This is a genomic window from Glutamicibacter sp. FBE19 (genome assembly GCF_015524875.1).
Lineage (GTDB): Bacteria > Actinomycetota > Actinomycetes > Actinomycetales > Micrococcaceae > Glutamicibacter > Glutamicibacter halophytocola.
Genome location: NZ_JACKQN010000002.1, coordinates 344,980 through 460,322 on the forward strand (window position 1 = coordinate 344,980; position 115,343 = coordinate 460,322).

A 115,343-nucleotide genomic window follows, 5' to 3' on the forward strand; every position below is an offset into this window, starting at 1 on the left:
TCTCGGCATCGCAGTCCCCCGCGATCGGGATGCAGAGTTCAGCGCAAAAATGGACAAGCCCGGAGCCCTGGCGTTGGCTTCCGAAACCAGAACAGCATTCGCCGCAGATACTTCGCGCACCAAAATGCAGCAAGCTCCCGCCGTTTTGCCACCGGGCCGAGAGGCCGAATATTGGATGTCCACCTGCGAAGGCGTCCTCCTGCATGTGTACGAAGAGCTCTGCCAGCATTTGGGCCATCTGGACATTACTCGCGATTTCTTGTGCCGCCCTGCTCAATGAAATCGTGAACGGCGACGTCAGATTTTCAAGTCATCCCAGTCGAAGCTGGTCGTTTCGCCACTCTCCCAATCCTGGCGGAGAATGGCATAGGCGACCGATGCCAATCTTGTGCCATCATCGGCGGGCCAGCTCATCCGATAGTGCGCTTCCTTGAGGAAGCCAGCCTTCAGGAACACCTTGCGCATCGAAATATTATCTTCTCTGGTTTGGCCCTCGAATCTCACGGCTTCCGGCTTGCTGTTGAAGACCATGGCACTTAATTCCTTCAGTATCACGACACCCAGTCCTTGTCCCCGAAAGGTTTCGGCTAAGCGCAGGTCAAACATTGGCGTGTCGTCTTCCAGATCTTCTAGAACTGCCATTCCCAGGCATTGACCATCGCCAATGATCCAGAATCCTTGGCTCTCGCTGTTCCAATATCTTCCGCCATCGACCAATTCTCTGAGCTCCGGCTTTGTCCAGTCCCGGCGAACATGAAACGGGAACTTGTTGCTCGATAAGAACGCGACGATGGCTTCGCTGTCTTCCGGCCTCATCGACGTGAACGAGATATTCATGGCTCAAGCCTATACAAGCCATGTCAATGGCGGTCTGCCAGGACATGAGTTTGGTTGCAATCGCAAGCTGCCAGATACCTGCTGTCATTTCAGGCTTCTTTTAATGACTCCAAAACCTCTCGCGTCGAAACGACCCGCGCAAAGCCATCTCCGTGAAGATTTGTCGCTGTCACCTGCATCAAGGCGGCAGCTGGAATGACGGTGCCATCGGGCCCTGCCAGATCGAAAGTGCGTGTGGCATCCAGAGGAACAATGACATCATACCCGAGGTTTCCGCCCATGCGGGCGGTCGTCTCCACACATAAATTGGTTTGGATTCCGCAGACTACAATCTGCTTGATCTGCTGCGATACAAGCCAACTTTTCAGATCTGGCGAACCATAAAATGACGAGTTCACTGTTTTAGTCACCAGCAAATCAGCTCTGACCGCTTGCACCGATTCGTGAAGATCATTGCCGGCTCCGTCTACGAACAAGGACGAATTCGGATCCCGGCTATCGTGCCTGACGACCACTATCGGCATGTGCCTTGAAGACCATTCCGCAAGAAGCCGATCAACGTTGTTCTCGCATTCTGGGTAGTTGGTCGTCGGCCCCCATAAGGCGTCGTAAAAACCCTGCTGCATGTCGACCACGATTAAAGCCGTCTTGTTGTTTGCAATCATGCTTCTACTTCATCATCGAAAGAAGGAGGCAACCAGTGGCATGAATGACATGGTTCGATAAGATTACGCCATGACCATCGTGGGAATTCTTGTGGGCCCGGGACGCCGCGCCTTTGATATCGAAGTTGCGCGCGAAGTTTACGATGACCGCTCGGATCGGGGGCTGCCCCAGCCGGAGGTCCGCATCCTCGCGGCCAGAGCCATCACCGATCTTGATCCGCTCCATTCGATGCGGCGCACCCACGCACTCGCCTCGGCAGACCAGCTCGACATCCTCGTAGTCCCGGGCTGCATCGACCCGCTCGCAGCCCCTAGAGCCGAGGAAGTCTCCGCCGTAGCACGAGCAGCGGCTGCCGGAGCGCTTGTTGCCTCGTTGTGCACCGGAGCATTCACGCTGGCCGCCGCTGGCCTGCTTGATGGACGGGCAGCGACGACCCACTGGCGCTTCGCCGAAGAGCTTGCCCTGCGGCATCCGAAAGTCGAGGTCCGGTCCCGGGATTTGTACTGTGGCGGAGACAAGGTATGGACATCTGCCGGTGTCACGGCAGGAGTTGATCTCCTGTTGCATTTGCTCCGGCTGGATTGGGGATCCAGCGCCGCGGAAACGGTCGCGAAGGCAATGGTCACCCCTGTATGCAGGCCGGGAACGCAAGCCCAATATGCGGATACCAGCCTCCCCATCAAGGCCTTGCCCTCCGTCGAGCAACTGCATTTGACGGTCAGCAAGGATCTCCGGCGGCCTTGGAACATCAAGGAACTCGCAGCTGCCTGCACCATGTCCCCGCGCACCTTTCACCGCTGGTTCGCCGCCAATCTCGGAACAACGCCTCTTGCTTGGCTCAACGACCTTCGCGTCCGCGAGGCCCAGCGTCTCCTGGAACAAACGGACCTGCCCGTGAGCGCCATTGCCCGCGAGGTCGGCTTCGCTTCTGATGATCTGCTGCGCAAGCATTTCACCGCCCGGCTGGGGGTCGCACCTACGCACCACGCAGCAGCGTTCCGCCGACAACGTCCCTGATCATCGGGGTTGTCCCCTGCCAAGCCATTTTCGCCAGTGCAGGCGGTCTCGGCTCGCGGTACGGCGCTTGGACGGCACTGCCCCTAGGCAAATTGCTCCCCCTGGTTCGAAGCGCCCGTTCATGATCTGGACCGCCTCTCGCAGACAATGGACTCCGGCTATGGTGCAGGTCAGATCGTGGGCCACCACCCTTGGGCACTTCAATCCGCGTTTGGGTGGCCGGGAAGAATATGCCGTATCAGACAGGGAGCAGCAAGCAGCCAATGATTGGATCGGCACGAGGTGAAAGGATGGATTATTCGATCCCCACCACGAAAGCATGGATTCAATGGCACCCGTTCCCATCACCCGCTACGCGCAGCTGGCAGCTCAACCTTGGAAGAACGGACAAGGAATCACGCGCACGCTCTGCAGCGACAGCACTGGAATCGATGACAGCTGGACTTGGAAGATCAGCATTGCCGAAATCACCGGCACCCAGCCATACAGCCGGTATCCGGGAGTGCGGCGCGGGCAAGTGGCGCTCGGCCCTGACTCCGTTGACCTGGTGGTCAATGGCCGCAATGTCCTGCTGCCGGTCGAAGGCACCATCGTCTTCGAAGGCGAAGACGATTTATCTGCTGCTCCCGCCAGCGAAGGCTTCCTGGACCTGAACGTCATGGGGCAGCGCAGCAAGTGGGAGCCATCGGTGGAAATCGTGGACTCGCCGGCCGCCAGCTTCCGCGAATCGAGCATCCAGGTGCTGGTGGCACTGGAGGATTCCTGCTCAATCGGCGGACAGCCGTTGGCCCGGCTGGATTCAGTCTTCGTCTCAAGCCCGGAAGAGCAGCAATTTTCTGGACGGTTTGTGCTGGCCACCCTGGCGAGGCACTAGGAGGCCAGGCGGGCAGGCATGTGCGGCACCGGGCCGTGCACGGATGAAACGCAGATGGCCCGCACTCGGCAAGAGTGCGGGCCATCTGCGTGGTATTCAGCGAAGGGCTAGAGGCCCAGCTTCTCCATGACGATCTCGCGAACGCGGCCGGCGTCGGCCTGTCCGCGGGTAGCCTTCATGACAGGACCCATCAGCGCGCCGATGGCCTGCATCTTGCCGCCCTTGATCTTCTCGACCACATCAGGCATGGCGGCCATGGCATCATCCACGGCCTTGCCCAGTGCGTCGTCGTCGTTCACAACAGCCAGGCTGCGCTTCTCAACGATTTCGCTCGGGGTGCCTTCGCCGTCAATGACGAACTCCAGGACCTGGCGGGCGATCTTGTCGTTGATCTTCTTGCCCTCGATCAGCGAGTTCAGCTCGACGATGGTCGCAGCGCTCACGCCCAGATCGGCGATGTCCTTCTCCGCGGCCTTGGCCAGGCGGGCGATCTCGCCCATCCACCACTTGCGGGCTACCGCAGCGGTGGCACCGGCGGCAATGGTTGCCTCGATCTCGTCGAGCACGCCGGCGTTGACCACGTCGCGGAATTCCTTGTCCGCGTAGCCCCATTCGGCCTTCAGGCGCTTGCGGCGCTCTGCTGGCGGTTCTGGCAGGCGGCCGCGCAGCTCTTCGATCCACTCGGCGGTGGTGACGATCGGCACCAGGTCGGGCTCCGGGAAGTAGCGGTAGTCATCGGCATCCGACTTCGGGCGGCCCGAAGTGGTGGAACGGGTGTCCTCATGCCAGTGGCGGGTTTCCTGGACGATCTTCGCCCCGGAATCCAGCACCGCTGCGTGGCGCTCGATTTCGAAGCGCACCGCGTGCTCCACGGCGCGCAGGGAGTTCACGTTCTTGGTTTCGGTACGGGTGCCGAACTTCTCGGCGTCCTTTGGCATCAGCGAAACGTTGGCATCGCAGCGCACGTTGCCGCGTTCCATCTTGGCATCCGAAACACCCAGGTTCTTCACGATTTCGCGCACCGCGGCCACGTAGGCCTTAGCCAGCTCGGGGGCGCGCTTGCCGGCGCCAACGATTGGCTTGGTGACGATCTCCACCAGCGGCACGCCGGCGCGGTTGTAGTCCACCAGCGAGTAGTCGGCGCCCTGGATGCGGCCCGCGGCGCCACCCATGTGGGTCAGCTTGCCGGCGTCTTCTTCCATGTGGGCGCGCTCGATCTCGACGCGGAAGACTTCGCCGTCCTCCAGCTCGATGTCCAGGTAGCCGTCATAGGCAATCGGGTCATCGTACTGGGAGGTCTGGAAGTTCTTCGGGGTGTCCGGGTAGAAGTAGTTCTTCCGGGCGAAGCCGCACTTTTCAGCGATCTGGCAGTTCAGGGCCAGGCCGATCAGGATGGAGTACTCCACGGCTGTCTTGTTGACCACCGGCAGCACGCCGGGCAGGCCCAGGTCCACCTCGGTGACGTTGGTGTTCGGGGCATCGCCGAAGGCGTTGGGCGCATCGGAGAACATCTTGGTCTTGGTGTTCAGCTCAACGTGGACCTCGAAGCCCAGGACCGGGTCATAGCGATCCAGTGCTTCGTCGAAGTCGACCAGTTCATCGGTGTAGTTGCTCATGGTGCCTAGGCCTCCTGCGCGATCGAAGCGATGTCAATGGCTGGTGCCTGCGAGATCAGCGACTGGCCCCACTGCTTTTCCAGCAGGGTTTCCAGTGCCGCGCCGGCGCGGTACAGCCGGGCGTCCTCGAAGGCCGGAGCCAGGAACTGGATTCCCACCGGCAGGTTCTCGGACAGGCCGCCGGGCACGGTGATGCCCGGGACGCCGGCGAGGTTGGCCGGGATGGTGGCCACGTCGTTGAGGTACATGGCCAGCGGGTCGTTGTCATTCGCGCCCAGCTCGAAGGCCACGGTCGGCGCGGTTGGGGATACCAGCACGTCAGCCTGCTCGAACGCGGCATCGAAGTCGCGCTGGATCAGGGTGCGGACCTTCTGGGCCGAACCGTAGTAGGCGTCGTAGTAGCCAGCAGACAGCGCGTAGGTGCCCAGGATGATGCGGCGCTTGACCTCGTCGCCGAAGCCGGCGGCACGGGTTGCGGCCATGACGCGCTCGATGGTCATCGGGCCTTCTTCTGGCAGCACGCGGTGGCCGTAGCGGACACCGTCGAACTTGGCCAGGTTGGAGGAAACTTCCGAAGGCATGATCAGGTAGTAGGCGCCCAGCGCGTACTTGAAGTTCGGGCAGGACACCTCGACGATTTCAGCGCCGGCGGCCTTGAGCAGTTCCAGCGACTCGTTGAAGCGCGCCTGGACGCCCTCCTCGTAGCCCTCGCCGGTCAGTTCCTTGATAACGCCAACGCGCAGGCCCGACAGGTCCCCTGCGGCGCCGGCCTCGGCGGCAGCCACCAGGCCTTCGAGGGAATTCGGCAGCGAGGTGGAATCCTTCGGGTCGTGCCCGCCGATCAGTTCCTGCAGGTAGGCCGAGTCCAGCACGGTGCGGGAGACCGGGCCGATCTGGTCCAGCGAGGAGGCCATGGCGATCGCGCCGTAGCGCGAGACCGCGCCGTAGGTCGGCTTCACGCCCACGGTGCCGGTGACCGCACCTGGCTGGCGGATGGATCCACCGGTGTCGGTGCCCAGCGCCAGCGGGGCTTCGAAGGAAGCCACGGCAGCGGCCGAGCCGCCGCCGGAACCGCCGGGAATGCGGTTCAGGTTCCACGGGTTGCGGGTCACGCCGTAGGCGGAGTGCTCGGTGGAGGAACCCATGGCAAATTCATCCAGGTTGGTCTTGCCCAGCATTGGCAGCTTGGCAGCGCGGATCTTCTCGATCACGGTGGCGTCGTAAGGGCTCATCCAGCCTTCGAGCATCTTCGATGCCGCGGTGGTTGGCTGTCCCTTGGTGACGATCAGGTCCTTGATGGCGATGGGCACGCCGGCCAGCGGGTGCAGCGCTTCGGCTTCGGCGCCGCCGGCGGCACGGATGGCGTCAACTTCTGCGGCTACCGCGAGCGCTTCGTCGGCGTTCACATGCAGGAAGGCGTTCAGTGCCCCGTCCACCTCGGCGATGCGGTCCAGGTGGGCCTGGACGGCTTCAACGGAGGTGGCTTCGCCGGCGCGCAGCTTGGCGGCCAGCTCGGTGCCGGAAAGCTTGATCAATTCGTTCATGGAATTATTCACCGTCCAGAATTGCAGGGACCTTGAAACGGTCCGAATCCGAATCCGGGGCGTTGAGCAGAACTTCGTCAATGCTCAGCGTCTGCCCCACCGTGTCTTCGCGCAACACATTGGTCAGCGGGATCGGGTGGCTGGTGGCTGGGACGTCGGAGGAGGCGACTTCGCTGACCGACGCGATGGCACCGACGATAGCGTCGAGCTCACCGGTCATCTTGTCCAGCTCCGCGCCGCTCATCTCGATGTGGGCAAGGTGTGCCAGATGCACAACGTCCTCACGGCTGATGGCAGACATGTATCTCCCTTTGAATGGCGGTTGGGTTTCATAGACAAGTCTATCCCGTGCATGCCCGCCATCAGACCTTTATGTGGTGCAGCAGTTATGCTGTTCGCAATACCAGGCCGGCCAGGTCCTGGCCCAGCGCGTTTTCCCAGCAGCCGATGACCCCGTCAACGCCCGATGCGCCGGAAACCGGCTTGCGGATGATCACCGCGTCCTTGCCGGCAGGGTTGCCATTGACCTTGATCCGCGGATCGTCGGTGAAGGACTCGGAATGGTGCTGCGCTGTGGCGTTGCCGGCCAAAAGCTGGCGGGCCTGGGCGGTGAACACCGGGTCGCCCGCGGCGTCATAGATGTAGCGCTTGCCCAGAATGGCATGCTCGCTGGTGCCGATCAGGTACTTTTCGCCACCGGGCAAAGGGGCATCCCGGTAGGTCAGCGGCAGGTGGTACACCACATCCGAGGTATCCGAATGATCGGCATAGATGCGCAGCTCCACCCCCACCTGGCCCTCGGGGTCCTCCAAGCGGAAGCCGCCGATGTGCTGGAGCTTCGGGGTGCCTTTACCGGTATAGAACTCCTGCTTGGGCAGCCAAGCGGAGACCAGCTCGTTTTTGCTTGGCGACATACTGGTGTTGTAGACAATTCCCATGGGCTTAGTCTGTCAACTGTGCCATTGGCGCACAAGTCCTCCGGGAAGTTCCGTGCCGCTGCCCCCGCGCCACGCAATGAGCGCATGGTGAATTCGGGGGCAGCGGGACGACGCTATCGAAGACCGCGGAGCTGACCATGCTGATTTGGCGGGATGCCAAGGGCCAAGTTTTGGCACCGGGCAAGCAGGTTGTTGAGCGGCTACTTCGCAGCAGCCTGGAGCATTGCCTTGACCAGCGGTCCTGCACTTTGCGCTCCGCCATCTCCATCCTCGACAAATGCCGCCACGGCGAGGTCGCCCTGGGCGACGATGGCCCAAGCGTGGGCGTTTCGCTCGCTGTCGTATTCCGCGGTGCCGCTCTTGCCGATGATCTTGGCGCCGGGCAGCGAGTTCAGGTCCTTGAGCGTTCCATGGTCAATGACTTCACCCATCATCGAGGCCAATTGCTCGGCCTCGTTTTCGGTGAGTTCAGACTTCGGCTTGGCTGGAGCTTGGGGCTCCGGGGAGAGCACGAGCTTGGGCTGAACGGTCGACTTGGCCTGGACCGAGGCGGCCACGGTGGCCATGCCCAGCGGGGAGGCCTGCACTACGCCCTGGCCGATCATGTTCGCGGCCTGGGTGGTTCCCTCAGAATCGTCGGGCACCGAGCCAAGCACCGCACCGATCCCAGTGCCGTCTTCGCCGGTCAGGCCGAGCGCGGCAGCGGCTTCAGACAGCTTCTTGCCGCCAATTTCAGCTCCCTGATTCACGAACACCGTGTTGCAGGACTGGGCAATGGCTTCGGACAGCGGAATCGTGCCCAGCTGGGCGGCCGGGTATCCGTCGTAGTTCTTGAAGGTCTTTCCATCAACCACGGTGGTGGCCGGGCATTTGACCTCCGAATCCGGGGTGGATCCTTCACGCAGCATCGACAGCGCGCTGATCACCTTGAACGAGGACCCCGGGGCGTAGGCGCCCTGCAAGGCGGCGTTCAGGCCAGTGTCCACGGGGCCCGAGGAGGCCGCCAGCACACTGCCGTCCGAGGGGCGGATGGCGACGATCGCCGAATTGGAATCGGCGTCTTCCAGCAGCTGGTCGGCACTTTGCTGCAGGTCCATGTCCAAAGTTGTTTCCACGTCCTTGCCGGCTACCGGCTCAGCGGTGAAAAGTTCAGCTTCAGCCTTGTTCTCGCTGTTGTACCGAGAGACTACAACGCCGTCGGTACCCGAAAGCGTGTCGTTGTAGGCCGACTGCAATCCAGACATGCCGACCTGGTCGCCGCTCTTGATCCTGCCCTCGGACTTCTTGATGATTTCGGCGGTGGCTTCGCCGACGGATCCCAGCAGCGGGCGGGCGAAGGAGCGGGTGGGCGCGAGGGGAATTTCGTCTTCCTGGAAGGTGGCTCCAGGGATCTTGTTGATTTCCGCGTCGGTGACTTCCCGGGTGGCGTCGTCGCGCAGCACGATGGCCTGGACCCATGCCTTGTCGCCGGCAGCGAGCACGGTTTTTGCGTACTGCTCTTCATCGATGTCCACCAGCTCGGCCAATTGCGCCGCCGATTTTTCCCAATTGGCTTTTTCGGTGCGGGTCTTGTCGATGCCGACGCGAATCACCGGGCGGTTGGTGACAATTTTTTTGCCGCCGGCGTCCGTGATGCTGCCCCGGTCGGCGGCTTGGTAGCTGGCCTGGAGGTAGCCGCCGGTTTCCAGATCCGGTGCGAGCACGGATGGATCAAAGCGCAGCTTCCATTGCTCGGCGTCCTTGTCATATTCCCAGACGGCCTTGGTGGTGTAGCTCAGGTCCTTATCCGTTTCGTCGACATCCCAGACCGTGGTGATGTCGGCCGTGGCGGTTTTGACGCCGTCGGTTTCTTCCTCGTCCTCGGCCACCGAGCTCACGGTGCTGTTGTGCTTGATATCGCCCATGGGGCCGAAGGCCGTTTCCTGGGCCTTGGCCACCGACTGGGCATCGGAGGTGGCGAACTGCACCTTGGAGAAGTCGCCGGAGTTGATGGCCGAAACCAGCTCGTCGGCCACCGGAGCGGGATCGGGTGCTCCAGCGCTGCAGGCGCTCAGCGATCCCAGGGCCAGGGCAGCAACGGATAGGGCAACGGCAGAACGGCGAAGGGCACTCATAGCGCCATTCTATTCACGCGGGGAGGACAGTTGGCAAAAAACACCTGGACGACACCTCATTATTTCCTGCGTTTGGGCTTTGACGCCCATTTCAGAGTTCCAGCGTGTACACCACTAGCTTGATGCCGGTCCCGGGAACGGTCCAGTCGCGCTGTGGCGCATGGGCGAAGTCCATGGACTCATAGAGGGACCGGGCCGAATGCCAGGTGGCCCCGGTGGTCAAGCTGACCGAATGGATTCCGGGCAGCCGGCGAGCGCGTTCGATGCTGGCGTTGACCAGGGCGCGGCCGACACCAGCGCGCTGCGCGGCCGGATCGACGCTGAGCATCCGGATCTCCAGTTCGCCCGGCAGGGCAATATCCGCATAGTCGCTGCCGACCTGGATCAGGGTCATTGACCCGATGATCTCCCCTTGGCGCCGCGCAACATAGATCTCGGATTGCTCGGCACGTTCCTGGACTTTGCGCACAAACTGCAGGTAGTCGTGCTCGGGGGTCTCGAAGTGCCCTGCGGCGAAGTATGACTGCGCGGTCAGCTCCCCTACCCGCTCATAGTCCCCGGGCGGGGCCTGCTCGATGAGCAGATCTGCGGTGCGGAAGGTGAAATTTTCTGCCTCATTCATGATGATCTGATTCTGCCATGGTTGGCCTGCTGCCATCGCCGGCCGTGGCCACCCCGAGCTTGCCTGAATACCAAATTATCCATATATGCAGGAATCAGGGGGTGATCCTTGAATTGAAGGTAATATTTGGTATTCCATTTATGGAATTGTGGTGCGTTCACGCGTAGGATGGGTCACAATCCGCTCCATGAAAGGCGTATCAACCATGTGCGAACACGACCACAGCACCGGCCCGGTGCCCACCGCAAAACTCGAACGCCGGCACGTTCTGGCCGGAGCCGCCGCCCTGGCTGGCCTGGGCCTGGCCGGCATGGTCCCCGGGATCGCCCAGGGGGCCGAACCCCCGGGCCGGAGCGCTGCGGCGCACCGTCCTTCCACGGTGAAGAGCGCTCCGGTCATCGTCGAGGGCGGCTCGCTCATCGACCCGGCCACCGGCCAATTGAGCGAAGACGCAGTGGTGGTGCTCGCCGGCGGCATCGTGCAGTCGGTGGGCACCCGGGACGAGACCCGCAAGGCGGTAGCCAAGTACGCTGCCAGTGCCACCCGCATCAACGCCCATGGAAAGTTCATCCTTCCCGGATTCGTCGATGCCCATGTCCACGCCCAGGCCTTCGAGGATGCGGCGCTGATCCTGAGCCACGGCGCCACCACGGTGCGCAGCGGCTCGTCGAGCTTCTACCAGGACATCGCGCTGGCCAGGGTGCCGGACTTCGCGCCGGGCCTGGCCCCGCGGATGCACGCCGCGGGATTGTTCGTCTCCCCTGACCAGTCCGACTCCATCCTGGCTGATCCGGATCTGGCCCCGCTGGCTGCGCTGCGCCACCAGATCACCGACCCCAAGGACCTGGCGTACCTGACCGGCGTGAACATCGCCCGCGGCGCCACCGTGATCAAGACCCGCGCCAATCCGCGCGCCGGGCTGGCCGAGCAGGATCCGCTGGAGCTGGTGTACGGGCGCGAGCAGCTGGCCGCGATCGTGAAGGCGGCCAAGGGCGCGGGCGTGCTCTGCCACAGCTACAGTGCCGAGGGCATCGCCGGGGCCGTGGCCGCCGGAGTCAAAAGCATCGAGCATGGGGTGTTCATGGACGAGAAGACGATGGTGCGCATGGCCAAGCAGGGCACCTACTTCACCCCGACCCTGTACGGCATTGCCGGCATGGCCGATTCCAGCGATCCGGTGCTCGCCCAACGCGGGCGCGAATACGGCCCGGTACTGGCCGAGGCCGCCAGGGCCGCCAACGAGCTGGGCGTGACGGTGATCGGCGGCACCGACTCCTTCGGCACCGACGTCACCCCGATCGGGGCCGAGGCCAAGGCCCTGTCCGATGCGGGCCTGGGCAAGCTCAAGGCGCTGCAGTCCATCACCACCGCCCCGGCCAAGCTGCTGGGCGTGGATCACCGCGGCGTGGGCCGGCTGGTCCGCCACGGCGTGGCAGACCTGGTGCTGCTGGGCTCCAACCCGCTGGAAAGCGCCGCTGCGCTGTCCGACGTGCACACGGTGGTGGCCCAGGGCGCGATCGTGCGCGGCGAAGCGGCCTAAAGCAGGAGTGGGCCGCGGGCCACGGGGCCTGCTCCGTCGCCCGCGGCTGGCCTCGGAAAGCAGGCCGGGCTGCTGCGCTCGCAATCCATCGGGCCATTGGCCCACTTGCCGGTCCTGGAATTCCAGCCTTCTCAGCTGGCTGACCAGCCCTGGACAGCGCATCACAGGACGTGTTGAATGCAACCATGGCTACTTACAACATCGGCTACATCGTGGGATCCCTGGCCAAGAATTCAATCAACCGGACCCTTGCCCACGCCCTGATCGGGCTGGCTCCGGCCAACTTGAGCTTCACTGAAATTCCGATCAAGGACCTGCCGCTCTACAGCTACGACTACGACGAAAACTACCCGCCGGAGGGCACCGCGCTGAAGCGGGCCATCGAAGGCTCGGATGGGCTGCTGATCGTCTCCCCCGAATACAACCGCTCCATTCCTGGCGGGCTGAAGAACGCCATCGACTGGGCCTCGCGCCCCTGGGGCACAAATTCCTTTGCCCGCAAGCCCACCGGCATCATCGGCGCCTCCCCTGGTGCCATCGGCACCGCGGTAATGCAGTCCTCCATGCGCAGCGTGCTCAGCTTCCTGAATGTGCCGCAGCTCAACGCCCCGGAGGCCTACGTGCACTATGACGCCGGCGCCTTCGACGCCCAGGGCAACGTCACCGACGCGCGCACACGCGAGTTCCTGCAGCACTACATCGACGAATACGCGGCCTTTGTAGAGCGCGTGCTGGATACCGGCGCGGCCGGGCACATCGGCGACACGGCATAGCGTGCGAGGCAAGGCCGGGACTATGGCACACTGATGCCATGGCCGTCTACTTCGAATGCTTCACCAGGACCACGATGCCTCGACAGGAACTCTTCGAGAAATCCCTGAGCATCGACGCGCATGCCTCTTCGATGGCGGATTCCGCGGAACAGGCCATCGGCGGGGTGACCAGCGGGCAGATTTCCCTCGGCGAACAGGTCACCTGGCGGGCCAGGCATTTTGGCATCCCCGTGCGCATGACCTCGGAAATCAGTGAACTGGACGCTCCTGCGGCCTTCACTGATCAGCAGGTCAAAGGCCCCTTCAAGAAATTCCACCATGTCCACGAGTTCTACGACGGCGGCGAAGGCACGCTCATGGTGGACAAGATCCATTTCGAAGCCCCGCTTGGCCCGCTGGGCTGGCTGGCCGAGCGCCTGGTGCTCGGCTGGTACATGCCGAGGCTGATCCGGGTGCGCAATGCCTACCTGGTGGGCGCCTCGGCGCGCTAGCGCGGATCCCTAGCGCACCGGGAAGCCCGGCGGGAACAGCTCGCTGGCGGGGCGTCGCTTGTAGTCGCTGTTGCTGAAGGACGCCATGCACTTCTCCAGGAATGACTGGGCACGCTGCTGGTCATCGCCGGTGTCCACGGTCTGGGTCTGCGCCTCCTCGATGATGGCTCGCCCCGCGAGCACCACACGGGTGATGCCACGGCCAGCGCAATTCATGATGAGCGTGCGGATCGGGTCGGCATGCGGGCCAATGCGAGTGCCTTGGTTGGCAGAAGTGTCAGCATCGCGCTTATTTGGCACACCTAGTAGCCGATGCCTGAAAGCACGCGCCGGCCCTGGGTCCGGGCTGCTGCTGGTGATCGCCTAGGCTAGGTGCATGTCGACTTCCCTGTACTACACCGCAACCCGCGCCACCGCCCTGAGCGAGGACGAGCACCAGCAGTTGATGGCCCTGGCCCGCAGCCATAACGATGCCTTCGAATTCGACGGCGAGACGTTGTATTTCTATCCGGCCCAGCGCGACAACGAGGTGCTCAACGGCTCCACCAAGATCTGTCCGGACCCCGTGGAAATGGCCCCCAGCCTGCTGCACTGGCTGGCGGCGCTGACCGCGCTGCGCCAGGCCCTGCCCGAGGCCCAATGGGACGTCTCACTCGACGAGATCGATGTCCCCTGGGATGAGCACCTCGGCTACCACCTGCCGGGCCTGGAAGACCTGGCGGCGATGCACGAAGGCTACTAGGAGGCCGGCTTCCCGCGGGACACCGCTAGAGGGCCAGGTTCACCAGCGGGGTGGCAATCAGGATGCTCAACGCCACGCGCTGGAACCAGATCACCACCATCTGCCACAGCTTCACCGGGATGCTGGTGGCCAGGATGCACGGCACCAGGGCGGAGAAGAAGATGATCGCCGAGACACAGATAATGGCGATGACCATGCGAAGTTCCAAGGACTCGTGGCCCGCGGCCAGGGTGGCGGGAAGGAACATTTCGGCGATGCCGGTGGCCGAGGCCTTGCCGGCCAGCAACGGGTCATCCAGTCCTACCACCCAGGCAAACGGCGCGAAGAGGTAGCCCAGCCAGGTGAAGACCGGGGTGAACCGGGCCAGCACCAGTCCCAGCAGGCCGATGGAGAGGATCGAGGGAAGGATCGCCATCGCCATCTTCAACCCGTCCAGGATGTTCTCTCCGATATTGCGCCACAGTCCCGGCGCCCTGCGCAAAGCCAGCATGGCTTCGCCGAAGGCCTTGGCAAAGCGGTTGCCGGTGACCTTTTCTTCCGGGATGTGCTCGATGTTCTGGTAGGTGTCATCCGGGATGCGCGAGAGCGGCGGGATCCGCACCGAGATCGCGGTGACCGCAAAGGTAACCACCAGGGCGAGCCAGAAGTAGGTGCTCCAGTGCTCCATCAGATCCAGCGCCTTGGCCACGATCACCATGAAGCTGGCGGACACCGTGGAGAACCCGGTGGCGATAATGGCCGCTTCGCGCCCGGTATAGCGCCCAGAGCGGTACATGCGGTCGGTCAGCAGCAGGCCCAGCGAGTAGGAGCCGACGAAGGAGGCCACCGCGTCAACCGCGGAACGGCCGGGCGTGCGCCACAGCGGTTTCATGATCGGCTGGCAGAAGACCCCGATGAATTCCATCAGCCCGTAGCTGACCAGCATGGCCAGGAAGATTGCGCCGATCGGCACAATCAGCCCCACCGGAACCACCAGGGAATTAAGCAGGAACGGGCCCATGTCCTTTTCCATGAGCCAGGCCGGACCGAACCCGAAGACCAGCCCCGCGCCGACGGCCAGGCCCACCACATTGGCGAAGGCAAAGACGCCGCGCAGGGGCGAGGTGCGCCAGCCGCCGGTGGCGAAGGGCATGATGGTGCCGGCGGCCAGCAGCGCCAGGATGTAATAGGGCACGCCGGCGCCAATGGCTTCGCGGACCCAGGAAACAATGTGATCCAGAGCGATAGTGCTCTTGCCGTTGAGGGTGACCGGCACGAAGAATACGGCAATGCCGACCCCGCTATAGAGGACAAACCTCAGCACATCCCACGGCTTGGTCGGTTCCCTGGTTTCTACGGTGCTCGGCATGGTGCAACCCCTTTGTGCATAGTGACTTTGAACCATCTAAGCCGATGCTCCGGGGTTAATGTGGGCCACAACGCACCTATTGTCCGGGATGACGGATTGATGCACTTCTATCCCAGGATTTTCCCTCCGCGAGTCGGCGATTTGCCCGTATCCTGGGATCTGTTTGCCCGAGGCCCGGCCACTGGCAGCGCAGGTCCGCCAGCAAAAATGCCGCAGCGCCTAGTTCGATACCGCCCCAAGGCCCTGGCAGGTTCGGCAGGCCGGCCCTGCTTGGCCCGATGGGCCTTCCGCGGTCATCGAGTTCCGCAGTTGACGCAGATGGAAGGCGCACTGTTCCTCCGGGATTGTTGTTCAGCCTGCACCCTTGCTCTAGGGCCGGGCATCCAACCGGTTTCTCAGCGCATCATTTTCAGCTTCCAGGTCCAGAATGATGCCAATACCTGCCAAATTCACTCCGCGATCGGTCAGCACAGAAATCTGTTTCAGCCTTGCCAAATCTTCCTCGCGGTACCTTCGGGTACCGCCAGCGGTACGCCCCGGGGAGATCAAGCCACGCAGCTCATAGAGCCTGACTGTCTGCACGCTTACCCCCACGCTCCTAGCTGCCATGGCGATTGAATACGAAGGAATAACACTGCCGACAGCCGCAGAATTTTTTGCCACTTTTTCCCCTCAAGTTGCTTGCCTGCCCCTGAACTCCATGCTATAAAATCTACATCGCTAGACATAGATCTAGCGGAAAGTGAATTGCACCATCACAAACCGCCAAGCGAGAAAGGAATGAGTTCAGATGATGCAGACCGAGGTACTTCGCGATTTCGACCGCCTGGTACAGCGTGCTTTCAACACCCAGCTCAGCACCGAGCCAGTCCATCCGATGCCCATGGAGGCGTGGAGGGACAACGAAGGCTTCCATGCTGAATTCGACCTCCCGGGGGTCGACGCTGACCAGATAGACATGGCAGTGGAAAAGAACATCCTGACGATCCGCGCTGAACGTGCCAAGCCCGAAGGCCGGCAACATCTCACCGGCTCGGAACGCTTGTGGGGCCACTTCACCCGAGAGCTTGTGCTCGGCGACCACTTGGATGCCGAAAGCATTCAGGCCACCTACGTTGATGGGGTGCTGCGCCTGGACATCGCCCTCGCCGAGAGCGCCAAGCCCCGCCGCATCCAAGTCGCCGCAGCCAAGCGCACCGAGGATCCGAAAGAAATCACCAGCTAGCCCTGTGGGCTCCCTGTGAACATGTATGGAGATGATGCGCCATGCCTGATCTCACACACCCGGCGTTCCACCCGTTGGCCGTTGATGACGAACTGCTTTTGGCCATGTACGAGCTCGAGCTATCCACCGCAGTCCGTCAAGGCCAACCGCCCCGGACGCGCCAATGCAGTGCGATCGACGGTGTTCCGCGACCCAGTCAGCGGTGTCCGGAAGAAACGAGCGATTCCAGGGCCAGTGAACAGACATTGGGCAGATCCAAGCCGCTCAGGGTCTACTCCCGCTCACCTCCAGCACACCGTCCCTGATGAGCGAACCTCACCAGTGGTCATCCAGGGGTGTGCCCGAACAGCGCCGGGCGCACCCCTGATGGCACAACCAGAAAGGAGCCATGCTGTGCTTCAAAGATGGCTGCACGTCCAGCTTGATGACGATCAGCTCGATGACCTGTTTACGTCCCTCTGCACGTACCGGGATCACTTCGTTGAGCTCATCGAATCGAACGCCAGCGCGGATACCCCGCAGATTCACGAGGGTACTAAATACTGGCAAGACAAAGCCCATCGGGTTCAAGGACTCATCGACCAGATCAGCGACGAGCTCTACGGAACAAGTCAAAGAAAAGGCGCCTAGAACCCGCACGCTCAGAGCGCCCCGATCGCTGAACATCGGGAACGAAGTGCTGCGGCGCGGCAAGGCTCCGCACTCCATCGGAAGCACGAAGGCCGCAATTAATGGGGACATGCCACTACAGGCGAGCCACGTGTGGCCAGGTGCTGTCCTTCGAAATCCGAAGCGCACGGAATCAGCGGACCTGCCGCCAGCAGCCCAAGGAAAGGTCTGGCTCCAAGAATGGCGCTTAGCCCAAAAGCAGGCACCTGTGGCGGCAGGATCGGCTTCAGGTCTTGTGTGCGGTGGCATGTTCGCCAGGTCCGGTTGCAGCACTTCACGCCTGCAACCGGAAGGCTGTGCACGGGCCACCGTTGCCAGCGGTTGCGAGGACCAAAATGACGGCGTTGCGAGCGAGCGGCAAACGGCTCTCCCCCCACTCATGAGGGCATCCAGCTCAGGCAATTTTCCCTGGTGCTTCTGAATCAAAAAGCCGGGAACCTGGCACACGCACTAGCGCAAAATCTACACCACGGGACCGATGCCGAAGTCCAGCTCCGGCAGCGGCCAGATAGTATCGGCGGTATCGAAATCGACCATAGGCAACGGCCGGACGGACTCGTATTCCCACCCGGCCATTGGCATTGATCCGCCTTTCCTAGTAGCTGTCCGCCACCGAGAGCACTTTCAGCCCGTCGGCGACAACGCGCCCTTCATGGATGACGGTGCGGTCGGTGCCGCGGTCCATCACGGTGGAGGCGATGCTCTCGCCGTCCACCAGCACCAGCTCGGCGCGGTCGCCCACCTCCACGCCCGGGCGGTCGGCCACCGATGCCAGGCGCGGCACCTCGTGGCTCATGATCGAGGCGCCGCCGATGGTGGCCACGGCCAGGGCGTGCTCGATCAGCTCATCCTTTCGGAAGCCGTTGACGAAGGCCAGCTGCCAGGTCCGATCCAGCAGGTCGCAGTTGCCGTAGGGGCTCCAGTAGTCGCGCTGGCCGTCTTCGCCCAGGCCGAAGCGCACCCCGGCCTCAGTGAGCTGCACCAGCGGCAGGTGGTTCGAGGTGCTCGGGGCCACCGAGGTCAACGAGATGTCCAGCTCGGCGAAGGTGTCGACCAGCCGCCGGCTGGTGGCCTCGTTGACGCTGCCCAGCTCATAGGCGTGCGACAGGTTGACCTTGCCCTGCATGCCCAGCGCGCGGGTGCGCTCGGCGATCAGCTCCGCCGAGAAAACCCCCTGGGTGCCGTGCTCGTGCAGGTGGATATCCACCTCCACCTGGTACTTCTCGGCCAGGCCGAAGACCACGTCGAGGTGCCGGACCGGGTCGCGGTCCAGCTCGCAGGGGTCGATGCCGCCCATCACGTCGGCGCCGGCCTTCAGCGCTTCTTCCAGGTACCTTTCGGTGCCCGGCTCGCGCAGGATGCCAGCCTGCGGGAAGACCATGATCTGCACCTCGGCCTCGTTCGCGAACTTCTCTTTCGCAGCGACGACGGCCTCGTACTTTTCCAGCTTGGTATCCACATCCACCTGGGCGAAGGAACGCACGCGGGTGGTGCCGCGAGCGATCATCCTTTCCAGGGTGCCGGCCACGCGCTCGTTGATCCCGATTTCGGCCTCGCGCCAATTCTCCCGGTCATTGCTCATCATCCCCCAGACGCCCGGCCGGCCGGTGTGCTCGCGGAAGGGCAGGCCAATGCGGGTGGAGTCCAGGTGGACGTGCACGTCCGAGAAGGCGGGGATCAGGATCCGGCCGCGGCCGTCCACATCGCCGGCGCCCAGCTGGCGCGATGGGTCGTGGGCGGTGATCGAGGCGATCTTCCCCTCCTCGACCAGGATATCGCTGGGGTCGCCGGCCCAGGGGCGGGCGTTGCTGATGAGCATGGTATGGGTTCCTCTCGCTGCTGTGGTGGTGTTCTGGTTCTATTTGCGCCTAGCTTGACAGGTCCACGTCCTGGCCCAGGCGCTGCTCCACGGCCCGGTCATAGGCCAGGCGCCCGATCGCCAGATCCAGCGCGCCGATGCCCACCGAATTGAACAGGGTGATCTCCTGCCGGTCGCGCCGGCCGGCCAGCTCGCCGGCGACTACTTGCCCCAGCTCCCCCGCGATGGCATCGGCGGCGATCGCGCCTTCGGCGAGCGCCATCAGATAGTCGCCCGACTTGGCTTGGGCGGTGCCCATATGGTCGACAAAGACCCTGGATCGGGCCATGCCGATGCCATCGATCTCGCGTTCGCCCGGGCGCGGCCGGGCGCCGACGGCATTGATGTGCTGGCCGGGCTGGAACCATTGGCCCTGCACGATCGGCTCCACCGATGGGGTGAGCGTGCACAGCACATCGCAGGAGGCCACCACGGCTTCGGGGTTCGGCGCCGCCACCACCTCCAGGCCATGGCCGGCCACGGCCTGGCTGAATTCGGCAATGCGCTGCCCGGTCCGCGACCACACCACGACCTTGGTGAAGGGCAGCACGCACAGCATGGCTTCGACGTGGGCCACCGCGAGGGCGCCGGCGCCGATCAGCCCCAGCACCGTGCTATCCGGGCGGGCCAGGTACTTCGTGGCCACCGCGGTGGCGGCGGCGGTGCGGATCCGGGTGGGGACCTTGCCATCGAGGATGGCTAGCGGGCCGCCGGTGATATGGTCGGCCAGCATGATCAGCGAACGCTGCGAGGGAAGGCCGCGCTGGGCATTGGAGGGGATATCGGCAAGCAGCTTGACGCTGGCCAGTCCCTGCTCGGAGGCCACGCTGGACATGATAATGAAGCTCGAATCCGCGCTCGGCACTGCCATCGCCGATGGGGTCGGCTGTGCCGCGGTGCCCCTGGCCAGATCGCCGAAGATCCGGTCGACGGCTTGGACCGTGGACCGCATATCGAGCACAGCCTGGAGCGTCGAGGCGTTGAGCATAAGGGTCATTGGTTGCTTCTTTCAAACAGCGTGATGCCTTCCAGATCACACTGTAGCCCATTTGGTATTCCAAAAGATAGCGATCTGGGCAAGAGGCCGAAGGCTCCCATGAATCTGTCGAATCCACACGCCACTATGGGTATACCAAACACCCGGGCGCGTCCAGGAAACCCAGCGTCCAGGGCAAAAGAAAAGGGGCCACGGGTGCGGCGCAATGCCGTACCCGTGGCCCCTCAAGGACCTGGCGCTCCTAGGAACGCTGGCCTTCGGCCTGCTGGCCGACGTTCTCCCCGTGCTCGGGCACCGAATCCGGATCCGCGTCGAATTCGTCGATTTCCGGTACGCGCTTGCCGCGCACGAAGAACCAGTAGCAAGCACCGAGCGCCGCGACCCAGATGGCTCCGGTGACCAGCGCGCTGCGGGTATCGGGCACCACGCCGATCATGACGATCACGAAGACCATGAAGGCCACCGCGATGTAGCTGCCCAGTGGCCAGAAAGGAATCTGGAAGCCCGCGGAGGCCAGGCCCTTGCGCGCCAGCTCGCGCTTCATGCCGATATGGGAGAGCAGGATCATCAGCCATACCACCACCGTGGCGAAGGTGGCCAGGGCCGCGATCAGGAAGAAGATCTGGTCCTCGAACCAGATATTGAGCACCACGCCGATCAGCAGGGCCACGATCATCGACAGCGAGGTCACCCACGGCACGCCGTTGGAGGTGGTTTTGGTGAAGACCATCGGGGCCTGGCCCTGCCGGGCCATGCCGTGGATCATGCGGCCTGCGCCGAAGATATCCGCATTGATCGCCGAGAGCGCTGCGGTGATCACGATGAAGTTCAGCACGTGGGCGGCCGAGGAGAGGCCGATGCTGGAGAAGATCGAGACGAAGGGGCTTTCCTCGCCGTTGATGGTATTCCATGGCTGGATCGACATGATCACGCCCAGGGTCAGCACGTAGAAGAGCAGGATGCGCACCGGCACCGAGTTGATGGCCTCGGGAATAACCTTGCGCGGATTCTTTGCCTCGCCCGCGGTGATGCCGATGACCTCGGTGCCGCCGAAGGCGAACATCACGATGGTGAAGGACATGAGCACGCCCATCACACCGTGCGGCATGAAGCCGTCATGGGAGAACAGGTTGGAGATGCCCGCGGCGCCCTCGGACTGGTTGCCCAGGCCGAAGACGATGACCGCGATGCCGCCGGCGATCATCGCGATGATCGCCACGACCTTGATCAGCGAGAACCAGAACTCCAGCTCGCCGAATACCTTCACGGAGAGCAGGTTGACCGCGGCGATGAAGAAGACCACCGCCAGGATCCAGATCCAGCGTTCGACGTTGGGGAACCAGAATCCCATATACACTCCGAAGGCCGTCACATCGGCCAGGGCCACGACGAACATCTCGAAGGTATAGGTCCATCCGGTGACAAAGCCGGCAAAGCGCCCCACGTAGCGCGTGGCGTAGGAGCCGAAGGATCCCGCGATCGGGTTGCGCACGGCCATCTCGCCCAAGGCGCGCATCACCATGAAGACCACGGCGCCGCCGATGATATAGGCCAGCAGCACCGCCGGTCCGGCCATCTGGATGGCTCCGGCGGAACCATAGAACAGCCCGGTGCCGATGGCGGATCCGAGGGCTATGAAACGGATATGCCGGGTACTTAGGCCTCGCTTGAGGCTCTGGGCTGGTTGGCTGGTTCTCACGGATCTCCTCGAAACAACGGTCATGTGCAGCAGTCCCATTCAGGACACGCTCTCCATGTAACCGCGCTCACAAGCATCGTGCAGCAGGGAATCCACAGCGATCGTCCGGTATACCGGACTATCGGATTGATATTCAGCAGTTAGTGAAGATCTTCCGTCGTTCCAGCGATGCCCTCACGGGCCCGCTTGTCGTTCAGGCTGCCCCGGCTGGTGTCCAGATGCTGCTCGGCCAAGCGCTTGACCAGCCCGACATTGCGTTCCGCGATGGCGTTATAAAGCAGCTCGTGCTCGTGCGCCATCGTCTCCAGGTCGTCGTGCTGCGCCAGCACCCAGCGCATCCTCGGGGCCAGAGAGGTCTGGAGTTCCAGCAGCAGGTCATTGCCCGCCATGCTGATGACCACCTCATGGAAGTTCGCCCCGGCGCGGCGGGCCGTGGTGAAGTCCTGTGCCGCGGCGGCCGCGATTTCCACCTCGAGCACCTCGCGCAGCTGTGCCAGTCCTTCGCGGGTATGGCGTTGCGCGGCCAGCGCAAAGGACATCGTTTCCAGCGCGCCACGCACCTCGTGCAGGTCGGCTACATCCGAGGCGGTGAATTCGCGCACCGTGGCCCAGCTGCGCGGGCGCGGCGTCACGAGCCCCTCGGCCACCAGGACGCGCAGGGCGTCGCGGATCGGCAACCGGCTGACCCCCAGATCCTCCGCAAGGTCGCGCTCGACCAGGCGGCTGCCCGGTTTGCGCACCCCGTCGATGATCTCGTTCCGAATCTGCTCGATGACGCGCACCGACTCCGGTTCGAAGTCCTTGTCTGCCAAGCCATTCACCCGCTTTCCCACATGCTTTCCACTGCAATTGTCGCTTAAATGAGACCGGCCCAGCGGGAACAGGAAATGGAGTCGCTCATAAAACCCTGCCGCGCTGCCCGTTGCTCTTGAACTGGCGTTCTGGAAGCGCCCATGAAGGCACGTGCCGCAAGCAGCTCTTGCTAGTGTGGAAGGGGCGAGTCGCCGATCGCCAAACCCTATCGAGCAAGGCTACCAACCTTTATGCAGCAGGTTTCCGCACCAAGCCAGCCAGCCGCAGCGAAGAACGCTGCGCTGCTGATTTCGCACATCCTCTCGCCTATTGTCCTGGGCACGCTCTTGCTGGCGCTCTCGCCCTTGCGCGATGCACGCATCAGCTGGGCCGGGGCGATCGTGGCCGCCCTGTTCACCACGGTGATCCCGTGGTTGCTGCTGGTGACGGCAAAACTGCGCGGCAGGGTCACGGATTTGCATGTCACCGTGCGCCGCCAGCGCCACGGAATTTATGCGATGACTTCCGGCTTGATCCTCTGCGGCTTGCTGGTGTTGTGGCTGATGGACGCCGGCGCCGGCATTTTCCGCGAGGTCCTGTGCATGTTGCTGGGACTGCTGGTCGTGGCCATCATCAACATCTGGTGGAAAGTCTCGGTGCACCTGGCTGTGGGCACGTATGCCATCTTGCAAGTTGCCGGGCAGAGCCCGCAACTGACGCCATGGGTGCTCTTGTTCATCGCGGTGCTTTCCTGGTCCCGCATTCGAAGCTTCCAGCACACCGCCACCCAGGTGTGTGGCGGTGTAGCCGTAGGAATAGCCATCCACTACGCGCATGAAGCGATGGCCCTGGTGCTGTACTAGCTACCCGGTACGCTCAGCTTTGCGGTATCCACAAGCCCGGCATACTGCCATCCGGGATTTGATGCCGGACGGCCCACCAGGCATCCGGCTTCCTCGGCAATCAACGCGCCGGCTGCCCAGTCGTACTCCTGGGTGCCGTATTCGGCGTAGGCGTCCAATGCGCCCTCGGCAACGAGGCACAGGTCCAAGGCGGCAGAGCCGATTCGGCGAACGTTGACGTAGTCTTCGAGCATGCCTTCCAAGACGCGGGCCTGGAACTGGCGGCGTTCGGCATCGTAGCCGAACCCGGTGCCGAGAATTTTTGTTGCCGACTCGACTGGGCCGGTGAGCTGGATCAGTTTTCCGGTGCGCAGGTCGTGCTTCCATGCGCCCAGGGACTTGCCCGCGAAATACTCCACTTGCAAGGCCGGGGCAACAATAGCGGCGGCCACCCAGGTTTCGGTGCCGTCCTCTTCCAGCTGGCAGGCTCCTACCGAAGAACAGTAGTAGGCGATATTGCGGACGAAGTTGGTCGTTCCGTCCAGGGGATCGATGCTCCAGCGCACACCGCTGGGGTGGCTCGGCTTGGCGCTGGGGAACTCCTCGCCGGTCAATTCGTCGTTGGGGCGCGAGGTCACAATGGTGGCTCGGATGGCTTCTTCCGAGGCACGGTCGAAATCGGTGACCCAGTCCCCCGCTGCCGACTTGTCGTTGAGGTTGAATTGCGATTCGTCGCGTCGAGAAAGCACCTCGGCGCCGGCAGCGGCGGCGCGGCGCGCCACCAGTACCAGTGGGTCGTGACTGATTGACTTGTCCATGTATTAGCCTTCCGTAGGTGCGGCGAGTGCTGCCTCGCGCGCGGCGTCTGGTCCTTGTTCCAGGAGCACTCCAAAGCCGGCTTCGTCGAGCACCGGAACTCCCAGTGACTGTGCCTTGTCCAGTTTCGAGCCGGCGGCTTCGCCGGCGACCAGGAAGTCGGTCTTCTTCGAGACGCTGCCGGTGGCTTTGCCGCCGCGCACGATAATTGCTTCCTTGGCGGTGTCCCGCGAATAATTCTCCAGCGTTCCGGTCACGACGATGGCAAGGTTTTCCAGATTTTTCGGGATGTTCTCGTCCTGCTCATCTTTCATCTTCACGCCGGCGGCTTGCCATGCGGAGACGATCTCGCGATGCCAGTCCACCTTGAACCATTCCACCAGCGCCTCGGCAATGATGGATCCGACCGAATCGATTTCGCTCAATTCGGCCACGGCGTCGCCAGAGTCCAGGACGGCAAGCAACGCGTCCATGGACCCATAGCGGGTGGCGATGGCCCGTGATGCATTAGGGCCGACGTGGCGGATGGACAGCGCCACCAGCACGCGCCACAGCGGGTTCTCCTTGGCCTTTTCCAGCTCGTCCAGCAGCTTGAGCGTGCTGCGGGTCGGTGCAGATGGCTTTTTGGCGGTGGCCTTGGAATAGAAATACGGGACCAGCTCGAATTTTCCGGTGCCCTCGCCCTTGGAGCGCTTTTCACGCCAGACCTTGACCTCGCCCAGTTCTTCCAGCTTGTCCTTGAGGTTGAACAGCTCTGCTTCGTTATGCAGGGGGCCAGGACCTGCTGGCAGGATGACGCCGCCTTGGGTCTGCGGGTCCTCTCCGGGGCCACTGGTCAACGCGGCGGCGGCTTCATAGCCCAGGGCTTCGATGTCCAGCGCGCTGCGCCCGCCAAGGTAGGCGACGCGTTCGGTGAGCTGCGCCGGGCAGGATTCGGCGTTGAGGCAGCGGATGTCCACATCCCCTTCCTTCGCCGGCGCCAATGGCTGGCCGCAGGATGGGCAGTGGGTGGGCATGACAAAATCGCGCAGGCCGGTGTTGCCTTCACGCAGCGGCAAGACCGGTCCGACGATTTCCGGAATCACGTCGCCGGCCTTGCGCAGGATGATGGTGTCGCCGATTTTCACGTTTTTGGCCTTGACCACTTCCTGGTTGTGCAAGGTGGCACGGGCTACGGTGGAGCCGGCTACGAGCACCGGTTCCATCACGCCAAAGGGGGTGACACGTCCGGTGCGGCCCACCTGGACCTGGATGTCCAGGAGCTTGGTGTGGACCTCTTCCGGAGGGTACTTGTAGGCGACCGCCCAGCGTGGAACGCGGGAGGTGTAGCCCAGTTGTTCCTGGGTGGCCAGGTCATTGACCTTGATGACGATGCCGTCGATGTCATGGATGAGGTCATGGCGTTTTTCGCCATGCTCCGAGATGTAGTCCTTGGCTTCGGCCCGGCTGCCCACGACCCTGCCGTAGGGGGACACCGGAAGGCCCCAGCCGCGCATGAGCTCGTAGGCCTCGGACTGCTCGGCCATCTGGAAGTCGCGGCTCCGCCCCAGGCCGTGGACAAACATGCGCAGCGGGCGCTTGGCGGTCTGTTCGGGATCCTTTTGCCGCAGGCTGCCAGCGGCAGCATTGCGCGGGTTCGCCAAGGGCGCCTTGCCCTGGGCAATCAGCGCTTCGTTATAGGCATTAAAATCATCGGTGGCTATGAAGACTTCACCGCGCACTTCGAATTCGGCAGGCCAGCCCGAGCCGGTCAATTCCTGGGGGATGTCGCTGATGGTCAGGGCGTTGTGGGTGACGTCTTCACCGGTGGTGCCATCGCCGCGGGTGGCGGCGCGCACCAGTTTGCCTTCGCGGTAGGTCAGGTTGAGGGCCAGGCCATCGATCTTGACTTCGCACAGCCACTTGACCGGTGTCTGCGGATGCAGGCGCTCGGCGTTGGCCTGGGCGCGTTCCAGCCACGCGTCGAGTTCTTCGAGCGAGAAAACATCTTCCAGCGAGTACATGCGGCTGGCGTGAGTGACCGAGGCGAAGGCAGCGGAGACCTCGCCGCCCACCTCTTGCGTGGGTGAATCCTGTCCGGCCAGGATCGGATACTGGGCTTCGAGCAACTGCAATTCATGGAACAGCGCATCGTATTCGACGTCGGAAACCAGCGGGGCGTCATTTTGGTAGTACGCGTCGCGGTGGGTGCGGATTTGTTCGACCAGCTGTTCATAGCGGGCCTTGTCAGCTTCCGGCGGAGCATTGGTGGTCTCAACGGGGGTTACGGCATTTTCACTCACGTATCCAATTGTGCCCCACCAGCTGCCAGAATCGCAGGCTTGAAAGCTCAGATCTCCTGTGCGTCCGGCTCCGGATTTCCTGCAGCCACCACGTCGATCACGATCACCGCGATATTGTCCCGGCCACCGGCTTCCAGGGCCGCCCCGGTCAGTACCCGCACTGCTTCGCTGCGGTCCTTGAAGTTCACCAAGATGGTCTGCAGGATATCTTCGGTCAGCTCGCCGGATAGCCCATCGCTGCATAACAGGTAGCGGTCGCCGATGCGCGGCTGCAGCACCGTGACATCGGGCTGGCTTTCGGCACCTGCGCCCAGGGCACGGGTGATCAGGTTGCGATGCGGATGATTGCGGGCCTCGGATTCGGTGATCTGCCCGGCGTCCACCATTTCCTGGACGGCCGAGTGGTCCCGGGTCAGCTGCTGCAGGGCTCCGTCGCGCAACCGGTAGCCGCGGGAATCTCCCACGTTGACGAGCAACAGGTTGGGTATCTCTTCGGCAACCACCGGCAGGGGCGCCGTGCCCGGAGTTGCCGGGTCCCGGTGGTCCTTGAGCATTTCCGGGGTGATCTTGGCGATCACATCGGTGTTGACCTTCATGGAAAAGCTGGAGGTCCACGGTGGCACTGCGGAGATCGGCGCGGTGACATTGTCCCGGCCCTGGTCAGGGGCCTTGATCTGCAGCAGCGCGCACAAGGTGGTGCCGCCGCGGGCTTCCAGGGCTTCGCGGATCCGGTCATCGGCCAATTGGACCTGGCGCTGGACCTCGGCGACGGTGGGCAGCTTGCGCACCGAGGTCTTGTTTGCGAAGGTGCAAATTTCCTGCATGGTTTCGACCGCGAGCTGGCTGGCTACTTCCCCGGCCTCGTGCCCGCCCATTCCGTCGGCCACCGCATAAACGATGTCATGCAGCAAGATGCGGTCCTGGTTCTCGCTGCGGCGCCGTCCAACATCGGTCATTCCAGCGGCAGCCAGGTTGAACGGCACGGGTGTCGGTTCATTATTCATTAGTCAATCACCAGTCCGGCTCCCTCGCCTGGCGAGAGTTCGTAAGGTTGGATGTCGCCAAAGCCGCGCACGGCCGTAATTTCCTGGGCAGTCAGCACAAAGCGGGCATCATTGCGCAGGGTATTAGCGGTCAGGGCATCGGTGAGCACCGAACCGGGTTCGGCCAGCGAGGTGAGACGGGCGGCCATGTTCACGGTCGGCCCGTAGATGTCGCCGAGCCGGGACAGCACCCGGCCCCAGACCACGGCTCCCCGGGTTTGCGGGAACAGCTCGTCCTTGGCCAGTTCGCGGGAGAGCGACAAGGCAATGAGCGCGCCAGCCTGCGGGGTTTCCGCCACGTAGAGCACTTCATCGCCGATGGTCTTGACCAGGCGCCCGCCGCCAACGGAAATGATTTCCGCGCATTTTGCTTCGAAGCGCTGCACCAGCTGGGCGAGGGTTCGCTCGTTCATGCGGCGCGAGAGCGAAGTGTAGGAGACCAGATCCGCGAAGCCCACGGCTCGGGCCAAGGGCAGCGGCGTTCCGCCGTCTGCCTCCGGGCTGTCCTGCTTGTAGGCGGCGACACCGGTTTCCACGCGCAGTGCCATGCGGTGCACTGCCGAGTTCAGCTGCCGGCGCCAGGAGTAGAGGAGCAAATCCTCAATGGCCGGAATGATGTCGGGCAGCATGCTGAACAGCTGGCGGCGGGCCTGGCGGTCGGACATGTTCTGGTTGGCGATCATGTCCTCGACCAGGGCCTCGATTTGCCAGACGACCATGCGGTCGGTCATCTGCCCGACCGAGCGCATCAGCGAAATCGCCGTTTCCTCGGTGAGCTTGCCTTCGCGCACCATGTCCACCATGGTGCCCAGCGCGGCCTTGTCGGCCTTGGTGAAGAACACCTCGTCATCGCCGAGTTCCGGGAAGCCGATGGCGCGCCAGAGCTTGCGGGCGGAGTGCAGGGAAATTCCGGCTTCGGCCGCTACCTCGCGGCGGCGGAACTCGCGCTGGCCGCCGATAAGCCGGTGTTCCAGCGAGGCGACGTTATCGCGCACGGCATCCGGGGTGTGGGCCGGGATGCGCAGCGGGCCCTCCATGGCCTGGGCCAGTTCGAAAATAGGATCGGACTGGTCGGGGATGTCGGCGGCAGGATGCTGACGAGCTTCGCGGGCGGCCTGCGCGGCCGACTGCGGGGAGTCGGCCCGGGGTGGATTGTTGTGCTCGGTGCTCATGCCCCCATGCCCTCACTGTTCGTCGTTTCGGTGTGTGCCGCGTCCCGGCTTCCGCGCAGATTCGCCATGGCTTCCATGGCCAGCGAACGGAAATACGGGACGGATGGAACGTGCGCGATTCGCACATATCCCTGGTTCAAGACGATATCCAAGGTTCCCGCGCGCGTCATCGCATTGTGCTGCTTAGCGTAGGCGACCAGATCGCGAACCGTAAATAATCCTACAGATTGCAGCTGTCCCTGGCTGTAGGCGGACCTGTACATGATCCGCTCGCTGGTCAGCACGATCAGGCTGCGCGTCCAGCGGATCCACGGAACGATGCTCCAGATCAGCACCAAGGCGGCCCAGAGAACCACGGCCACGATCATCCAGACGTCGGCGTTGTCGGCCAGCCAATCGGAGAGGTCATCACGCGAGAGGTAGCCAATGGCGAACGTGCACAAGGCGGTGAGGATGAGAAAGGCGCTGATCGGCTGTCGCAATACTCGGGAGTGCTCGCGAGTTTTGATAATCACTCGCTCCCGTTCATGTAGCGGCAACTTCATCGTTAAGGTCCTCGCCCCTCCTGTCTGGACACAGTTCTTCGGTCTGTGTATTCAATAATAGTCCCGGTGCTAGGCACGATGCTGGTTAGGCATACTTTCCATCGGCGCGCCGCACGTGGTGCACGTCCCCGGCCAGCACATTGGTCCGCTGCCCGTTCCGGTCCTCCAAAACCAGTGCTCCGTCAGGCGCCAGCTGGACTGCGGTGGCTTCCAGGGTTGAGCCGTCGGGGAATTCGACCCGCACCTCGTGGCCCAGGGTGGCCAGTTTTTCGCTGGCCATTTCGCGCAGGGACCGGCCCTCGAATCCCGGCAGCGGCACTTGAACGGACCCGGAGACCTGGCGGAAACCGCGATCGAGGTTCACCAGTTCCTTGAGGTACTCGGCCAGCAATTGGGTGCGGTCGATGGCGTGCGAACTGGCCAGCCGCAGCGACGTGGCCGTGGGAACCGGAAGTTCTTCGCGGCTCTGGTCCACGTTCATCCCGGTGCCAACAACCACCCCGTATCCGGAGCCGGCCGGGACCATTTGGGCCAGGATGCCGCAAATCTTGAACTCCCCGGCCAGCAGGTCATTGGGCCATTTGATGCGGACCGGGACTTTGGCGACGCGTTCTGCAGCTCGGCTCCAGGCCAAGGCGGCCAGCATGGTGTACCAGGACAGCGCTTCGGTGGGAACGCTCGCTCCGGGGGCCATCATCACGCTCACGGTGATCGAGGAGCCGGACGGCGTCACCCAGGCACGGCCGAGCCGGCCTTTGCCTGCTTGCTGGTGCTCCGTGTAGTACACGCTCAGATGGCCAGCCAGGCCCCGGCTGGCCAGATCCGCTAATTCGGCATTCGTTGACCCCGAGGTCTCTTTGAATTCCACCGCTCCGAGCGAAAGCTGCTGAGTGAGCTGGGCAAAACGCGTGGGGTCGATGGCTGCGCGGGCGGCGCCCTGGGAAGTGTCCATAGCTAAAACCCTATGGCACCGGCACGCCGATCCGCTCTTGGCGAAGTCTCCTTAAAGGAATATGTCCTCGACCAGCGGCACGTCGGGGTTGAGCGAATATTTCTCCAGATCCGCCACGCCAGCCAAGTTCAGCACCTGCGAGTCGGTGAAGAAGTTGCCGCTGAGCTTTCGGGGATCGCTGCTCAAAATGGCCATGGCCGCATCGGCAACAATTTGCGCATCGCGGGCGCCCTGGATCATCTTCTGCCCACCGGGCAGATTGCGGATTGCCGCGGTATCAATCAGGGTTTCTGGCCACAGCGAATTCACGCCAACGCCTTGGTCCTTGAGCTCTTCGGCCAATCCAAGGGTGGTCAGGGACATGCCGTACTTGGCCATCGTGTAGGCCAGGTGCTCCCCTGCCCAGCGCGGGTCCAGATTCAGCGGTGGCGACAGCGTCAGAATATGGGCGTGCTGCGAGGCGCGAAGGTAGGGCAGCGCGGTTTTGGATAGCAGGAAGGTTCCGCGCACGTTGATGTCCTGCATCAAGTCATAGCGCTTCATGTCCACTTGCTCGGTCTTGGCCAGGTTAATCGCCGAGGCGTTATTCACCACGATGTCGATGCCGCCGAAGGTGGCCACGGCTTCGGCCACTGCGCGTTGCACGTCCTCGTCGATGCGCACATCGCCCACCACTGCCAGGCCGCGTCCGCCGGCCTGGTTGATTTCTTCAACTGCGGTGTGAATGGTGCCTTCGAGGCTGGGATGCGGGTCGCTGGTTTTCGAGAGCAGCACGACGTTGGCTCCGAGTGCTCCGGCTGCTTTGGCTATGGCCAATCCGATGCCGCGGCTTCCGCCGCTCATCAAGATGGTGCGGTTCTTGAGGCTCGCCGCGACCGGGGCGAGTTCAGTGCGGGGTTCACTAGTCATGTGATACAGATTACGCGAACTCCCCCGGCTAAGCTACTCTTCAGTAACTTATTCTGGCGTGCCACCCACTGGATATTGGCCCATTTTGTAAGTTTCCTACAACCAGAAGTCCTGTTTACCCAGCTAGACTGACTTGGATGGCATTTTTCTTGTGCTATTCCTACACATTGAAAACAACTCGAGGGAGTCGAAGGCATGACGCAGGGCAGAACCGAGGCAGACGAAGCAATCGACCTGTCCACCACCGCCGGCAAGCTTGCTGAATTCCGCCGCCGCCAGAAGCTCTCTGAAGCACCTAGCGGCCAGGCAGCAATCGAAAAACAGCACTCCCGCGGAAAGCACACCGCCCGTGAACGCATCGAAATGCTCATGGACGAGGACTCCTTCGTGGAATTCGATGCCCTCGCTGTTCACCGCTCCACTGCCTTCGGCATGGAAAAGAAGAAGCCAATGGGCGATGGCCTGGTTTCCGGCTACGGCACCGTTGATGGCCGCCTTGTCGCGGTCTACTCCCAGGACTTCACCGTCTACGGCGGCTCGCTGTCCCAGGTCAACGGCGAGAAGATCGTCAAGGTCCAGGAATTCGCGCTGCGCAATGGCTGCCCGGTAGTAGGCATCCTCGACGGCGGCGGCGCCCGCATCCAGGAAGGCGTGGCCTCCCTGGCCATGTTCGCCGACATCTTCCGCAACAACGTCCACGCCTCGGGCGTGGTCCCGCAGATCTCGCTGATCATGGGCCCATCGGCCGGTGGAGCCGCCTACTCCCCTGCCCTGACCGACTACGTGATCATGGTTGACAAGACCAGCCACATGTTCATCACCGGGCCAGATGTCATCAAGACCGTCACCGGCGAAGAAATCGACATGGAAACCCTCGGCGGCGCGCGCCAGCACAATGCCAACACCGGTACGGCAACGTACCTGGCCAGCGACGAGGAAGACGCTGTGGAGTTCTGCAAGGAACTGCTGGACTTCCTGCCCTCCTCCAACCTTTCCGATGCCTTGATCGCGGAGTTCGATGAAGAGCTGGAAATCACCGCGGATGACCTGGCACTGGATACCTTGATTCCGGATTCCGCAAACCAGCCTTATGACATGCGCAAGATCATCGAATCCGTCGTCGATGACGCGCACTTCTTCGAGATGCAGTCGCTGTACGCGCCGAACGTGATGATCGGCTACGCCCGCGTCGAAGGACGCACCGTGGGCATCGTGGCCAACCAGCCAATGCAGTTTGCTGGCACCTTGGACATTGCCGCCTCGGAAAAGGCAGCCCGCTTTGTGCGCAACTGCGATGCCTTCAACATCCCGATCCTCACCTTCGTGGACGTACCCGGCTTCCTGCCTGGCAAGGACCAAGAATTCCAGGGCATTATCCGCCGCGGTGCGAAGCTGCTCTACGCCTACGCCGAGGCCACCGTGCCGAAGCTGACCGTGATCACCCGCAAGGCCTACGGCGGAGCGTACATCGTGATGGGTTCCAAGAAGCTCGGTGCGGATTTGAACCTGGCCTGGCCCACCGCGCAGATCGGCGTGATGGGCGCGCAGGGCGCAGTGAACATCCTGTACCGCCGCGATCTTGCGGCAGTGGAAGCCGAAGGCGGAGACGTCGAGGCCCGCCGCAAGCAGATCGTCGACGACTACGAGGCCGAGCTGCTCAACCCGTACCAGGCCGCCGAGCTGGGCTACGTGGATGCGGTCATCGCCCCGAGCGACACCCGCGTGCAGCTGGTTCGCGGATTGCGCGCACTGCGTGAAAAGCATGCAGTGCTGCCACCGAAGAAGCACGGCAACATCCCGCTGTAGCCAGGGCCCGTACCGCCTATTCGAGTACTAACGAGGAGCAAAGCCAATGGAACAGGACACCGCGACGCCTGCCGCCCCGCAGATCCAGGTGACCAAGGGCAATCCCAGCGCCGAGGAACTGGCAGCAGTCACCGCATTGCTGTGCGCCTTGGGCAATGCACCTGCCGAGCAGCCCGACGAAGCGGCACCAGCCAAGAAGCGCGTAACGCGCCTGCGCAAACGCCGCGCGCTCACCCCGCGCCTGGGCTGGACCGTCGGACGCCGCTAAAGGCCCATTGCCGATGCAGCAGACCAAGTGAGATGGCTTGTTGTTCCCCGAGGGAACAACAAGCCATCTCATTTTTGAAGCGCTGCACGCTGCCTATTCGTCGTCCGGGATTCCGGCCTCAAGCATGTCCAAGTCTGCCCGGGTGACCAAATGCGAACTCACCGCATGCTCAACGAGCCGAGCCTTGCGATTGGTGGCCAGTTTTCCTGGCCCGCCACGCAATCCGGCAATGCCGGCTCGATCCAATTTGTCGCAGACATTATCGAGCTTGCGATTGAACTTGGTGATGCCCCAGCCAAGGCGCTCGGCCGCCGCGGCGCTGGTGGGGATGGCACTGAGCCCAGTCCCGTCGCGTTTAAGCATCGGCTCGCTGAGGGCAACGATCAAGGCCCTTTGCGCCTGGGTCAAAATCACCGGCCCGATGGTGGTCTCCCCATCGCTGTCGCTATCAACATGGTCCTGTCGGAACGCCGGCTGGGCCACATGGATGGACAGCTCATAGGTGGTCGGTCCGGCGGTGAAAACCACCGACACCCGGTTCAGCACCAGGGGCAGGCTGGACTGCGGGGAAAGCCAGGCTTGCAGTCCACCAGTCTTATCCGCAATGGTGGCAGTCAAGCGGGTGCCAATATTGTTCAGCCACCACAGGCCAGCATGTTTTGAAATAGTCAGGAACTGGCGGTGAAGGTAGGGGTTTTCATCAATTGCCAAGTCGCCTTCGCGTCCGATGACAAAGGTCTTATCCTCTACTACTGGATAGTACTGGCCGCAATACTCAACGTAGAGCTCGTTCAAGGATTTCGCCTTCTCTCCCGATCATTAACCCGTACAGAACTTTGACGCATCGGAGATGCGGCCGTCATCGCGAACCAGTTTGACTTCGATGCACGTCTGTCCGCCTTCAGCAATAGCGGTCGTCGCGCTGGTTGACTTGGTCTGCTGGACTTCGCCCTTATCCGTTGCCGTGATAGGCGCCCACCGGTAGAAATCACCCTGGTTAGGTTCCGGGTTTTCCCAGCGGAAGGTCACTGTCTCACCCACCGTAGAGTACTTGAAATTTTCCACCATCGGCACGGTGCCGCCCAGCAGGGGATCTTTTGGATCGCCGGAAGCGGTGATGGGAAGTCCGCCTTCAGTGGTTCTTTCATCCTGCGGCAGCAGCCGATTGACCGCCACTGCACCGCCAATCAGCAAAACCAGGATGATCCCGACAACAATGAATATTTTCGGGAAACTCCTAGCTTCATTTTCCGCCGCTGGCGCGTCGGCCTGATCCCCAGCAGGCGATTGCGAGGAATCCGCGGCGTCGCTGGGGGCAGCAACAAATCGCTCGGCCACCTTGGGCTTGGCGGGCCTGCTGCTGCCCGAATCCTTGGGACGCTGCCCCGGAACGAAGGAAATCATCGGGCCTGCCGACAGCGGGCGCTGGGCGTCGCTGATCGAGGTGACGCTCCGAACGCGGGTTGCCTCTCCTTCCTCTTCCGGAGCCGCCTCAGCAGCGGGATCTTCCATCACCTCGAACTCGGTGACGGAAAAACCCAACTCCATTTGGATCCGCTGCAAGGTCCGCGCAAGTTCTGCGGCCGTGCCAAATCGGCTCTCTGGATCCTTGGCCATGGCTACCGCCAGGGCCTGATTCAGCGAATCCGGGATGTCGGCCCGGGTCAACGCCCGCAGCTGGGTGTTGCAGATTCGCTCGATGAGGACTGCTTGCGAATTGTCCTGTCCGGGATGCACAAAAGGCGAGTGCCCGGCCAGCACCGTATAGATGGTGGCGCCCAGCGAGTAGACATCCATGCGCACCCCCGGCGGGAGGCCCTCTTCAAAGGCCTCAGGTGCCGACCATGGCACGGACATCCCGGCAGCATGGGACCCCACGGTGCCCGAAATGCCAAAGTCGGTCAATGCCGGGCGGTTGTAATCGGTGGTCAGCACGTTGGCCGGCTTGATATCGCGATGCACGATGCCCGCCAAGTGCGCGGTGTGCACCGCAGAGCAAAGCTGGATTGCCAGGGTCAGCGCCTCATCAACGCTGAGCACGCCGCGGCGGTACCGGGCATCAAGGGAGGGACGGGAGCAATACTCCATCGCCAGGTACGAGCGGCCATCCTCGGTGGTCTCCGCCTGATAAATGGTCACAATGTACGGATGCGACGAGAGCTGGGCCATCAAGTTGGCTTCAGTTTCAAAGAGCTTCCGGGCATCGTCCTTGCTGACATCAGCCAGGAGCACCTTGATGGCCACCTTGCGCTGGGGCCGATGCTGTTCGTAGAGGTACACGTCGGAGAAGCCGCCGGTACCCAGTGGCTTGACCAGGGTGAAACCGGGGATCTGCGGCGCGGGCGACGAGGGGCGCCGTGGGCTCACGGCAGATCCTCGAAACGCAGGCTGACACCATCGCCGAGGTCCGCCACATCGCCGCTTTTCAGCATGACTTCCTGGTTCTTGGAGAGGCGTCGCGGTGCCTGGCCCTCACGCAAAAGCATCGTTCCATTGGTCGCGCCCAGGTCAACGAGCTGCACATGCCAGCCTTCCAAGCGCACCAGCAGGTGCGAGCGGGAAATATCGCCGCTCGGGCTGTCAATCTGCAGCAAGCGCGGTGGATTCGGTTCCTTGACCGCCGAGGCGCTGGGCTGGCGGCCCAGCACCACGGACCGGTTCAGTTCATGCGAATACTCGCGGATGCCCCCGCGGTCGCGCACCGTCATGCGGCCCATAGCCGGCTTGCGAACCTGGTGCGCCGGACCGGACAGGGTTGCCCCGCAGGTATGGCAGGTGGAGGCCGTCGGCGGGTTGGGGTGGCGCTGTTCGCAGGAACGCGCCAAGATGTACTCGGTGGGGCCGGAATGGCTGTCATCGCCGGCCTCTGGTTCTGGTCGTGGCGGGGTTTGGGGCTTCATGGCCTTGATCCCGCGAATGATCGTGTGCTCATCCGCCGCGGAAGCCGAGGTGGCGGCAGCACGAGATTTGATGATCGTATCCAGATCGTCGCCGTCACCGGTTTCGTATTCGGTGCCGGTTGCTCCGCGGATGCCCAGCAGCTGGCTAGCCAGCGAGAATTCGGCGGAGTGCAGGTGCTGCTCGTAGTCCTCCGGGTCCTGGGTCTGTTCGTTCACCCCGGAAGAGGTGTGCCCGCGATCCGAAGAAGGAATGAAGGTGTCTTCGTTGTCGGCGTCCTGCGCGGCAACCTTCTTGGCCTTGGCTTCCGTATGCTCTGCGGCCAGCGGCCCCTGGGCAGCAGGCGCCGCTGGCTTTGCAGCCTGGCTCGGGCTTGCGTCCTTGGCGGGTGCAGGTTCCTGGACGGGCGCAGGCTTCTGAGCTGCGGCAGGAGCACTAGGCGCACCAGGTGCTTCAGGCTTTGGCTCTTGTGCAGCTATTTCTTCCGTGGCCGGAGCAGGATCTGCTGCTGCCGCTGGGGCCGGCTTGCTGTCCGCCACCGGAGCGCTGGTTGGCGCCGGGGCTTCCGGCACCTCGGGCTTCGGAGCCTCGGCAACGCTCTTCTGCTCGGACGCCGCAGGAGCGCTCGCTGGGGCCGGCTTGCTGTCCACCACCGGAGCACCGGCAGGCGCCGGGGCTTCCGGCACTTCGGGCTTCGGAGCCTCGGCAACGCTCTTCTCCTCGGACTGGGCGGGAGCCTTGTCCGCGCTCGAGGCAGCAGCTGCAGAAGCGGCAGCCGATGCATTTGCTGCTTGCTTGGCACGCTCCGCTGCAGCTGGGGATGGGCCTTGGCCGCTATCCCACGACAGTGCTGAAACACGGACAATGCCTTCTTGGATTGGCAACGCCGCGGCCTCGGTGGAAGTTTCGGCGGCAGCGCCCAGCGTCCAGCCTTGCGAGTCAGCCAGTTGGCGCTCAGCCCAGGTGGCAATGCCAGCGCCACTGACCAATTCTTCGCCCTTCAGGCTACGCGAGCGCAATTCGAGGCTGCCGCGCAATACCGTGTGCGGCGCGGCTTCCCGGGAGACGAGGGCAAAATTTGGCAGGGATGCGATATTCATCTGGTAAATGGACAGCAGCTCGGAGAGCAACGACTCGACGGTGACGGCATCTTGGAGCTTGTCCCAGAAGGCGGTTACTTGCTCGGTGCTGGTGTCAGCAGGCAGAAGTACGGCATGCTCGTCATTGACCAGGGCGTACCATTCGCCGGGGATGTAACGCAGGCTGTTCATGATGTCTCCTCTGTGTGGCTCATGGTCGATAGTCGCGGGACGGTCACTTCGACGTCGTCTGGATGCCCGTATTGAACGTCGGCTACGATCACGCTGATATTATCGCGTCCTCCGGCGGTGAGGGCTGCTTGGACCAATTCTTCGGCAGCCTGTTGCGGGTCCGGGAAGTACGCCAGAATCTCTTCTATTTTTTCATCGCCCACTTCGCTGCTCAAGCCATCTGAGCACACCAGGATCCTTTCCGTGCCCGCAACGGGCAAAAGCCAGAAGTCCGGATGGCTATCGGCATTGATGCCAAGGGCACGGGTAATAACGTGGCGGCGCGGGTAATTGGCAGCTTCGTCCGGGCTCAGCTGACCGCTGTCGACCATTTCCTGGACTTCCGAGTGATCGATGCTGACCTGTTGCAGCTGGTCATGCGACCACAGATAGGTACGCGAGTCGCCGACATTGAAGACCAGGAGCTGGGGCTGCGCCGCTGCTGTGCTGGCCATTTCATCCACCAGCACCGCCCCGGTGAGGGTCGTTCCGGCCCGGCCAGCGCCCACGTCGATGATCTGCTGATCGGTGCGCTCAAGCAGCGCCCCGAGCTGGTCCGGATCAGTGCGCCCAGGCACGGTGCCCAGCCCCTCGCCAAGCAGCTTCAGGCACAAGGCGCTGGCTACTTCGCCGGCTTCATGCCCGCCCATGCCATCGGCGATGGCGACCAGCCGGTCCGTGGCCAGCAGGCTGTCTTCATTCAACGCACGGCGCAGCCCGCGATCGGTGGCGTAGCCGTATCTGAAGCTCGGGACAGTGCTGGGTGCCGGGCCGTTCAAGGTTGCTCCACGTGGAAGTACCTGTCGCCCAGGTAGACAGTCTGCCCGGCCAAGGCCTGTTCGGGTTTGCCCGGTTCCAGTGCGCGAACCGCGCCCTGTGCGTCAACAATGGATGAGCCATTGGCCGAACCGCGGTCGGTGACCCAAATGCAGCCGGCACCGGGCTGAACCAGCAGGTGGGTTTTGGACACGCTGCGCTCGGGATCATCCAGGACAACCAGTCGCACGCCGATGTCGCCCTCGCCGTGCGAGGGGTTGCGACCGAGCAGAATAGTGCCATCGAGCTCGATGCACTTCTGGTCATCAAATTCCAGGTGCAGGCCCGCAGGCGCTGCGGAACGAATTCGGGTGTAGCCTTCTTCTTCATCCGCGTCGGCGCCCGAAACGTGCTGGTCAGAGAGCTCGGCCTGCGGTTGTGGTTCTGGTTGTGGTTCTGGCTGTGGTTCTGGCTGTGGTTCTGGTTCTGGCAGTGGAGACCGGACGGCTCCTGGCACCGAATCGATGACGGCCACCTCCTTCTCCAACGGACCGTCGGTCTTCTGGACCGGGACGTTGGTGACGGCCGGAGCCTGCTCAGCCGCTGGCTGTCGGACATTAGCCACCGCCGAATCCTGCCCTGCTGCCGGCTGCGGGGCAAATGATTCTGGCCCTTGCTTGCCGCCAGTGCTCAGTGGATCACGTCCGGCCTTGATATCCAGAACCAATGTGCCTGCGGCCTTGTCGTGCCATCCCTGCTTTTTTCCATTGGAATCGAACTGGTTGGAAATGACCATCAGGATGGAACCGGCCAGGGGAATGATGCCGGCGACAGCAATCAGCAAGCGGCGGCCAATGGTTTTGCCCCAACCGGGGGCACCGCCTTCGAGGTTCGTGGTGCGCACGCCCAGAACGAGGTTGCCCGGGGTCTTGCCAGCGGTGGCTTCCCACCACCACACGAACACCGTGTAGGCCAAAGAGAGCAAGGCATACGTGGCATAGATTCCCATGATGTCGCCCATGACTTCTGGGACGGTGAGGGCTTGGAGCATCTTGGCTGAGATCATCGGCAAGAAAATCACCGAGAGGATCAGCACGGGCACCATATCCACCAGCCATGACAGCAGTCGTTGGGTGGTCGTGGCGTCCACCAAGTTCATTTTCACTGCCATGGGAATTTCCTACTCTTCCGTTTGAATGTTCTTGCTGTGATGACTGTCTTGGCCGCCAATTCGTGGATCAGCGAACGCGGCGAGAAGTTCACCCGCATACGCCTGAAGAAGCTCAGCGGCTCTTGCATCTTGCGGGTATGCGCCATCACTTCATCCCAGTACTTCTGCACCTGTTCCTCGGTTGGTTGCTCGCGAGAGAAGTTCGCGGCGTCGGCCTGTTGGGACAACGTGGCTACCGATGATGCCAGGGCGGGGAATCCGGTGGCAAGCACCGCAGCATTTTCCCTGCGGGTCGCACCGTTGGCCGTGGCTATCCGGTGGTCGGTGGCGTAGCTCAGCAGTTCCTGCCAGCCACCGCTCATGCGTTCAGCCCGGTTTCCGGTACCTGAGCGTTTTTTGCGGCGTTGAAGTTTCAACAGCGCAATCAGCGCCAGCGGCGAGAGCAGAATCAGCAGGGAGCCAAGCGAAATGCCTGCCACCTTGATCACCATGCCCCAGCGTTCCCAGAAGCTCTTGGGCTCCTCCTCGATTTCCTGGGGCTCGGGTGCAGTCTGCGGAGGCAGGTCCGCTTCGTCCTGGGCCGGCGGAGGCGGCTGCAGCACCTGGGGCTGCGGCACCGACTTCGGTTCCTGCTCTGGCGGGGTAGGCTGCTCATCCTCATTTGGCGTGGGGTTGAAAGCTACCCATCCCTCCCCCTCGAAGGCGATTTCCACCCAGGCGTGAACATCGGAACCGGTCAGGTTCACGGCTTGGTCGGGACGGTATTCTTCGGGATAGAAGCCCATGACCACACGTGCTGGCATGCCTTGCTCGCGTGCCATCAAGGCCATGGCCACCGCATACTGCTCATCGTCGCCAATCATCTGGTCGGCATCCAGCAGGCTGGTGATGCGCCCGGCTCCGTGTCCGGAAAGCGAAGGGACCTGGCCCTCGGTTCCATTGGAGAAGAATCCGGTTCCCGACAGCGTCGCTTCCAGGCCGCGCGCCCGTTCCAGGTCGCTGCGTGCGGACCCGGTAAAGTCCGCGGCCTTGGCTCCAGCTATCGCTGGCACGTTGGCCAATTCCGGCATGCGCAATTGCGCGAAGTCCAGCTTGGCAAGCTGTTCATCCGTTGGCTGGGCCGGGAATTGCACCTTGGCTGTGTAGGAATCGCCCTTGCGCACTCCGGTGGAGCTCAGCACGCTTTCGGAGGTATCGGAGTAGAACAGCGATCGGGCCAGTTCGTCTTCGCGGGCTCCGGTGATGTCCATGCCCAGCAATTTTCCGCCGGCAGGAACCCAGACTCCGTCATAGTCTTCGATTTTAATGGCCAGATCGGCCGTTTCGCGCCCCTCGGCTGAATCCGTGGAACGGATATCGCTGGCATCGCCGACCGGGGAGAAGCTTCCGCCGGCGGCCGGGTCCACGTTCGCCACCATGCCGTTGTAGGAATCCAGCGCCGCCAAGCGGATGCGCTGGCCTTTGGGAAGGCCTGTAACGGTCAAGAGGGTGTCATCGGCCATGGTTTTCACATATTTGCGGAAACGGGTCAGCGGGCTGGGGTAATCGTAGAGATCCACCGGTGGTTCCAGCGCATCGCGCAGCACTTGGCGGGGGTTTTCCGGGGCCAGGATCGGGGTGGCTGCCGCGGTGATGGTACCCGCGCCGGCCAGTACCAGCGCCCCGGCGATCACACGGCGCACGAGCAGCTGCTGGCCGCCGCGTGATTCTCCGTGCCCGGCCTCCAGCCCATTAAAGGCGCCGGTGATCCGCGAGGACATGAAGGTTCGCCACGCTAGCCAGCCCACCAGCACGGCGATCAAGGCCACGCCGCGGGCAATCGGCAGCGGCACGTCGCGGGTGCCGAAGGCGATTCCCAGGACGAACATGGCCAAGAGCGGGATCAGCGTCCAGTACGGCGAGCGCAGCCGCCAAGCAACCAGTCCGGCCAGCACCGCGGTGAGCAAGGTGGAGAAGAACGCCACAATGAGCACCCCGCCGTAGGTTCCCACCGGCGGGGCGACGGTGAGCATGTCCTTCCAGCTGAAGACCAGTCCGGCCAGCAAGGTGCGCAGCGAAGATGCCGTTGGCAGAACGCCGAAGGCCGCTTCACGCGGTGTTGCCAGCGGGGTGCCCAACAGCAGGTAGAGCAGCGCAAAGATTCCGACGGTGCGCCAGGTGCCCCAGCGGAAATAGACATTCGCCCAGGCCAGAGCAAGGCCGGCGAGGATGCCACCGGCAGCAGCCAGCATGAAATTGGGGCTGGCGCCATAGGCATCAAGCAGACCCAGGGCACCAAGCAGCAGCGCCAAGGCCAGGCAGGCGGCATCAACGCCAAAACGCCACAGCGGGAGCTTGTTCATGCCACCGCCTTTCGCAGCATCAAGCCCAGTTCATCAAGTTTTCCCAGGCTGAGAACGGTCAATTCGCCAATATTCGAACGGGTCGGCTCGATCCCCGACTCGCAGCGGATCGCGATGGCCCGCACCCCGGCGGGCACGTGCATCCAGGCCGCGCGCAGGGCCTTGGCGCTGGTGCGGGTGCCGGTCAGGAAAAACACCACCGAGGCCCCTGGCACGGTATCGGCGGTATGGCGGACCACGTCCACGAGATTCTCGCGCAGTACCGGGGCGGCTTCAATGCGGGTCAGCCCGTCCATCATCATCCGGCCGCTGTCGGTGCGCACCGGCCCTTCCTGGGTGAGGATGGCCAATTTGCGCTGCTCGGCGACAGCCTGCTGGCCGATGGAGGCAGCCACCGAAACCGCCAGCTCGAAGTCTTCTTCGGCGTGGGCTTCGGAGTACTCCTCCAAATTGGTTGAAAGGCTCAAGGCCAGATGGGAGCGCCGGGTTTCCTCGAACTGGCGAACCATCAGCTGGCCGGTGCGTGCCGTGGACTTCCAGTGGATGTGCCGGCGGTCATCGCCGGGCTGGTAGTCGCGCAGTGCATGGAAGGAGACGTCCGAGTTGGACAGATCCGAGGTGGGCATGCCTTCGAGGTCGCGGATGAAGCCTGCGGAGGAACCATCGAGCCCGGTGGTTTTCGGATGGATGAACAGCTCGTAGGTTTCGGTCCACTTCACCTGGCGGCGCAGAATCGCGAAGGGGTCCTGGCGCACCGAGCGCACCGGTCCGACGTTGAGCACCTGGCGCCGCTGGGTGGGAATCGTGAAGAGTTCTTCATGCTCCTGCGCAGTAGCCAGGCGCGGGATCCGGAAGGCGGTGGCACCGTGGCCTACCGGCAATTCCATCATCACCGGGGCTGCACTGCGCGATGCCTTGTTGGTGACCTGCAGGGCGCCCACAGCCCGGTCCCCTACCGCGACACGGGTGCGGTGGAGATCCAGCTGCACGCTGAAGTCGTTGCGACCGAGGATGAAGCCGACGGCGGCCAGCAGCAAAACGGTGGCCATGAATGCGCCGAGGACCGCTTCCTGCCAGCCGAAGACGGCGCCGAGGATCCACAGGAGAACCGTGGTTCCCAGCACGGCGAAGCCCAAGGGCGAAATCACCGAGCCCAGCGGGCCGATGAACCGGTCGCTGTAGGTGCGCGCCCTGCTGGCGGCGGGGCGCAGATATTCGCGCAGGACCTGCAGGGCTTCGCTGGCCATGCTCAGCGATTGGCCTGCCCTGCGGTTCAGCGCGCTGCGCCGGGAGGAACGCCTGGCTTTTCGGTTCATTAATGCGCTTCCTGGCCGGAGCCGGAGTCCTGGTTTTCCGCCGCCGCTGCCGAGTCTTCGCTTCCGCGGCGGGTCGGGGCGGGAACCTTGGCGAGCACCGAGGTGATGACCTGGGATGCGGTGGTGCCGGTGAACTCGGCTTCCGGATCCAGGACCAGTCGGTGGGTGAAGATGTGCGGGGCCAGTTCCTTGATGTCATCCGGGAGCACGTAGTTGCGCCCCTGGCTGGCGGCCCAGACCTTGGACGCGCGCACCATGGCCAGCGCGCCACGCACCGAGACGCCCAGGCGGGTTTCGGGTACCTCGCGGGTCAGCTCGCACAGCGCGGCCACATAGTCGAGCACCGCGGCATCCACGTGCACGGTGGTGGCCAGCTGCGCCATTTCCACCACGGCCTCGGTGGTGATCACCGGGCGCAGGCTGGCCGAGCGGTCGCGCTGGGCGCTGCCCGAGAGCAGGGCCACGGTGGCGGCGCGATCCGGGTAGCCGATGGAGGTCTTGATCAGGAAGCGGTCCAGCTGGGCTTCGGGCAGCCGGTAGGTGCCGGCCTGCTCGATCGGGTTCTGGGTGGCGATCACCATGAAGGGGCGGGCCTGCGGGTAGGTCACGCCATCGACGGTGACGCGTCCTTCTTCCATGACCTCCAGCAGCGCCGACTGGGTCTTTGGCGAGGCGCGGTTGATTTCATCGGCCAGCACCAGGTTGGCGAAGATCGGGCCATGGTGGAATTCGAACTGGCCGGTGCGCTGGTCGTAGATGGTGATGCCGGTGACGTCCGAGGGCAGCAGGTCGGGGGTGAACTGGATGCGCGAGTTGCTGCCCTTCACGGTGGCGGCCAGCGAGCGGGCCAGCATCGTCTTGCCGGTGCCCGGCGCGTCTTCGAGCAGCACGTGCCCCTCGGAAAGCATGGCAGTCAGCACCAGCTTGATGGTCTGGTCCTTGCCCAAGACGGACTGGCCCACATTGGAGACCAGGGTGGAGAAGGTATCGCAGAACCAGCTGGCCTGCTCGGTGCTCATGGTCGTTGGCATAGTGCCCTTTCAGTGCATTGCGCTGCGCTCGCCGCGCGTGGCTAGAAGGTGGTCTTGTTGGATTGCGTGCCATCGATGACGGCGTAGTACGGCTCGGACCAGCCCGGCTCGATCACGCAAGGCAGGTCCGCGGAGGCCCGGCCGTTGCCGTTGACGTTGAAGGTCACGTTGTTATCGGAGAACATGCCGCCGGAGTGGTAGCACTGGGCCAGATAGGTATGCGTGCCTGGCGCGAAGTTGTAGAGCTCCACGTGGTACTTGTAGCAATCCGGGTCGCAGGTGGAATTCGAGTAGCCGTTGTAGTTCGGCCCCTTGGACAGGGTCACCGAACGGGCCGGCTTCGGGTTGGTCTTTTCGGTCTTGGACCAGGAGCGCGACTGCCCAGCGTTATCGCTGGCGATGACCTTGATGGTGCGATCGGTGGAGTAGCCAAGGCCGGTCACCTTTTGCGTGCCGTCATTCTTGGTATTGTTTCCGCCGATCTTCACGGTCTGGCTGACGGTGCGGCCATTGTCCTCGCCTGCATTGGTGTTCCAATTGAAGGTGATCCAGTCATCTCCGTGCGAAGCGGAGATATTGGCGTTATCGCGCAACGGGCCGTAGGCGCTTTCCTGGTTGCTGGCCGGGCTCGGCGACGCCGCGCCGGCAGCGTTGAGCGCCCGGACGCGCCAGGTGTGGGCGGTGCCGTTCGATCCGGTGTCGATCACCGCGCCGGGGCCGCCGAAGGACTTCCATGCCCCGCCGTCGGTGGAGTACTGGTATCCGGTGATCTTCGAGCCGTTGGATCCCGGAGCCTGGAAGTTCAGCTGCACCATCCGGTAGGCGCCGGTGGCCTTGGCGGCCACCGACGAGATGGTCTTGGGCCGCCCGTAGGGGGTGACCGCTGCCGAAGGCGAGCTCTGTGCAGAGGCGCCGACCCGGTTGCTCGCGGCAATGGTGAAGGTGTAGGAGCCGGAGGTGCTCAAGCCGGTGACGCTCTGGCTGCGCTGGTCGGCCGAGATCGAGCCCACGGTCTTGACCAGGGTGCCCGACTTGAATACGCGCAGGGTGTACCCGGTGATCGGTGCACCGTTGTTTCCCGGTGCAGTCCACGCCACGTTGACCACGCCGCCGTCCACCGCGGATTCCTTGCGGGCCGCGGTCGGCGCCGATGGCTTGAACGGCTTTCCGGCCGGGGTGACCGCAGCAGAGTAGGCGCTGAAGACCGAGGGCTTTGCGGCCTTGTTGACCGCGCGCACCCGGACTTGGTAGTCCGTGCCGTTTTTCAGGCCCTTCCAGACGTACGAGGTTCCGGTGATTCCGGTGACCTGGGTGATCCCGTTGCCGGGGGCCGGGGAGATTTCCAGCGTGTAGCTCTGGATCGCCGAACCGCGGCTGACCGGAGCGGTCCACTTGAACGCGGCCTGCGTATCGCCGCTGGTGCCGGTCGGCGCAGCAGGCTGCTCCGGCTCGACATCCGGGCGCGCATCGGCGGACTGGGCTGAGGCCGGGGATTCGCCGACCGCATTGGTGGCGGTCACGGTGAAGTTGTAGACCTTGTCGTTGGTCAAGCCGGTGATGGTGCAGGTGGTGGTGGCGCACTGCTGGGTGTGCCCGCCGCCGGTGACGGTGTAGTGCGTGATGGCCGAGCCGTTGTTGGCTGGCGGATCCCACTGCAGCACGGCCTTTTCATCGCCGGTGGATTGCACGCGTGGCAGGCCCGGTGCTTCCGGTGCGCCCTTGACGTTCAGGGTCACGGTGCCGATGACGTTGCGGGCCACATCCTCGGTGACATCGCCAATGGTGTATTCCACGCGCATCGTTCCCACGAAGTCGTCCTTCGGGGTGATCGCCACCTTGTCGCCCTTGACCTCGACATTCCCGGTGTCCTGCAGGGCGCGGGCATTGATCAGGCGCAACGGGCCCTGGTCGGCATACGGGTTGTGGTCATTGGCCAGGACGTCAACCACTTCGGTTTTGCCCTGGGCGGCATCGGCGACGTTATCGGCCACTGCCACCGGCAATTCGCGGTTGGAGCCGGTGACGGTCACCCTCATATTCGCTGCCACCGGCGGGTTCACCCCGTCGCTGACCGTCACCGAGACGGTGCCGCTGGTGCCCTTGGGCGTGGAGGCGTCGGCGCTGACCTTCAGCGTGTGGCCATCCACCAGCTGGGCGTCAACACCCTGGATTTCCACCGAGCCGACAGCGAACTTCAGCTTCGGGACATCTTCTTCATTGGCGTCGTTGGCGGCCATGCGAAGATCCAGGAGGGCAGGTTCCTCGCCCTGTCCGACGGACAGCGAGTTGGACTGCAGCGTTGGCGCGAAGTTCTTCTCGTCGGGCTGCTTTTCTTCCTCTTCTTCCTCTTCTTCCTTGCTCTTGCCGTCCTCGTTCTGGTCTTGTTCTTCGTCGCTATTGTCCTGGCCCGGGGCCGGGGTGACGTTGATTGGCACGGTGAGCTTGGACTTCAGGCCCTTTTCATCGTCAGGTCCCTCGCCGTCGGTCACCTCGAAGCTCACCGTGGCCGAACCGTCGAAATCAACCGGTGCGCGGAAGGAGAGCTCGGTGGCGGATTTGACCAATTCGCCATCGTTTTCCGGCATGGAGGCCACCGATTCCTCGGTGGTCAGCCGCGGGCTGCGCCCCTCGCGGACCAGAACCAGGTCTTCGAGGTTCAGCGGCAGGGTTTCACCGGCCTGCACTTCGAGCTTCAGGCCGCTGCGCAGGATCGGGCGGGCGCCAGCGGTTCCCGGAACATGCACGAAGGCGGTGGAGGTCAAGCCATCCGCGTCTTCCAATGAATAGGCAATGACCTGGGGCTGTTCACCGGCGGTGATCGCCAGGCCATCCTCGGTCACCTTGGCGCTGCCCGGGTTATCCGGCAGGCTGACCTTGAGTTCATCGGCGCTGCCATCGGGGTCCTCGTCATTGCGCAGGATGTCCACGGTGATCTCGTCGTTTTCGATGACCTGTTCCAGGGACACGCGGTCGTCGCGGGCAATAGGCGCGAGCAGCTGGGCCTGCGGATCGGATTTGATGCTCAGCGTTCCGGCCGCCGTGCCGCCACGGCCGTCGGAAATCATGTAGCGCACCGAAATGCTGCCGTCATCCGGTGGCGAGGTCAGCAGCACACGGCCATCGGCAACGCTCACATCCGCGCCTGATTCGCTGGAAACATCGCTCATCAGGGCGATGGGATCCCCATCGGGGTCGGTGTCGTTGTCCATGACGTCCACGGCCACGGGGCGGTCCGGGCGCACGGTGAGGAAGTCGTTGACCGCGACCGGGGAGTTATTGGTATCGGCCAGCGGAGCCACGCCAATCTTGATGGTTCCGGTGGCGCGGGCGCCGAGGCGGTCTTCCACGACGTAGCTGAACTCGTCGGTGCCCGAAGCATCGGGGTTGGCGGTGTAGTCGATGGAGCCATCGCGGATCTTGGCGGTTCCCAGGCGCGGCGAGTCGCCGAACTGCACCAGGGACACCGAGTCGCCGTCCGGATCGATGTCGTCGATTGGCACCTGCACGTTGGTGCTGGAGCCGGCAAATACGCGGCCGGTGACCGGTTCCGGATTTGGCGGGCTGTTCTTTTCCAGGTCGCTGGCTTCGGCCGCGGGCTGGATATTGAAGGTCACGGTAGCGCTGGTTTCCTGGCCATCGGGGCCAGCGACCGTATATACGGCAGAAACCTGCTTGGCCTTGCCGCCGAAGTCGCCTGCGCGGAAGCGGACGGTGTCATCGGCGACGGAAATGATGGACCCTTCGCCCAGGCCCTCGGTTTCTTCCAGCTTCGGGCGCAGGGTGAGTTCTCCGCCGTTGGGGTGGATGTCGTTTTCCAGCACCTTGACGGTGGCCACGTCGTTTTCACGAACGGTAACGGTATCCGGGTTGGCCTGCGGCGGGTCCATGCGCGGCGGCGCGGGAATCGGGATGACCCGGATGGAACCGGTGGCTTCGTGGCTGCCGTTGGAGACGGTGTAGCTGATGGTGGTGGGGTCGGTCAGGCCGCGCACGTCGGTAATGCGCACAAAGGTGTTGCGTTCAATGCTCGTGGAGAACGGCTTGTCCGTGGCGCTTTGCACGCCGGTGGCCACCAGCACGCCGCCGGCCGGGTCGGTATCGTTGCCCAGGACGTTGACCAGCACGTCTTGGCCTGCCGGCAGCAGGGCGACATCGCGCACGGCGATCGGGTCGGCGGCCTGCTCTTCGGGTTTCTTCACGTCGATGCGGGCCAGGCCCGGAGCGCTGGCCGGGCCGTTGGTGGCCATGTATTCCACGTAGTAGGTTCCGGCACGCTCGGCCTTGACGGTGACGGCTCCGGTTTGGGCGTTGGAGGCCAGTTCCAATCCGGGAACGTCATCAACGCCGGCCAGGCGCAGTCCGTCCCCGGTGGGGTCGGTGTCGTTCTCCAGCGGGCTGAAGCTTGCCGATTCGCCGATATTGGTGACCACGTGGTCGGTGGCGGTCACCGGCTTGATGGTGGATTCCGCCATCACCTCCACCAGGACACGGCCCTTGGTGCTTTCCTGGCCGTCGGAGACCTGGATGGCGACTTCCTTTTGCCCCAGCTTCTTGCCATCGTCCTGGAAGGTCATGGTGCCATCGGGCTGGACGCGGATCACGTCGTCGCCCTCGGAGGTTCCGCCCAGCAAGCGCAGGTCATCGCCTTCTGCATCGGTCCAGTCGGTGAGCAGGTTGTGGCTTACCGATTCGCCCTGCTGCACGCGCAGCACCGTGGTGCGCTGCTGTTCCGGTGCCTTGTTGGTGTCGTCGCCGACCACATTGAGCTTCACGGAGGCGGTGTCCTGCCCGCCGCGGCCATCTTTGGTGGTGTAGTTGAAGCTGGCCGATCCCTTGGCATCCTCGGGGACCACAATCTGGAAGCCGGTGCCATCATGCACTGGCTGGATGGCCCCCAAGGACGGGGAGGATCCTTCAATGGCCGCGGTCAGCAAATCGCCGTCCGGGTCCACATCGTTGTAGAGCACCGGCAACAAGGTGGTGCGCCCAGGGCGCACCGAGTACTGGTCGTTTTCGGCGATCGGCTTCTTGTTTTCCTCGGTGCGGTTGGGCAGCTCGATGGCGTCGGTGATTTCCTTGGTTTCTTCTTCCTTGGCTTCGCCTTCGCCGGCCGGTGGTTCCAGGTCGCTCCAGTTGCTGACGATTTCCATGCCCTCGTTGGCCAGCCACACCTGGCCCGAATGAACATCGTTGAGCACAACAACATCGCGGTTGACGCGGAAGGCCAGTTCTGCGCCCTCGGTCATTTCCGGGATGAGGGTGCGCTGGTTTCCAGCGGGATCATCGCAGAATCGCACGTATTCGCCGCTGGTCTGCCAGGCGGCGTAGGTGCACGAGCCAACGCGCACCGGTGCAATCGGGGTGCCGGCGGTGTCGACCTGCTCGTAGTTGGTGTCCTTGCCGGACAGCGAGACGGTGGCCAGCGATTGGTCCAGGGCAATGGCCACGTTATCGGAGTCCGGTCCCGGGGCCTGGATGCGGGCATTGGCTGCATTCTCCAAGGTGGCCTTGCCGCCTTCGGAGGTGACCAGTTCGCCGCTGGTGTCGTCGAAGACCACCGCAGTGTCTCCCACTGCGGAAAGCTGCGGCTTCTTCATGGACGTCAGCTCGGAGATTTCAAACTGCTCGCCGGCGACGGCCGCGCCGTCGTTGTCCAGGGTGAAGCTGGAAAGGATGCCGGCGGCATAATCGGCCGCCCAAATGGTGTCGTCGGTGCCCACCACGGCTCCGACGTCGCCTTCGGAGTCGATCAGGGGTTCAGCGCCTTCGCCTTTGAAGTCGCCGATATGTTCCAGGGAGCTGGCTTGCACCGTGCCGTGTTCTGCATCGGTGACCGCGACGACGGATGAGCCGAAGGAGAAGGTCGAGTTCGCGGGCAGGTTGTTGTCGCCAGCAAATTGAACCATGGATGGGTCAATGGTGGTCAGTGATGCCTGCTCCAGATTGCGGACCATCACGTTTTCCTCGTGCTGGACCAGGTCGTAGCTGGCCAGTGGCGTAGCTACGCCACCATCGATGGTGCGCGACTGGTAATTGACGTGGCCAATTTTGCCTTCGGACTGGTTAACCACCCAGACGCCGCCGTCGTTGAGTTCAACGTCAGCGGTTTCGAATCCGGGGTAGATAATGGCCCCGGTGACGGCGAGGGCCGCAGCTACCGGTATGGCAGTTGCTTTGAAACCGGTGCTTTTCAGCATGCCGGTCCAACCGGATGAGGCAGTTCTGGCCATTAAAGGTCATTCCTTGAATTGCTGGTACGAGTGCGCGCCGGCTGATGGTTTTTAATCACCGTATGCATAGTCAACGCCAACCAATTCTATCGATGCGATAAAAAGCGCGCCATGGTGACTTCTCCCCATGCGGGTGACTAGGCCGTTCGCTCACGAAATATTTTAACGGAACCTGCGGATATCCAGGTTTGGGGGTTCCAGGGAAAAACTCTTCAACAAATCTTTCATATCAACTACTCTTAGCTACATGACATCTCCCGCACCGCACCGCGAACCATCTGCGATCGACAAAATCGCCGAGGAGTTCTATCGCAAAAGCCTCGAGCTCACCCCCGAATGGGGTGTCTCCCTTGGCCTTCCCGGCTACGAATCCGCCTATGGCGATTACTCCCCCGCCGGCACTACCGGGCAAATCCGGCTCCTGAGCGACACCCTCAGTTCCCTGGCCAATGCCGCACCCGTTGATTCCGTGGATGAGGTCACCCTCGATGCCATGACCGAGCGCCTCGGGCTCGAATTGGAAATCCTGTTCACCGGCCGCACGGAACTGAATAACATCGCCAGCCCGGCCCAGGAAATCCGCTCGATCATCGATTTGATGCCCCAGGAGTCAGCAGAGGATTTCGCCTTTATCGCCCAGCGGCTCGAAAACCTGCCGGCAGCCATTGACGGCTATATTGCATCATTGCGTGATTCGGCAGCCAACTCGATGGTTCCCGCCAAGCGCCAGGTCCGGATTGTCACCACCCAATCAATTGACTACGCCAAGGACGGCGGATTCTTTGATCAGCTCGCTGTCGCTGGCAGTGCCGTTGATCCCGCCTTGGCCCAGCGCCTGGAACGCGGTTCCGAAGGCTCGAAACTCGCCTATCGCCGTTTAGCCGAATATCTGGATGCCGAGCTTCTGGCTCAGGCTCCGGAACAAGACGCCGTGGGGCGCGAATACTATGCCCTCATGTCCCGGCGATTCCTTGGCGCAACCGTCGACTTGGAAGAGACCTACGCCTGGGGCATTGCCGAGCTCGATAGCATCATCGCTGAACAGCAGCGTGTCGCCCAGCAAATCAAGCCGGGCTCGACCATCGACGAGGCTAAGCGCGTACTGAACGAGGATCCGGCCCGGAAGCTCAACGGCACCGATGCCTTGCGCGAGTGGATGCAGGACAAGGCCGACCAGGCCATCGCCGATTTAGCGGGAACGCACTTCGAAATCCCGGCGCCGATGGACCGCATCGAATGCATGATCGCCCCGACCCAGGACGGAGGGGTCTATTACACCGGACCGTCCGAGGACTTCACCCGTCCCGGGCGCATGTGGTGGTCGGTGCCACCAGGCGAGGACCAGTTCACCACTTGGGCCGAGCTGACCACGGTTTACCACGAAGGCGTGCCAGGACATCACTTGCAGATTGGCACGGCGCAGCTGCAAGCCGCGACCTTGAACAGCTGGCGCCGGTTGATGTGCTGGGTTTCGGGCCAAGGCGAAGGGTGGGCGCTGTATTCAGAACGGCTCATGCACCAGCTCGGCTATCTCGATGACCCCGGCGACTACATGGGAATGCTCGATGCACAGCGCCTGCGCGCGGCTCGAGTTGTTTTTGATATCGGCGTGCACCTCGGATTGCAGATGCCGCCACAGTGGGGCAAGGGCGCCTGGGACGCAGAGAAGGGCTACGAATTCCTGGAGCGGAACCTGGATCTTTCCAAGGGCCAGCTGGACTTCGAATACAACCGCTACCTGGGCTGGCCGGGACAGGCCCCATCCTACAAAATCGGCCAGAGGCTGTGGGAACAAATCCGTGATGAGTACGCGGCCACGGAAGGCGATGCCTTCTCGCTCAAGGAATTCCACACCGCCGCCCTGAAATTGGGATCGGTTGGCTTGGATACCCTCAAGCGCGCACTGCTGAAATAACCCGGATGGCAAAAACTGGGCCCGACTCACGTCGGGCCCAGTTTTTCATCCCTGGTAGCTGGAAATCTGGATCAGGTTGCCACAGGTATCGTCGAAAGTCGCGACAGTGACCGGGCCAGCCTCGGTAGGGTTCTGGGTGAATTCCACTCCCAAGCCAATCAGGCGCTCGTATTCAGCCTGGACATCATCAACTGCAAAGGACGTCACCGGGATCCCGTCGGCTTTTAGCGCTTCGCGATACGGGGAAACAGCTCTGTGTTCAGCCGGCTCAAGCAGAAGTTCCGTTCCGCCTTCTTGCTCGGGTGAAACGAGTGTCAGCCAGCTGAAGGGGCCCATGGGGATGTCGTGCTTGACCTTAAAACCCAGGACGCTGGTGTAGAACTCTTTGGCTTTCTCTTGGTCGGAGACAAAAATGCTGGTGATGTATACACGCATTGGCAATGGTCCTAACGGTCAACTGGTGCGCTCAGCAGCACACCACAGCGGCTATAAGCTGAAATTGCTCCCAACTCTTCCATATCAATGGCGAAGGTCAAGAAGAAAAGAGCTGGAATATATGCTCAAGCGGAAAGCAAACATGATCTGGCATGCGCCACCATGGTCAGGCACCTTGGCCTTGCTCATGCTGGTCATGCGCGAACTCCTGGTTTCGGCAACCAAGCTTGACGCGCAGTCATCGAAGCCGGCCTGATTGCACAGCCGGTGCCGCAAGCCGTATGCCATATGTTGCACCCGAGAATCCACTTGAAGCGCAGGACCGCATCTTGGCGCTGCTCGCCAGCGCGTTTTTTGTTGGCGACCGGACATGACGATTCTTTGCGGAATATCACTGAAATCCACCGCTGCCGCGCGGTAATTCGGTGGGCAAAAACACATTCGAGCCAGATTTGTCATTTTGCGTAACATCGACTGCGCTCGGCGTTGAAACCCCGCCTAGCCTTGAAAGCATGTCAAACGCCGCACCTTCATCTAAACTTCCCCGTTGGATGACCAGCTTCGGGCCGCAAATCATTGCCGGGCTGATTGCAGGTCTCGTCCTGGGACTCGTAGCCAAGTACACCGGCAGCACCGCCGAAGAACCCAATGGCTTGGGCCGCGCCCTGTCGATTATCGGATCCAGCTACGTTTCGCTGCTGCGCACTGCTGTCATCCCGCTGATTTTCTTTGCGGTAGTAGCTTCCATTGCCAACCTTTCGAAGGTCACCAATGCAGCCCGGCTGGCCTGGCAGACTCTCCTGTGGTTCGGCATTACCGCGCTGATCTCGGTAACCATTGGCATGATTCTGGGTGTTGCCTTCCAGCCCGGAGCAAATACCGGGCAGGAAGCTCCAGCGGAATATGCAGGCAAGACCGGCGATTGGCTCGGATTCTTGACCGGCCTGGTTCCTTCGAATTTCCTTGGCCTCGGTGCCAGCACTTCACTTGACGACGGAGCAGCCACGACCTCGGTCAGCTTCAACGTATTGCAGATCCTCGTGGTCGCAATCGCTGTCGGCGTTGCAGCCCTGAAGGTCGGCAAGGCCGCCGAACCGTTCCTGGCATTCTCTGCCTCGGCCCTGGCAATTATCCAGAAGGTCCTTTGGTGGATCATTCGTGTTGCCCCTATCGGCACTGTTGGCCTGATCGGTAACGCAGTGGCCACCTACGGCTGGGACACCATCGGCGCGCTGGGCAAGTTCACGGTGGCCATCTACGTTGGCCTGGCGCTGGTCCTCTTTGCCTTGTACCCGGTCCTGGTACGCAGCCACGGCCTGTCGGTCAAGCAGTACTTCTCAGGTGTTTGGCCAGCTGTTCAGCTGGGCTTCGTTTCCCGCTCCTCCATCGGCACCCTGCCGCTCACCCAGCGAGTGACCGAACGAAACCTGGGTGTTCCTTCGGGATACGCTTCGTTTGCCGTTCCGCTGGGAGCCACCACGAAGATGGATGGCTGCGCAGCAATCTACCCGGCGGTTTCCGCCGTATTTGTCGCCCAGTTCTTCAACATTGATCTGAGCATCACCGACTACGTCTTGATCGCTATCGTTTCGGTGCTCGGCTCCGCAGCTACCGCCGGCACCACCGGTGCTGTCGTCATGCTGACGCTGACGCTCTCCACCCTGGGCCTGCCGCTTGCCGGTGTTGGCCTATTGATGGCCGTTGACCCGATCATCGACATGGGTCGCACCGCGGTGAACGTTGCCGGACAGGCGCTGGTTCCGACCATTGTGGCCAAGCGCGAAGGCATTTTGGATCTGGACATGTACAACGCCCCTCGCAACGGCAACCCATTTGCCGACGAGTCAGCGCTGGCAGAAGATTCAATCGCGGAACCTGCCACCGCTCAGTAGCCTTGACTCAAGGCCAGTAGGCGTCCGAGCTCCTTGGCTCGGGCGCCTGCTTGTTTAACTGCGCCAGCGAAGCCCGGCGGCAAGAAAACAGCAACTTGCACAGCGTGCAAGTTTGCACGTAGTGTAAGTATGTGACTTCTCTCAGCACCGGTACCCGCCGAGAACAAAATAAACGGGCGACAAAACAGGCGATCGTCGACGCCGTTGCACAGCTTTTGCGCCAAGGCGCCGATTCCGCGCTGACCGCTCATCAAATCGCTGACGCCGCGGGGATTTCACGGCGCACCCTGTTCAACTACTTCCCCACTGTGGATGCCATCTATTCCTATCCCTTGCATCAGGTGCTCGACTCCATGGTGGAGTCCATGGGCATGGCTTCCAATTCAATTCCGCTGCTTGAGTCGATCATCCAAGCCCTGAAATCAGATGAAGTTACACAGCAGCTAGGCCAGGTGGCGCACTTTGGCGCTTACGTCATTGGGAATGAAGCCAATGGCTGCATCACAGCGAACGTGAACGAGTGGCAGCAAGCCACCATGGACGTTCTTGAGAAGCTTGGGCACAGATATCCCCAAGCCGACAGCTTCTCCATCCGGGTTCTCACCCATGCGCTTCTGGGAGCCGGCCAAGCCGCCTTTGATGAATGGATGGAACACATCCCAGCCAATCAAAACCAGAGCATGGACATCTCTCCGGAACTGCTTGCCACCTTCCATACGCTGGTCACAAAGGCCATGCACACCCTGGAACTAGGCTTCAACCATTTCCCGCTGACCAACACCTGCACTAGCACCTCGAAGGACATCTAAGCTCATGGCATCAATCCTTTACCGCCTGGCGCGATGGGCGCACCGCCACCGTTTGCGCGTCATTTCGATGTGGCTCGCGGCATTCATCTTCATTGGCGTTTGCGCCAGCTTGTTCATGGGACAGCTTTCAAATACGTTCACGCTGCCTGGCACGGAAACCCAGCGCACGCTGGACCGAATGAAGGAAGAACTCCCGGATCTGGCCGGTGGTTCAGGGTCGATCGTCTTCCGCGAGAGCACCGACAAGGCACTGAGCGAAGGACAGCAGAAGTCCATCGCCGAAGCCCTGGAACAGCTTTCCATGCATCCGCAGGTTGTCGATGCAATGAGCCCGTTCGACCTGCAAAAGCAGCTCGACAAGGCGCAACCAGAAATCGACAAGAATGAGAAGAAACTGGTTGATGGCCAGAAGAAACTCGATGATGCCAAAAAGCAGATTGCTGACGGCAAGGTCCAGCTCGAAGACGGCCGCAAGGACCTGACCAACGGTTGGGCCCAGTACTTTGACGGCGAGAAGAAGATCAAGGATGCCGAGCCGCAGATTGCAGCTGGGGAAAAGAAGCTGGCCGACAGCCGCGCACAGCTGGACGCCGGCCAAAAGGAGCTTGACTCGGGTGCCTCGCAGCTGGCTGCCGGCGAAGCCAAGTACAACGATGGCCTTGCCAAGTACAAGTCAGGCAAGAAGGCCTACGACTCGGGCCAGGCCCAGTACAACGCCGGCGAGCAAAAGCTTGATGCTGCGCAAAAGGAAATCACCAGCGGAGAGCAAGAGTACAAGTCCGGCATGCAGCAACTGCTTGGCGGCGCATCCCGCTCGGAATTCGAGTCCTCGCTTGCCACGGGCAAGACCAAGGCAACGACCGGCCTGAAAGAAGCAGAGGACGGCATGGCCCAGGCCAAGGCCGGGATCTCCCAGGCCGAATCCGCCATTGCCGCGCTGGGCGCGCAGATCCAGTCCACCGAGCAGGCCCTTGAACAAGCCAAAGCCGATGGTAATGAACAAGCCGTAGCTGATTACACCAAAACCCTGAACGGACTCAAGACCAGTCTGGCCGAGGCAGAAAAGGGCAAGGCCGCCGCCGAAGCTGGACTTTCGAAAGCCCAGGCTGGCAAGGACCAGGCCACAGCCGCGCTGGCGAAGATCGCCCAGGGCGAGGCCGGGCTGAAGCAGCTGGATGCTGCGCGCAAGAAGCTCGATGATGGCCAGGCCCAGGTGGATTCCGGCCGCAAGGAGCTGAAGGCCAACAGCAGCAAGCTCAGCGCCGCTAAAACGCAGCTCGCCGGCGCCAAGAAACAGCTGGACCAGGCGAAGTCGGAGATTGATGCCAACAAGGCCAAGCTGGCTCAAGGCCAAGCCGAACTGGATGCCGGACGAGCACAGCTGAATGCCGGGCAGAAGGAATTCGATCAGAAGAAGGCCGAATTCCTCAAGGGCAAGGCCGACTTGGCCAAGGCCAAGGAGAAGCTCGAAGCCGGCGAAAAAACCATCAAGGAAAAGACCGCTGAGCTGGAACAGGCCGAAAAGGACGTTGAAAAGGGCCAGAAGGATCTGGAAGCCGCCCATGCCGAGTTGCAGTTTGCTGCGCGCCAGGTAGGGGCCAACTCCGACATGCGTTTTGTCTCCGAAGACCAGAGCACCGCTGTCTCGCAAGTGAGTTTCAAGATTCAAACCGATGCGCTGACGCCCGCTGACCGCGAGCAGATCAAGGCCATTGCCGCCGGCCCGCAAGCCAATGGCGTCGAAGTCCTCTTCTCCAAAGAGATCATGCAAGACATGTCCCAGGTCTTTGGCTCATCGGAAATCATAGGCGTGGTGATCGCCGCCATCGTCCTGGTGGTCATGCTCGGCACGTTGATTGCCGCCGGCTTGCCGCTGCTCTTGGCCCTGCTGGGCGTGGGAGCCGGCGTGGGCACCACCATGGCCTTCTCATCGCTGATCGACATGGCCTCGATTACCCCGGCCTTGGCGCTGATGCTTGGCCTTGCCGTGGGCATCGACTATGCGTTGTTCATCATTCACCGGCACCGCACCCAGTTGCTGGCCGGAATGGACGTGGGCGAATCGATCGCACGCTCCGTGGGCACTAGCGGCAACGCGGTGGTCTTTGCCGGCTTGACCGTGATCATCGCCTTGGCTGCGCTAGCTGTGCCGGGCCTTCCATTCTTGACCGTGCTGGGCCTCTCGGCAGCCTTCACCGTCTTCTGCTCGGTGTTGTTGAACATCACCTTGCTGCCGGCGTTGTTGTCGCTGGCCGGCAGCCGGCTGGTTTCCAAGCGCGCCCGCCGCAAGGCTGCAGCATTGGCGGAGAACCCGGTCATCAAGGAACCATTCTCGGCCCGTTGGGTGCGCATGGTGACCAAGGTGGCCGTACCGGTGACCTTGCTGGTGGTCATTGTTCTTGGAGCCATTGCGCTCCCGGCGACCCAGATGCGTACCGCCCTGCCTGATGGCAGCGCGGAACCTGCGGACTCGCAGGCTTTCCAGGCCTTTGAACAGACCAGCGACAAGTTCGGCGCCGGCTATAACGGGCCGTTGCTGGTCCTGGCTGATCTGCCCGAGAACCTGACCAAGCGCCAGGCTGAGTCCAAGGCGCTGGATGTCGCCGACAAGCTTCGCGGCTATGACGGTGTGGTTGCCGCGATCCCGGTCGCCTTGACTGAGAACCACCGGCTCTCAGCGATTCAGGTCATCCCAACCGATGGCCCGTCCTCGGAACAGACCGAAGCCCTGGTTCACCAATTGCGTGAAGATTACTCGGAGTTCTCCGAGGCCACCGGAGCAGACATCGCGGTAACCGGCCAGGTTGCTGCCCAGATTGATGTCTCCGAGAAGGTTACGGCCGCGCTGGTGCCCTATCTGAGCATTGTGGTTGGCCTGTCGCTGATCCTGCTGTTGCTGGTCTTCCGCTCGATCGTCGTTCCCTTGCTGGCCACTGGCGGCTTCCTGTTGTCCCTGGCAGCGGCCTTCGGCGCCAGCGTCATGGTTTACCAGTTCGGCTGGTTCTCCGGCTTCTTCGACGTCAATGTTCCGGGACCGCTGCTCAGCTTCCTGCCGATCCTGCTCACCGGCATCCTCTTCGGCCTGGCCATGGACTACCAGGTATTCCTCGTGTCGGCGATGCGCGAACGCTACGCACATGGCGAGCCAGCGAAGGATGCGGTCCGCTCCGGATTCTCCATGGCGGCCCCGGTGGTCACCGCGGCGGCGTTGATCATGATTTCGGTCTTTGCCGGATTCGTCTTCTCGCACCTGGCCATGATCCGGCCGCTGGGCTTCGCGTTGGCCTTCGGCGTGCTCTTCGATGCGTTCATCATCCGCATGACGCTGATCCCGGCAGTGATGCATCTGCTGGGAGACAAGGCCTGGTACCTGCCGAAGTGGCTGGATAGGATTCTCCCAGACGTTGATGTGGAAGGATCGAAGTTGAATGAGCTGCTTGATTCCGAGGAATCAGCCTCTGACGATGACTACGACCAGGATTACACCAAGGAGAACGCCACCGTATGAGCACGCAGACCCGGACTCCCGCCCGGCTAGTACTGGCCTCCGCCTCGTGGGGACGCAAAAAAGTGCTCACCGACGCGGGCCTGCAATTCTCCACCCAGGTTTCGGCGGTGGATGAGGATGCAGTGCTGGCCACGGCCATTGACCGGCACGGCCAGCAGTCCCCTGCGCAGACAGCTCAGCTGCTGGCCCGAGCCAAAGCTGAAGATGTCGCCCGCGCCGGGCATCCTGCCGGGACGATGGTGCTCGGTTGCGATTCGGTCTTCGAGCTCGACGGCGTCGCCTATGGCAAACCGCATACCGAGCAGGTGGCCCGCGAACGCTGGCAGCAACTGAGCGGCTCGACCGGCGTGCTGCATTCGGGACATTGGCTGATCGACACGGCCAATCCGGAACAGGCCCGAGGCCAGGTCTCCTCCACCGTGGTTCACTTCTCCACCGTCAGCGATGCCGAGATCGAGGCCTACGTGGCCAGCGGGGAGCCGCTGCCCTGCGCCGGTGCATTCACCATCGATGGCCTGGCTGCCGCCTTCATCGAGTCCATTGAAGGCAACTTCCAGAACGTCGTGGGCCTGGACGTTTTTGTTCTTCGCGGCCTGCTGGACCAGGCCGGAGTCAGCATCGTGGACCTCTGGAAATAGCCGCTGGAAGCGCGCCTGGGAACTTTGTTCCTAGGCGCGTACTTCTTTGCTGGACAAAGTTGCCTCGTGGCTGAAGCCAAGCTGGCGCATCTGGTGGGTTTTGCATTGCCGGCACTGCAGATAGTGGACGATTCCGGTCGAGGTGTTGTGGCTTGATTGGATTTCCCAGCGGTGTTCATGTTCGCCGGATACAACCGTCTGCCCGGTCATGGAAATGCATTTTGTGGTGGTCATGAAATCAGCATGATGTAATGTCCTTATGCAACTCAACCCTTACGGAGAATATGCGGTGCTCCTCGCTGCATCCCTGGCCAATAATTGGCCTGGCGATCGCGATGAGATTGAGCAACGCACCAGGGAGGTGGGCATGACCATGCCTTTTCCCGAACGGCGCAATGACTATGGCGAAACCCGCGAGGTGATCGATGACTGGCTGCGCATCGTGGACGCGCCAACGGATGAGCAGCGTGCCGAACTGCTGAACCGGCAGATGGCCCGCGCCTCGGCATACCCGCGCATGGTGGATCACGACGGCGAAGGCTGGCATCTGCATTATCGCGATGACGGGCAGAGCCTGCCGCAGGTTCTGCGATCAGTCATCGCCGTGGGCACGGCCTTGCATCTGACCACCCGCGGCATGCAGCGGCTTCGTCGATGCGAGGCGGAACCCTGCGCCCAGGTAGTGGTGGACGTGACCCGCAACGGCCGCCAGCGCTACTGCTCGGTGCGCTGCGCCAACAGGGCCGCGGTGCGGCGGCATCGAAATCGGCAGCTCTAGCTTCTAGAAAACCACGATGTTTTCATGGATGCGCATCCAGCCTGCCTGTTCCAGTTCTGCGGTATCCGCGCCCGAGTGCACCAGCATCATTTTGGTCTTCGGCGTGCTCACCTCAACGATGACATCGGAGCCACCGGTTGCACCGCAACCGCCAACGCTTCCCTGGCTGGAATCCTCCTCGAACTTATACAGGCAAGCGGTCAACTGATCGGCCGAAGTCACGGCAAAGTAATCGGCACTGCCTTGGGAGAAAAGCAGCCTCACCGACCCGGCATCCAGGCCTTCCAGCTGCTCAACAGCACCAGGCCAGTGATCGGCTTCGCCGGCCGGCCTATCCACGGCAGGAATGCCCAAGGTCTGGGAACAAGCGGCGATCGGCAGCAGACCGACGAAGATCAGCGGTACGGCCATGAGCATTCGACGTTTCACGTGCAAGTCCTTTACTGGAGGCTTGCTCCCACCCTAATCCAGGGGATGCTTTCGCGCGAGAGCCGGCAGCCATGGAAGATCGACGTAGATATTTTGTAGGATTCCTCCAAACTTTTCGAGCAAACACCCGGGTTTGACCGCTTAACTACATATAGTTCCCACAAAAACGATAGGCTCCTAGGTGAGAAACCCTATTTTTGAAGACAAGGTTCATGATGAATCCATTGACGAAGGTGCTAATCGCCAACCGCGGCGAGATTGCAGTGCGCATTATCCGTGCCGCACGCGATGAAGGAATCGAGTCCGTAGCGGTCTACGCTGACTCCGACCGCGATGCACTGCATGTGCGTTTGGCTGACGAAGCCTACGCACTGGGAGGCACCACCGCCGCCGAGTCGTACCTTCGCATTGAGAAAATCCTGGATGCCGCAGAACGCTCCGGCGCAGACGCCATCCACCCGGGCTACGGCTTCCTCTCGGAAAACGCCGAATTCGCCCAGGCCGTGATCGACGCTGGCCTGACCTGGATCGGCCCATCGCCGCAGTCCATCGACCAGCTGGGCGACAAGGTCAAGGCCCGCCATATTGCCGAAAAGGTTGGTGCTCCCCTGGTCCCTGGAACCAAGGATCCGGTGGCCTCGGCGGAAGAGGTCTACACCTTCGCCGACGAGCATGGCCTGCCACTGGCCATCAAGGCCGCCTACGGTGGCGGCGGGCGCGGCATCAAGGTCGTTCGCAACCGCGAAGAAATCGGCGAGCTCTATGACTCGGCAGTTCGCGAAGCAGTGGCCGCCTTTGGCCGCGGCGAATGCTTCATCGAACGCTTCCTGGATGCACCACGCCACGTGGAAACCCAGTGCCTGGCGGACGCACACGGCAATGTCGTGGTCGTCTCCACGCGCGACTGCTCGCTGCAGCGCCGCAACCAGAAGCTGGTTGAAGAAGCACCAGCGCCATTCTTGAGCGAAGAGCAGACCACCCGCCTCTACGAGGCCTCCAAGGCGATCCTGCGCGAAGCCAAGTACACCGGCGCCGGCACCTGCGAGTTCCTGGTGGGCCAGGACGGCGTGATTTCCTTCCTTGAGGTCAACACCCGCCTGCAGGTGGAGCACCCGGTGTCCGAGGAAGTCACCGGGCTGGATCTGGTCCGCGAGCAGTTCCGCATCGCCCGTGGCGAAGAACTCGGCTACACCGATCCAGAAGTTAGTGGCCACTCCTTCGAATTCCGCATCAACGGCGAGGATGCCGGTCGCAACTTCATGCCAACCCCGGGCACCATCACCAAGATGAATCTGCCTTCCGGTCCAGGCGTTCGAGTTGACTCCGGGATCGAGCAGGGCGAGAGCGTCTCGGGGAACTTCGACTCGATGATCTCCAAGCTGATCGTTACCGGCGGCACCCGCGAGGTCGCTGCCGCGCGTGCGCGCCGCGCGCTGGAAGAATTCCAGATCGAAGGCATGGCCACCGTTCTGCCATTCCACCGGGCCGTGATGAGCGACCCGGCTTTTGTTCCTGCAAAGGGCCCCTTCAAGGTCCACACTCGCTGGATCGAAACAGAATTCAACACCGCCATTGAACCTCACCCCATGCCAGGGGCAGAGACTGAGGCCGAGGACAACGAGCGCACCAGCGTCACCGTTGAGGTGGATGGCAAGCGCTTGGAAGTGACCTTGCCCTCGTCCCTGGGCTCGATGTCCTCCAATGGCGCGGAACGCGCTGCGGGCAAGAAGAAGCGCAAGTCCGGCCGCAAGGCTGCTGCAGGCTCCAGCGCCAACAGCGCCGAGCTGCGCTCGCCAATGCAGGGCACCATCGTCAAGGTAGCCGTGGAAAACGGCACCGAAGTTGCCCAGGGCGACCTGATTGTCGTGCTGGAGGCCATGAAGATGGAACAGCCAATCACTGCCCACCGCGATGGCGTGGTCAACGGATTGGCAGTAGCTGCTGGCGAGACCCTGTCCTCGGGCGCTGTGATCGCCACGATCGACGACGCCAGCTAGAGGCCTTCGCCACAAGCTGCGGGTTGCTCCCAGTGCATTTGCACGGGGAGCAACCCGCAGCTTTTTTGTGCACTACGGCGCGCCGCTTATTCGGCGGTTGTTCCGTGCCGGGCCCAATGCTCCATGGACGTTCTAAGATGGTCTGGCATGAGCAAGAATTTCGGCTCGAGTTCTTCCCACCCAGCCATCTTTGCTTGCCTCGCACAGCCCTGGTGGACGGCATCAATTTCCTGTTGTTCATTCAGTCCGCCGCCGTCCTCCCCCACCAGGCTCAAATGATAGATCCACACGGAGCCATCAGCCTCAACATGGCGGAACGAGGCCTCGAACGCTGAACGCTGCTCGGACAAGGTGGCCTCGCACTCCTCATAGCGCTCATTCAGGGTATTCATCCATGCTTGGAACATCTGGTCCTGTCCGTCGAGAATCCGCGAGCGGCTCAATTCCAAGCGCATTCCCGGCGGCACCGAGGAAGGCATGGAAAATCCCGGGAAGTCTCGCGGCGTCGGGGCAAACTCGATGCCGGGCTGGTCCTCTTCCATGGCCTGGACCTTTCTGCTTCTGGGATTTTCCGCCGGTGAAGGCTACTGGCGAGCAAGCCAATCAGTGAAAGTTTCTTGCCCGAGACGAGCGGAGCTATCTGGAAGGATTCCGCCATTGCGCATCGCCTTGCCCATGGCTCCGGGAATCGGAACTTCAATGATCTTCGAGTTTTTCCCCTGGTGCTTCAGATACTGGGCAAAAAGCTCTGGCATTTCTTCTTTCTTCGGACCGGCAAGGTCCTGCACCACTCCCTGGGCCGGCGCGAGGGCCAGTTCAATCAGGGCGGCCGCAACTTCGGCACCTGCGATCGGCTGCAGGCTCATTTTCGGGGCCATCTGCACCGGCCCTGCGCCTAGCCGGTCGATATTCTGTCCCACGAATTCGTGGAATTGGGTGGCGCGCAAGATCGTGTAGCCTCCTTCGAGGATCTGCAGCATGCGCTCCTGCGCCGCCTTGCCGGCATAGTATCCAGAGTCGATCTTGGCAGCGCCCACGATTGAGAGCGCCACGTGGTTTTGCACGCCGGCCTCGCGCCCGACCCGGATGAGGTTCGCGGTGGACTGCGTGAAATAGCGCATTGATGCAGAAGCGCTCGTGGTTGAAGAGCCAGAGACGTCAATGACCGCCTCGCAGTCGACCAGCCACTGCTTCACCGAGTGGTAGTTGGTCAAATCGCAGCCTGCTGACCGTGCGAGCACCACCGGCTCGTGGCCCAGGGCGGCGAGCTTCTCCACGACTTGCCGGCCGAGAACTCCGGTTCCTCCTGCAACTGCAATGCGCATGGCTGCTCCCTTTCGAAAGAATTGGCTTACCCGCCCATACTTGCACACTAATTTTTAGATGCAATAGGGCAAGGCCTGGCAGATCATCTGATGATCTGCCAGGCCTTGCCCTAGTCAATGCGCAATCTATTTACTCGATGTACTCTTCCAAGTCGACATCCGAGGTGTCGCGAGTCAGGAACAGTGCGACCAAAGTCAGCGCGGCGCCCAGGGCCAGGTAGAGTCCCACGCCCATGGTGTTGCCGCCTCCGGCCTTCCAAAGGGCCACTGCGACGAAGGAGGCAGGAGCCGCACCGATCACCGAGGACAGGTTGTAGGCCACAGCCGACCCCGTGTAGCGCACGTTCGATGGGAACAGCTCTGGAAGGTAGGCAGCCATCGGGCCGAAGGTCAGTCCCATCAGGGTGAAGCCGATGATCAGACCTGCCATGGCGGCAGCCTGTCCTGGTCCGAAGAACAGGGTCCAGGCCAGGCCGAAGACCAAGATGCCGGCCGAAACCCAGATCAGGAACTTGCGGCGTCCGAATTTCTCGGCCAAGGGCCCGGAAACCACGGTGAAGATGCCGAAGAAGACTACGCCGATGATCAGCATGGTCAAGAAGGTCGGGCGTTCAATTCCCAGGCCTGGAACGAATCCGGCGGCGTCGAAGGCCTTGCCCTTGGCTTCCGCGGCGGCGGTGGCCTGCTCGATGCTGGCAGGCTGGGTGCCGTAGGTCAGGGTGAAGGAGGTCATCAGGTAGAACAGCACGTAGGTTGCGAGCATGATGAAGGTGCCGGCCAAGGTTGGGCGCCAGTGCTTCTTCATGGTGACCGCGAATGGCGACTTGACGACCTTCTTCTGATCCAGGACCTTCTGGAAGGACGCGGATTCAACCAGCTTCAGGCGGACCCACAGGCCGATGATCACCATCACCGCGGAGAAGAAGAATGGAATGCGCCAGCCCCATGCCTGGAACTGTTCCGGGGTGCTCCAGGTTTGCAGCGCTACGAACATCAAGTTGGCAATGATGAAGCCAATCGGAGCTCCCAGCTGCGGGAAGGTGCCGTAGATGGCCCGCTTGTTCTTCGGGGCGTTCTCGGTAGCCAGCAGCGCGGCTCCGGACCATTCGCCGCCCAGCGCCAGGCCCTGGGCGAAGCGCAGGAGCACCAGAGCCGTCGGAGCCAGCACCGTCCAGCTCCCGGCCGCAGGCGGCAGGAAGCCAATGAGGAAGGTGGCAATACCCATCAGCAGCAGCGATGCAACCAGGGTTCCCTTGCGACCCAGCTTGTCGCCGTAGTGGCCGAAGATAATCGACCCAAGCGGGCGGGCGACGAAAGCGACACCGAAGATCGCAAACGAGGAGAGGATCGCGTTGATGGCGGTGGCGTTCGGGAAGAACAGCGCCGGGAACACGAGCACCGACGCAGTGGCGTAGGCGTAGAAATCGAAGAATTCGACCGTAGTGCCGATCATGCTGGCAAACAGCACGCGTCCGCGTGAGTTCTCCTTTGGCACCACCGTCTGGTTAGCCTGCGACATTGAGGCTGCTCCTTAGAGTGGAAGTACGAGTGAGTCGTTCATTTACGAATGTCACAATCTTAAACCTCAATGACCAGTATTCGGATATTCATGTCCGCTATTTGGACACCAAAGGCTCCGTTAGCGATCGCCAGCACGCCATTCCCCATCTAACTAGCGGGTATTTAGGCGTTCACATAATGAGACGTGGCAAGCTTGAACGGGAACTCAACTTATACCAAATAGCGGGCCAAATGTGAATACCGTCACAATATCCTAGCAATGCGCAGTTAACACAGCAACGGCGGCATCTGGCGTGAAAACGCCGATGCCGCCGTTGCTGAAAGCGGTGATTAGCTGTGACGGTGCAGGCGGCGCGCCGCCTCTGCCAATGAGCCAGACAGCGATGGATACACGGTGAACGTCTCAGCCACATCGTCCACGTGCAGGCCGTTCTGGACCGCGAGGGCCAGGGAGTAGATCAGCTCACTGGCTCGTGGAGCGACTACCACGCCGCCAATAACGGTGCCCGAGCCCTTGCGCGAAACGATCTTCACGAAGCCGTGCTCCACGTTCATCATCTTTGCGCGGGCGTTGGCGTTCAAATCAACCTTGATGATATTCGCCTGGTACTTGCCTTCCGCTACCGCACGCTGGGTCACGCCAACGGTTGCGATTTCAGGAGACGTGAAAACGTTGGACGCCACCAGGTCGAGGTTCAAGGGCTTGACCGAGTCACCGAGCAGGTGGGCTACGGCAATGCGGCCCTGCATCGCGGCCACGGAGGCCAGTGCAAAGACGCCGGTGCAGTCACCGGTGGCGTAGATGTTGGTGGCGGTAGTGCGCGAAACGCCATCAACCATGATATGCCCGGACTCGGTGAGCTGCACGCCAGCTTCTTCCAAGCCGAGATTTGCGGTGTTCGGGATGCCGCCGACCGCTACCAGGCAGTGGCTTCCTTCCAGCACGCGCCCGTCAGCCAGGGTCACGAAAACCTTGTCGCCCTTGCGCTCCACGCCATCTGCGCGCGCCTGGGATACAACGTTGACCCCGTTTTCCTTGAATGCGTCTTCCAGCACGCCAGCCGCGTCGGCATCCTCGCCAGGCAGCACGCGGTCGCGCGAGGAGACCAGGGTGACCTTGGCGCCGAGCAGGTTGTAGGCCGAGGCGAACTCGGCACCGGTAACACCGGAGCCGACAACGATCAGGTGCTCTGGCACCTCGTTCATGTTGTAGATCTGGGTCCAGTTGAAAATGCGTTCGCCGTCAGGCTTGGCAGTGGACAGCTCGCGCGGGTGGGCGCCAACCGCAACCAGGATGGCATCAGCGTCAATGGTCTGCTCCGAGCCGTCCGGGTGGGAAACAGCCACGGTGTTCCGGTCGAGCAGGCGGCCTTCGCCGATGACGATGCGAACGCCATTGCGCTCCAGGCCGGTGCGGATATCCGAGGACTGCTCCTTGGCAAGGTCCAGCAGGCGGTGGTTGACGACCGAGAAGTCGGTCACTGCCGAGTCCAGCCCATCAACATGGACGCCAAAGGCCTCGGCCTGCTTCACGCGGCGCACAGCGTCGGCGGTGGCAATCAGGGTCTTGGACGGTACGACATCGGTCAGCACAGCTGAACCGCCCATGCCGGCACGCTCTACCACGGTGACATTTGCGCCCAATTGGGCTGCGCCCATGGCAGCTTCATAGCCGCCTGGTCCGCCACCGAGAATAACTAAACGGGTTGCTTCATTCGTACGATCTGCGCTCACAAATTCCATTGTTCACCATGTCGGTTCAATGCGCACATCGAAAGCCCTTATTTGGACGTGATATTGGTTCTGAAGCACTAGCTTCACCTGACAAAGAGCCCCGCTACCGGTAGCGTATTGCCCGTGACTGATATGCAAAATGACCCACAGGCCCTAGCCGCACAGGCTGCACAGGCAATCGCCGAGCAGACCAACGTTGAAAAACACGATATTGCGCTCGTGCTGGGCTCCGGATGGGGCCAGGCCGCCGAACTGATCGGCGAGACCACCCACACCCTGGATGCCGCCACCATCCCCGGCTTCCACGCCCCGGCCGTACCTGGCCACAAAGGCAGCATTTCCTCGATCCTGACCGCCACCGGCAAGCGCGTGCTGGTCCTCGGCGCGCGGACCCACTACTACGAAGGCCGCGGCGTGCGCGCTGTGGTCCACCCGATCCGCACCGCGGCGGCTACCGGCTGCCAGCAGCTGGTGCTGACCAACGGTTGCGGCGGCTTGAACGAGAACTGGGCTCCGGGTACCCCGGTCATGATCTCGGATCACATCAACCTCACGGCCACTTCCCCATTGGAAGGCGCCACCTTCGTCGACCTGACCGACCTCTACTCCTCGCGCATTCGCGAGATCGCCCGGGAGGTGGACTCGAGCCTTGATGAAGGCGTCTACGCCCAGTTCACCGGACCGCATTACGAAACCCCTGCCGAAGTCCAGTACGCCAAGACCATCGGCGCCGACCTGGTTGGCATGTCCACCGCGTTGGAGGCCATCGCCGCACGCCACGCAGGCATGGAGATCTTCGGCATGTCCTTGGTGACCAACCTGGCAGCTGGCATCAGCCCGGTACCGCTGAGCCATGAAGAAGTCATCGAAGCCGGCCAGGCCGCGGGCCCGCGCATTTCCCAGCTGCTCGCACAGATCATCGCCAAGCTCTAAGCGGCACCGCGCAGCACCGGGAATCGCCGGCGTTCTTCTCCAAAGGAAAACAGTGAATCACACACAAAAGATCCAGCTCCTCGATGCAGCTGGCAAATGGGCGGCCCAGGATCCGGATCCGGAAACCCAGGCCGAGCTGCAACAGCTCATCGAGCGTGTCACCCAGGGCGACGCCCGGGCCTTTGACGACATCGCCGACCGGTTCAGCGGTGTGCTCGAGTTCGGCACGGCAGGCTTGCGTGCCGAACTCGGAGCTGGCCCGATGCGCATGAACCGGGTTGTGGTCATGCGCACCGCAGCGGGCATCGCCCGTTTCCTCAGCGAGAAGGCCGCCGGCCAGTACACCCCCAAGGTGGTCATCGGCTTTGACGCGCGCTTCAACTCGGATATCTTCGCCCAGGACTCCGCAGGAGTTTTCACCGCCGCGGGATTTGACGTGCTGCTGATGCCTTCGCCATTGCCCACCCCGGTGCTGGCCTGGGCCGTGCGCGAATTCTCTGCCGAAGCAGGGGTGATGGTCACGGCCAGCCACAACCCTCCCCGCGATAACGGGTACAAGGTCTACGTGGGCGGACGAATCACCGATGACTCGGGACGTGGAGCGCAGATCGTCTCCCCTATCGACGCGCAGATCGCCGGCCTCATCGACCATCGGCAACCGGTAGCCCAGATCGAGCGCGCAGCCTCCGGCTGGGAAGTTCTCCCTGCCCCCGGCACGGCAGGGGACATCGAAGCTGCCTACCTTGCAGCCATCAACCCGGTGATCGCCGCGCCAAAGAGCGAAGCGGACCCCCGCAAGAACCTGCGCGTTGTCGTCTCGGCCATGCACGGAGTGGGCGGGCACACCATGAAGCAGGCACTGCTCAATGCCGGATTCAGCGACATCCACATGGTTGCCGAGCAGGAACAACCAGATCCGCTCTTCCCCACCGTGGCCTTCCCCAACCCGGAAGAACCCGGAGCCATCGACTTGTCGCTCCAGCTGGCGCGCACGGTCGACGCGGATCTGGTCATCGCCAATGACCCGGATGCCGACCGCTGCGCCGCCGCGATCCTCGACGGCGGATCGTGGCGGATGCTGCGCGGCGACGAAGTGGGATGGCTGCTTGGCGACCAAATTGCCAAGGGCCTGCCGGAAGGCAAGAAGCTGGCCAATTCGATCGTTTCCTCGCGCATGCTGGCGGCCATCGCCAAAGATGCAGGGCGCGAACACGAAGAAACCCTGACCGGTTTCAAATGGATTTCGCGAGTAGAGGACTTGGGCTTCGGCTACGAAGAGGCCCTGGGCTACTGCGTCGCCCCCGACTTGGTCCGCGACAAGGACGGGATTTCCGCAGGAATCGTCTTGGCCGATTTGGCATCCGAGCTCAAGGCAGCAGGCGCTTCGCTGGCCGGCCGCCTTGACGAGCTGGCGGCAAAGCACGGAGTGCACGTGACCGATCAGCTATCGCTTCGCTTCACCGACCTGGCCCAGATCCCCGTATTGATGGATCGCTTCCGCCATCAGGCCCCCGAATCATTGGGCGGTTCCGAGGTTTCCGAGGTCACCGACCTGTCCGCGGGCACCGAAAAGCTCCCGGCCACCAACGCCATTATTTTGCATACCTTCAGTGGTGCACGCGTGATCGTTCGCCCATCGGGCACCGAGCCAAAACTCAAGTGCTACTTGGAAACCATTGAACCGGTTGACGACATTCACGGCGTACCGGCGGCCCGCCAACGAGCCACCGAACAGATCCAAGCCATCAAGAAGGAATTGGCAGCCTACCTGAATGCCAACTAGGCTTGCCCTTTCGAGACTTTCATTTGAATTGCTTGAGATCTTAATTGTTAGAGGAAAAGATGACTGAACTTACCGCCCGCGAAATCGCCGGCTACATAGATCACACCCTGCTGGCGCCAAATGCCTCGCGGGAACAGATTGTCCAAATCTGCGATGAAGCCAAGAAGTACGAATTCAAGTCGGTCTGCGTGAACCCGCTGTGGGTTTCCACCGTGGCTCGCGAGCTGGAAGGCACAGATGTGCTGACCTGCTCGGTGATCGGATTCCCGCTGGGCGCCTCCGCAACCGACACCAAGGTCTTTGAAACCAATCATGCGGTGGCCGATGGCGCCAACGAAATCGATATGGTCATCGATATCGCCGCAGCATTGCGCGGAGATCGTGATGCCCTGGTCAACGAGATCTTTGCTATTGCCCAAGCCGCCCACGAGGGTGGGGCCATCTTGAAGGTCATCATCGAAACCTGCCTGCTCACCGAGGAAGCCAAGGTGCTGGCCTGCGAGGCTGCCAAGGCCGCGGGTGCCGATTTCGTGAAGACCTCCACCGGATTCTCCACCGGCGGGGCCACTGTTGAAGACGTGGCCTTGATGCGCCGCACCGTGGGACCGGAATTGGGTGTCAAGGCCTCCGGCGGAGTGCGCAGCGTGGAGACCGCTCGTGCCATGATTGCCGCCGGCGCTACCCGACTGGGATCCAGCTCAGGAGTTGCTATCCTAGAAGGAGAGCAAAGCGGTTCCAGCTACTAGGACATCGCCCCTATCTGTTTCCCAAGGAGAAAAAGTGTACTCGAACGGCAAGAACACTGCCCATTCCGGTGAAGGCCGCCTTGTCGGCAACATCATCAACTTTGTGATCTTCTTCGTGATCTTCGCAGCCGGCATCTACACCCTGGGCTACTGGGAACTGGACAATGCCTGGTGGCCAACCCTGGCGGGCTTCGCGCTGATGTTCCTGGCCTTTGCCATTCCGATGCACCTGATGGGCCGCTCGGAAAAGTCCGAGGACCTGGTTGCAGCCAGCACTGCAAGCCAGAAGTAGCTTTTAGGCTTCTTGCGAAAGGTTGTCAGGCCCGCTGGGCCTGGCAGCCTTTCCTGTTTAACCGCATTCCCTGCCCCCGGGGCATAGTCCGCATAAACTGGGCCCATAAGTGAGACGTGGGAACAACGGGTGGAAGCCTACTGGGATACGAGTGCGGGCAAAAGCGCGGAAGAGCTTCGTGAAGAGCTTGGGGAGCTGCTCCAGGGCCGTGACCCCGCCGATCCGCGGGTGCTCTTTGAAATGGCTTCGCTGCATGACTTCCTGGGCGAAGAGGAACAGGCGGTTCTGCCTTATCAGCAGGCCTTGCAGGCGGGGCTAGGCGGTCAAAAGCAGGAAGAAGCGCTCATCCAGCTGGCAAGCACCCTGCGCAATCTGGGAGAGCCTGGGCAGGCGGTGGCCTTGCTGGAACAGATTCCGCCGTCCTCGCTTCTTCATGCAGACGCCCAGGGGTTTTTGGCCTTGGCGCTGCTGGATGCCGGCCGCAGCACCGAAGCGCTGCGCATCGCCATCACCGCGCTGGCGCCGCATGCCCGGCTCTATGGCCGGGCACTGGCTGCCTACGCCCAGGACCTTGACGTCCCGGGCGCAGCACAGCGCTAGTGCCCTCAAACAGCTAGGCAGTTGCCGGAGCAGGGGTCGGCTCAAAGATCGCGTAGAGAAGCTTTTCAGCCCATTCGAGGATCTCTTCATCTGCCAAGTCGCGGCCGCCAATCGGCGAGGTCTTGGGCTTGGGCAGGAAGATCGAATTCAGCGCCGGCTTGTTTGCAGCACCAGGGTACAGCCGTTCCAGGCGGACCTGGCGTGATGCCGGAAGGTCCTCGATCTTCGCTGGCGACAGCTTGATATTGTTTCCGATCTGCTGGATATCGTGCAGCCCCACGGCGCGTGCGCGAATACGCAGCGCGGCAACCCGCATGAGGTTCTCCACCGGCTGCGGCAACTTGCCATAGCGGTCCATAAGTTCCTCCCGCACCTCGGCGAGCGCCTCGGTGGTTTCCGCCGAGGCGATATTGCGGTAGGCCTCCAGGCGCAACCGTTCGCCGGGCACATAGTCGTGCGGCAGGTGGGCATTGACCGGCAAGTCGATCTTCATCTCGGTGGCTTCCTCTTCGCCCTCGCCCTTGTAGTCGGCCACGGCTTCGCCCACAAGCCGCAGGTACAGGTCGAAGCCCACACCGGCTATGTGCCCGGACTGCTCGCCGCCGAGCAGGTTGCCCGCGCCACGCAGTTCCAGGTCCTTCATCGCCAGCTGATAGCCGGAGCCGAGCTCGTTGTGCGCTGCGACGGCTTTCAGCCGCTCCAGGGCCACTTCGCCCAGCGGCTTCTCGACATCCCAGAGGAAGTAGGCATAGGCGCGTTCGCGGCCTCGGCCCACGCGGCCACGCAGCTGGTGAAGCTGAGAGAGGCCATAGTTGTTGGCCCGGTCCACGATCAGCGTGTTGGCGTTGGAAATATCCAGGCCGGTTTCGATGATGGTGGTGGAGACCAGGACGTCGAACTTCTTCTCCCAGAAGTCCTGGATGATCCGCTCCAGCCGCGATTCGCTCATCTTGCCGTGGGCCACTTCCACGCGTGCTTCAGGGACAAGCTCGCGAAGTTCGGCGGCCACCCGGTCGATGGAGCTCACGCGGTTGTGCACAAAGAACACCTGTCCATCGCGCATGAGCTCGCGCTTGATGGCAGCGGAGATCTGCTTGTCGCTGCGTGGACCCACATAGGTGAGCACAGGATGGCGTTCTTCCGGAGGCGTTGCCAAGGTGGAAGTCTCGCGGATGCCAGTCAATGACATTTCCAAGGTACGCGGGATCGGGGTGGCGCTCATGGCCAGCACATCCACATTGGTGCGCATCTTCTTGAGCTCTTCCTTGTGCTCGACGCCAAAGCGCTGTTCCTCGTCGACTATCACCAGGCCCAAGTTCTTGAACTCGACATTTTTGGACAAGAGCCGGTGCGTGCCGATGACGATATCCACGCTGCCATCCTTCAGCCCGGCCAGGATTTCCTTGGATTCCTTGGCGGTCTGGAAACGCGAGAGGGTTTTCACGCGCACCGGGAAGCCGGAATAGCGTTCGGTGAACGTCTGGTAGTGCTGGGAAGCGAGCAACGTGGTGGGCACCAATACTGCGACCTGGCGGGAATCCTGCACCGCCTTGAAGGCGGCACGCACCGCAATTTCGGTTTTGCCAAAGCCCACGTCGCCGGAAATCAGCCGGTCCATCGGGATTTCCTTCTCCATATCGGACTTCACCTCGTTGATGGCGGTGAGCTGATCCGGGGTCTCGATGAAGGCGAAGGCCTCTTCCAGCTCATGCTGCCATGGGGTGTCCTGCCCGAAGGCATGGCCGCGGCTGGCCATGCGCGCCGAGTACAGCTTGATCAGGTCGCCAGCGATTTCCTTGACCGCTTTGCGGGCCTTGGACTTGGTGCTGGCCCAATCCGAGCCGCCCATCTTGGACAGGGTCGGGGCTTCGCCGCCGACATAGCGGGTGACCATGTGCAACTGGTCCATCGGCACAAAGAGCCGGTCCCCCGGCGCCCCGCGCTTGGAAGACGCGTATTCCACCACAAGGTATTCGCGCTTGGCGTCCTTGCCTGAACCGTTGACCTTGCGCGCCATCAGCTCCACGAACTTGCCGATGCCGTGCTGCTCATGGACGATGTAGTCCCCGGCTTGCAGGCTCAGCGGGTCTACGGCATTGCGCTTTCGCTTGACGGTGAGCTTGCGGCCTTTGCGATTCGGGTAGGCGCTGGAACGCCCCAGCAGGTCGGCCTCGGTGAGCAATCCGAGTTTGAGCTCTTCGAAGACGAACCCGCGTCCGGCAGTTGCCTGGGTGATCTCAATCAGGCCCGGTGTTGGCGCCTGGGCGATATTCTCCACGCGATGGGCCGGGATGCTGAACTCTGCGAACAATTCAGCAAGGCGCTGTGCCGGGCCAGGACCCTCGGTAGCCACCACGAAGCGCCATTGGTCCTTGACTCGTCCTGCGATGAATTCCATCATCGCTTCGATATCCCCCTGGTAGCCGTGGGGTTCGCGGGCCGGGATGCGAATGGTCGAAGCGCCAAGATCGAGTTCTTCATCCGCGCCCATGGCCGTCAGCGCCCACCAGGACACCTTGGCTGCCTTGGCGTGGTTCAGGGTTTCTGCCAGTGACGCAAAGTCGCCGGTGGCGAGCTTGCGCTCGGAGTTGGCGGTGTTCAGATCCAGTGGCGCGCTGGCGCCGTCAGAAGCGGAGGCCCAGGCGGCTGCCAGGAATTCCGCGTTGGTGGCGTTGAGGTCCTGGGCGCGGGCGCGAACCCTTTCAGGCTCCATGATCAGGGCGATGGACGACTCTGGCAAAAGCGAGAGCAGGGGAACCATCTTGTCCACCAGCAGCGGTGCCAGTGATTCCATGCCTTCTACGGCGATGCCGCCGGCAATTTTGGTGAGCATTTCCTCGGCGGCGGGGAAATGGTTTTTCAAATTGGCTGCCCGGCTCATCACCTGTGGAGTGATCAGCATTTCACGGCAGGGGGTGGCAATGATTTTCTGCGGCCCTGCGTCATCGGTGGAGCGCTGGTCGGCGATGGCGAAGTAGCGCATGGAATCGATCTGGTCGCCGAAGAAATCGATGCGCACCGGGTGGTCAAGGGTTGGCGGGAAGACATCGATGATGCCGCCGCGGACCGCGAATTCGCCTCGGTGGGTCACCATGTCGACACGGGCGTAGGCGGCAGCGGCCAAATCCTTGATGACCTGGTCGAAACCTGGTTCGTCGTCGAGCTCCAAGGTCACCGGGCGCAGTTCTCCCAGGCCGGCAACCAGCGGCTGGAGCACGGCGCGGATTGGCGCGATCACTACGCTGAGGCTTTCATCCCGCTGATGCAGCCTGCGCAGCACCTCCAGCCGGCGCCCCACGGTGTCGCTGCGCGGCGAGAGGCGTTCGTGCGGCAGGGTTTCCCACGAGGGGAATTCGGCAATCTGCTCTGCAGGGACATAGGCGCTGAGCGAACTGGACACTTCTTCTGCTTCGCGTCCGGTCGCGGTGACAATGAGCGTCAGCCCAGAGTGATTGCTCTCGTGCAGTGCCTGGCTGATATGGGCCGAGAGGATAGCGCGCATGCCCTGCGGGGCCGCGATCTCCAGGTCTTCGCTTCGAGTGGAGAAGCCATTGGCTGCACTGTGCTGGATGCGGCGGAAGGATGGCTCCTCGCGCAGGAAGTCATGAAGTCCATTCAGGCTCATGGGGATTTCGTATCCTCTCGTGCAGGCGCTTGGAGCAGTGCGCCCAGTGGTGGATCTGGGCGGAAACGACACCACGAACACCGACCGCAAATTTTTTCCGCGGCCGGCTCAACGCCAATATGTTGTTTTAGGTGCAGTCCTAGCCTACCTAATACATCCCACCGGATAGGGTTAATAGTGTCCGTCCCCGGGCGAGCAATCCTTGCTTGCCCGGCCAGCCAAATTTCCAGATTGGGATTAGCTTTTATGGCATTGAATGCAAGCACTCAGATCAGCCACCCTGCACAGCAGGTTATCGCTACCTTGAGCGATCGTGGCTTCGCCGAGCATCTGACCAAGGTTGCCAACGGCACTTTGAATGAATTCACCGTAGATGGCGATATCGCTGGTGCCTTCACCTTGACGACGGTCCGCTCAGTGCCTACCGACCGAGTCCCGGATATTGCGCGAAAGTTTGTCGGCTCTTCCATCGAGATCACCCAGGTCGAGAAGTGGAGCGCACCAGATGCTGCCGGAAGCCGGTCTGCGACAGTGCAGATCACCGTTGGCGGTGTACCAGTGTCGGTCAGCGGCACCGAGCAGCTCACCGGCCAGGGGGAGGTTTCCGAGCTCGCTGTGGATGCCAAGGTCTCCTCGTCGATTCCTTTTATCGGGGGCAAGCTGGCCTCCGCCGCCGAGCCATACATTGGCAAGGCCTTGAACCTGCAGGCTGCCCAGGTCAACGCCTGGCTTTCCAAGTAAGCCGCAGCAGCTGTAGCTTGATCCCCCATAGATCCCCGGATGTGCGATTTTCGCAATACGTCCGGGGATTTGTGGTCCCCCGCACTGATCGCGATAGGGTGGAAACAGGTGTGCCGGGAAGTCTGGTCGGCGAGAAATATTCATTTAACGAACTAAGCGAGTTAAACGCATGAGCCAAACTCCGTCTTCGGGTTCCGGCAAGAACCTGTTTTCACGCCCAAGCTACAAAGAGTCAGTGCGCATCGGAGATATCCTGCGCAAGGAAACCGTCGGTGGCATGGTGCTCATCGCCGGCGCCCTGCTGGCCTTGATCTGGGCAAACACTCCCCTGCGCGAATCCTATTTTGCGCTTCGCGATTTCCACTTTGGCCCGACCCTCTTCGGTGTCGACCTTAACCTGTCCATCGGCCACTGGGCTGCCGACGCGCTGCTCGCGGTGTTCTTCTTCCTCACCGGCCTTGAGCTGAAAAAAGAATTTGTCATCGGTGACCTGCGCAATGTCAAGACTGCTGCGGTTCCCGTGGCCGCTGCCTTTGGCGGCGTGCTGGTACCAGCCCTGATTTTCATGGCTGTAGCGGCCGGTTCCGGAGGCGGTGCGGAGCTGCTTCGCGGCTGGGCCATCCCGACGGCTACCGACATTGCCTTTGCGGTTGCCGTTCTCGCCGTAATTGGTTCAGCACTGCCTGCGGCGCTGCGCATCTTCCTGCTGACGCTGGCGGTTGTGGACGACTTGATCGCCATTGTGATCATTGCTGTGGTCTTCACCGATGAGCTCAAGCTGTCCTACTTGGGGCTCGCGCTGATCCCGATCATCCTGTTTACCGTCCTGGCCCGCTACCTTGGCAAGTTCTTCGCCAAGCATGCTTGGGGCGCCTGGGTCATCTTGTTGCCGCTGGGCATCATCACCTGGATCTTCGTCTTCGGTTCGGGCATTCACGCCACGATCGCTGGCGTGGTCCTGGGCTTCTGCGTCCCGGTCAAGCGCACCGATGGACGCGAAGGCGTCGGGCTGGCAGAACAGTTCGAACACCGTTTCCGTCCGTTGTCTTCCGGTTTTTGCATCCCCATCTTCGCCTTCTTTGCCGCGGGGGTGACCGTGGTTTCCTCTGATCCCGGCAGCGGCAATGTCTTGGCCGACCCGGTCTTCTGGGGCATCGTCCTGGGCCTGGTTATCGGCAAGCCGATTGGCATCATGGGCTTCACCTGGTTGCTGACCAAGTTCACGAAGGCTTCCTTGGACAAAGACGCCCAGTGGGGCGACCTGCTCGGCGTGACGCTGCTGGCGGGCATTGGCTTCACGGTCTCGCTCCTGGTTTCCGAACTGTCCTTCGGCTTGGAATCGCCGCACTACGAGCATGCCAAGGTGGCCATCCTCAGCGGTTCGTTCCTCGCTGCGATCCTCGGCGCCCTCTGGCTGGTGCCTCGTAACCGCCGCTACAAGGTCATCAACGAGCGCGAGACGCGCGATGACAACAAGGACGGCGTTCCCGACGTCTACCAGGATGAGGACAACAACTAGGTTTCGGCCCATCTGGCATGCATTAAAAGACTGTGGCGCTTGACCTCCGCGAAGGAGGGCAAGCGCCACAGTTCTATGCAGGCTGGCTACTTGTTGGCACCGAGCATCGCCGCCTCGGCGGCAACCCACGCCAGCATCGCGCACTTGACGCGTGCAGGGAACTTGGAGACGCCCACGAATGCGGCAGCATCCTCCAGCACCTCTTCATCCGGCTCGAAGTTTCCCTTGGAGCGCATCATCTCGCGGAAGATCTCCAGCTTGTCCAAGAACTCGTCCTTGGTCAACTCTGGAAGCATCTCGCTGAGCACCGAAGCGGAAGCCATGGAGATGGAACAGCCATCGCCTTCCCAGCTCATGGATTCAAAATGGTCTTCATCGTTCAACTCCACGCGGACCCGGATCTGGTCGCCACAGATGGGGTTGTGCTGGTGCGATTCACCGTGCAGGTGCCCCGCGGTGGCCTCCACCAGCGGCGAGCCGATGCGCCGCTTGGAATGATCCAGGATGACCTGTTGGTACAGCTGATCTAATTCGTTCACTTAGACTCCAAAGTATTCACGCACGGTGCCCAAGGCATCGATAAGCGCCTTGATGTCTTCTTCCGTGTTGTACAGATAAGTGCTTGCCCGGGTGGTGGCAGTGATGCCCAGGGCGCGGTGCAGCGGCTGGGCGCAGTGGTGGCCCACACGCACGGCGATGCCTCGCGAATCCAGGTACTGTCCGACGTCGTGCGGGTGCACGCCGAGAACTTCAAATGGCACGGTGCCGATGCGAGGGGCATCGCTCGGGCCGAACACCCGGACGCCGTCAATCTTGGACAGGCCTTCATAGAGCATTGCGCCGAGGTGCTCTTCCCACTGCGCAATGCGGTCCATGCCGATCTCCTGCAGGTAGCTGACCGCGGTGGCCAGTCCGTGGGTCTGCGCGATGCGCTGGGTTCCGGCTTCGAACCGCTGCGGAGCAGGCAAGAATTGAGCGTGTTCCATGTCTACAACGGTGATCATTGAACCGCCGGTGAGGAATGGCGGCATGGCGTTCAGCAATTCTTCGCGGCCGTACAGGGCGCCGATACCAGTCGGGCCGAGCATCTTGTGGCCGGAGAAGGCCATGAAGTCCACGTCGAGTTCCTTGACGTCTACCGGCAGGTGCGGCACCGACTGGCAGCCATCGAGCACGGTCAAAGCGCCGACCTTGCGGGCCGCATCAACGAAACGCCGGGTGTCGGTGATGGTTCCCAGCACGTTGGAAACGTGGGTGAATGCCACCAGCTTGGTTTTCTCGGTGACCAGTTCATCAAGCAGGTCATATCGAAGTGCGCCATCTTCGGCTACCGGGACATAGCGCAACGTAGCACCGGTGCGGAAGGCCAGTTCCTGCCAGGGGATCAGGTTGGCGTGGTGCTCGATTTCGGTGGTGAGGATTTCGTCGCCCGGTCCGATGCGGAAGCGGGCTGCTTCTTCGCCCCCTCGCCCCAAAGAGGCATTGGACATCGAGTAGCTGATCAGGTTCAGCGCCTCTGTGGCATTAGAGGTCCACACCAGCTCGTTGGTGCGTGCTCCGATGAACTTGGCTACGGTCTCGCGTGCCTCTTCATAAATCTCGGTGGCTTCAACGGCCAGGGTGTGAGCGCCACGGTGCACTGCGGCATTGGCGTTCTCGTAGAAGTGCTGCTCCGCTTCATAGACGCAGCGCGGCTTCTGGCTGGTGGCTCCTGAGTCCAAGTACACGACGTCGGTACCGTTGACTTGGTGCTCCAGAATTTCAAAATCTGCCTTGATGCGCTGAACCTCGACGGCACTGAGCGATACCTGGGCTTCTGGCTGACCGGTCATCGTCTGCACGTGGTCCTCCGAATAATTGTCATGGGCTGCCTTTCAGTCTTGGCGATCAAGCGCCAATGACGGATTAGGCAAGGTGTACATTGGGTAATTATTCCACTCCGGAGCAAGAAGCACATCTAAGTTTGGCCTTAGTAAGTAACACCTCAAACGGTGCCATTAACAGATCAAGGACCGCGGTGAGCCGGTTGGGCCTTTCCGCGATCCTCGATAATTCATCCGCACGCTGCACGGCAGCGTCCTGCGAATCAGCTGGTATGAAATTTGGTTTGGGCCGCTTCAAGCCCTGAGCTCATCAGCAGCTCAACTGCGTCAGCACAGTTATCTATCAAGAACGGGAGATCTTGCTTCTCGGTCTTGGAGAAATCCTGCAAGACCCATTTAGCCGTATCCATGCGCCCTGGTGGACGTCCAACACCCGCGCGTACACGCAGGTAGTCCTTGGAGCCCATGGCCTTGGAGATATCGCGCAGGCCGTTATGGCCGCCTTCTCCCCCGCCGCGCTTGAGCTTGATGGTGTCAAAAGGAATATCGATTTCATCGTGCACAACGATCAGGCGATCAACGCCGATGCCGAAGAACTTCGCGGCATTGGCGACCGGGCCGCCGGAGAGGTTCATGAAAACCATCGGCTTGGCCAGCACGATCCGCGGACCGCCAACACCCATGCGCCCCTCGACTACCTGCGAGCGGGAAGAGTGCGTCTTGAATTTCGAGCCGATCCGATTGGCCAGCTCATCGAGCACCATCTGCCCGATATTGTGTCTATTGCCAGCGTAGCCGGACCCGGGGTTCCCGAGTCCGGCTACGAGCCAAGTGCCATCACTCATGATGCTTAGCTAATGCCTATTTCGCTGGAATTAGGCAGCGATGATCAGGTCAAGGTGATCAACGGTGCGGTTCAGCGCGTGGATCTGGATGTCCTTGATGGCGGTCTTGACGGTCTTGCCGTCGATGTTCAGAACCAGCTCAACACCGCGGTCGCGAACGGCCAGGGTAGTTTCGCGGGCTGGAAGCAGCACGTGCTGTGGCTCGGAGCCTGCACCGTAAACAACTGCTGGGATCTGGCCGTCGCGGCGAGCCTGGCGGGCAGCGCCCTTGCCGAAATCGCTACGTACAACGGCGTCAAGGTTGACAGATGCCATGATAATTCTCCTTAGGAAATGAATGCTTCGTTAAGGCCCTTGCGTGGACTCGGGAAGCATCCAACATCTAGGAGATGAAAGAGCTTGTCCGGCCTTGTCGATAACGGTCCCACCATCTCTGGTGTTTCCCTCGCCTGGGCACAGTCAACAATTCTACCAGCTGTGATCGCCAGCGAGAAAACCTGTAGCGAACGCCACTAAACCCGGCCTTTGCTCACCGGTCTTGGAAAACAAAAGTATCGGCCAGCGCAAAACCGTGGGTGTCATCGCAGCGATAGCCGCGCAACCACACCGCGCCTTCCACCACCCGCAGATAGAATCCTCGCGGAAAGCCCTCGTCTCCCAGTGCTGCGGAAGAGATGGTCAGTGAATCCCTTGACGCCGCTTGGTCCAGGAATTCCAGTCGCAGATAAGGCCCGGTGATGGCAGGGCATAGGCCTAATCCACTGCTGATCGCGCGGTCGAAGATTTCTGGCAAAGTTGCTCCGGCGTCCAGCCCCAGCTGTTGCACAGTGCGGCTAACCAGGTTCAGCATGCGGACTGGCGCTATGCGCTCGAAGATCTCATGGGCCAGCAGGACCTTGGCATAGTCATTGAGCTGCACGCCGGCTTCGGCCATTCGCTGCTGCAGGTGGGCACGTTCGAGCCCTCCGAGGGTGACCTGCCGTGTTCCGAACTCCATGCTTGGCCTTCCGGGAAATTGATCCGCCACGGGTGATGGCTTAACCGCCTCTGGCCGGCACCCGAAGGTACCGGCCAGAGGCGTTGCGAAACGAGGGCTGCTAGGCGCGGCCGTCAAACAGGTTCGTGACCGAACCGTCGTGGAATACTTCCGAGATAGCGCGAGCGATCGTCGGTGCAATGGAAAGCACCGTCAGGTTCTCAAAACGCTTCTCTTCAGGGATCGGCAGGGTGTTGGTGACAACAACCTCGCGGGCACCGCACTCAGCCAAGCGCTGGGCTGCCGGGTCCGAGAAGACCGCGTGGGTAGCGGCAATGATGACATCCTTGGCGCCAGCTTCCTTCAGCACGCGCACTGCGCCTGCGATGGTTCCGCCGGTGTCGATCATGTCGTCAATCAGGATCGCGGTGCGGCCCTCGACCTGGCCAACCACGGTCTTGGACTCTGCCTGGTTCGGCACGGTCAAGTCGCGGGACTTGTGCACGAAGGCCAGCGGTGCGCCGCCCAAGCGATCTGCCCACTGCTCGGCCACGCGAACGCGTCCGGTATCCGGGGAAACCACGGTGACTTCGTTGACGTCAACCTTGGACTTGATGTAGTCAGCCAGCAGCGGGAAGCCGAAGAGGTGGTCGACCGGGCCGTCGAAGAAGCCCTGGATCTGCGCGGTGTGCAGGTCGCAGGAAATCACGCGATCCGCGCCGGCAGTCTTGAACAGGTCGGCAACCAGGCGGGCCGAGATCGGCTCGCGGCCACGGCCCTTCTTGTCCTGGCGTGCGTAGGGGTAGAACGGTGCCACCACGGTGATGCGGCGGGCCGAGGCACGCTTCATCGAGTCGATCATGATCAGCTGTTCCATCAGCCAGTTGTTCAGCGGTGCCGGGTAGGACTGCAGCAGGAAGACGTCCTTGCCGCGAACCGACTCATCCGAGCGAACGTAGATCTCGCCATTGGCGAAGTCGTAGGCGTTCAGCGGCAGCAGTTCGGTGCCCAGTTCCTTGGCGACCTCGGCGGCTAGTTCCGGGTGTGCGCGACCGCTGGCCAGCACCAGCTTTTTGTCGACGTTATGGCTGATTTCACTCATTGGGTATGCTTTCTCGCTCGCTTCGCTATCACGTATGAGGTTGTTGTCGAGGAAATTAAGTCCGTGGCCGGATTACTCGGTGCCCGAGGAATTCAGGGAGGACTTGAATGCGGCGTCAGCCGAAGGGGTCCCCGGACGCTTTTCAAGCGTCCAGCCCTCGGTATTGCGCTGCGGAGCCACAGACAGTGCCAAAGCACCGGCCGGGACGTTCTTGCGGACGATGGCGCCTGCACCAGTGTACGCGCCATCCCCGATTTCAACCGGGGCGACAAATACCGTGTTGGAGCTGGTGCGCACATGCGAACCGATCTTGGTCCGGTGCTTCTTTTCACCATCGTAGTTCGCGGTGATATTGCCGCACCCGATGTTGGTGAATTCACCGATTTCAGCGTCCCCGGCGTAGCCGAGGTGCGAGAGCTTGGAGCCACGGCCAATCGTGACGTTCTTGGTTTCGTAGAAGGCGCCGATCTTGCCATCGGTGCCCAGCTCGGTGCCCGGGCGCAGGTAGGCGAAGGGGCCAACCGAGGCACCTTCGGAAATCCGCGAATCGGTGGCGTCGGTGCGCTTGACGATGGCCCGCTGGCCGACGACAACATTGGTCAAGGTGGTGTCCGGGCCCACGGTGGCGTTATCGCCAATGATGGTCCGGCCGTGCAGCTGGGTTCCCGGCTTCAGCGTGGCGTCGCGGCCGATGATCACCTCGGCATCAATCCAGGTGGTGGCCGGATCGACGATGGTCACGCCCTCGCGCATCCAGAATTCAGCTTTGCGCTGGTTGTAGATGCGGGCCAAGTTGGAAATCTGGACGCGGTCGTTCGCGCCTTCGATCTGCCAGCGGTCCGAGATCTGCGAGGAAGCCACCCGGCCGCCGCGAGCGCGGGCGATGGCCAGCACGTCGGTCAGGTACATTTCGCCCTGCGCGTTCTCGGTGGTGACCTCGGTCAGCGCCGAACGCAGCATCTTGGTGTCGAAGGCGTAGATGCCGGAGTTGATTTCCTTGATCAACAGCTCGTCAGCCGAGGCGTCCTTCTGCTCGCGGATGCCGGCGACGTCGCCGTTCTCATCGCGCAGGATGCGCCCGTACCCGTTGGGGTCTTCAAGCGAGGTGGTCAGCACGGTCACCGAGTTGCGGTTGGCCTCGTGGGTGGCCACCAGATCCAGCAGCACTTCGCTGGTGAGCAATGGCACATCGCCATAGGTCACAACGGTGGTGCCTTCAAGGGCTGGATCGATGGCGTCCAGGCCCTGCTGGACTGCGCGGCCGGTGCCTGGAATCTCATCCTGGTCGGCGATGGTGATGGACGGGAACTGGCTGAGAATGTGCTCGGCAACCAGGTCGCGCTGGTGGCGGACGACGGCCACAAGGTTTTTTGGCTGCAGTGCCGAGGCAGCATGAAGCGCATGGGCAATCATGGAGCGACCTGCGATTTCGTGCATGATCTTCGGCTTGGCCGACTTCATCCGGGTACCGGCCCCGGCGGCTAGGACGATGACAGCAACTGGTGCATTGGCCTGATCGCTCAAGTGCGCTCTCCTGCAGATTAGATTCAAGGTTTTGGGCAGAGAAGAAAACCCTTAGACAAGTCTAACGTGCGCAGCGAGCGGGGCTGAACTGGTTAAAGAATAAAAGCGCCACCTGCGCGACGCTTTATCTGTAGTTCCGCCCCTAGGATTCGAACCTAGAATACACAGCTCCAAAGGCTGGAGTGTTGCCATTACACCAGGGCGGAAAATGGCTTATGCAGGTCATGCCCGACAAGCACGCTAATTATTCTGCCATGTTCGCCCCCATTGAGCGAAATCGCAAAACGCCATGGCTAAATAGAGGTGCGCCATGGCGGTTGCCGTCCACCAGTCCACGCCGATTTGCACTCGGAACGTAAAATGGAAATCGTGGCTCATTTACTCGGGGGCGAAGCCCTACATCTGGAATATCCCACCCATACCGTCTTCGACTCGGTCACCATCGGCATTTCCGATGGCGACCGCATCGGCCTGGTGGGACGCAACGGCGAAGGCAAATCCTCGCTGCTCGGCATGCTCTCGGGCAAGATCGAGCCCAATTCCGGACGGGTCACCCTGCGCAACGGTCTGCGCGTGGGCGTGCTGGACCAGTCCGACACCCTGGATCCGGAAGCCACCGTGCACTACAGCGTGGTCGGCGAGATGGACGACCACGAGTGGGCTGGCGAAGCGCGCATCCGCGACATTATTTCGGGCCTGGTTGCCGACCTTGATTGGGAGGCCTCCATCGGCACCCTCTCCGGCGGCCAGCGCCGCCGTGTAGCCCTGGCGGCATTGCTGGTGCAGGACTGGGATGTCGTCATCCTGGATGAGCCAACCAACCATTTGGATGTCGAAGGCATCTCCTGGCTGGCTGGCCACATCAACAACCGCTGGTCCAAGAATGCCGGCGGCCTGATGGTTGTCACCCACGACCGCTGGTTCCTCGACGCGGTCTGCACCACTACGTGGGAAGTGCACGACCGGCTGGTTGAGCCTTTTGAAGGCGGCTACGCCGCCTACGTATTGCAGCGCGTGGAACGCGACCGCATTGCCGCGGTCACCGAGAACAAGCGCCAGAACATGATGAAGAAGGAACTGGCCTGGTTGCGCCGCGGCGCCCCGGCCCGTACGTCCAAGCCGAAGTTCCGCATCGAGGCCGCCAACCAGCTGATCGCCGATGTGCCACCGGCACGCAACCCGCTGGAACTGCAGAAGATGGCCACCAGCCGTTTGGGCAAGGACGTCATCGACCTGCTGGATACCGAGGTGTCCTTCGGAGCCAAGCAGGTGCTCAAGCCGTTCACCTGGCGGATCGGGTCTGGCGAACGCACCGGCCTGCTCGGAGCCAACGGCGCAGGAAAGTCCACGCTGCTGGGCTTGATTGCCGGCACCGTGGAGCCAACCGGCGGCAAGATCAAGCGCGGCCAGACCGTGAAGCTGGCGGTGCTCGACCAGCAGTTCCGCGAGCTGGAGACCATTGGCCAGGACAAGGTCCGCGAAATCCTGGGCCGCTACCGCACCACCTTTAACGTCGACGGCAAGGACCTGACCCCGGCCCAGCTGCTGGAGCGGCTCGGTTTCTCCTCGGCGCACCTGTCCACCAAGGTCGCCGAGCTCTCCGGCGGCCAGCGCCGCCGCTTGCAGCTGCTGATGATCCTGATGGACGAGCCGAATGTGATGATCCTCGATGAGCCGACCAACGATGTCGATACCGACATGCTGGCAGCCCTGGAAGACCTCTTGGATTCCTGGCCAGGCACGTTGATCGTGGTCTCCCACGACCGCTACCTGCTGGAGCGTGTCACCGACCAGCAATACGCCATCCTTGGCGGGCACTTCCGCCATGTGCCCGGCGGCGTGGATGAATACCTCAAGCTGCGTGCCGCTGAAGGATCGACCGGTGGGTCCAACCCCTCGCAGTCGCAGGGCTCCTCGTCGGCGGCCAAGCCTGCAGGCCCATCGGGCGCCGAACTGCGCGCAGCGCAAAAAGAGCTGAACGCCAATGAGCGCAAGGTCGGCCAGCTGAACGAAAAGATCGCCAAGGTCCACGCCAAGATGGCCGATCACGACCAGAGCGACTACGAGGGCCTGGGCAAATTCACCGCGGAAATCGATGAATACCAGAGCCAGATTGACCAGCTGGAAGAGCGCTGGCTGGAATTGACGGAAATGCTTGAGTAGCCCCAGTTAGCCCCAAAAGTATTATGTGTTGGCCCGGAATCCTGACGACAGGTTCCGGGCCAGCGTCGCATTTGGCCATCGGTGCACCTGATCCGGCAACAGCATGGCACACTCGATTCATGGGAATTGTGAGCCTGACCGGGCGCCTTGTCTGCGCCAGCCAATCAGAAGCAGACGCCGTCGCTGAGCTGTTGCCGGCCCATATGCAGCTGACCCGGGCGGAAGCCGGATGCCTGTCATTCCATGTGACACCCACCGGCGATCCTTGGGTATGGGATGTCGCCGAGCAATTCGCCACCGCTGAAGCCTTCGAAGCTCATCAGCAGCGTGTGCGTTCAAGCCCATGGGGCCAAGGAACCATGGGCATCAAGCGCGAATACAGCATCGAGGGGCCGCAGCCTGGCACAACCAGCTAGCCCCATTCCCTAGGGTTTGCCGGTGATCCTGTCGGCGATGAGGGCCAGCGGCGATGAGCTTTCCCGCCCCTTGAATTCGTTTCGGTCGGCCTGGCCGTAGGCGGCATATAGCCCCTTGGTCGCCAGCCAGCGCAGTGGTTCCGGCTCCCATTTGCGCACTTCGTGATTGACCCACGGCAAGCGGGCCAGTTCAGTTTCCTGGCCCAGGATCAGATCCCGCAATGTGCGCCCCGAGAGATTTGTGGTCGCCACGCCAGTGCCGACATAGCCTCCGGCCCAGCCAATGCCTGTTAGCGGATCCAAGCCGACGGTGGCCGCCCAGTCGCGCGGTACGCCGAGCACCCCGGACCACGCATGATCAATTTTTGCGTGCCTTGCCTGCGGAAACATCCGATGCAGGACTTCTTGAAGACCGCTGATGGTGCGCTGCGGCGTCTGGCCATCGGCATCGGTTCGCGAACCGTATTTGTACGGAACCCCTCGGCCGCCAATGGCGATGCGGTTATCTGCGGTTCGCTGGGCGTACATGTAGACATGGGCGTAATCCCCCAGCACTTCGCCCTGGCTCCAATTGAGCTCGTCCCACAGTCTGTCCGGCAACGGCTCGGTGGCAATCATGGACGAGTTCATCGGCAGCCACAACCGCTTATGGCCGGGCAACTGGGCCGTGAATCCCTCGGTGGCCCGCACAATGTATTGCGCGTTGACCGTTCCGCCATCAAGCTCCAGTTGCCTCGGGCGGATGGTTTTCACGGTGGTATCTTCAAAGATTTCCACCCCGAGCCGTTCCACGGCTTCGGCCAGCCCGCGCACGAGCTTCGCCGGATGGATCCTGGCCGCATGCGGGTGCCATAGCGCGGCCCTTGTTCCAGCGACATTGATCTGGCTTCGGGCTTCATCCGCGTCCAGGAGCTTGGTGCCGGTGTGTTCCCAGGCGCTATTCGCCGCAGCGTGCGCGCGCAGGCGCTGCTCCTGGGCCGGGGTGCAGGCGACTTCGAATTCTCCTCCACGCAGGATATCGGCGTTGATGTTTTCGACATCGCAGACGTTGATGACTTCATCAACGGTTTGGTTCATGGCCAGTTGGAAGTCATTGATCGCTTGCACCGAGTGCGTCTTGAGGTAGTGTTCCCGGCCAGCGGTGATGGTGTTAGTCAGCCAACCGCCATTGCGCCCTGAGGCGCCATAGCCAACATGCCGGGCTTCCAGGACCGCGATGGACAACCCCAGATTGGCTTTCGCCAGGTAATAGGCGGTCCATAACCCGGTAAATCCGGCCCCGATAATGGCGACATCCACGGTGCTGTGGCCGCGAAGTTTCGGGCGTGGTTCCGGGATGCCAATTTGTTGCCACCAATGCGATACCTGGCCGTTGAGCATGCTTGGACCACCCGTGCTTCCTAAATGAATCGCTTTCACCTTGCGCTTGGAAATCAGCCTATGGCCAGTTCCATTGCACGACAAGAGCAATCAAGAAAGTCAGCTTCGTGGTTAGTTGCGGGAGCCGCGGAACCCAGTGGCTGCGCCTAGGCCTACTCGCTCAGCGTGATGTGCGCACCGGCAGCCGGAGCATTCACCGGGATGGTCGCCACGCCAACCTCGTCACCAAGCTGCGCCATCACTTCTTCGGCGTGTTCAGGATCGCTGACCAGCAGGGCCAGGGTTGGCCCCGAGCCGGAAACCATGGCGCGCAGGGCGCCGGCTCCTTCAGCAAGGTCCCGCATGGTGCCCAGTTCCGGAGCCAGGGCCAGCGACGCTTGCGTCAGGTCATTGGCCAGCACCTGGGCCAAGGCTGGAGCGTCCGAAGCCATCAGGGCCTCAATGACCGCCGGATCGATTTCCTTCGGGACTTCGACGTCCGCACCGGATCGCAGGCGATCAAGCATTCCATACACCCGCGGCGTGGACAGCCCATAGCTGGCAGGAATCAGCACCCAGTGCGTCTTGGCCCGGGTGAGCAAGGGAGCCAGCTGGTCCCCCACGCCAAGGCCGATCGCGGCCCCGCCCATGAGCGCAAAAGGCACGTCCGCGCCAAGCCGCGCGCCCAGCCGGCCAAGTTCCTCGCGGTCCAGATGGGTTTCCCACAATTCATTGCAGGCCACCAAGGTGGCCGCAGCATCCGCTGACCCGCCTCCCATGCCGCCAGCGATGGGGACACGCTTGGTGATGTGCAGGTCCGCGCCCAATGCGGTTCCGGTGTGCTCACGCAGCAGTTGGGCCGCTTGGAAGACAAGGTTGCCTTCGCCCAATGGGAAATTCTCCGGGTCATGGACCACCGGTGAATCAGGTTCCAGGCTCAGCTGCAGCTCGCCATCGGTGCGCAGGGTGGCTTCGATCTGTTCGGTCAGAGATACCGCGACATACAGGCTTGCCACTTCGTGGTAGCCGTCCTCGCGGGGCGGGCCTACCTTGAAATAGCAGTTGATCTTGCCGGGAGCGGTGGCGATGACTCGCTGCTTTGCCATGCCTAGGCCTCGCTGGCCGACGGTTCAGCCGGCACGCCCTGGGCTGCGCCGGCGATGTCGATGTACTGCTCGATATCCAGCTTCTCGCCGCGTTCCTTCGGGTCGATGCCAGCAGCCACCAGGATCTTTTCGGCGCGGACACCGGAGCCAGCCCAGCCTGAAAGCGCTGCGCGCAGGGTTTTGCGGCGCTGGGCAAAAGCGGCGTCAACGATGGCGAAAACTTCTTTGCGATCCGGGGCGTCGCTGCGGTCCTTGTCACGGGTGAAGGACACCAGACCGGAATGGATCTTCGGCGCTGGCCAGAAGACGTTCATGCCGATGACGCCGGCTTTGCGCATGGTGCCATACCAGGCGCCCTTGACCGACGGGATGCCGTAGATCTTGTTGCCCGGGGTGGCGCTCATGCGGTCGGCGACTTCGTCTTGGACCATCACCAGGCCGTTGCGGATGGACGGGAAGTGTTCCAACAGGTGCAGGACGACCGGCACCGCAACGTTGTAAGGAAGGTTTGCCACCAGCGATGTCGGATTGCCGGGTAATTCGGTGACCTTCATGGCGTCGCTGAGGATGACGGTGAGGTCTTCTTCGCGCCCTGGCCGGAACTCGGCCATGGTCTGCGGCAGGCGCTGGGCCAGCGGCGGATCGATTTCCACGGCAACAACTTTGGCCGCTGCATCCATGATGCCAAGGGTCAGCGAACCGAGCCCCGGGCCAACCTCCAGCACAGTCTCGGCGGGGTCGACATTGGCGGCGGCGACAATGCGGCGGATGGTGTTCCCATCAATCACAAAGTTCTGCCCCAACGTCTTGGTAGGGCGGATTCCCAGCTCTTCGGCCAGACGACGGATTTCGGTGGCCCCAAGCAGCGGCAAAGATTCCTTAGACATCACAAATCCAATTCTAGTTCAGCCAGATTGATCCAAACATAACAACGCGACGCGTCCACCGTGATGGTGGACGCGTCGCGTTGTTATAGATCTTCGGTTTTTAGCGCAGGCCCAGCTTGGACGAGCAGGCCGGCCAGTGGCCCCAGCCACCGGAGGCTCGAAGCACCTCGGCTGCGGCGATCTGTTCTTGCGGGCTGGCCTGGTGTGGCAATGGCGCGTACTTGGTGCCGCCGACTGCTCGCCAGGAGGAGGCAGAGAACTGCAGTCCGCCGTAGTATCCGTTACCGGAGTTGATCGACCAGTTGCCACCGGATTCGCACTTTGCCAGTGCCTTCCAGGTTGCGGAGATGTTGCCGGTGCTGGTCGAAGGCTTCGAAGAGGATTCTTCCTTCTTCTCTTCCTTGGTGCCCACGCGGATAACCTCTGCGACTGGTTGCTTGGTGACCTTGGACTTGAGGACTTCTTCCTCGCCCTTCTCGCCGTTGCGGGTTTCCTGGCGCAGGGTAAGTTCGCGTTCGCCCTTCTTGCCCTCGGTCTTGACCTTGGTTTCGCCCTTGTCCAGGGACTTGTCGTTGACCTTCTCGACATCGAAGTCGATGTCGCGGGTTTCGTCCCAGGTCTTGACGTTGACCTCGATAACTTCAACTTCTACCCCGGCCTTGATACCGGTGCTGTCCTTGACGTTCTTGTCGGTTTCGTCGTCAACCTTGACGTTGATTTCATCATTGTCATCAACTTTGACGTTCTGCTCGGCGAGCAGTTCCTTGACGGTCGATGCGGTGGTGGCGACGGTCTTTTTCTTGTCGTCCACAATCAAGGTGAGGTCCTTGGGCGTGATTACTTCAAGCTCGTCGCTCAAAGCGCTCAACTGCATATCCTCATCGAGGGACACCTCGGAGCCTTTTTCAAGGTCGAGCTGATTGACAACATCTGCCACGGTCATGCCGGTGGTGTGGACCACGCGCTCGGCGCCGTCAACCGTCACCTCAACAGACTTGTTGCGCTTGATATCGATCTTCTGGTCATCCGAAAGGTTCGAATCCAGGGAAGCGGAGATCTCATCGCGCTCATCCAGCGAGATTTCCTGCTGATCCAGCAGCGCACTGACGGTGGCAGCGCGGGTGGTAACTTCCTGGGCTTCTCCATCGACGGAGATCACTACCGACTTCTGGCCAGCAACATAGAACACGGCGCCGGCGATAACCACGGCCACGGCGAGCGCCTGAGCCAGGTATTTAACCCAGCTTTTCTTGAGCAAGTGAGTCACAGTAGTGAGATCCTCATCGTTTAATTGGCTCAAACCCTGAAATCAATTCCAGGAATTCATGTTGAGCCCAGCAGCACCCGCTGCCTGCTTATCAATCTGACTTATGCCGTCTTTCCCGGACGCAGCGAGGTGCGAGGATCAGGCTGCCGAGTCCCGTCGCTGGCCCGCAAAGGGCAGGAAGGACCTCAAACATCTCATCCACCGTAACCGAATTGTTATATTCATGGCAAGTGTCCTGTAACGAGAGGCACAGCCTGCGAGTCTAGAATTCTCCGTACACTTCGCGGGTATTCGCATCGATTCGGGCACAGAATTCAGCGAGCTCAACACCTTTGGTTTCCGCCATGAACCTAGTCGTATAGGGAATCATGTAACTGGCATTGGGGCGTCCGCGGAATGGATGAGGGGTCAAGAACGGAGCATCGGTCTCCACCAGCAGCAACTGCGGATCGGCCAGATTCAAGGCAGCTCGCAAATCGTGGGAGTTCTTGAACGTGACCGTTCCCGAGAATGACATGTACCAGCCATTGTCATTGCAGATCTTTGCCAATCGCTCATCCCCGGAGAAGCAATGGAACACGACTTTAGGTGGCAGCTGGGAGCTCTTGAGAATACGCACAACGTCATCATGCGCATCACGATCATGGATCTGGACAGCCTTGCCCAGCCCAGCAGCAATGCGCAGATGTTCGCGGAATGACTGCTCCTGGGCACCCCGGCCGTCTTCACCCGTGCGGAAGTAATCAAGCCCGGTCTCCCCCAGCGCTCGCACGCGAGGGTCTGAAGCCAGCTCTTCAATGCGCTCAAGGGCGCTTTCGAGTTCCCCGGCCTCGGCTAGCCGCGCGGCGTCATTCGGGTGGATAGCCACAGCGGCCAGGATGCTGGCGTATTCATTGGCAACCTGCACCGCATATTCGGAGGATGGCACATCACAGCCCACCTGGATCAGCCCTTTTACTCCGACTGCTTCAGCAGCTGCCAAGGCATCGCGCGCTGAAACATTGACCGTGCCGTCAAGAAAGTCCAAATGGGTATGGTTGTCGACCACCGCGATCGGAAGGGCTTCAGGCGCTTCGGGATAGTGCAAGTTTCGCTTGCTGCCGCCCTGTTCATTGTGTGTCTTGCGCGCGCGGCCTTCTGGCCCTGCAGATTCCTCAGCCTCGCTGGGACGGTAGGCCTCCGGTACCCGGTTAACGTCGGTGTCCGACTTCTTCTTTGACACGCTGATCCTTTGCACTTAATTACTACAGCCCATTGCTCATTTTATTGTGTCATCACCCGATACTTTAACCCCAACCGCCCTGCACCCCGGGCCAGATTAGCCTCTGTTGTTGGACAAAAGATGCCCATATGATGGTGAGCAAGAGTCTATTGAATGTCTCAGGATGCGAAGTGTCTCGCGGCTGACCCATTGCGCAGGAGGAACTTCGAATGAGTGCGAACCCGACGATGCCATCGCTGGATTCAACGTTCCAAACGAATTGCCAACGAATTTTCGACGCCGTGCAGAGCGTGATCAACGGAAAACCCGAGGCCATCATCAGCGCGCTCACGGTACTGCTGGCGCAAGGACATTTGTTGCTGGAAGACGTTCCAGGCGTTGGCAAGACCATGCTGGCCAAGTCGCTGGCCAAAAGCGTGAATGGATCTGTGCATCGCATCCAGTTCACCCCGGACCTGCTGCCCAGTGATGTCACCGGTGTTTCCGTATATTCGCCGCAGACTCACGAGTTCACTTTTCACCCCGGCCCGATTTTCGCCAATATCGTCATTGCCGATGAGATCAACCGCGCCAATGCCAAAACGCAATCCGCGTTGCTTGAATGCATGGAGGAATCCCAGGTCACCGTTGATTCCATCACCCACAGCCTGGAACAGCCTTTTATGGTTATTGCCACCCAGAACCCCGTGGATTCTGAAGGAACCTTCGCGCTGCCCGAGGCGCAACGCGATCGCTTCATGGGGCGGATCTCTTTGGGCTATCCGCAACGCGAAGCCGAAATATCCATGATTGCCGGACATCACCATCATGAGCCGCTGGAAACCCTGGCCTCGGTGTTGCAGCTTGCAGACCTGCGGCAAATGATCGAACAGGTCAGCTCCATCACTGTCACCGCAAGATTAAGCTCCTATGTCGTGGATTTGGGCCGAGCATCGCGAAATCATCCGCAAGTTGAGCTCGGGGCTTCACCGCGTGCCCTGATCCAATGGGTTCGAGCCGCCAAGGCACATGCCGCCGTTAACGGCCGCGACCACGTGCTCCCGGAAGACGTGCGAAGCGTGGCGCAAATGGTGCTGAACCACCGGCTGATCCTTACTCGACGCGCTATCGCTGATGGGGTGGAAGTCCAGGACCTCATTCAAGAACTGCTCTCCAGCACCCCAGTCAGCTAGTTGGCATCGCATGGAGAAGATACCTCGTTTCGACTCCCGTAATGCTTTGTCGTGGGTTCGTTCAGAAAATTCGACACCTGCAATTCTGCGCCGGTTGCGGCTGGACCTGCTCACCGTGCGCGGATGGTGCGTGCTCGGCGCAGGAATCTTCCTGGTATTCCTCGCCTTCATGTTCGGCCGCCATGAATTGATGGCATTGGGCATCAGCCTCGTAGTGCTGGCCGGCATTAGCTGGGCCCTCGCACTGGGCCTGCGAGGGCGCACGCGAATCCAGCGACAGCTGCTATCCGCGGTTCCCAGCGCTGGCGAAGTATGCAGAGTGCAATTGCATTGCCTGGAACCGGCAACCATCCAGGAACAGCTTCCAGAAGGTTTCGGGCGCGGCCCGATGCTCGACACCCCTGGCGAACTGGAATATGAATTGATCTTTGGCAGGCGCGGCATCCATCAGCTGGGCCCGGCACAGCAAATCGTTTCTGACACGTTGGGTTTGGTCCGGGGAATGGTCAACACCGGCGAAACCCTGGAGATCCCGGTCCGCTCGGAACTCATGGATCTGCACCGCTTGGCTTCCCTTGGAGAGCAGATGCTCACCGGTGATGCGCGGCATTCGCGCAGCACCACCGCCGATTACTATGACGTTGCCATTCGCGACTACCAGCAAGGAGATTCGATCCGGCAGGTCCATTGGAAGGCCAGCGCCCGGCAAGGCAAGCTCATGGTTCGGCAGGAGAACCATGTCGCCACCGCTCAAGCGCTCCTGATCCTGGACACAAAATTTGAGCATTGGTGCCACAGCGGAGTGGATCTTCGGCTGTCCATCCCTGGCGGGTCTAACGAAGACTTGCCAAGTAGCCGCCGTTTTGAAACGGCCTTGTCGCTGGCCAGCAGCATCGGACTGCGCTATTCGACCGGTGGCTACCAGCTGTCTTTCCGCGATCTCAGTGGAGCGCCGCTGACCAGCCAGCATCGGCAAGCAACGTCGGATGCCGCAGCTGACTCAGACTTTGACTCGTTCCATGCTGCCACCGCCGAATTGGCCCTCGACGCCAGCGGCCCCGATACCAACGCCTCAGAGCTATTCGGCGATGGATTGCACAAGGAGCTGCTGGGATTCCGGGACGAACCAGTCATCATGATTTTTGGCGAGCTCACCGTTGCCCAGGCTCGATGGCTTGCCACTCTGGCCCGCACGGTACGCCTTGCCGAAGTTTTTATTCTCGTGGCGCATCCGGAAAGGTACGATTCGGTGCAACAAGAGCTCGCCGGCACCGGGTGGAAAGTTCATCTGCTCCCAGGAACCATGGGCGCAGCTGGGATGTGGGGCGGATAATGACCTCCCAGCTAGCCGGCGCCCCATCGCCACGCGAGACAGAAGAACAAAAGAGCCTCACGCTGGAGCAAGCTCCGCCAGTTGAGAATTTGCTCCCCCGCATCTTGGCTTCATTGTGCCTGGCTTTAGCCGTCTTGGCCGGAATGGCATCGCTCACCGGTGTCGTTGAGGGTACCTCGTGGTTCCCCTACCTCGTCCTGCCGAACATTGCCCTGCACCTGGCTTGCGGGGCGATCCGGAGCGTACGCGTCGTTCGCTGGCTGGCTATCCCGGCCGCAGTCCTCATCGCCGTCGCTGCCATCATGCGCCACGACGTCATGACCGCATATTCCTATGGATTTCCTGCCTTGCAATGGTTCCGCTCTTCGCTGTCCGAAGCAGGACTCCAATTGGCCACGCAAGTCCCGCCGGTAGCCAGCTCCATCCATGTGGACTTCGGCATTTTGGTCCTGTCACTGGGCGTGAGCCTTGCGGTGGAACTCCTGGCCAGTTTCCGCCGCACTGCCCTGCTGGTGATCATCCCGCTGTCTTTCGCCCCGATTGTTGCTTCGCTGTTCAAGCAGCAAGGTGCCGGGATTGGCTACCTGTCACTTATGGTCCTAGGGATATTGGCGTACGCTGCCCTGGTGCCCCACGCCTTCGCCAAGGCTTCGCCTCGCCCGGGCAGGCGCAAGCTCCTCGAGCCAAAGACCTTGGGAGTCTTTGGCATCACCGCCCTGGCCTGCGTTGGGTCGTTGATTGCCGCGAGCCTGTGGATGCCGGGGTTCCGCACCGGCATGTTCCCCGAGGGGCAACGCCCGTCCGGGGACCTGCTGGCCAACAATGTTGACCCGCTGATCAATCTCGGACGGGATCTCCGCTCGAATGGGTCAGATCCGTTCTTGACCTATTACACCAGCGCCTCGAAGGCGCCTTATTTGCGCACCCAGGTCATCAAGGAACTGACCACTGAACGCTGGGAACCGACCGAGGACCTGTTCCATACCGACTATTCGGGCGACGTGGCGGTCAACAATAATTTTTCGCTATTATCCAGCTCCGAAGAAATTGTGCAGATGACTTGGCCAAGGGGCAATAGGAATCCGCTATTGCCGTTGCCCGACCGCAGTAATCTGGTCAGTGGAATCCAGGGAGATTGGCAATGGACCCTTGAAACCTCGGTAGCCCGGCTCAGCGGTGATGCGCTGAGCGCGACCGGCGATATTACCGTTGCCTATGCGCCATTGAATATCACCCCGGAGATGGTTGAGTACCTCGATCAGCGGCGCATTGGCACGAACGATTTCATATCGTCGGACTACACGCAGCTCCCCCAGGACTCGGACAACGCCCTGCAGCCGATGCTCGAACAGGCCCTGGAGGAAGCCTACGATCAGGGAAGCACGCCGAGAACCAATTTGGAAAAGGCTGTGGCCCTCCAGGATTTCTTCCGCTCCGGGAACTTCGTTTACTCCGAGCGCACTCCTTTGCGGGAAGGCTACGACGGGGCCAACGCTGAGGTAGTCAAGGCTTTCCTGAACCGCCGCCAGGGGTATTGCGTGCACTTCGCGTCGGCCATGGCTCTGCTGGCGCGTGAGGCGGGGATCCCTTCGCGAATTGCCGTGGGCTACGCCCCTGGCGTGGCCACCGGCGAAACCATCACGGTTGATAATTCTGATGCTGCAACCTCGCTCGCCAGCTTGCTGGAGCCGGGCACCGAGCTCAAGGGCTATGAGGTCAGCGGGCAGCAGGCACATGCCTGGCCAGAGTTGTATCTTGACGGGCTGGGCTGGGTGCCTTTCGAACCGACTCCGGGCCGAGGCTACACGCCAACCTATGCGCCGGGACCAACCAGTACCGCAGCGCCTCAAGAGAGTACGGCGCCTGAGGTCCCGACGTCGCGCAGCACTCCGCCTCGTTCCGAGTCTCCCGATCCAACGCCTCAGGCGACGACGGGTTCTTCTTCACGTGATGGCAGTACCGCCATCTGGTTGGCGCCCTTGGCTATCTTGTTGGCTGCCGCCGGACTATGCGTTGGTCCTTGGCGCCGGCAAAGCACCCGGCAAAAGCGCCTGGCCCTGGTCCGTTCCGGCGCCCCTGATGCGGCACAAGCATTGTGGGCCGAACTGCTCAGTGTTGGAATGGATGCTGGAGTTGAAGCAGGCGTCCATGAATCAGTGGGCGACTATCTGGTGCGCCTGGCCGATGACCATCCGCGGCTCGCCAAGCCACTGCAATTGCTCCAGGCCGCTATTGAGCAGAGCTTCTACGCAGGTCGGCATGTACCTGCAGGTGATGCGCCTGAACTGTTGGACGCATTGCACGAGGTTCAAAGCCAGCTTCGCGGGGAACTGCCCGCAGGACGCCGGATCCTCAGTTTCCTTTTCCCGCGCTCGTTGCGTTCTACGCCAGGAAAAAGAGCCACGGCAGATGGTGCCAAAAAATAGCCTGCAGACAGTTGATGCCCGGCCACTTGGCCGGGCATCAATTATCTGCGACGCATCGTTGGATGCTTAGATCTACTTCTTTGCAGCGTATGGATCGGCGATGCCGATGTACTGCACGGTGGTGTATTCGCCCAATCCTTCAGCGCCGCCTTCGCGGCCCAAACCGGACTGCTTCACGCCGCCGAATGGTGCTGCTGCGTTAGAGATAACGCCGGCGTTGAAGCCAACCAGGCCGAATTCGATCTGCTCCGAAACGCGGAACATGCGGTTGAAGTCCTGCGAGTAGATGTAGGAGGCCAGGCCGTACTCGGTGGAGTTGGCCAGCTTGATGGCCTCTTCCTCGGAAGTGAACGTGGTCACCGGAGCAACCGGGCCGAAGATCTCCTGGGTCAGGATCTTCGCGTCGTTGGCTACGTTGGCCAGAACGGTTGGCTGGTAGAAGTAGCCTGGGCCCTCGACCGGTGCGCCACCGGTAACAGCAGTTGCGCCAGCGCTGACTGCGGCCTCGACCAGTGCGTGAAGTTCGTCGCGAGCCTTTGCCTCCACCAGTGGTCCCACAGTGGTGCCTTCTTCGGTGCCACGGCCTGGCTTCAGTGCCTTCATCGCTTCAGCGAACTTTGCGGTGAACTCTTCGGCAACATCAGCGTGGACCAGGAAGCGGTTGGCTGCGGTGCAGGCTTCGCCCATGTTGCGCATCTTGGCAGCCATGGCGCCCTCGACTGCGGCATCCAGGTCGGCATCTTCGAAGACGATGAACGGCGCGTTGCCGCCCAGTTCCATCGAAGTGCGCAGCACCTTGTCGGCGGCGTCCTTCATCAGCTGCTTGCCCACTGGGGTCGAACCGGTGAAGGAGACCTTGCGCAGGCGGTCGTCCTGCATCAATGGGCCGGAGATCTTCGAAGCCGAGGCTCCGGAAACAACGTTCAGCACGCCTGCCGGAAGGCCAGCTTCCATCATCGTGGCAGCGAACAGCTGGGAAGTCAGCGGGGTCAGCTTGGCTGGCTTGAGCACCATGGTGCAACCTGCGGCAACTGCTGGGCCGACCTTGCGGGTGGCCATGGCCAGCGGGAAGTTCCACGGGGTGATCAGCAGGCATGGGCCCACCGGCTTGTGGTGGACCAGAACCTTGTTCTTGCCCTCGGGGGTGGTCACGTAGCGGCCGTAGTGACGCACGGTTTCTTCGGAGAACCAGCGCAGGAATTCGGCACCGTAGGTCACTTCGCCGTAGGCCTCGGCCAGCGGCTTGCCCATTTCCAGGCTCATCAGCAGGGCGAAGTCATCCTTGCGCTCGGTGACCAGATCGAAGGCGCGGCGCAGAATCTCAGCCCGTTCGCGTGGTGCGGTCAAGGCCCATTCGGCCTGCACGGCATCCGCTGCGTCCAAAGCGGCCATGGCATCTTCGCTCGTGGCGCTGGCAAGCGTCAGCAGCTTTTCTCCGGTGGCTGGATCCAGCACGTCGAAGGTGCCGCCATCCGAGGCATCGCGCCATTCGCCATTGATCAAAAGACCGGTTGGAACCTTTGCAAGCAGTTCTGCTTCGCACTGGGCAGTGATCGACATACGCGCATCTCCTGAAACTATAAATGAAACTAATCGTCGTTGATGCCTACGCTATTCTCGGCACAAGCGAACTGTAAATCGCCCTGTGCACTATAAAAGCGCAGATTCATTGTGCAATCAGCCTATGCGAATTCCGCTATTTATCCGCTTCGTGACGTTCGGCCAGGACAGCCTCATAAAGATCGCGTTTCTTCACGCCAAATTTTTCGGCAACTTCAGCCACGGCTTGTTTCATTCGAGTGCCCTGTTCCACGAGTGCCGCAACCTTGGGCAGCAACTCATCCACCGTGGCCGGTTCGGCTTCTTCAGCGCCGTGGATCACCACGACGATTTCGCCACGCACGCCATCCTCGGCCCACTGTTTCAAGGCGCCGAGCGAGTCTCGACGGACTTCCTCAAATTTTTTGGTCAATTCCCGGGCCACGGCTGCCTGGCGGTTTTCCCCAAAGGCTTCGACGGCGGCCTCCAGGAAATCGCCCAGGCGATGCGGCGCTTCGAAGAAGACCATGGTGCGTTCTTCGGCCAGCAATGATTCCAGCCTTTTGCGCCGCTCCCCTGCCTTGCGTGGCAAGAACCCCTCGAAGGTGAAGCGCCCTGTCGGCAGGCCCGAAAGCGAGAGCGCGGTCAACACGGCAGAAGGGCCAGGCACGGCGGTGACGCGAATGCCTGCGCTGAGCGCGGCCGCCACCAGCGGGTAGCCCGGATCCGAAACAGCTGGCATTCCCGCGTCGGAGACTACCAGGATTGTTGCCCCCTGGGCTGCCAAGTCGATGACTTCAGAAAGCTTGTGGGCTTCGTTGTGCTCATGAAGGCTCATCACCTTGGCGGTGATCTTGATTCCCAGCGCATGGGCGAGGTGGTGGAAGTTCCTCGTGTCCTCCGCGGCGATGATATCCGCGGTCGCCATCATTTCCCGCAACCGCGGGGAAGCATCGGATAAATTGCCAATTGGGGTAGCGCCGAGGACGATTACGCCCTCATTCTCTGAGATCTGCACATTCTTAAGCCTACGCGAAGTATGAAAAGCCCACATTCCTCCCTTCACGCCGGTAGCATGATCTGGTGATGGGCATCTCGACTCCTAACTCCGCGATTATTGGCCACGTCCGTTCAACGCGGCAGGCCTTCACTTTCGAGAGCCTGAAACAGCGGCTCCTGCCCACGGTAGCGCTCAGCGGACCGCTGCTGTGGATCATTCCACTGGCGGTGACGTTGCTTGCCGGTTTGCTGCGTTTCATCAACCTTGCTCATCCGCACATGTTGATCTTTGACGAAACCTACTACGTCAAAGACGCGTTTTCGCTGCTGCAAAGCGGTTACGAACGCGAATGGGCCGATGACAGCGACGCGCAATTCATCGCCGGGGATCCCCAGCTCACCACGGATTCTTCCTTCGTGGTCCATCCGCCACTGGGCAAATGGCTCATCGGCATTGGAATGCTGCTCTTTGGCGATTTCAACGGCTTCGGTTGGCGTTTCAGCACGGCGCTGTTCGGCACCCTTTCGGTGCTGCTGGTCACCCTCTGCGCCCGGCTGCTCTTCGGATCGCATATCCTGGCTGGCATCGCCGGACTGTTGATGGCCATCGATGGCCATTCCATCGTGATGTCACGCACCGCGCTTCTGGATATCTTCCTCATGTTCTTCGTCCTGGCCGCGTTTTACGCGTTGCTCAAGGACCGAATCCACGGGCGGACCCAACTGGCTCGCAAGCTCAGTGTCCCCCGGGGCAACAGGCCCGATGAATTCCTCCTGGGGTACGGGCCGATGCTGTGGTGGCGCCCGTGGCGCCTGGTTGCAGCTGTCATGCTCGGCGGGGCGGTCGGCATCAAGTGGTCAGCGCTGTCCTTTGTGGCTGTTTTCTGCATCATGGCCGTGCTGTGGGACTTCGCCGCGCGCCGCACCGCAGGCATTCATCACTGGCAGCGTGCCGCTTTCACCCGCGACGGCATCTACTCGTTCTTCACGATGATCCCGCTCGCGCTGCTCACCTACCTGTCCACGTGGACCGGTTGGCTGATCACTGCCGGCGGGCGCTACCGGCAATGGGCTGAAGAAAATCCCGGCGACGGCGTCAGCTGGCTGCCCGCTCCGCTGCGCTCGCTCTGGCACTATCACCAGGCTGGCTACGAATTCCACACGGGACTCAGTTCAGAACACGGATGGCAATCCTCGCCATGGACGTGGCCTTTCGCCGGCCGCCCAGTGCTGTTCTACTTCGAAGGCTACGACAAGGGCGTCAACGGCTGCGATCTGAAGCGCTGCACCGAAGTCATCACCGACCTCCCCAACCCGCTGCTGTGGTGGGCCTGCTCGATCAGCATGTTCCTGTTGATCCTGTGGTGGATCGGAGCCCGCGACTGGCGTGCCGGGGCCATTCTTTCCTCGGCCGTGGCCGGTTTCCTGCCATGGCTGATGTACCCGGAACGCACGATGTTCTTCTTCTACACCCTGCCACTGGTGCCGTTCATGATCCTTTCATTGACGTATATGATTGGCAGGTTCATTCCGCGTGAGCCGAATTCCGGACTCGTATACCGCTCACGCATTATCGTGGTCACCCTGGTTATTGCATTATTCCTAGTCACATCGGCCTTCTTCTGGTCGATTTGGTCTGGGGAAATGATTGCAGATGAGCTCTGGCGCCTGCACGTGTGGATCCCCAGCTGGGGCTAGGCACCGGGGCAGATCGGCGCTTGATGCCATGAACCAGGCCACGTTGACGATTATCGATTCCCGAAGGGTTCAGCTTCCATGCACGAAGTAACCGTCGAGCTGCTTACTGAATTAGCGCCAGAAGTCAATACGACGAATCTTCTCCTCGACCGCGTCGCCCGCGGTTCGGACCAGCCGTTGTTCAGCGTGCAGCGCGAGGGCTCCTGGCACGATGTGAGCGCCGGAGATTTCCTCGCCGACGTGAAGCGCCTGGCAACCACCTTGATCAATGACGGGCTCCAGCCAGGCGACAAGGTCGCGATCGTCTCAAGAACGCGCTACGAATGGGCGCTGGCGGAAGAAGCCATCTGGTTTGCCGGCGGCATCTCGGTTCCCATCTACGAGACCTCCAGCCCTTTTCAGATCGAATGGATCCTCCGCGATTCAGGCGCCCGCGTTGTCTTCGCCGAGGACCACGCGCTGCGGGCCAATGTGCGGCAGGCCGCCGCGCAGCTGGGCGAAGAGATCCTCATCCATATTTTCGAGGGTTCGGACCAGTCCGACAAGGCGCTGATACCTTCAGCAGGATTGCACCGGCTGCTCGTGGAGCCTGGCGAAGTCAACGAGCAGGCCATCGAGTCCCGCCGCTCGTCCATGAAGCTCGAAGACGTAGCCACCATGGTGTACACCTCGGGCACGACCGGCCGCCCCAAGGGCTGCAATATGACCCACGCCAATTTCGCCATGGTCGCCCATAACCTGGCCGGGCACATGCGCGAAGTTCTCGGCGACCAGCGCCGCACCCTGATGTTCCTGCCGCTGGCCCACGTGCTCGCCCGCGCCGTCCAGCAGACCTGCATCCACGGCGGCTCCATCATCGCCCATTCAAGTTCCATGGCTCATCTGGTCAAGGACATGGCAGCCGTCAAGCCCGGCTTCCTGTTGGCCGTTCCACGCGTCTTCGAGAAGATTCGCACCACCGCGCTGGCAACAGCTGAGAGCAGCGGCAAGGCCGGCCTGTTCTTGAAGGCCGAGCAGACTGCCATCGACGTTTCCAAGATCCGCGATGCACGTGCCCGTGGACTCAAGGCACGCCTGCCCCTGGGCCTGCGCGCCCGGCATGCGCTGTTCAACAAGGTGCTCTATCCAAAACTGCGCGGCATTTTTGGCGGCGAATGCAGCTACGCAATTTCGGGGGCCAGCGCGCTCAACCAGGATCTGGCGCACTTCTTCCGGGGCGCCGGCATCCAGCTGGTGGAAGGCTACGGCTTGACCGAGACCACCGCGCCGGCCACGGTGAACCAGGCCTCGCATACCCGCGTAGGCACGGTGGGGCGTCCCATCCCCGGAACCAGCGTCAGGATCGCCGACGATGGCGAGATCCTGGTCAAGGGCATCGGCGTCTTCTCCGGCTACCACAACAATCCCCAGGCTACCGCGGAAGCCTTCGACGCTGGCGGCTATTTCAAGACCGGTGATACCGGCGTCCTGGATGAGTCCGGGTACTTGAAGGTCACCGGGCGCAAGAAGGAACTGATTGTCACGGCCGGCGGCAAAAACGTCTCCCCCGGTCCCTTGGAGGAGATGGTTCGTGCCGGGCGCATTGTGGCCCAGTGCGTCCTGGTCGGCGAACAGCGTCCGTTTATTTCAGCCTTGGTGACTCTGGATCATGAAGAACTAGTCCTGTGGGGCAAAGCCAAGGGTCTGGGCGAATTGTCTCTGGCGCAAGCGGCAGTTCATCCCGAAGTCATTGCCGAAATCCAGCAATATGTGGACACGGCGAACCTGACGGTGTCCAAGGCCGAATCGATTCGCAAGTTCGTGGTCCTCGCTGCGGAATTCACCGAGGCCTCAGGCCACCTGACCAGCTCGCTGAAACTCAAGCGGCAGAGCGTCCTCGACCAGTTCGAAGACCGGATCCAGGAGTTCTACTCCAAGTAGGAGGCCAGTTAAATAGGTCAGGCGCCGCAGATGCGGCGCCTGAACCAGTTTGCTTCGCTGGTGCCTAGTTGCCGATGCCGAAGGCGCGGGCTTCCTGGCGCAGCCGGGAGGACTCGCGGCGGCGTCCGGTCGGCCAGCAGCTGACCAGAACCACGAGAACCGTTGCCAGCACCAGGGCGGCAATGCCAATGGCGCTATCAACCCAGAACTGCTCGGGGTACAGGCGGATGAGGGTGTCCCTGACGCTGAAGGTCCAAGTTCCTTCGGAGAAGAACAGCGCGTGGAACTGGGTGAAGAAGGTTTCCCACCCCATCAGCGCTGCCACAGCGAGCACCGCAATCATTGCCAGGGTCACGATGGCGCCGGAGAACAGGGCCCTGCGCACGCCGCCGGCATAGCGCTTGGCGAGGTACCAGACGCCGATGACCAGGATGATTGCCAAGACCACGCCAAGCACGTAGGCGAAGCCAATCAGGTGCTTCACATCGACCATATGCTGCACCTCGCCTTCGGAGAACATGCTCGAACCCGTGGAGAGCTTGAGCCCGGCCAGGTACTCTCGCCCGGCGAAGTTGTTCAGGTAGTCCACGCCGTAGCTGCCGTAGGTCAGGCGTTCGGCATCGGTGAATCCGAAGCTGTCGCTGGGGAATCCGGGGCGTGCGTAGGACAGCGCCAAGAAGGCAGGGGTGGCGATCAGGCGGATGGCAGCGATCAGGGTCAGCAGCGGGAAGACCAGGGCTACTATCACCTGCGCGGTGCGGCCCAGGGGCGGCTTGGAGTTCAGGGCGCGTTCACGGGCGACACGGCGCTTGACGGCCGCCTCCGAAGGTTCTGGCTCCGGCTCGTAGCTGCCGAAGACGCGATTGCGGGCCTGTGCCACAGCGGCTTTCGTGGTGGGCAGCGATCCAGTTTTCGGAGCCGCCGAAACCGGCGGTACCTGCTGTGCGGTGTTCGTGGCTGGCTCCTCTGCCTGAGGCTGCACGCTCGTTGCCGGTGCTTCGGGCTGGCTTGCAGTCTTCTTTTCGGCTTCAAGTTCATGGGGAAGCTTGATTGCGCGAATCACGTCTTCAACTGGCTCTTTGGCCTGCGGCTTCGCCGCTGCGGGCTTGGCTGGAGCGGTTTTGGCAGCCACGGTTTTCCCCTCCGCGGGCTTATTCGTCGCGGCAGCAGCTGCTGGCTTGGCTGCGGCTGGCTTCTGCGCCGGCGGGGCCGCGGCTGGCTTGGCAGGCGCTGCTTTCTGGGCTGCAGGCTTGCTGGCTTCGGGTTGCGCAGGAGTCTCGGATTTGCCGGACATCGCCAAGCGAACTGCTTCCTTGCGGGCGGCTTCCCGGGCAACGGTTTCCTTGGCCGCCTCAGCCTGCGCCTGGTTCTTGTGGGCTTCCAAACGCGCTGCCAGCTCCTCGGCCTTTTGGCTCAGGGATGCCTTGGGACTTGGCGCGCCTTCCGGGCCAGCCGATGCGGGCTGGCCCGCATTTCCTTGCCCTCCGGAAGGGTTTTTCGCCGCCTCAGCCATGAGCAGACCTCCTGCAATTCGCGCGATGGTGTGATGTTTTAGGGTAATTGGCAAGCCGCGAAGGGCTCACGCGCCTTCAGCATATCCACCCGAAAGGCTCTTGCGACGGATTACCACACCTAAAACATGTTTCGGCTAAGACACAAGCGCGAAGTGCTGGGAAAAGTTCTTGGAACGGTACTTACTGTTCCTTATCCGGCAAAACGGCCAGGCGCACACGAGAGTCAAAGCGCTGGCCGCGGTTTTCGCGAGCACGCACCGAATCCACCGGGGAAGTTGAGGCGTGCCGCGGCTCGCGGGCCGCCGGCTGCTTGTCGCGCACCGCATTCACCAGCGCATTCAGTTCGTCTTCGGGCTCCAGCACATCCGGCATGGCTCCGCGAATCAGGTTCCAGCCGCTGGGGACGGTCAGGCGATTGGCGTGCCGCGCGCACAGGTCGTAGCAGTGCGGCTCCGGATAGGTCGCTAGCGGACCCAGTACAGCAGTTGAATCCGCATATACGTAGGTGAGGGTTGCACGAGCTGCTTCACGGCAAGCTGGGCGAGAACAAAGACGAAGACCTTCCACGGTTCCCATTCTACTCGTGCCATTGGCGCTAACCGGGGATCTAGCGGTGTTTACGGGCCGATGCGCGGCCAGAGGCCATCCGGGGCGATAGGCTGGGGTGATGAACTCCAAGGTGCCGAATCAGCCCAGCGGGCCGCGGCGCAATCGCCACGGCCGGGGGCGCCGCGGGCCGTTGCTGCCGATGCATCTTCCTGCCTACCGAGGCAGGCAAGAGCGGTTCGATGACGCAGTGATGGCCAGTGCCCAGCGGCTTTCCGAGCGCTGGCCGCAGAAGATTGAGCTTATCGACTTCTTGATCGAGCCGGTTCCCAGCGACACTCTCATCAACCAGGCCCAGGCCGTTGGTGACCGGATCCCGCTGGCGTCCTCCGTGGCGGCCACCGCCAGCGAGCGGGCAAGAATCATCATTTTCCGCCTGCCCATCGAGCAGATAGCCGACAGCCCTGGCGAGTTGCTGGACCTGGTCCATCAATGCGTGGTGCACGAGGTGTCCCAGCTGTGGGTCAAGCCAATCAACGAGATCGACCCGTCGTATTTCCCCGACGACCCTGATTACGAGTGAGCCGCCGCGGCGGCCGAGCGCTGCGGTGCATGGCTGGCCAGCAGCAGGCGTATCGCGCCAATCCAGACCAGCGCAGAACCGACCAGGTGGCAGACCACCAATAGCTCGGGAAGGTGCGTGAGCGCCTGGACGATGCCGATCAGGCCCTGCCCGGCGAAGACCAGCACATACATTTTCGCCTTGCGGGACACGCTGGCTAGTTGCTGCTGATTCGCCGTGCGCCACATGACCGCCACCGTTGCCAGGGCCAGCACCGCCACCAAGGCGTGGAAAACTGTAATGCCCAGCCAGTCAAAGCCCATGCGCGGCACGTCGGCCGAGTCCCCGGCGTGCGGTCCGGAGCCGGTTACGGCGGTACCTGCGATGACCAATGCGGCATTGGCTGCAAGCATGATGGTGCCAAGGGCCTTGAGCTTGCCGGTGCTGGCCGGATGCTCCCCGGCTATCAGGTTCTGCGTCTTGTCCCAGGTGATGGCCGCGGCCGTGAGCAGCAATGTAGCAGCCAGGAAATGCCCTGCCACCATGAAGGGATTTAGCTTCACCCACACCGTGACCCCGCCGATCACGGCGTTGAGCACCACGAGCCAAAACTGCACCCAGGCCCAGCGGGTAATGGCTGGCACCGGTTCGCGCTGCAGGCGAGCGGCAATGATCACCCATCCCACCGCAGCGCAGAGCACCGTGGTGAGCAACCGGTTGGCGAACTCGATGGTCGCATGAATGCCCATCTGCGCCGTGGGTGCCAACGACCCGTCGGTGCAGGCCGGCCAGTCGGGACAGCCCAGGCCCGAACCGGTCACGCGCACGACACCTCCGCCAACGATGATCAAGATGGCGGCAATCATTGCGGTCAGGCTGGCCGCGCGCAAGCTGCGGCGCTCCAGTGAGATTCGGCTGGCAAGCCAGCCGAAGGGGGTAACCATAAAACTATTCCTTGGTGGCGGGAGGCTACCCGCCGATATTCACCACGATGCCGTCGCGACCGGCATTGGCCTGGGGCATGGCAGCCCAGGCAATAGAACGTTCAGAACCCAGGGTCAGCTGTCCAATATACGTGTTCGCGTCGGTTGAGAAAATCACAGCCTGGGCGTCATCCGCAACGGTTTTCGGGTCGAAGACGATGCTGGAGCCGGCGTTGATCGCCAACTTCTTGACCTTGTTGAGCTTGCCATTTTTGCCCACCACGGTGGCTTCCACGGTGGAGTCGGAATCAACAGCGGCCAAAGCGAATTTTCCGGTCCCATTGGCCGAGAGCGGCATGGCCTGGGTTCCGGCCAGCACGTTGGAACTGGCGGCCCATGCGGTATCCGAGGAGTCCTTCGGATCGCTGCCGCGGACCATGCGCACCGCTGCGGTCACCGGAGCATCCGATTCAACCACGATGGTGTAATAGCCGCTTGCCAGCTGCTTCAGGCTCTGCACGCCGGTGGCATTGGAGGATACGGCAAGGTTGTCATCGAAGCTGGCAGCTACTTCGCCGTCCTTGCCGAGCACCTTGACCTTGTATCCGGCACCGGAGGAACCTGTGGCCGAGACGTGCAGCTGCGGAACCAGAGTGCCATCGTCCTTGCTCAGCGCATCGGAATTCGATTTCTCGTCAATCCAAACACCGGGAATCACCTGGGTGTTCGAGGCCGAGGCGTTGGCTGCCACGAGATCGACACCCGATGGGGTCAGCCCGCGCAGGGCAGCCTGCTGCACCGACGCGGTGATCTTGCCGCCAAGGCTGGTGACCTCGGCAGAGACCGAGTCCATATCCTGGGCGTAGCCGCCAAGTACGAGAGCGCGGCTCTCCCCTGGCGCCAACACGATGCTCTGCAGGGTCGGGGTGTCGATCAGGCCTTCGGGCCCGCGCAGGCGCAAGGAAACCTGGGCCGTGGTATGCGTCGGATTGGCCAGGTTCATCACGCTGGTGGAACCGGTGCTGGTTTGCAGTCCGGTGAACCTCCAGGTTGATGCCGGCGCCTGGCAGGTGCCCGTCGCCAAGCCCGCCAGGTCGCCGTCCTTGGCCTGGTAGCTGCGCAGGGCGCTGCCTTCAGAGGCCAGGCCGCCCAGCGGCTGCAGCGAGTACACCTGGGCGTCGTCGACGCCATTAACCGTCGAGACCTTGCTGGTGCGCCCGGTCTGGCCATCATCATCCGATCCGCGGGCTTCAAGCGCCTGGTCTTCTGCGATGCGCTCGGTCAGCGGCCGTTCCGAGGTTCCATCGAGTTTGGCGAAGGATGATCCCGGGATGCGCTTTGCCAAATCGGAGACGGCGATGCTGCGCAGGTTGCTGGAGATTTCCTTGCCGCCCGCGGCAAATTGCGGATCTGTTCCGTCAACGCCCTTCAGCAATTTCGGGGTGGGCGCGCAGACGCTGCTGGCATCGCCGGCTGGCAGATTGGTCACCGCGGCCGGCAGGGTCTTTTCAGCAGCCTTCGGGGCAACCAGGGATCCTGCGCCCACTGCGGCGCTGGCGGCAAGCACAGCGGCCAGGCTCAACAGCACTGCACCAGTTTTCTTGCGGGTGGATGCGGTGGCAGCATCCTTGCTGGCAGCAGCTCGCGCCTTGTCCAGCTTCTTGCGGCGTGCGTTCACGCTGCCGGCTGCGGATTCGCTGGCAATGCCAGCTTCGGTGGACTGGGCTAGTTGAGCCTGCTCTTCCTTAGCCGCCTCTGCGGCGCGAATCTTTTCCAGCTTGCGGCGGCGCTTGGCCGCCTTGGCGTTTTCTGGTTCCTTGGCTATCGGCGCAGGTTCCTTCGAAGCAGCCTCCGTCGATGGCGAAGCCGCTGCCGTTCCAGCGTCTTCGGCAGCTTTGGCAGTCGGGCTGTCTGCCGCCGCGTCCTTGCTGCTTTCCGCCGGCTTTTGCTTCTCCGGCGTGGCAGCCAGTTCGGGCTCGGCCTTGTGGGCGGCCTTGGGCTCGTGAGCTGCCGCGGGCACAGCTGGTGCTGCTGGGTCGGTGCTCTTATGAGCCGGATGCGCGACAGCAGAATTTTGCTGGGCTGTCTGGGCCGAGTGGTCTTTTGCTTCCGGTTTGGCCTCGGGCGCACCGGTCGCGGCCGTGGTGGCGTTTGGCTGGCTGTTGCCCGATGGCCCGGATTTCTCTTCGGCTTCGGCCTTGCTGCCCTGATCGGCCTGGCCGGTTTTTGCCGAGCCAGCAGTGGCTGGCTCACCTGCCGGGGCTGGCGCGGCCCCAGGCTTGGCAGGTGCTGGGGTTGCGCTCTTCTTCTGGGCCTTTGCCTCGGCCTTGGCCGCCGATTCCTGCTCGGCTTCCAGGGACTTCTGTTCCCTGGCCGCTTTCTTGGCGTCGGCCTTGGCACGCAGCTGCGCTTCCTTGGCCCGTGCTTTCTCGAGCTTGGCATCAACCTTGGCTTTGGCCTTGGCGGCCTTTTGCTCGGCACGCGAGAGCGCCGCGGATACCTGTTCCCCGGATCCTGCAGCGCCCTGGGAGCTGGCCGCTGGCTTTGGCGCGGGTACCTGTTCGGCAGGCTTGTCAGCAGAATCCGCTGAGTTCACGTTCTTCTCGTCGCTCACTACTTCTTCTCCTGCTCGGCGTCATCGCCCGATATCCGGTCGTTGAGCTTCGGGGTCAAGTTGTCTCGGATCCCGCTGGCCCGTTCACGGGCTTCGCGTCGGCTCTGTGGAAGCATGCCAGTTGCCGCAGGGGGGCTGTGCACTTCGGCCGCGGCGAGAACCTCAGAGGCGTCAGCCAGTGCTTCGTCCTCTGCGCGGGGTTCGCGGAACCGGTACTCGCTATTGCGGTAGTTCGCGAAACGCCGCGAGCTTGGCACCGGAATGGCCAGCAACACGGTAATCAGCAGGACGACGCAAGCCAGAATCAAGAAAGGCATTGCCATGGCTTCCTTGTGCGACAGCGACAGTTCGCCGCCGCCTGCTGGAATCTCGAAGGCCTGTGCCCAGCGGGTCTCCGAATCCTCCGGGTAAGCCACGGAGCGCAGTTGCTCGCCGTCGATGCTTGCCCGCAGTTTCGGATCGGCTGCCGTGGCCAGAACCAGGGTGCGTTCCGAATCGGAAGCCGGGATCTGCACCTTGCTGATCTTGCCGCGGCTGGCAGGCAGCACGGTGACCGCGCCGTCCTCGCCGACGATGCGGGCAAAACCGGTGCCTTCGGCGCCGGCTGAGGTTCCATAGTCCACACGCCAGAGCCATCCGCTGTCGGTTTGTCCCACGGCGGCCAATCCGGTAGCAGAGTCAAGGGCGCGTACGGTTGCTGGAACCGATTCGCCGGTTTCGTTCAACACGATGTAGCCGATGCCCAATTCACGCAGGGACTTGCGGGAATCGAGTGCCGATTCGGAGAGCAGCATGGCTACCGCCTTGCTCTGCACCGATGCGGTAATGGAGCTTTCGTTGCGTTCTGGATCCAGCATGCTTCCCCGAAGCTGCTTGACCTGCGAATACCGGCTGATGCTATCGAGTGTTTCACCGGAGCCGGAGACCAGCTGGCTATCGATTTCGCCGGAAGACCGCGGACTGAGCACCAGGGTGCGCTCCTGGAATTCCGAACGGCCCGCGTCCGCTGCTGTAGCCGGCAAGGTGCGCGGCTGCGAGGAGCCAACCTGCTGGGTGTTCACCAGCTTGGCCATGGATTCCGATGCGGCAGCTGGATTCAGCTGAGTCGCCAGGAGCACCGAGCCGGAGGCCAGTACGGCCACCACGCTGAGCGCAGCTGTCAAGGCCAAGGCCAAGCGGGGTGCGCCTGCGCGGACAGCGCGCGGCTTGTCCTCGTGCCGCAATGCGGCCAAAGCGTTCGCCGCGGCGGCGATCAACGCGAAAACCGCAAAGGAAACAAACGGACCGGTGTAGGCGGTGACCGCAGTGTGCGAATCCATGGTGACCGGGACGAAGCCAACAGCCCATCCAGCGGCCACAGCGATCACGGCGCCCCACAGCAGCCGCCGCGAGTTCCGGCGCATGACGGCATTGACGCTGAATGCGGTGCTCAGCGTGCCAAAAACGGCCATGAAAATGACCGGGGCGCCGACCAGCAGGGCTGCTACGAGTGCCCATGGACCGGCTGGCAGGATGTCCCAGCCCACCAGGCCGACCGCCGGGTTAAATGCTTCCGGGAAGCCCAGCAGCATCTGCCACGGCGACGCAGGCGAAAACGCTGTCGCAGCACCGGGCTCGGTGAACAACAGGCGCGGGTCGCCCAGTGCGGCAACCAGCAGAGGAAGGTTCCACACCACAGCAGGCAACGGGATCCACCACAGGCTGCGAGCTCGGCGCAGCGAGGAGAGAGCCAGCGCGTAGACCAGCACGGTTGCGGTCAGGAAGAATGCCATTGAGCCGGCGGAAATGGCCCAGAGCAGCAAAGCGGCAGACGCTGATGCGGTCCATGCGGATACGGATTGCTGCTTGGGGGTTTTGGGCTTCGCGCCTTCAACGGCTACCTGTGCGTTCACGGAACGCATGACAGCGAGCACAAAGACCGGAAGGAGAATGTGCACCATGGCCGAGCCAATTCGGCCCGATGCCAAGGAGGAGCCCAGCGATGGAAGGAACGCCCAAATAAGTGCTGCGAAGAATCGCACGGCGCGCGAGCGGCTCACCGCGCCGATACCCCACCAGGCGGCCAGCGCGGCAAGCGGCATGGCGGCGAGGAACAAGTAGGGCGATGCTTGATTCGCGTGGCCAAACGTGACCAGCGAGAAGAGCCAGAACAGCACGTCCGAATTATCTGGCGGCGCGCCCGCTCCGGTGGAGATGCTTTGCCACCACGACAGCGCATTGGCGCCGATTTCCTCTGTGCTCTGCGAGAACGGGCGCAAGGCGCCGCCGGAGAGGGCCGAAGCGCCGAGCACATTGCGCCAGGCAATCAGCGAGGCAGCTGCCGAAAGCAACAGGGCAAGGATCAAGGAGAGCACCGCGGTGGTGCGTGGTGGGCGGGCGATGCGGACGAAGTCCGAGAAGTTGTCGCCGCTTGGCTCAACCATGGCGTCGGCGCCGCTGCCGTCGCCATAGACTTCAGTGTCGTCGCGACCGGTAGTCAGGTTGCGGCGGTATTCGCGAACCTGGGCCGCCGAGGTCATCAGCTTGCGTACCTGCCGGCGCGGAATCTGGCGAATCTGTGCGACATTGCGGCGCGAGGCCGCCAGCTTGCCTGGAGTAAACAGGCCACGCAGGACGGCACCGAGGTGGCTGAATCCATGGCCAGGATCCTTGGCGAGCAGGGCCAGCAAGAAGTGGCCAATGCCTCCAAGGAGCAGACCGACCCACAAGAACGGCAATGCCAGCGGCGAGGCGAACTTCAAGCGCTGGAAAACTTCTGAACGCTTCGCTTCGCGCGGTCCAGCCAGGGAGTCGACAACCTCGACCTGGTGGTACATTTTTGCTGTCGGAACCACTACTACGCGGTGCCCGGCCAGGCGGTTTCGCCAGCACAAATCCACGTCGTCGCCACGGCCCGGAATGGCAGGATCAAATCCGCCGAGGTCCTCGAATACTTCGCGCCGGATGAACATGCCCGCCGAGGAAACGGCAAAGTAATCGCTGCGGCCGTCGTACTGCCCTTGATCGACTTCGTCGGTATCGATCATGGTCAGCCGCTGGGCCTTGCGGTCTACGCTCAGGCCGACTTCGGCCAGGTGCCGGGGGTTGTCGATATCCAACAACTTGCATCCGGCGATGGACACGGACTCGGATGCTTCAACGGCACGAGTCAGGTGTTCAAGTGCATCGGGCGCCGGCATGGAGTCATCGTGGATGATCCAAAGCCATTCGTCACGGTCTTGCCGAGCTTCTGGCAGTTGTGAAACAGCCAATTCCAGAGACAGGCCCAAGGACCCTTCCTCGGCTACCAGCAGGGCTGCGTTGGAAGGCAGATTGGCTTGGAGCACCTCCAGGGAAGCATCGGAGGAAGAAGCATCGACTCCGACAAATCGTTCAATAGGCCGGGACTGGTTGCGCAGCGCGGCTAAAGTGCGTGGTAAAAAGTCAGCGCCATCGTGCGAAGCAACGATGGCGGTGACGTGAATTGGCGGACGAATTAGATTGCTCGTTTCCGTAGACGGCGACGTTCGCGCTCTGAGAGCCCTCCCCATATGCCGAAGCGCTCATCATTGCTCAAGGCATATTCTAGACATTCAGAACGGACAACACATGCGCCGCAGACACGTTTCGCGTCGCGAGTCGAGCCGCCCTTTTCAGGGAAAAACGCTTCAGGGTCAGTTTGCGCGCACAGCGCGCGGGCCTGCCAGCCCAGTTCGCCTTCATCAACTTCGCCGCCAACACCGAGCCATACTGCCTTGATGGTGTCGCGTACTTCATCGTCCTCATCGAGCTCCGGCGCCCAGGAACCAACTGAAGGAATTTCTTCAGCGTCCAGTTCCGCGTCGTGCTCTTTGAGATAGTTGTCGGCCGCGGTCTCCAGATCGGCTGCTACTGCAACACGTGCGGACTCACCGGCTTGAGGGTCGACAAACCAGTCAGACGGTGCGTCTTCGAGCCCGTACTGAGCGGACGCAACAGCCGAGGTCGAAAATTCGGAGTACCCCTGCTCCAGATTCGCCATGGTGATGTTGACCTTTCGATTGGTTTGAGTGGATTGGGCCATCTATGGTCCCTACCCATCCGGCAGCATTTATTCCATCAATCTAGAGAATGTGATGGATCCTGCCGGACTCACACTCTAATTACATCCGTGTAACTCCGCTAGAGTCAAGTGGGGAGGTCATTCTAAGAAGACTTCTCAGGAAACTCTCGGCACAACACGCCGTCAAAACAGGCAGATGAGACGGGCGAGTCTTCACTTGCTTGAATTCTCGGTGAATTCTCAGTATCTAATTTCAAAGGACGTTCAATGAGCAGCATTCAACCACAACGAACTTTCGTGGAGGATCTACTTGCACCGCGACGGGCCTCGGCCTCGCCGTGGCTGACGTGGCATTCACTGAGCGGTGAGCGCATCGAGCTCTCCGGTCGAGTTTTTGACAATTGGGTAGCTAAAAGCGCCAATTTGCTCAGTGATCTTTTTGACCTCGACGAAGAGTCCACCGTCGTCATCGATCTCGCCCCGCACTGGAAATCCGTGGTGCTCGCTTTGGCTGCTTTGCACCATGGCGCTACCCTCGTTGACGCCGAACACAGCGACGCAGCTCATGCCGCGCTGTGGATCAGCTCCGAACCCAATGATGAACGCATTCCCGCAAGCAGTGAAATCCTCGCCGTGAACCCGGCAGCTCTCGCGCTGTCCTTCGGCTCGGATCTCGGCCCCGTCGCAGAGGACTTTAATGCTTCAGTGCGTTCCTATGGCGACCAGTTCTACCCGTCAGCTGTTGCTTCTTCCGCAACGGCACTGGCCGCCACTGGCGGTTCTGCTATGACGCTCAATGAGCTTTTTGGGAGTTCCGTTCCAGCACGGGGCACCATTCTGGTGCGCGCACAGCAACCGCTGCTGACCCTCCTCCCCTATCTGGTGAGCCAGTGGGCGGCCGGTGATGCAGTGGTTCTTGTGGAAGACGGCGTGGAAGTCACTGAGCGCCTGCGTGAAGGCGAACGCATCAGCTTCGACTACGAACCTGCCAGCTAGCGCAAGACCTTCGGCGTGGAACCGGTATCGGTTGGACCAGTGGATCCATTCGCAGCCGCACCGATATCGGTTTTAGGCCGTCCGAGAAGTTCGTGATCGTGAGCGAACTCTTCCTCCTGGTCCATTTCCTTGCCAAAGACCCAGAACCGGTAGGCGAAGAAGCGGAATATGGTGCCCAGGATCAAACCGACCACCGAACCGGCGATGAACACCGAGGTCGGGTCGGTCAGGCCCATCCAGTATTTGGTGACCCACACACAGGCTGCGGCAATGCCCAGGCCGATGGCATTCATGATGATGAACATCACCAGCTCGCGCACCACGTTGGCCTGGCGGCGATGGCGGAAGGTCCAATAGCGATTGGCCACCCACGAGAAAATGGTTGCCACGACACCGGCAATAATTTTTGCCTTGACCTGCGAGTCGCTCATTGAGCCATGCAGCAGCCAGACATAGATGCCCGAGTCAATGATGAACGCGACTCCACCAACGACGCCGAACTTCGCAACTTCACGCCAGAACAGCGAGATGAGTCCGGCAATTTTTGATTTGATGCGTTCGAGCAAGGGTCCTCCAGGGAATGAGATTCCCGTCTGGCTAGCAGTAACAGGGCGCACAAAGTACAACTTGAAGCACGCGATCTAGCTATTTTATCGCCAATTTCTGAGGATTGTCCGAATTGTGAGAGTAATCAGACATCTCGCATGCGAATCTGATCCGCGCTTTCGATACCCTAGATAACGTGAGCTTTCCAAAAATTGGCGTGATTGGTGGCGGGCAGCTAGCCCGAATGATGGCCCCTGAGGCCCTGAACCTAGGATTCGAACTTCATATTCTGGCCGAAGGGCCTGAAGTTTCGGCTGCCCGAAGTGTTCCTGACGCACCGGTAGGTGACTACAAGGACCTCGATACCCTGCGCGCTTTTGCCAGGGGCAAGGACGTAGTCACCTTTGACCACGAGCATGTCCCCAACGAATTTTTGACCACGCTGATCAACGAGGGTGTCAATATCCAGCCTCGCCCCGCGGCACTGATCCATGCCCAGGACAAGCTGGTGATGCGCGAGGCCATTGAACGCTTGGGCCTTCCCAACCCGGCCTGGGCCAAGGTGGAGAACGT

96 protein-coding genes, 1 tRNA gene and 1 pseudogene (2 of these 98 only partly in view) are annotated in these 115,343 nt (G+C 61.9%); 36 read left to right on the forward strand and 62 right to left on the reverse strand.

Annotated features, from left to right (window positions below; translation table 11 throughout):
* Positions 1-280, forward strand: the 3' portion of a protein-coding gene (locus tag H6F58_RS05265) for a DUF664 domain-containing protein (RefSeq protein ID WP_146277902.1). Its footprint begins 194 nt before the window's first position; only the last 280 of its 474 coding nucleotides appear in the window; its start codon lies beyond the left edge, outside the window; it ends in the stop codon at positions 278-280.
* Positions 281-297: 17 nt separating this feature from the next.
* On the opposite strand, the gene H6F58_RS05270 is transcribed toward H6F58_RS05265, so the two are convergent.
* Both H6F58_RS05270 and H6F58_RS05275 read right to left on the reverse strand, forming a co-directional pair.
* Positions 298-837, reverse strand: coding sequence for a GNAT family protein (locus H6F58_RS05270; RefSeq protein ID WP_195181273.1), 540 nt, complete (start codon positions 835-837; stop codon positions 298-300).
* 89 nt (positions 838-926) lie between these two features.
* On the reverse strand, positions 927-1,502 hold the full coding sequence (locus H6F58_RS05275; RefSeq protein ID WP_146277900.1) for a cysteine hydrolase family protein: 576 nt from the start codon (positions 1,500-1,502) through the stop codon (positions 927-929).
* A 70-nt stretch (positions 1,503-1,572) separates the two neighbouring features.
* Here H6F58_RS05275 and H6F58_RS05280 point away from each other — a divergent pair, with 70 nt between their 5' ends.
* Together H6F58_RS05280 and H6F58_RS05285 are read left to right on the forward strand one after the other, a co-directional pair.
* Positions 1,573-2,520, forward strand: coding sequence for a helix-turn-helix domain-containing protein (locus H6F58_RS05280; protein WP_146277899.1), 948 nt, complete (start codon positions 1,573-1,575; stop codon positions 2,518-2,520).
* Between the two features lie 328 nt (positions 2,521-2,848).
* Positions 2,849-3,394 carry a HutD family protein gene (locus H6F58_RS05285; RefSeq protein WP_186468026.1) on the forward strand — a complete coding sequence of 182 codons (546 nt, stop codon included), beginning with the start codon at positions 2,849-2,851 and terminating at the stop codon, positions 3,392-3,394.
* Between the two features lie 107 nt (positions 3,395-3,501).
* Here the strand turns inward: H6F58_RS05285 and gatB are convergent, their stop codons facing one another.
* From gatB to H6F58_RS05315, 6 genes are all read right to left on the reverse strand, one after another.
* Positions 3,502-5,010, reverse strand: coding sequence for an Asp-tRNA(Asn)/Glu-tRNA(Gln) amidotransferase subunit GatB (gene gatB / locus H6F58_RS05290; protein WP_146277897.1), 1,509 nt, complete (start codon positions 5,008-5,010; stop codon positions 3,502-3,504).
* Between the two features lie 5 nt (positions 5,011-5,015).
* A complete protein-coding gene (gene gatA / locus H6F58_RS05295) occupies positions 5,016-6,554 on the reverse strand; it encodes an Asp-tRNA(Asn)/Glu-tRNA(Gln) amidotransferase subunit GatA (RefSeq protein WP_195181274.1) in 1,539 nt (512 codons plus the stop codon).
* 4 nt (positions 6,555-6,558) lie between these two features.
* Entirely contained in the window at positions 6,559-6,855 is a 297-nt protein-coding gene (gatC, locus tag H6F58_RS05300; RefSeq protein WP_022875011.1) for an Asp-tRNA(Asn)/Glu-tRNA(Gln) amidotransferase subunit GatC, read from the reverse strand.
* Positions 6,856-6,940: 85 nt separating this feature from the next.
* Entirely contained in the window at positions 6,941-7,492 is a 552-nt protein-coding gene (locus tag H6F58_RS05305; RefSeq protein ID WP_195181275.1) for a 1,4-alpha-glucan branching protein, read from the reverse strand.
* Between the two features lie 200 nt (positions 7,493-7,692).
* The gene (locus H6F58_RS05310; protein WP_195181276.1) at positions 7,693-9,606 is read right to left on the reverse strand and encodes a penicillin-binding transpeptidase domain-containing protein; all 1,914 of its coding nucleotides are present in this window, start codon (positions 9,604-9,606) and stop codon (positions 7,693-7,695) included.
* A 91-nt stretch (positions 9,607-9,697) separates the two neighbouring features.
* Positions 9,698-10,228, reverse strand: coding sequence for a GNAT family N-acetyltransferase (locus H6F58_RS05315; RefSeq protein ID WP_171918549.1), 531 nt, complete (start codon positions 10,226-10,228; stop codon positions 9,698-9,700).
* 187 nt (positions 10,229-10,415) lie between these two features.
* Between H6F58_RS05315 and H6F58_RS05320 the strand changes: the two genes are divergently transcribed.
* The 3 genes from H6F58_RS05320 (at position 10,416) to H6F58_RS05330 (ending at position 13,032) form a co-directional block, all read left to right on the forward strand.
* A complete protein-coding gene (locus H6F58_RS05320) occupies positions 10,416-11,768 on the forward strand; it encodes an amidohydrolase family protein (protein ID WP_244652324.1) in 1,353 nt (450 codons plus the stop codon).
* A 185-nt stretch (positions 11,769-11,953) separates the two neighbouring features.
* Complete coding sequence (locus tag H6F58_RS05325; protein ID WP_060700942.1) at positions 11,954-12,541, forward strand: NADPH-dependent FMN reductase; 588 nt, start codon at positions 11,954-11,956, stop codon at positions 12,539-12,541.
* A gap of 38 nt (positions 12,542-12,579) precedes the next feature.
* The gene (locus tag H6F58_RS05330) at positions 12,580-13,032 is read left to right on the forward strand and encodes an SRPBCC family protein (RefSeq protein ID WP_195181277.1); all 453 of its coding nucleotides are present in this window, start codon (positions 12,580-12,582) and stop codon (positions 13,030-13,032) included.
* Between the two features lie 9 nt (positions 13,033-13,041).
* On the opposite strand, the gene H6F58_RS05335 is transcribed toward H6F58_RS05330, so the two are convergent.
* Positions 13,042-13,332 (reverse strand): hypothetical protein, encoded by a 291-nt coding sequence (locus tag H6F58_RS05335; protein WP_171918548.1) that lies wholly within the window; start codon positions 13,330-13,332, stop codon positions 13,042-13,044.
* Between the two features lie 76 nt (positions 13,333-13,408).
* Here H6F58_RS05335 and H6F58_RS05340 point away from each other — a divergent pair, with 76 nt between their 5' ends.
* On the forward strand, positions 13,409-13,774 hold the full coding sequence (locus H6F58_RS05340) for a hypothetical protein (protein WP_171918547.1): 366 nt from the start codon (positions 13,409-13,411) through the stop codon (positions 13,772-13,774).
* A gap of 25 nt (positions 13,775-13,799) precedes the next feature.
* Here H6F58_RS05340 and H6F58_RS05345 read toward each other — a convergent pair whose 3' ends face one another.
* Positions 13,800-15,122 (reverse strand): YjiH family protein, encoded by a 1,323-nt coding sequence (locus H6F58_RS05345; protein WP_171918546.1) that lies wholly within the window; start codon positions 15,120-15,122, stop codon positions 13,800-13,802.
* 369 nt (positions 15,123-15,491) lie between these two features.
* On the reverse strand, positions 15,492-15,731 hold the full coding sequence (locus tag H6F58_RS05350) for a MerR family transcriptional regulator (protein ID WP_060700937.1): 240 nt from the start codon (positions 15,729-15,731) through the stop codon (positions 15,492-15,494).
* 181 nt (positions 15,732-15,912) lie between these two features.
* Here H6F58_RS05350 and H6F58_RS05355 point away from each other — a divergent pair, with 181 nt between their 5' ends.
* On the forward strand, positions 15,913-16,347 hold the full coding sequence (locus tag H6F58_RS05355) for an Hsp20/alpha crystallin family protein (protein WP_060700936.1): 435 nt from the start codon (positions 15,913-15,915) through the stop codon (positions 16,345-16,347).
* Between the two features lie 315 nt (positions 16,348-16,662).
* On the opposite strand, the gene H6F58_RS05360 is transcribed toward H6F58_RS05355, so the two are convergent.
* The 5 genes from H6F58_RS05360 to H6F58_RS05380 form a co-directional block, all read right to left on the reverse strand.
* Positions 16,663-16,962, reverse strand: coding sequence for a hypothetical protein (locus H6F58_RS05360; RefSeq protein ID WP_171918545.1), 300 nt, complete (start codon positions 16,960-16,962; stop codon positions 16,663-16,665).
* Positions 16,963-17,611: 649 nt separating this feature from the next.
* Positions 17,612-18,835: an amidohydrolase family protein gene (locus tag H6F58_RS05365; RefSeq protein WP_171918544.1), complete on the reverse strand. Its 1,224-nt coding sequence runs from the start codon at positions 18,833-18,835 to the stop codon at positions 17,612-17,614.
* Between the two features lie 49 nt (positions 18,836-18,884).
* On the reverse strand, positions 18,885-19,871 hold the full coding sequence (locus H6F58_RS05370; RefSeq protein ID WP_171918543.1) for an ornithine cyclodeaminase family protein: 987 nt from the start codon (positions 19,869-19,871) through the stop codon (positions 18,885-18,887).
* Positions 19,872-20,112: 241 nt separating this feature from the next.
* A complete protein-coding gene (locus H6F58_RS05375) occupies positions 20,113-21,570 on the reverse strand; it encodes an amino acid permease (RefSeq protein WP_257746024.1) in 1,458 nt (485 codons plus the stop codon).
* Between the two features lie 140 nt (positions 21,571-21,710).
* Positions 21,711-22,391 carry a GntR family transcriptional regulator gene (locus tag H6F58_RS05380; RefSeq protein ID WP_257746335.1) on the reverse strand — a complete coding sequence of 227 codons (681 nt, stop codon included), beginning with the start codon at positions 22,389-22,391 and terminating at the stop codon, positions 21,711-21,713.
* A gap of 222 nt (positions 22,392-22,613) precedes the next feature.
* On the opposite strand from H6F58_RS05380, the gene H6F58_RS05385 reads away from it, so the two are divergent.
* On the forward strand, positions 22,614-23,225 hold the full coding sequence (locus tag H6F58_RS05385; protein WP_171918540.1) for a hypothetical protein: 612 nt from the start codon (positions 22,614-22,616) through the stop codon (positions 23,223-23,225).
* Here H6F58_RS05385 and H6F58_RS05390 read toward each other — a convergent pair.
* The 7 genes from H6F58_RS05390 to H6F58_RS05420 all read right to left on the reverse strand — a co-directional run bounded on the left by H6F58_RS05390 (position 23,222) and on the right by H6F58_RS05420 (position 30,923).
* A complete protein-coding gene (locus H6F58_RS05390) occupies positions 23,222-24,022 on the reverse strand; it encodes an inositol monophosphatase family protein (RefSeq protein WP_171918539.1) in 801 nt (266 codons plus the stop codon). The genes H6F58_RS05385 and H6F58_RS05390 overlap by 4 nt on opposite strands.
* A gap of 3 nt (positions 24,023-24,025) precedes the next feature.
* On the reverse strand, positions 24,026-26,302 hold the full coding sequence (ligA, locus tag H6F58_RS05395; protein WP_257746023.1) for an NAD-dependent DNA ligase LigA: 2,277 nt from the start codon (positions 26,300-26,302) through the stop codon (positions 24,026-24,028).
* 47 nt (positions 26,303-26,349) lie between these two features.
* Complete coding sequence (locus tag H6F58_RS05400; RefSeq protein ID WP_171918538.1) at positions 26,350-27,306, reverse strand: protein phosphatase 2C domain-containing protein; 957 nt, start codon at positions 27,304-27,306, stop codon at positions 26,350-26,352.
* On the reverse strand, positions 27,306-28,517 hold the full coding sequence (locus tag H6F58_RS05405; RefSeq protein ID WP_060700927.1) for an adenylate/guanylate cyclase domain-containing protein: 1,212 nt from the start codon (positions 28,515-28,517) through the stop codon (positions 27,306-27,308). The genes H6F58_RS05400 and H6F58_RS05405 overlap by 1 nt, the downstream gene beginning before the upstream one ends.
* Entirely contained in the window at positions 28,514-29,062 is a 549-nt protein-coding gene (locus tag H6F58_RS05410) for a hypothetical protein (RefSeq protein ID WP_146277879.1), read from the reverse strand. The genes H6F58_RS05405 and H6F58_RS05410 overlap by 4 nt, the downstream gene beginning before the upstream one ends.
* 85 nt (positions 29,063-29,147) lie before the next feature.
* Positions 29,148-30,014 carry a biotin--[acetyl-CoA-carboxylase] ligase gene (locus H6F58_RS05415; protein ID WP_060700925.1) on the reverse strand — a complete coding sequence of 289 codons (867 nt, stop codon included), beginning with the start codon at positions 30,012-30,014 and terminating at the stop codon, positions 29,148-29,150.
* Positions 30,015-30,065: 51 nt separating this feature from the next.
* A complete protein-coding gene (locus H6F58_RS05420; protein ID WP_146277877.1) occupies positions 30,066-30,923 on the reverse strand; it encodes an NAD(P)-dependent oxidoreductase in 858 nt (285 codons plus the stop codon).
* 195 nt (positions 30,924-31,118) lie between these two features.
* Between H6F58_RS05420 and H6F58_RS05425 the strand changes: the two genes are divergently transcribed.
* Both H6F58_RS05425 and H6F58_RS05430 read left to right on the forward strand, forming a co-directional pair.
* Positions 31,119-32,729: an acyl-CoA carboxylase subunit beta gene (locus H6F58_RS05425; RefSeq protein ID WP_171918537.1), complete on the forward strand. Its 1,611-nt coding sequence runs from the start codon at positions 31,119-31,121 to the stop codon at positions 32,727-32,729.
* A 46-nt stretch (positions 32,730-32,775) separates the two neighbouring features.
* On the forward strand, positions 32,776-32,997 hold the full coding sequence (locus tag H6F58_RS05430; RefSeq protein ID WP_146277876.1) for an acyl-CoA carboxylase subunit epsilon: 222 nt from the start codon (positions 32,776-32,778) through the stop codon (positions 32,995-32,997).
* A gap of 93 nt (positions 32,998-33,090) precedes the next feature.
* On the opposite strand, the gene H6F58_RS05435 is transcribed toward H6F58_RS05430, so the two are convergent.
* From H6F58_RS05435 to H6F58_RS05475, 9 genes are read right to left on the reverse strand one after another with little or no spacing between them, the layout of a single operon-like run.
* A complete protein-coding gene (locus H6F58_RS05435; protein ID WP_060700921.1) occupies positions 33,091-33,792 on the reverse strand; it encodes a hypothetical protein in 702 nt (233 codons plus the stop codon).
* Between the two features lie 24 nt (positions 33,793-33,816).
* Positions 33,817-35,364: a serine/threonine-protein kinase gene (locus H6F58_RS05440; protein WP_171918536.1), complete on the reverse strand. Its 1,548-nt coding sequence runs from the start codon at positions 35,362-35,364 to the stop codon at positions 33,817-33,819.
* The gene (locus tag H6F58_RS05445) at positions 35,361-37,166 is read right to left on the reverse strand and encodes an FHA domain-containing protein (protein WP_171918535.1); all 1,806 of its coding nucleotides are present in this window, start codon (positions 37,164-37,166) and stop codon (positions 35,361-35,363) included. Before H6F58_RS05445 ends, H6F58_RS05440 begins: the two co-directional genes overlap by 4 nt.
* Positions 37,163-37,984, reverse strand: a complete 822-nt coding sequence (locus tag H6F58_RS05450; protein WP_060700918.1) for a protein phosphatase 2C domain-containing protein — start codon at positions 37,982-37,984, stop codon at positions 37,163-37,165. The genes H6F58_RS05445 and H6F58_RS05450 overlap by 4 nt, the downstream gene beginning before the upstream one ends.
* The gene (locus tag H6F58_RS05455) at positions 37,981-39,132 is read right to left on the reverse strand and encodes an RDD family protein (protein WP_171918534.1); all 1,152 of its coding nucleotides are present in this window, start codon (positions 39,130-39,132) and stop codon (positions 37,981-37,983) included. The genes H6F58_RS05450 and H6F58_RS05455 overlap by 4 nt, the downstream gene beginning before the upstream one ends.
* Positions 39,123-41,474: a transglutaminase-like domain-containing protein gene (locus tag H6F58_RS05460; protein ID WP_146277871.1), complete on the reverse strand. Its 2,352-nt coding sequence runs from the start codon at positions 41,472-41,474 to the stop codon at positions 39,123-39,125. The genes H6F58_RS05455 and H6F58_RS05460 overlap by 10 nt, the downstream gene beginning before the upstream one ends.
* On the reverse strand, positions 41,471-42,790 hold the full coding sequence (locus H6F58_RS05465) for a DUF58 domain-containing protein (protein ID WP_146277870.1): 1,320 nt from the start codon (positions 42,788-42,790) through the stop codon (positions 41,471-41,473). Before H6F58_RS05465 ends, H6F58_RS05460 begins: the two co-directional genes overlap by 4 nt.
* A complete protein-coding gene (locus H6F58_RS05470) occupies positions 42,790-43,809 on the reverse strand; it encodes a MoxR family ATPase (protein ID WP_244652325.1) in 1,020 nt (339 codons plus the stop codon). Before H6F58_RS05470 ends, H6F58_RS05465 begins: the two co-directional genes overlap by 1 nt.
* Positions 43,810-43,862: 53 nt before the next feature.
* Positions 43,863-50,051, reverse strand: coding sequence for an Ig-like domain-containing protein (locus H6F58_RS05475; RefSeq protein ID WP_195181278.1), 6,189 nt, complete (start codon positions 50,049-50,051; stop codon positions 43,863-43,865).
* Positions 50,052-50,298: 247 nt separating this feature from the next.
* Between H6F58_RS05475 and H6F58_RS05480 the strand changes: the two genes are divergently transcribed.
* A complete protein-coding gene (locus H6F58_RS05480; protein WP_195181279.1) occupies positions 50,299-51,966 on the forward strand; it encodes a DUF885 domain-containing protein in 1,668 nt (555 codons plus the stop codon).
* A gap of 45 nt (positions 51,967-52,011) precedes the next feature.
* On the opposite strand, the gene H6F58_RS05485 is transcribed toward H6F58_RS05480, so the two are convergent.
* On the reverse strand, positions 52,012-52,401 hold the full coding sequence (locus tag H6F58_RS05485; protein ID WP_146277866.1) for a VOC family protein: 390 nt from the start codon (positions 52,399-52,401) through the stop codon (positions 52,012-52,014).
* 121 nt (positions 52,402-52,522) lie between these two features.
* On the opposite strand from H6F58_RS05485, the gene H6F58_RS18295 reads away from it, so the two are divergent.
* From H6F58_RS18295 to H6F58_RS05505, 5 genes are all read left to right on the forward strand, one after another.
* A complete protein-coding gene (locus H6F58_RS18295) occupies positions 52,523-52,657 on the forward strand; it encodes a hypothetical protein (RefSeq protein ID WP_261382926.1) in 135 nt (44 codons plus the stop codon).
* 256 nt (positions 52,658-52,913) lie between these two features.
* The gene (locus H6F58_RS05490; RefSeq protein WP_146277865.1) at positions 52,914-54,293 is read left to right on the forward strand and encodes a dicarboxylate/amino acid:cation symporter; all 1,380 of its coding nucleotides are present in this window, start codon (positions 52,914-52,916) and stop codon (positions 54,291-54,293) included.
* A gap of 131 nt (positions 54,294-54,424) precedes the next feature.
* Entirely contained in the window at positions 54,425-55,102 is a 678-nt protein-coding gene (locus H6F58_RS05495) for a TetR family transcriptional regulator (RefSeq protein ID WP_146277864.1), read from the forward strand.
* Positions 55,103-55,106: 4 nt separating this feature from the next.
* Complete coding sequence (locus H6F58_RS05500; RefSeq protein ID WP_146277863.1) at positions 55,107-58,610, forward strand: MMPL family transporter; 3,504 nt, start codon at positions 55,107-55,109, stop codon at positions 58,608-58,610.
* A complete protein-coding gene (locus tag H6F58_RS05505) occupies positions 58,607-59,248 on the forward strand; it encodes a nucleoside triphosphate pyrophosphatase (protein ID WP_146277862.1) in 642 nt (213 codons plus the stop codon). Before H6F58_RS05500 ends, H6F58_RS05505 begins: the two co-directional genes overlap by 4 nt.
* A 30-nt stretch (positions 59,249-59,278) precedes the next feature.
* Here the strand turns inward: H6F58_RS05505 and H6F58_RS05510 are convergent, their stop codons facing one another.
* Positions 59,279-59,482, reverse strand: coding sequence for a hypothetical protein (locus H6F58_RS05510; RefSeq protein WP_206693474.1), 204 nt, complete (start codon positions 59,480-59,482; stop codon positions 59,279-59,281).
* A 25-nt stretch (positions 59,483-59,507) separates the two neighbouring features.
* Here H6F58_RS05510 and H6F58_RS05515 point away from each other — a divergent pair, with 25 nt between their 5' ends.
* Positions 59,508-60,026: a CGNR zinc finger domain-containing protein gene (locus H6F58_RS05515; RefSeq protein ID WP_195181280.1), complete on the forward strand. Its 519-nt coding sequence runs from the start codon at positions 59,508-59,510 to the stop codon at positions 60,024-60,026.
* Between the two features lie 3 nt (positions 60,027-60,029).
* On the opposite strand, the gene H6F58_RS05520 is transcribed toward H6F58_RS05515, so the two are convergent.
* The gene (locus H6F58_RS05520) at positions 60,030-60,455 is read right to left on the reverse strand and encodes a hypothetical protein (RefSeq protein WP_195181281.1); all 426 of its coding nucleotides are present in this window, start codon (positions 60,453-60,455) and stop codon (positions 60,030-60,032) included.
* Between the two features lie 215 nt (positions 60,456-60,670).
* On the opposite strand from H6F58_RS05520, the gene H6F58_RS05525 reads away from it, so the two are divergent.
* Entirely contained in the window at positions 60,671-62,452 is a 1,782-nt protein-coding gene (locus H6F58_RS05525) for a biotin carboxylase N-terminal domain-containing protein (RefSeq protein ID WP_195181311.1), read from the forward strand.
* A gap of 86 nt (positions 62,453-62,538) precedes the next feature.
* On the opposite strand, the gene H6F58_RS05530 is transcribed toward H6F58_RS05525, so the two are convergent.
* The 4 genes from H6F58_RS05530 to H6F58_RS05545 all read right to left on the reverse strand — a co-directional run bounded on the left by H6F58_RS05530 (position 62,539) and on the right by H6F58_RS05545 (position 67,032).
* Positions 62,539-62,994, reverse strand: a complete 456-nt coding sequence (locus H6F58_RS05530; protein WP_244652326.1) for a DUF6176 family protein — start codon at positions 62,992-62,994, stop codon at positions 62,539-62,541.
* Between the two features lie 42 nt (positions 62,995-63,036).
* Positions 63,037-63,777 (reverse strand): NAD(P)H-binding protein, encoded by a 741-nt coding sequence (locus tag H6F58_RS05535; RefSeq protein WP_195181282.1) that lies wholly within the window; start codon positions 63,775-63,777, stop codon positions 63,037-63,039.
* 130 nt (positions 63,778-63,907) lie between these two features.
* Positions 63,908-65,296, reverse strand: coding sequence for an MFS transporter (locus H6F58_RS05540; RefSeq protein WP_195181283.1), 1,389 nt, complete (start codon positions 65,294-65,296; stop codon positions 63,908-63,910).
* Between the two features lie 332 nt (positions 65,297-65,628).
* Positions 65,629-67,032, reverse strand: coding sequence for an NAD(P)H-quinone dehydrogenase (locus H6F58_RS05545; protein WP_348536371.1), 1,404 nt, complete (start codon positions 67,030-67,032; stop codon positions 65,629-65,631).
* A 117-nt stretch (positions 67,033-67,149) separates the two neighbouring features.
* On the opposite strand from H6F58_RS05545, the gene H6F58_RS05550 reads away from it, so the two are divergent.
* The 5 genes from H6F58_RS05550 (at position 67,150) to H6F58_RS05570 (ending at position 71,386) form a co-directional block, all read left to right on the forward strand.
* Positions 67,150-67,965, forward strand: a complete 816-nt coding sequence (locus H6F58_RS05550; RefSeq protein ID WP_098945491.1) for a purine-nucleoside phosphorylase — start codon at positions 67,150-67,152, stop codon at positions 67,963-67,965.
* Between the two features lie 52 nt (positions 67,966-68,017).
* Positions 68,018-69,748, forward strand: a complete 1,731-nt coding sequence (locus H6F58_RS05555) for a phospho-sugar mutase (protein WP_261382923.1) — start codon at positions 68,018-68,020, stop codon at positions 69,746-69,748.
* Between the two features lie 59 nt (positions 69,749-69,807).
* On the forward strand, positions 69,808-70,494 hold the full coding sequence (deoC, locus tag H6F58_RS05560; RefSeq protein ID WP_146277854.1) for a deoxyribose-phosphate aldolase: 687 nt from the start codon (positions 69,808-69,810) through the stop codon (positions 70,492-70,494).
* Positions 70,495-70,528: 34 nt separating this feature from the next.
* Positions 70,529-70,786, forward strand: a complete 258-nt coding sequence (locus tag H6F58_RS05565) for a hypothetical protein (RefSeq protein ID WP_060700896.1) — start codon at positions 70,529-70,531, stop codon at positions 70,784-70,786.
* A gap of 129 nt (positions 70,787-70,915) precedes the next feature.
* A complete protein-coding gene (locus H6F58_RS05570; RefSeq protein ID WP_348536372.1) occupies positions 70,916-71,386 on the forward strand; it encodes a tetratricopeptide repeat protein in 471 nt (156 codons plus the stop codon).
* Positions 71,387-71,399: 13 nt separating this feature from the next.
* On the opposite strand, the gene mfd is transcribed toward H6F58_RS05570, so the two are convergent.
* Entirely contained in the window at positions 71,400-75,011 is a 3,612-nt protein-coding gene (mfd, locus tag H6F58_RS05575; RefSeq protein ID WP_146277852.1) for a transcription-repair coupling factor, read from the reverse strand.
* Positions 75,012-75,257: 246 nt separating this feature from the next.
* Between mfd and H6F58_RS05580 the strand changes: the two genes are divergently transcribed.
* Positions 75,258-75,752: a DUF2505 domain-containing protein gene (locus tag H6F58_RS05580; RefSeq protein WP_060700894.1), complete on the forward strand. Its 495-nt coding sequence runs from the start codon at positions 75,258-75,260 to the stop codon at positions 75,750-75,752.
* 169 nt (positions 75,753-75,921) lie between these two features.
* Positions 75,922-77,271, forward strand: coding sequence for a Na+/H+ antiporter NhaA (gene nhaA, locus H6F58_RS05585; RefSeq protein ID WP_186468025.1), 1,350 nt, complete (start codon positions 75,922-75,924; stop codon positions 77,269-77,271).
* An 86-nt stretch (positions 77,272-77,357) separates the two neighbouring features.
* Here nhaA and sufU read toward each other — a convergent pair whose 3' ends face one another.
* From sufU to H6F58_RS05625, 8 genes and pseudogenes are all read right to left on the reverse strand, one after another.
* Positions 77,358-77,810, reverse strand: coding sequence for a Fe-S cluster assembly sulfur transfer protein SufU (gene sufU / locus H6F58_RS05590; RefSeq protein WP_146277851.1), 453 nt, complete (start codon positions 77,808-77,810; stop codon positions 77,358-77,360).
* A complete protein-coding gene (locus tag H6F58_RS05595) occupies positions 77,811-79,103 on the reverse strand; it encodes a SufS family cysteine desulfurase (RefSeq protein WP_146278272.1) in 1,293 nt (430 codons plus the stop codon).
* Between the two features lie 254 nt (positions 79,104-79,357).
* On the reverse strand, positions 79,358-79,939 hold the full coding sequence (pth, locus tag H6F58_RS05600; RefSeq protein WP_146277850.1) for an aminoacyl-tRNA hydrolase: 582 nt from the start codon (positions 79,937-79,939) through the stop codon (positions 79,358-79,360).
* 42 nt (positions 79,940-79,981) lie between these two features.
* Positions 79,982-80,254, reverse strand: a pseudogene (locus H6F58_RS05605) (50S ribosomal protein L25); the annotation flags it as partial.
* Positions 80,255-80,468: 214 nt separating this feature from the next.
* On the reverse strand, positions 80,469-80,936 hold the full coding sequence (locus H6F58_RS05610) for a hypothetical protein (RefSeq protein WP_146277849.1): 468 nt from the start codon (positions 80,934-80,936) through the stop codon (positions 80,469-80,471).
* Positions 80,937-81,036: 100 nt separating this feature from the next.
* Entirely contained in the window at positions 81,037-82,017 is a 981-nt protein-coding gene (locus tag H6F58_RS05615; protein WP_146277848.1) for a ribose-phosphate diphosphokinase, read from the reverse strand.
* Between the two features lie 72 nt (positions 82,018-82,089).
* Positions 82,090-83,541, reverse strand: coding sequence for a bifunctional UDP-N-acetylglucosamine diphosphorylase/glucosamine-1-phosphate N-acetyltransferase GlmU (gene glmU / locus H6F58_RS05620; protein WP_146277847.1), 1,452 nt, complete (start codon positions 83,539-83,541; stop codon positions 82,090-82,092).
* A 134-nt stretch (positions 83,542-83,675) separates the two neighbouring features.
* Positions 83,676-83,747, reverse strand: a tRNA-Gln gene (locus tag H6F58_RS05625).
* A gap of 163 nt (positions 83,748-83,910) precedes the next feature.
* Between H6F58_RS05625 and H6F58_RS05630 the strand changes: the two genes are divergently transcribed.
* Together H6F58_RS05630 and H6F58_RS05635 are read left to right on the forward strand one after the other, a co-directional pair.
* Positions 83,911-85,704, forward strand: a complete 1,794-nt coding sequence (locus tag H6F58_RS05630) for an ABC-F family ATP-binding cassette domain-containing protein (protein WP_195181285.1) — start codon at positions 83,911-83,913, stop codon at positions 85,702-85,704.
* A gap of 119 nt (positions 85,705-85,823) precedes the next feature.
* A complete protein-coding gene (locus H6F58_RS05635) occupies positions 85,824-86,120 on the forward strand; it encodes an antibiotic biosynthesis monooxygenase (protein ID WP_146277845.1) in 297 nt (98 codons plus the stop codon).
* 9 nt (positions 86,121-86,129) lie between these two features.
* Here the strand turns inward: H6F58_RS05635 and H6F58_RS05640 are convergent, their stop codons facing one another.
* The 5 genes from H6F58_RS05640 to H6F58_RS05660 all read right to left on the reverse strand — a co-directional run bounded on the left by H6F58_RS05640 (position 86,130) and on the right by H6F58_RS05660 (position 91,961).
* Positions 86,130-87,500 (reverse strand): FAD-binding oxidoreductase, encoded by a 1,371-nt coding sequence (locus H6F58_RS05640; protein WP_195181286.1) that lies wholly within the window; start codon positions 87,498-87,500, stop codon positions 86,130-86,132.
* Positions 87,501-87,652: 152 nt separating this feature from the next.
* Positions 87,653-88,585, reverse strand: coding sequence for a 4-(cytidine 5'-diphospho)-2-C-methyl-D-erythritol kinase (locus H6F58_RS05645; protein ID WP_146277843.1), 933 nt, complete (start codon positions 88,583-88,585; stop codon positions 87,653-87,655).
* Positions 88,586-88,587: 2 nt separating this feature from the next.
* The gene (gene rsmA, locus H6F58_RS05650; RefSeq protein WP_195181287.1) at positions 88,588-89,472 is read right to left on the reverse strand and encodes a 16S rRNA (adenine(1518)-N(6)/adenine(1519)-N(6))-dimethyltransferase RsmA; all 885 of its coding nucleotides are present in this window, start codon (positions 89,470-89,472) and stop codon (positions 88,588-88,590) included.
* A gap of 100 nt (positions 89,473-89,572) precedes the next feature.
* Entirely contained in the window at positions 89,573-90,739 is a 1,167-nt protein-coding gene (locus tag H6F58_RS18300; RefSeq protein ID WP_060700881.1) for a resuscitation-promoting factor, read from the reverse strand.
* 262 nt (positions 90,740-91,001) lie between these two features.
* Entirely contained in the window at positions 91,002-91,961 is a 960-nt protein-coding gene (locus H6F58_RS05660; RefSeq protein WP_146277841.1) for a TatD family hydrolase, read from the reverse strand.
* Between the two features lie 209 nt (positions 91,962-92,170).
* Here H6F58_RS05660 and H6F58_RS05665 point away from each other — a divergent pair, with 209 nt between their 5' ends.
* Genes H6F58_RS05665 through H6F58_RS05675 form a run of 3 tightly spaced genes read left to right on the forward strand, consistent with a single transcriptional unit; the run spans position 92,171 to position 96,892 of the window.
* Positions 92,171-93,133, forward strand: coding sequence for a MoxR family ATPase (locus tag H6F58_RS05665; protein WP_060700879.1), 963 nt, complete (start codon positions 92,171-92,173; stop codon positions 93,131-93,133).
* Positions 93,134-93,143: 10 nt separating this feature from the next.
* Complete coding sequence (locus H6F58_RS05670) at positions 93,144-94,466, forward strand: DUF58 domain-containing protein (RefSeq protein WP_195181288.1); 1,323 nt, start codon at positions 93,144-93,146, stop codon at positions 94,464-94,466.
* Positions 94,466-96,892 (forward strand): DUF3488 and transglutaminase-like domain-containing protein, encoded by a 2,427-nt coding sequence (locus tag H6F58_RS05675; RefSeq protein ID WP_195181289.1) that lies wholly within the window; start codon positions 94,466-94,468, stop codon positions 96,890-96,892. Before H6F58_RS05670 ends, H6F58_RS05675 begins: the two co-directional genes overlap by 1 nt.
* 72 nt (positions 96,893-96,964) lie before the next feature.
* On the opposite strand, the gene H6F58_RS05680 is transcribed toward H6F58_RS05675, so the two are convergent.
* Both H6F58_RS05680 and rsmI read right to left on the reverse strand, forming a co-directional pair.
* Positions 96,965-98,452: an NAD-dependent succinate-semialdehyde dehydrogenase gene (locus tag H6F58_RS05680; RefSeq protein WP_146277838.1), complete on the reverse strand. Its 1,488-nt coding sequence runs from the start codon at positions 98,450-98,452 to the stop codon at positions 96,965-96,967.
* Between the two features lie 136 nt (positions 98,453-98,588).
* Positions 98,589-99,485: a 16S rRNA (cytidine(1402)-2'-O)-methyltransferase gene (gene rsmI / locus H6F58_RS05685; protein ID WP_146277837.1), complete on the reverse strand. Its 897-nt coding sequence runs from the start codon at positions 99,483-99,485 to the stop codon at positions 98,589-98,591.
* Positions 99,486-99,517: 32 nt separating this feature from the next.
* Here rsmI and H6F58_RS05690 point away from each other — a divergent pair, with 32 nt between their 5' ends.
* Together H6F58_RS05690 and H6F58_RS05695 are read left to right on the forward strand one after the other, a co-directional pair.
* Positions 99,518-101,128, forward strand: a complete 1,611-nt coding sequence (locus H6F58_RS05690) for a phospholipid carrier-dependent glycosyltransferase (protein ID WP_195181290.1) — start codon at positions 99,518-99,520, stop codon at positions 101,126-101,128.
* 78 nt (positions 101,129-101,206) lie between these two features.
* On the forward strand, positions 101,207-103,048 hold the full coding sequence (locus H6F58_RS05695) for an AMP-dependent synthetase/ligase (RefSeq protein ID WP_195181291.1): 1,842 nt from the start codon (positions 101,207-101,209) through the stop codon (positions 103,046-103,048).
* A 64-nt stretch (positions 103,049-103,112) separates the two neighbouring features.
* Here H6F58_RS05695 and H6F58_RS05700 read toward each other — a convergent pair whose 3' ends face one another.
* Both H6F58_RS05700 and H6F58_RS05705 read right to left on the reverse strand, forming a co-directional pair.
* On the reverse strand, positions 103,113-104,561 hold the full coding sequence (locus H6F58_RS05700) for a TIGR01906 family membrane protein (RefSeq protein WP_195181292.1): 1,449 nt from the start codon (positions 104,559-104,561) through the stop codon (positions 103,113-103,115).
* A 181-nt stretch (positions 104,562-104,742) separates the two neighbouring features.
* The gene (locus tag H6F58_RS05705; RefSeq protein ID WP_098945537.1) at positions 104,743-105,129 is read right to left on the reverse strand and encodes a DUF3499 domain-containing protein; all 387 of its coding nucleotides are present in this window, start codon (positions 105,127-105,129) and stop codon (positions 104,743-104,745) included.
* 100 nt (positions 105,130-105,229) lie between these two features.
* On the opposite strand from H6F58_RS05705, the gene H6F58_RS05710 reads away from it, so the two are divergent.
* Positions 105,230-105,691 (forward strand): metallopeptidase family protein, encoded by a 462-nt coding sequence (locus H6F58_RS05710; protein WP_195181293.1) that lies wholly within the window; start codon positions 105,230-105,232, stop codon positions 105,689-105,691.
* Here the strand turns inward: H6F58_RS05710 and H6F58_RS05715 are convergent.
* The 4 genes from H6F58_RS05715 to H6F58_RS18305 are packed head-to-tail and all read right to left on the reverse strand — an operon-like array spanning position 105,682 to position 113,207.
* Complete coding sequence (locus H6F58_RS05715; protein WP_195181294.1) at positions 105,682-106,614, reverse strand: COX15/CtaA family protein; 933 nt, start codon at positions 106,612-106,614, stop codon at positions 105,682-105,684. The genes H6F58_RS05710 and H6F58_RS05715 overlap by 10 nt on opposite strands.
* 25 nt (positions 106,615-106,639) lie before the next feature.
* Positions 106,640-109,207, reverse strand: a complete 2,568-nt coding sequence (locus tag H6F58_RS18395) for a DUF5719 family protein (RefSeq protein WP_195181295.1) — start codon at positions 109,205-109,207, stop codon at positions 106,640-106,642.
* Entirely contained in the window at positions 109,207-112,737 is a 3,531-nt protein-coding gene (locus H6F58_RS05725) for a glycosyltransferase family 2 protein (protein ID WP_195181296.1), read from the reverse strand. The genes H6F58_RS18395 and H6F58_RS05725 overlap by 1 nt, the downstream gene beginning before the upstream one ends.
* Positions 112,683-113,207, reverse strand: a complete 525-nt coding sequence (locus tag H6F58_RS18305; RefSeq protein ID WP_075972560.1) for a WhiB family transcriptional regulator — start codon at positions 113,205-113,207, stop codon at positions 112,683-112,685. The genes H6F58_RS05725 and H6F58_RS18305 overlap by 55 nt, the downstream gene beginning before the upstream one ends.
* Before the next feature lie 288 nt (positions 113,208-113,495).
* Here H6F58_RS18305 and H6F58_RS05735 point away from each other — a divergent pair, with 288 nt between their 5' ends.
* A complete protein-coding gene (locus H6F58_RS05735; RefSeq protein WP_146277831.1) occupies positions 113,496-114,224 on the forward strand; it encodes a TIGR03089 family protein in 729 nt (242 codons plus the stop codon).
* On the opposite strand, the gene H6F58_RS05740 is transcribed toward H6F58_RS05735, so the two are convergent.
* Positions 114,221-114,790 (reverse strand): GtrA family protein, encoded by a 570-nt coding sequence (locus H6F58_RS05740; RefSeq protein WP_060700865.1) that lies wholly within the window; start codon positions 114,788-114,790, stop codon positions 114,221-114,223. The genes H6F58_RS05735 and H6F58_RS05740 overlap by 4 nt on opposite strands.
* 176 nt (positions 114,791-114,966) lie before the next feature.
* Here H6F58_RS05740 and H6F58_RS05745 point away from each other — a divergent pair, with 176 nt between their 5' ends.
* Positions 114,967-115,343: the 5' portion of a 5-(carboxyamino)imidazole ribonucleotide synthase gene (locus H6F58_RS05745; protein ID WP_146277830.1), read on the forward strand. The gene runs 784 nt beyond the window's last position; the window shows 377 of its 1,161 coding nt (coding positions 1-377); it begins with the start codon at positions 114,967-114,969; its stop codon lies beyond the right edge, outside the window.

Bases quoted from the DNA above. Each gene is read 5' to 3' on its own strand.
- H6F58_RS05540 (WP_195181283.1), bottom strand. From the start codon at position 65,296: ATGTCGCAGGCTAACCAGACGGTGGTGCCAAAGGAGAACTCACGCGGA.
- H6F58_RS05530 (WP_244652326.1), bottom strand. From the start codon at position 62,994: ATGGAAGAGGACCAGCCCGGCATCGAGTTTGCCCCGACGCCGCGAGAC.
- H6F58_RS05715 (WP_195181294.1), bottom strand. From the start codon at position 106,614: ATGGTTACCCCCTTCGGCTGGCTTGCCAGCCGAATCTCACTGGAGCGC.
- H6F58_RS05670 (WP_195181288.1), top strand. From the start codon at position 93,144: ATGGAGAAGATACCTCGTTTCGACTCCCGTAATGCTTTGTCGTGGGTT.
- pth (WP_146277850.1), bottom strand. From the start codon at position 79,939: ATGAGTGATGGCACTTGGCTCGTAGCCGGACTCGGGAACCCCGGGTCC.
- H6F58_RS05700 (WP_195181292.1), bottom strand. From the start codon at position 104,561: ATGGCTGAGGCGGCGAAAAACCCTTCCGGAGGGCAAGGAAATGCGGGC.
- H6F58_RS05420 (WP_146277877.1), bottom strand. From the start codon at position 30,923: ATGACTAGTGAACCCCGCACTGAACTCGCCCCGGTCGCGGCGAGCCTC.
- gatA (WP_195181274.1), bottom strand. From the start codon at position 6,554: ATGAACGAATTGATCAAGCTTTCCGGCACCGAGCTGGCCGCCAAGCTG.
- H6F58_RS05490 (WP_146277865.1), top strand. From the start codon at position 52,914: ATGTCAAACGCCGCACCTTCATCTAAACTTCCCCGTTGGATGACCAGC.
- H6F58_RS18305 (WP_075972560.1), bottom strand. From the start codon at position 113,207: ATGGCGAATCTGGAGCAGGGGTACTCCGAATTTTCGACCTCGGCTGTT.
- H6F58_RS05680 (WP_146277838.1), bottom strand. From the start codon at position 98,452: ATGTCGATCACTGCCCAGTGCGAAGCAGAACTGCTTGCAAAGGTTCCA.
- H6F58_RS05275 (WP_146277900.1), bottom strand. From the start codon at position 1,502: ATGATTGCAAACAACAAGACGGCTTTAATCGTGGTCGACATGCAGCAG.
- H6F58_RS05635 (WP_146277845.1), top strand. From the start codon at position 85,824: ATGGGAATTGTGAGCCTGACCGGGCGCCTTGTCTGCGCCAGCCAATCA.
- H6F58_RS05385 (WP_171918540.1), top strand. From the start codon at position 22,614: ATGCAGCAGGTTTCCGCACCAAGCCAGCCAGCCGCAGCGAAGAACGCT.
- H6F58_RS05320 (WP_244652324.1), top strand. From the start codon at position 10,416: ATGAAAGGCGTATCAACCATGTGCGAACACGACCACAGCACCGGCCCG.
- rsmI (WP_146277837.1), bottom strand. From the start codon at position 99,485: ATGTGGGCTTTTCATACTTCGCGTAGGCTTAAGAATGTGCAGATCTCA.
- H6F58_RS05405 (WP_060700927.1), bottom strand. From the start codon at position 28,517: ATGAGCACCGAGCACAACAATCCACCCCGGGCCGACTCCCCGCAGTCG.
- H6F58_RS05415 (WP_060700925.1), bottom strand. From the start codon at position 30,014: ATGGACACTTCCCAGGGCGCCGCCCGCGCAGCCATCGACCCCACGCGT.
- H6F58_RS05475 (WP_195181278.1), bottom strand. From the start codon at position 50,051: ATGGCCAGAACTGCCTCATCCGGTTGGACCGGCATGCTGAAAAGCACC.
- H6F58_RS05425 (WP_171918537.1), top strand. From the start codon at position 31,119: ATGACGCAGGGCAGAACCGAGGCAGACGAAGCAATCGACCTGTCCACC.
- H6F58_RS05735 (WP_146277831.1), top strand. From the start codon at position 113,496: ATGAGCAGCATTCAACCACAACGAACTTTCGTGGAGGATCTACTTGCA.
- H6F58_RS05470 (WP_244652325.1), bottom strand. From the start codon at position 43,809: ATGAGCACCGAGCAGGCCAGCTGGTTCTGCGATACCTTCTCCACCCTG.
- H6F58_RS05595 (WP_146278272.1), bottom strand. From the start codon at position 79,103: ATGACCGGTCAGCCAGAAGCCCAGGTATCGCTCAGTGCCGTCGAGGTT.
- H6F58_RS05285 (WP_186468026.1), top strand. From the start codon at position 2,849: ATGGCACCCGTTCCCATCACCCGCTACGCGCAGCTGGCAGCTCAACCT.
- H6F58_RS05480 (WP_195181279.1), top strand. From the start codon at position 50,299: ATGACATCTCCCGCACCGCACCGCGAACCATCTGCGATCGACAAAATC.
- H6F58_RS05460 (WP_146277871.1), bottom strand. From the start codon at position 41,474: ATGAACAAGCTCCCGCTGTGGCGTTTTGGCGTTGATGCCGCCTGCCTG.
- H6F58_RS05485 (WP_146277866.1), bottom strand. From the start codon at position 52,401: ATGCGTGTATACATCACCAGCATTTTTGTCTCCGACCAAGAGAAAGCC.
- H6F58_RS05690 (WP_195181290.1), top strand. From the start codon at position 99,518: ATGGGCATCTCGACTCCTAACTCCGCGATTATTGGCCACGTCCGTTCA.
- nhaA (WP_186468025.1), top strand. From the start codon at position 75,922: ATGAGCCAAACTCCGTCTTCGGGTTCCGGCAAGAACCTGTTTTCACGC.
- H6F58_RS05515 (WP_195181280.1), top strand. From the start codon at position 59,508: ATGCAACTCAACCCTTACGGAGAATATGCGGTGCTCCTCGCTGCATCC.
- H6F58_RS05580 (WP_060700894.1), top strand. From the start codon at position 75,258: ATGGCATTGAATGCAAGCACTCAGATCAGCCACCCTGCACAGCAGGTT.
- H6F58_RS05355 (WP_060700936.1), top strand. From the start codon at position 15,913: ATGATGCAGACCGAGGTACTTCGCGATTTCGACCGCCTGGTACAGCGT.
- H6F58_RS05665 (WP_060700879.1), top strand. From the start codon at position 92,171: ATGAGTGCGAACCCGACGATGCCATCGCTGGATTCAACGTTCCAAACG.
- gatC (WP_022875011.1), bottom strand. From the start codon at position 6,855: ATGTCTGCCATCAGCCGTGAGGACGTTGTGCATCTGGCACACCTTGCC.
- H6F58_RS05465 (WP_146277870.1), bottom strand. From the start codon at position 42,790: ATGAACCGAAAAGCCAGGCGTTCCTCCCGGCGCAGCGCGCTGAACCGC.
- H6F58_RS05400 (WP_171918538.1), bottom strand. From the start codon at position 27,306: ATGAATAATGAACCGACACCCGTGCCGTTCAACCTGGCTGCCGCTGGA.
- H6F58_RS05535 (WP_195181282.1), bottom strand. From the start codon at position 63,777: ATGCGCATTGCAGTTGCAGGAGGAACCGGAGTTCTCGGCCGGCAAGTC.
- H6F58_RS05345 (WP_171918546.1), bottom strand. From the start codon at position 15,122: ATGCCGAGCACCGTAGAAACCAGGGAACCGACCAAGCCGTGGGATGTG.
- H6F58_RS05500 (WP_146277863.1), top strand. From the start codon at position 55,107: ATGGCATCAATCCTTTACCGCCTGGCGCGATGGGCGCACCGCCACCGT.
- H6F58_RS05615 (WP_146277848.1), bottom strand. From the start codon at position 82,017: ATGAGTGAAATCAGCCATAACGTCGACAAAAAGCTGGTGCTGGCCAGC.
- H6F58_RS05430 (WP_146277876.1), top strand. From the start codon at position 32,776: ATGGAACAGGACACCGCGACGCCTGCCGCCCCGCAGATCCAGGTGACC.
- H6F58_RS05330 (WP_195181277.1), top strand. From the start codon at position 12,580: ATGGCCGTCTACTTCGAATGCTTCACCAGGACCACGATGCCTCGACAG.
- H6F58_RS05645 (WP_146277843.1), bottom strand. From the start codon at position 88,585: ATGGCAAAGCAGCGAGTCATCGCCACCGCTCCCGGCAAGATCAACTGC.
- H6F58_RS05525 (WP_195181311.1), top strand. From the start codon at position 60,671: ATGAATCCATTGACGAAGGTGCTAATCGCCAACCGCGGCGAGATTGCA.
- H6F58_RS05510 (WP_206693474.1), bottom strand. From the start codon at position 59,482: ATGACCACCACAAAATGCATTTCCATGACCGGGCAGACGGTTGTATCC.
- gatB (WP_146277897.1), bottom strand. From the start codon at position 5,010: ATGAGCAACTACACCGATGAACTGGTCGACTTCGACGAAGCACTGGAT.
- H6F58_RS05340 (WP_171918547.1), top strand. From the start codon at position 13,409: ATGTCGACTTCCCTGTACTACACCGCAACCCGCGCCACCGCCCTGAGC.
- H6F58_RS05350 (WP_060700937.1), bottom strand. From the start codon at position 15,731: ATGGCAGCTAGGAGCGTGGGGGTAAGCGTGCAGACAGTCAGGCTCTAT.
- H6F58_RS05325 (WP_060700942.1), top strand. From the start codon at position 11,954: ATGGCTACTTACAACATCGGCTACATCGTGGGATCCCTGGCCAAGAAT.
- H6F58_RS05505 (WP_146277862.1), top strand. From the start codon at position 58,607: ATGAGCACGCAGACCCGGACTCCCGCCCGGCTAGTACTGGCCTCCGCC.
- H6F58_RS18295 (WP_261382926.1), top strand. From the start codon at position 52,523: ATGCTCAAGCGGAAAGCAAACATGATCTGGCATGCGCCACCATGGTCA.
- H6F58_RS05270 (WP_195181273.1), bottom strand. From the start codon at position 837: ATGAATATCTCGTTCACGTCGATGAGGCCGGAAGACAGCGAAGCCATC.
- H6F58_RS05365 (WP_171918544.1), bottom strand. From the start codon at position 18,835: ATGCTCATCAGCAACGCCCGCCCCTGGGCCGGCGACCCCAGCGATATC.
- H6F58_RS05445 (WP_171918535.1), bottom strand. From the start codon at position 37,166: ATGAACAGCCTGCGTTACATCCCCGGCGAATGGTACGCCCTGGTCAAT.
- H6F58_RS05370 (WP_171918543.1), bottom strand. From the start codon at position 19,871: ATGACCCTTATGCTCAACGCCTCGACGCTCCAGGCTGTGCTCGATATG.
- H6F58_RS05305 (WP_195181275.1), bottom strand. From the start codon at position 7,492: ATGGGAATTGTCTACAACACCAGTATGTCGCCAAGCAAAAACGAGCTG.
- H6F58_RS05695 (WP_195181291.1), top strand. From the start codon at position 101,207: ATGCACGAAGTAACCGTCGAGCTGCTTACTGAATTAGCGCCAGAAGTC.
- H6F58_RS05310 (WP_195181276.1), bottom strand. From the start codon at position 9,606: ATGAGTGCCCTTCGCCGTTCTGCCGTTGCCCTATCCGTTGCTGCCCTG.
- H6F58_RS05640 (WP_195181286.1), bottom strand. From the start codon at position 87,500: ATGCTCAACGGCCAGGTATCGCATTGGTGGCAACAAATTGGCATCCCG.
- rsmA (WP_195181287.1), bottom strand. From the start codon at position 89,472: ATGTCTAAGGAATCTTTGCCGCTGCTTGGGGCCACCGAAATCCGTCGT.
- mfd (WP_146277852.1), bottom strand. From the start codon at position 75,011: ATGAGCCTGAATGGACTTCATGACTTCCTGCGCGAGGAGCCATCCTTC.
- deoC (WP_146277854.1), top strand. From the start codon at position 69,808: ATGACTGAACTTACCGCCCGCGAAATCGCCGGCTACATAGATCACACC.
- H6F58_RS05610 (WP_146277849.1), bottom strand. From the start codon at position 80,936: ATGGAGTTCGGAACACGGCAGGTCACCCTCGGAGGGCTCGAACGTGCC.
- H6F58_RS05410 (WP_146277879.1), bottom strand. From the start codon at position 29,062: ATGAAGTTGCCGCTACATGAACGGGAGCGAGTGATTATCAAAACTCGC.
- H6F58_RS05710 (WP_195181293.1), top strand. From the start codon at position 105,230: ATGAACTCCAAGGTGCCGAATCAGCCCAGCGGGCCGCGGCGCAATCGC.
- H6F58_RS05315 (WP_171918549.1), bottom strand. From the start codon at position 10,228: ATGAATGAGGCAGAAAATTTCACCTTCCGCACCGCAGATCTGCTCATC.
- H6F58_RS05455 (WP_171918534.1), bottom strand. From the start codon at position 39,132: ATGGCAGTGAAAATGAACTTGGTGGACGCCACGACCACCCAACGACTG.
- H6F58_RS05725 (WP_195181296.1), bottom strand. From the start codon at position 112,737: ATGGGGAGGGCTCTCAGAGCGCGAACGTCGCCGTCTACGGAAACGAGC.
- H6F58_RS05390 (WP_171918539.1), bottom strand. From the start codon at position 24,022: ATGGACAAGTCAATCAGTCACGACCCACTGGTACTGGTGGCGCGCCGC.
- H6F58_RS05280 (WP_146277899.1), top strand. From the start codon at position 1,573: ATGACCATCGTGGGAATTCTTGTGGGCCCGGGACGCCGCGCCTTTGAT.
- H6F58_RS05675 (WP_195181289.1), top strand. From the start codon at position 94,466: ATGACCTCCCAGCTAGCCGGCGCCCCATCGCCACGCGAGACAGAAGAA.